Source organism: Pseudomonas sp. S2_C11 (assembly GCF_054668395.1).
Map to the genome: position 1 here is coordinate 5,723,107 of NZ_CP162765.1, position 111,535 is coordinate 5,834,641.

General features: G+C 61.2%; 104 protein-coding genes and 1 pseudogene (1 of these 105 cut by a window edge). 60 read left to right on the forward strand and 45 right to left on the reverse strand.

Going from position 1 to position 111,535, the window contains the following annotated elements; genetic code table 11:
- Positions 1-184: 184 nt before the first annotated feature.
- The 4 genes from AB4N48_RS25745 to gcvP all read left to right on the forward strand — a co-directional run bounded on the left by AB4N48_RS25745 (position 185) and on the right by gcvP (position 6,846).
- Entirely contained in the window at positions 185-1,798 is a 1,614-nt protein-coding gene (locus AB4N48_RS25745; protein ID WP_460094513.1) for an ABC transporter permease, read from the forward strand.
- Positions 1,799-2,221: 423 nt separating this feature from the next.
- Positions 2,222-3,304 (forward strand): glycine cleavage system aminomethyltransferase GcvT, encoded by a 1,083-nt coding sequence (gene gcvT, locus AB4N48_RS25750; RefSeq protein WP_095181283.1) that lies wholly within the window; start codon positions 2,222-2,224, stop codon positions 3,302-3,304.
- Between the two features lie 47 nt (positions 3,305-3,351).
- Complete coding sequence (gcvH, locus tag AB4N48_RS25755; protein WP_024014734.1) at positions 3,352-3,735, forward strand: glycine cleavage system protein GcvH; 384 nt, start codon at positions 3,352-3,354, stop codon at positions 3,733-3,735.
- 237 nt (positions 3,736-3,972) lie between these two features.
- Positions 3,973-6,846: an aminomethyl-transferring glycine dehydrogenase gene (gene gcvP / locus AB4N48_RS25760; protein WP_460094514.1), complete on the forward strand. Its 2,874-nt coding sequence runs from the start codon at positions 3,973-3,975 to the stop codon at positions 6,844-6,846.
- A gap of 186 nt (positions 6,847-7,032) precedes the next feature.
- Here gcvP and AB4N48_RS25765 read toward each other — a convergent pair whose 3' ends face one another.
- The 3 genes from AB4N48_RS25765 to AB4N48_RS25775 all read right to left on the reverse strand — a co-directional run bounded on the left by AB4N48_RS25765 (position 7,033) and on the right by AB4N48_RS25775 (position 9,633).
- Positions 7,033-7,353 carry a DUF2388 domain-containing protein gene (locus tag AB4N48_RS25765; protein ID WP_172667868.1) on the reverse strand — a complete coding sequence of 107 codons (321 nt, stop codon included), beginning with the start codon at positions 7,351-7,353 and terminating at the stop codon, positions 7,033-7,035.
- A gap of 64 nt (positions 7,354-7,417) precedes the next feature.
- On the reverse strand, positions 7,418-9,202 hold the full coding sequence (locus AB4N48_RS25770; protein WP_256807838.1) for a GspE/PulE family protein: 1,785 nt from the start codon (positions 9,200-9,202) through the stop codon (positions 7,418-7,420).
- Positions 9,203-9,294: 92 nt separating this feature from the next.
- On the reverse strand, positions 9,295-9,633 hold the full coding sequence (locus AB4N48_RS25775) for a hypothetical protein (RefSeq protein ID WP_150742946.1): 339 nt from the start codon (positions 9,631-9,633) through the stop codon (positions 9,295-9,297).
- Positions 9,634-9,759: 126 nt separating this feature from the next.
- Between AB4N48_RS25775 and AB4N48_RS25780 the strand changes: the two genes are divergently transcribed.
- On the forward strand, positions 9,760-10,224 hold the full coding sequence (locus AB4N48_RS25780; RefSeq protein WP_024014730.1) for an Lrp/AsnC family transcriptional regulator: 465 nt from the start codon (positions 9,760-9,762) through the stop codon (positions 10,222-10,224).
- Positions 10,225-10,330: 106 nt separating this feature from the next.
- Here the strand turns inward: AB4N48_RS25780 and AB4N48_RS25785 are convergent, their stop codons facing one another.
- The gene (locus AB4N48_RS25785; RefSeq protein ID WP_236167740.1) at positions 10,331-11,701 is read right to left on the reverse strand and encodes a CYTH domain-containing protein; all 1,371 of its coding nucleotides are present in this window, start codon (positions 11,699-11,701) and stop codon (positions 10,331-10,333) included.
- A gap of 156 nt (positions 11,702-11,857) precedes the next feature.
- Here AB4N48_RS25785 and argE point away from each other — a divergent pair, with 156 nt between their 5' ends.
- Entirely contained in the window at positions 11,858-13,012 is a 1,155-nt protein-coding gene (gene argE / locus AB4N48_RS25790; RefSeq protein ID WP_095181289.1) for an acetylornithine deacetylase, read from the forward strand.
- A gap of 262 nt (positions 13,013-13,274) precedes the next feature.
- Positions 13,275-14,576 carry an amino-acid N-acetyltransferase gene (gene argA, locus AB4N48_RS25795; RefSeq protein ID WP_016772647.1) on the forward strand — a complete coding sequence of 434 codons (1,302 nt, stop codon included), beginning with the start codon at positions 13,275-13,277 and terminating at the stop codon, positions 14,574-14,576.
- A gap of 133 nt (positions 14,577-14,709) precedes the next feature.
- Here argA and tauA read toward each other — a convergent pair whose 3' ends face one another.
- On the reverse strand, positions 14,710-15,699 hold the full coding sequence (gene tauA, locus AB4N48_RS25800; protein ID WP_156388186.1) for a taurine ABC transporter substrate-binding protein: 990 nt from the start codon (positions 15,697-15,699) through the stop codon (positions 14,710-14,712).
- A gap of 364 nt (positions 15,700-16,063) precedes the next feature.
- Here tauA and AB4N48_RS25805 point away from each other — a divergent pair, with 364 nt between their 5' ends.
- The 8 genes from AB4N48_RS25805 (at position 16,064) to AB4N48_RS25840 (ending at position 23,336) form a co-directional block, all read left to right on the forward strand.
- The gene (locus AB4N48_RS25805; RefSeq protein WP_016772649.1) at positions 16,064-17,422 is read left to right on the forward strand and encodes an OprD family porin; all 1,359 of its coding nucleotides are present in this window, start codon (positions 16,064-16,066) and stop codon (positions 17,420-17,422) included.
- A 288-nt stretch (positions 17,423-17,710) separates the two neighbouring features.
- Positions 17,711-18,349 (forward strand): peroxiredoxin, encoded by a 639-nt coding sequence (locus AB4N48_RS25810; protein WP_016772650.1) that lies wholly within the window; start codon positions 17,711-17,713, stop codon positions 18,347-18,349.
- A 315-nt stretch (positions 18,350-18,664) separates the two neighbouring features.
- On the forward strand, positions 18,665-19,258 hold the full coding sequence (gene ssuE / locus AB4N48_RS25815) for an NADPH-dependent FMN reductase (protein WP_041476877.1): 594 nt from the start codon (positions 18,665-18,667) through the stop codon (positions 19,256-19,258).
- A gap of 89 nt (positions 19,259-19,347) precedes the next feature.
- The gene (locus AB4N48_RS25820; protein ID WP_041476876.1) at positions 19,348-20,322 is read left to right on the forward strand and encodes a sulfonate ABC transporter substrate-binding protein; all 975 of its coding nucleotides are present in this window, start codon (positions 19,348-19,350) and stop codon (positions 20,320-20,322) included.
- Between the two features lie 25 nt (positions 20,323-20,347).
- A complete protein-coding gene (gene ssuD / locus AB4N48_RS25825; protein WP_016772653.1) occupies positions 20,348-21,496 on the forward strand; it encodes an FMNH2-dependent alkanesulfonate monooxygenase in 1,149 nt (382 codons plus the stop codon).
- A gap of 9 nt (positions 21,497-21,505) precedes the next feature.
- Positions 21,506-22,288, forward strand: coding sequence for an aliphatic sulfonate ABC transporter permease SsuC (ssuC, locus tag AB4N48_RS25830; protein WP_027610511.1), 783 nt, complete (start codon positions 21,506-21,508; stop codon positions 22,286-22,288).
- A complete protein-coding gene (gene ssuB / locus AB4N48_RS25835) occupies positions 22,285-23,091 on the forward strand; it encodes an aliphatic sulfonates ABC transporter ATP-binding protein (protein ID WP_095181293.1) in 807 nt (268 codons plus the stop codon). Before ssuC ends, ssuB begins: the two co-directional genes overlap by 4 nt.
- Before the next feature lie 29 nt (positions 23,092-23,120).
- Positions 23,121-23,336: a TOBE domain-containing protein gene (locus AB4N48_RS25840; protein WP_003229256.1), complete on the forward strand. Its 216-nt coding sequence runs from the start codon at positions 23,121-23,123 to the stop codon at positions 23,334-23,336.
- A gap of 161 nt (positions 23,337-23,497) precedes the next feature.
- Here AB4N48_RS25840 and AB4N48_RS25845 read toward each other — a convergent pair whose 3' ends face one another.
- Positions 23,498-24,130 (reverse strand): TetR/AcrR family transcriptional regulator, encoded by a 633-nt coding sequence (locus AB4N48_RS25845; RefSeq protein ID WP_095181294.1) that lies wholly within the window; start codon positions 24,128-24,130, stop codon positions 23,498-23,500.
- A 282-nt stretch (positions 24,131-24,412) separates the two neighbouring features.
- Positions 24,413-25,789 carry a glutamine synthetase family protein gene (locus tag AB4N48_RS25850; RefSeq protein ID WP_016772657.1) on the reverse strand — a complete coding sequence of 459 codons (1,377 nt, stop codon included), beginning with the start codon at positions 25,787-25,789 and terminating at the stop codon, positions 24,413-24,415.
- A 278-nt stretch (positions 25,790-26,067) separates the two neighbouring features.
- Between AB4N48_RS25850 and AB4N48_RS25855 the strand changes: the two genes are divergently transcribed.
- The 8 genes from AB4N48_RS25855 to AB4N48_RS25890 all read left to right on the forward strand — a co-directional run bounded on the left by AB4N48_RS25855 (position 26,068) and on the right by AB4N48_RS25890 (position 34,875).
- Positions 26,068-26,424 (forward strand): glutamine amidotransferase, encoded by a 357-nt coding sequence (locus AB4N48_RS25855; RefSeq protein ID WP_150742952.1) that lies wholly within the window; start codon positions 26,068-26,070, stop codon positions 26,422-26,424.
- A gap of 93 nt (positions 26,425-26,517) precedes the next feature.
- Positions 26,518-27,876 carry a glutamine synthetase family protein gene (locus AB4N48_RS25860; RefSeq protein WP_016772658.1) on the forward strand — a complete coding sequence of 453 codons (1,359 nt, stop codon included), beginning with the start codon at positions 26,518-26,520 and terminating at the stop codon, positions 27,874-27,876.
- 56 nt (positions 27,877-27,932) lie between these two features.
- A complete protein-coding gene (locus tag AB4N48_RS25865; RefSeq protein WP_460094515.1) occupies positions 27,933-29,297 on the forward strand; it encodes an aspartate aminotransferase family protein in 1,365 nt (454 codons plus the stop codon).
- 171 nt (positions 29,298-29,468) lie between these two features.
- The gene (locus tag AB4N48_RS25870) at positions 29,469-30,581 is read left to right on the forward strand and encodes a polyamine ABC transporter substrate-binding protein (RefSeq protein WP_039757472.1); all 1,113 of its coding nucleotides are present in this window, start codon (positions 29,469-29,471) and stop codon (positions 30,579-30,581) included.
- A 186-nt stretch (positions 30,582-30,767) separates the two neighbouring features.
- A complete protein-coding gene (locus AB4N48_RS25875) occupies positions 30,768-31,865 on the forward strand; it encodes a polyamine ABC transporter substrate-binding protein (protein ID WP_150637051.1) in 1,098 nt (365 codons plus the stop codon).
- A gap of 63 nt (positions 31,866-31,928) precedes the next feature.
- Entirely contained in the window at positions 31,929-33,071 is a 1,143-nt protein-coding gene (locus tag AB4N48_RS25880; protein WP_252884988.1) for an ABC transporter ATP-binding protein, read from the forward strand.
- Positions 33,072-33,106: 35 nt separating this feature from the next.
- Entirely contained in the window at positions 33,107-33,988 is an 882-nt protein-coding gene (locus tag AB4N48_RS25885) for an ABC transporter permease subunit (protein ID WP_177327003.1), read from the forward strand.
- On the forward strand, positions 33,985-34,875 hold the full coding sequence (locus AB4N48_RS25890; protein WP_150637049.1) for an ABC transporter permease subunit: 891 nt from the start codon (positions 33,985-33,987) through the stop codon (positions 34,873-34,875). Before AB4N48_RS25885 ends, AB4N48_RS25890 begins: the two co-directional genes overlap by 4 nt.
- Before the next feature lie 200 nt (positions 34,876-35,075).
- On the opposite strand, the gene AB4N48_RS25895 is transcribed toward AB4N48_RS25890, so the two are convergent.
- Both AB4N48_RS25895 and AB4N48_RS25900 read right to left on the reverse strand, forming a co-directional pair.
- The gene (locus AB4N48_RS25895) at positions 35,076-37,487 is read right to left on the reverse strand and encodes a penicillin acylase family protein (protein WP_460094516.1); all 2,412 of its coding nucleotides are present in this window, start codon (positions 37,485-37,487) and stop codon (positions 35,076-35,078) included.
- 102 nt (positions 37,488-37,589) lie between these two features.
- Complete coding sequence (locus AB4N48_RS25900) at positions 37,590-38,168, reverse strand: DUF6436 domain-containing protein (protein ID WP_056786241.1); 579 nt, start codon at positions 38,166-38,168, stop codon at positions 37,590-37,592.
- A 99-nt stretch (positions 38,169-38,267) separates the two neighbouring features.
- Between AB4N48_RS25900 and bipL the strand changes: the two are divergent.
- A pseudogene (bipL, locus tag AB4N48_RS25905) lies at positions 38,268-39,214 on the forward strand (phospholipase BipL).
- Positions 39,215-39,346: 132 nt separating this feature from the next.
- Here the strand turns inward: bipL and AB4N48_RS25910 are convergent.
- On the reverse strand, positions 39,347-40,078 hold the full coding sequence (locus tag AB4N48_RS25910) for a DUF2059 domain-containing protein (protein ID WP_024014712.1): 732 nt from the start codon (positions 40,076-40,078) through the stop codon (positions 39,347-39,349).
- A 108-nt stretch (positions 40,079-40,186) separates the two neighbouring features.
- Here AB4N48_RS25910 and AB4N48_RS25915 point away from each other — a divergent pair, with 108 nt between their 5' ends.
- Both AB4N48_RS25915 and AB4N48_RS25920 read left to right on the forward strand, forming a co-directional pair.
- On the forward strand, positions 40,187-40,819 hold the full coding sequence (locus AB4N48_RS25915) for a 2OG-Fe(II) oxygenase (protein ID WP_406227812.1): 633 nt from the start codon (positions 40,187-40,189) through the stop codon (positions 40,817-40,819).
- Positions 40,820-40,821: 2 nt separating this feature from the next.
- Entirely contained in the window at positions 40,822-41,307 is a 486-nt protein-coding gene (locus AB4N48_RS25920) for a 2-thiouracil desulfurase family protein (RefSeq protein WP_150742958.1), read from the forward strand.
- 224 nt (positions 41,308-41,531) lie between these two features.
- On the opposite strand, the gene AB4N48_RS25925 is transcribed toward AB4N48_RS25920, so the two are convergent.
- Positions 41,532-42,095: a transporter substrate-binding domain-containing protein gene (locus tag AB4N48_RS25925; protein ID WP_150742959.1), complete on the reverse strand. Its 564-nt coding sequence runs from the start codon at positions 42,093-42,095 to the stop codon at positions 41,532-41,534.
- 135 nt (positions 42,096-42,230) lie between these two features.
- Here AB4N48_RS25925 and AB4N48_RS25930 point away from each other — a divergent pair, with 135 nt between their 5' ends.
- Complete coding sequence (locus tag AB4N48_RS25930; RefSeq protein ID WP_041476862.1) at positions 42,231-42,656, forward strand: DUF4399 domain-containing protein; 426 nt, start codon at positions 42,231-42,233, stop codon at positions 42,654-42,656.
- 104 nt (positions 42,657-42,760) lie between these two features.
- Here AB4N48_RS25930 and serA read toward each other — a convergent pair whose 3' ends face one another.
- Positions 42,761-43,990: a phosphoglycerate dehydrogenase gene (serA, locus tag AB4N48_RS25935; RefSeq protein ID WP_024014707.1), complete on the reverse strand. Its 1,230-nt coding sequence runs from the start codon at positions 43,988-43,990 to the stop codon at positions 42,761-42,763.
- Between the two features lie 205 nt (positions 43,991-44,195).
- Here serA and AB4N48_RS25940 point away from each other — a divergent pair, with 205 nt between their 5' ends.
- From AB4N48_RS25940 to AB4N48_RS25955, 4 genes are all read left to right on the forward strand, one after another.
- The gene (locus tag AB4N48_RS25940; protein ID WP_024014706.1) at positions 44,196-45,590 is read left to right on the forward strand and encodes an FAD-binding oxidoreductase; all 1,395 of its coding nucleotides are present in this window, start codon (positions 44,196-44,198) and stop codon (positions 45,588-45,590) included.
- Between the two features lie 41 nt (positions 45,591-45,631).
- Positions 45,632-46,297 carry a fumarylacetoacetate hydrolase family protein gene (locus tag AB4N48_RS25945; RefSeq protein ID WP_024014705.1) on the forward strand — a complete coding sequence of 222 codons (666 nt, stop codon included), beginning with the start codon at positions 45,632-45,634 and terminating at the stop codon, positions 46,295-46,297.
- A 277-nt stretch (positions 46,298-46,574) separates the two neighbouring features.
- Positions 46,575-47,498, forward strand: coding sequence for an SdiA-regulated domain-containing protein (locus AB4N48_RS25950; RefSeq protein ID WP_460094518.1), 924 nt, complete (start codon positions 46,575-46,577; stop codon positions 47,496-47,498).
- Positions 47,499-47,681: 183 nt separating this feature from the next.
- Positions 47,682-48,599 carry an SdiA-regulated domain-containing protein gene (locus tag AB4N48_RS25955; protein ID WP_041476859.1) on the forward strand — a complete coding sequence of 306 codons (918 nt, stop codon included), beginning with the start codon at positions 47,682-47,684 and terminating at the stop codon, positions 48,597-48,599.
- Between the two features lie 145 nt (positions 48,600-48,744).
- Here AB4N48_RS25955 and rpiA read toward each other — a convergent pair whose 3' ends face one another.
- The gene (rpiA, locus tag AB4N48_RS25960; protein ID WP_007913886.1) at positions 48,745-49,419 is read right to left on the reverse strand and encodes a ribose-5-phosphate isomerase RpiA; all 675 of its coding nucleotides are present in this window, start codon (positions 49,417-49,419) and stop codon (positions 48,745-48,747) included.
- A gap of 317 nt (positions 49,420-49,736) precedes the next feature.
- Between rpiA and ilvA the strand changes: the two genes are divergently transcribed.
- Both ilvA and AB4N48_RS25970 read left to right on the forward strand, forming a co-directional pair.
- Positions 49,737-51,251 (forward strand): threonine ammonia-lyase, biosynthetic, encoded by a 1,515-nt coding sequence (gene ilvA / locus AB4N48_RS25965; protein WP_460094519.1) that lies wholly within the window; start codon positions 49,737-49,739, stop codon positions 51,249-51,251.
- Between the two features lie 41 nt (positions 51,252-51,292).
- Positions 51,293-51,706, forward strand: a complete 414-nt coding sequence (locus AB4N48_RS25970) for a DUF2269 family protein (protein ID WP_076564472.1) — start codon at positions 51,293-51,295, stop codon at positions 51,704-51,706.
- Positions 51,707-51,756: 50 nt separating this feature from the next.
- On the opposite strand, the gene AB4N48_RS25975 is transcribed toward AB4N48_RS25970, so the two are convergent.
- On the reverse strand, positions 51,757-52,413 hold the full coding sequence (locus tag AB4N48_RS25975; RefSeq protein ID WP_460094521.1) for a histidinol-phosphatase: 657 nt from the start codon (positions 52,411-52,413) through the stop codon (positions 51,757-51,759).
- Positions 52,414-52,556: 143 nt separating this feature from the next.
- Between AB4N48_RS25975 and AB4N48_RS25980 the strand changes: the two genes are divergently transcribed.
- Together AB4N48_RS25980 and ptsP are read left to right on the forward strand one after the other, a co-directional pair.
- Entirely contained in the window at positions 52,557-53,036 is a 480-nt protein-coding gene (locus AB4N48_RS25980) for an RNA pyrophosphohydrolase (protein ID WP_003229203.1), read from the forward strand.
- A gap of 22 nt (positions 53,037-53,058) precedes the next feature.
- Positions 53,059-55,338 (forward strand): phosphoenolpyruvate--protein phosphotransferase, encoded by a 2,280-nt coding sequence (gene ptsP / locus AB4N48_RS25985; RefSeq protein ID WP_041476855.1) that lies wholly within the window; start codon positions 53,059-53,061, stop codon positions 55,336-55,338.
- Positions 55,339-55,547: 209 nt separating this feature from the next.
- Here the strand turns inward: ptsP and AB4N48_RS25990 are convergent, their stop codons facing one another.
- Entirely contained in the window at positions 55,548-56,294 is a 747-nt protein-coding gene (locus AB4N48_RS25990) for an NRDE family protein (protein ID WP_252877071.1), read from the reverse strand.
- Between the two features lie 130 nt (positions 56,295-56,424).
- Here AB4N48_RS25990 and AB4N48_RS25995 point away from each other — a divergent pair, with 130 nt between their 5' ends.
- From AB4N48_RS25995 to AB4N48_RS26005, 3 genes are all read left to right on the forward strand, one after another.
- Positions 56,425-57,207 (forward strand): sulfite exporter TauE/SafE family protein, encoded by a 783-nt coding sequence (locus AB4N48_RS25995; RefSeq protein ID WP_095181309.1) that lies wholly within the window; start codon positions 56,425-56,427, stop codon positions 57,205-57,207.
- Between the two features lie 79 nt (positions 57,208-57,286).
- Positions 57,287-58,102: a prolipoprotein diacylglyceryl transferase gene (gene lgt, locus AB4N48_RS26000; protein WP_016772683.1), complete on the forward strand. Its 816-nt coding sequence runs from the start codon at positions 57,287-57,289 to the stop codon at positions 58,100-58,102.
- 50 nt (positions 58,103-58,152) lie between these two features.
- Positions 58,153-59,124 carry a thymidylate synthase gene (locus AB4N48_RS26005; protein WP_076564469.1) on the forward strand — a complete coding sequence of 324 codons (972 nt, stop codon included), beginning with the start codon at positions 58,153-58,155 and terminating at the stop codon, positions 59,122-59,124.
- Between the two features lie 125 nt (positions 59,125-59,249).
- Here the strand turns inward: AB4N48_RS26005 and cadR are convergent, their stop codons facing one another.
- Positions 59,250-59,699: a Cd(II)/Pb(II)-responsive transcriptional regulator gene (gene cadR / locus AB4N48_RS26010; protein WP_016772685.1), complete on the reverse strand. Its 450-nt coding sequence runs from the start codon at positions 59,697-59,699 to the stop codon at positions 59,250-59,252.
- 84 nt (positions 59,700-59,783) lie between these two features.
- Here cadR and AB4N48_RS26015 point away from each other — a divergent pair, with 84 nt between their 5' ends.
- From AB4N48_RS26015 to AB4N48_RS26045, 7 genes are all read left to right on the forward strand, one after another.
- Entirely contained in the window at positions 59,784-62,039 is a 2,256-nt protein-coding gene (locus AB4N48_RS26015; RefSeq protein WP_460094522.1) for a heavy metal translocating P-type ATPase, read from the forward strand.
- A 13-nt stretch (positions 62,040-62,052) separates the two neighbouring features.
- Positions 62,053-62,916 (forward strand): LysR family transcriptional regulator, encoded by an 864-nt coding sequence (locus AB4N48_RS26020; RefSeq protein WP_252882835.1) that lies wholly within the window; start codon positions 62,053-62,055, stop codon positions 62,914-62,916.
- A gap of 234 nt (positions 62,917-63,150) precedes the next feature.
- The gene (locus AB4N48_RS26025) at positions 63,151-64,227 is read left to right on the forward strand and encodes a putative 2-aminoethylphosphonate ABC transporter ATP-binding protein (RefSeq protein WP_460094524.1); all 1,077 of its coding nucleotides are present in this window, start codon (positions 63,151-63,153) and stop codon (positions 64,225-64,227) included.
- A complete protein-coding gene (locus AB4N48_RS26030) occupies positions 64,227-65,951 on the forward strand; it encodes a putative 2-aminoethylphosphonate ABC transporter permease subunit (protein ID WP_305381705.1) in 1,725 nt (574 codons plus the stop codon). Before AB4N48_RS26025 ends, AB4N48_RS26030 begins: the two co-directional genes overlap by 1 nt.
- A gap of 37 nt (positions 65,952-65,988) precedes the next feature.
- Positions 65,989-67,014: a putative 2-aminoethylphosphonate ABC transporter substrate-binding protein gene (locus tag AB4N48_RS26035; protein ID WP_042606530.1), complete on the forward strand. Its 1,026-nt coding sequence runs from the start codon at positions 65,989-65,991 to the stop codon at positions 67,012-67,014.
- 118 nt (positions 67,015-67,132) lie between these two features.
- Entirely contained in the window at positions 67,133-68,266 is a 1,134-nt protein-coding gene (locus tag AB4N48_RS26040) for a TIGR03364 family FAD-dependent oxidoreductase (protein ID WP_305381704.1), read from the forward strand.
- Positions 68,263-68,820: a phosphonate degradation HD-domain oxygenase gene (locus AB4N48_RS26045; RefSeq protein ID WP_095181315.1), complete on the forward strand. Its 558-nt coding sequence runs from the start codon at positions 68,263-68,265 to the stop codon at positions 68,818-68,820. The genes AB4N48_RS26040 and AB4N48_RS26045 overlap by 4 nt, the downstream gene beginning before the upstream one ends.
- Positions 68,821-68,982: 162 nt before the next feature.
- Here the strand turns inward: AB4N48_RS26045 and AB4N48_RS26050 are convergent, their stop codons facing one another.
- Entirely contained in the window at positions 68,983-70,368 is a 1,386-nt protein-coding gene (locus AB4N48_RS26050; RefSeq protein ID WP_460094525.1) for a GTPase/DUF3482 domain-containing protein, read from the reverse strand.
- Positions 70,361-71,734 carry a DUF2868 domain-containing protein gene (locus tag AB4N48_RS26055; protein ID WP_460094527.1) on the reverse strand — a complete coding sequence of 458 codons (1,374 nt, stop codon included), beginning with the start codon at positions 71,732-71,734 and terminating at the stop codon, positions 70,361-70,363. Before AB4N48_RS26055 ends, AB4N48_RS26050 begins: the two co-directional genes overlap by 8 nt.
- A gap of 85 nt (positions 71,735-71,819) precedes the next feature.
- On the opposite strand from AB4N48_RS26055, the gene AB4N48_RS26060 reads away from it, so the two are divergent.
- Entirely contained in the window at positions 71,820-72,332 is a 513-nt protein-coding gene (locus AB4N48_RS26060) for a dihydrofolate reductase (RefSeq protein ID WP_252884979.1), read from the forward strand.
- Positions 72,333-72,439: 107 nt separating this feature from the next.
- Here AB4N48_RS26060 and AB4N48_RS26065 read toward each other — a convergent pair whose 3' ends face one another.
- Positions 72,440-73,831 carry an L-cystine transporter gene (locus AB4N48_RS26065; RefSeq protein WP_056786302.1) on the reverse strand — a complete coding sequence of 464 codons (1,392 nt, stop codon included), beginning with the start codon at positions 73,829-73,831 and terminating at the stop codon, positions 72,440-72,442.
- Positions 73,832-74,070: 239 nt separating this feature from the next.
- Between AB4N48_RS26065 and AB4N48_RS26070 the strand changes: the two genes are divergently transcribed.
- Entirely contained in the window at positions 74,071-75,126 is a 1,056-nt protein-coding gene (locus AB4N48_RS26070) for an HAD family hydrolase (protein WP_258707309.1), read from the forward strand.
- 129 nt (positions 75,127-75,255) lie between these two features.
- Here AB4N48_RS26070 and ilvD read toward each other — a convergent pair whose 3' ends face one another.
- The 6 genes from ilvD to AB4N48_RS26100 all read right to left on the reverse strand — a co-directional run bounded on the left by ilvD (position 75,256) and on the right by AB4N48_RS26100 (position 82,979).
- Complete coding sequence (gene ilvD / locus AB4N48_RS26075) at positions 75,256-77,097, reverse strand: dihydroxy-acid dehydratase (protein WP_024014684.1); 1,842 nt, start codon at positions 77,095-77,097, stop codon at positions 75,256-75,258.
- Positions 77,098-77,353: 256 nt separating this feature from the next.
- On the reverse strand, positions 77,354-78,586 hold the full coding sequence (locus tag AB4N48_RS26080) for an MFS transporter (protein ID WP_460094529.1): 1,233 nt from the start codon (positions 78,584-78,586) through the stop codon (positions 77,354-77,356).
- The gene (locus AB4N48_RS26085) at positions 78,579-79,556 is read right to left on the reverse strand and encodes a diiron oxygenase (RefSeq protein ID WP_095181321.1); all 978 of its coding nucleotides are present in this window, start codon (positions 79,554-79,556) and stop codon (positions 78,579-78,581) included. The genes AB4N48_RS26080 and AB4N48_RS26085 overlap by 8 nt, the downstream gene beginning before the upstream one ends.
- Positions 79,553-80,626, reverse strand: a complete 1,074-nt coding sequence (locus AB4N48_RS26090; RefSeq protein ID WP_460094530.1) for a SagB family peptide dehydrogenase — start codon at positions 80,624-80,626, stop codon at positions 79,553-79,555. Before AB4N48_RS26090 ends, AB4N48_RS26085 begins: the two co-directional genes overlap by 4 nt.
- A gap of 453 nt (positions 80,627-81,079) precedes the next feature.
- Positions 81,080-82,276, reverse strand: a complete 1,197-nt coding sequence (locus AB4N48_RS26095) for a class I SAM-dependent rRNA methyltransferase (protein ID WP_016772700.1) — start codon at positions 82,274-82,276, stop codon at positions 81,080-81,082.
- 163 nt (positions 82,277-82,439) lie between these two features.
- The gene (locus AB4N48_RS26100) at positions 82,440-82,979 is read right to left on the reverse strand and encodes a type 1 glutamine amidotransferase domain-containing protein (RefSeq protein ID WP_064364734.1); all 540 of its coding nucleotides are present in this window, start codon (positions 82,977-82,979) and stop codon (positions 82,440-82,442) included.
- Positions 82,980-83,207: 228 nt separating this feature from the next.
- Between AB4N48_RS26100 and AB4N48_RS26105 the strand changes: the two genes are divergently transcribed.
- From AB4N48_RS26105 to AB4N48_RS26115, 3 genes are read left to right on the forward strand one after another with little or no spacing between them, the layout of a single operon-like run.
- Positions 83,208-84,020 (forward strand): HDOD domain-containing protein, encoded by an 813-nt coding sequence (locus AB4N48_RS26105; RefSeq protein ID WP_164558347.1) that lies wholly within the window; start codon positions 83,208-83,210, stop codon positions 84,018-84,020.
- Positions 84,021-84,032: 12 nt separating this feature from the next.
- Complete coding sequence (gene mutM / locus AB4N48_RS26110) at positions 84,033-84,845, forward strand: bifunctional DNA-formamidopyrimidine glycosylase/DNA-(apurinic or apyrimidinic site) lyase (RefSeq protein WP_207807525.1); 813 nt, start codon at positions 84,033-84,035, stop codon at positions 84,843-84,845.
- Positions 84,846-84,901: 56 nt separating this feature from the next.
- Positions 84,902-85,225 (forward strand): multidrug transporter, encoded by a 324-nt coding sequence (locus AB4N48_RS26115; protein ID WP_076564452.1) that lies wholly within the window; start codon positions 84,902-84,904, stop codon positions 85,223-85,225.
- A 125-nt stretch (positions 85,226-85,350) separates the two neighbouring features.
- Here AB4N48_RS26115 and AB4N48_RS26120 read toward each other — a convergent pair whose 3' ends face one another.
- The 5 genes from AB4N48_RS26120 to AB4N48_RS26140 all read right to left on the reverse strand — a co-directional run bounded on the left by AB4N48_RS26120 (position 85,351) and on the right by AB4N48_RS26140 (position 90,077).
- The gene (locus AB4N48_RS26120; protein ID WP_003195146.1) at positions 85,351-85,602 is read right to left on the reverse strand and encodes a YfhL family 4Fe-4S dicluster ferredoxin; all 252 of its coding nucleotides are present in this window, start codon (positions 85,600-85,602) and stop codon (positions 85,351-85,353) included.
- Positions 85,603-85,749: 147 nt separating this feature from the next.
- Complete coding sequence (gene coaD / locus AB4N48_RS26125; RefSeq protein WP_003229157.1) at positions 85,750-86,229, reverse strand: pantetheine-phosphate adenylyltransferase; 480 nt, start codon at positions 86,227-86,229, stop codon at positions 85,750-85,752.
- Positions 86,230-86,344: 115 nt separating this feature from the next.
- Positions 86,345-87,940, reverse strand: a complete 1,596-nt coding sequence (locus AB4N48_RS26130) for a GMC family oxidoreductase (protein WP_460094531.1) — start codon at positions 87,938-87,940, stop codon at positions 86,345-86,347.
- 131 nt (positions 87,941-88,071) lie between these two features.
- Positions 88,072-88,617, reverse strand: coding sequence for a twin-arginine translocation pathway signal protein (locus AB4N48_RS26135; RefSeq protein WP_460094532.1), 546 nt, complete (start codon positions 88,615-88,617; stop codon positions 88,072-88,074).
- 29 nt (positions 88,618-88,646) lie between these two features.
- Positions 88,647-90,077, reverse strand: a complete 1,431-nt coding sequence (locus AB4N48_RS26140) for a coniferyl aldehyde dehydrogenase (protein ID WP_353188329.1) — start codon at positions 90,075-90,077, stop codon at positions 88,647-88,649.
- 147 nt (positions 90,078-90,224) lie between these two features.
- Between AB4N48_RS26140 and AB4N48_RS26145 the strand changes: the two genes are divergently transcribed.
- Both AB4N48_RS26145 and AB4N48_RS26150 read left to right on the forward strand, forming a co-directional pair.
- The gene (locus tag AB4N48_RS26145) at positions 90,225-90,896 is read left to right on the forward strand and encodes a TetR/AcrR family transcriptional regulator (protein WP_016772708.1); all 672 of its coding nucleotides are present in this window, start codon (positions 90,225-90,227) and stop codon (positions 90,894-90,896) included.
- Between the two features lie 31 nt (positions 90,897-90,927).
- Positions 90,928-91,782, forward strand: a complete 855-nt coding sequence (locus tag AB4N48_RS26150; protein ID WP_150636935.1) for a sulfurtransferase — start codon at positions 90,928-90,930, stop codon at positions 91,780-91,782.
- Between the two features lie 252 nt (positions 91,783-92,034).
- On the opposite strand, the gene AB4N48_RS26155 is transcribed toward AB4N48_RS26150, so the two are convergent.
- The 7 genes from AB4N48_RS26155 to AB4N48_RS26185 form a co-directional block, all read right to left on the reverse strand.
- The gene (locus AB4N48_RS26155; protein WP_460094533.1) at positions 92,035-93,042 is read right to left on the reverse strand and encodes a hydrolase; all 1,008 of its coding nucleotides are present in this window, start codon (positions 93,040-93,042) and stop codon (positions 92,035-92,037) included.
- Positions 93,043-93,113: 71 nt separating this feature from the next.
- Positions 93,114-94,586, reverse strand: a complete 1,473-nt coding sequence (locus AB4N48_RS26160; RefSeq protein ID WP_082530280.1) for a M16 family metallopeptidase — start codon at positions 94,584-94,586, stop codon at positions 93,114-93,116.
- The gene (locus tag AB4N48_RS26165) at positions 94,583-95,923 is read right to left on the reverse strand and encodes a M16 family metallopeptidase (protein ID WP_460094535.1); all 1,341 of its coding nucleotides are present in this window, start codon (positions 95,921-95,923) and stop codon (positions 94,583-94,585) included. The genes AB4N48_RS26160 and AB4N48_RS26165 overlap by 4 nt, the downstream gene beginning before the upstream one ends.
- Before the next feature lie 108 nt (positions 95,924-96,031).
- Complete coding sequence (gene rsmD, locus AB4N48_RS26170; RefSeq protein WP_041476826.1) at positions 96,032-96,634, reverse strand: 16S rRNA (guanine(966)-N(2))-methyltransferase RsmD; 603 nt, start codon at positions 96,632-96,634, stop codon at positions 96,032-96,034.
- Entirely contained in the window at positions 96,634-98,124 is a 1,491-nt protein-coding gene (locus tag AB4N48_RS26175; protein ID WP_460094536.1) for a M16 family metallopeptidase, read from the reverse strand. Before AB4N48_RS26175 ends, rsmD begins: the two co-directional genes overlap by 1 nt.
- Positions 98,117-99,472 (reverse strand): M16 family metallopeptidase, encoded by a 1,356-nt coding sequence (locus tag AB4N48_RS26180; RefSeq protein ID WP_460094537.1) that lies wholly within the window; start codon positions 99,470-99,472, stop codon positions 98,117-98,119. Before AB4N48_RS26180 ends, AB4N48_RS26175 begins: the two co-directional genes overlap by 8 nt.
- A gap of 415 nt (positions 99,473-99,887) precedes the next feature.
- Positions 99,888-100,082, reverse strand: coding sequence for a hypothetical protein (locus AB4N48_RS26185; RefSeq protein ID WP_056786354.1), 195 nt, complete (start codon positions 100,080-100,082; stop codon positions 99,888-99,890).
- On the opposite strand from AB4N48_RS26185, the gene ftsY reads away from it, so the two are divergent.
- The 4 genes from ftsY to rpoH all read left to right on the forward strand — a co-directional run bounded on the left by ftsY (position 100,081) and on the right by rpoH (position 104,225).
- Positions 100,081-101,565, forward strand: a complete 1,485-nt coding sequence (gene ftsY / locus AB4N48_RS26190) for a signal recognition particle-docking protein FtsY (protein ID WP_256807939.1) — start codon at positions 100,081-100,083, stop codon at positions 101,563-101,565. The two genes, AB4N48_RS26185 and ftsY, sit on opposite strands and share 2 nt — an antisense overlap.
- Positions 101,562-102,233: a cell division ATP-binding protein FtsE gene (gene ftsE, locus AB4N48_RS26195; protein ID WP_016772715.1), complete on the forward strand. Its 672-nt coding sequence runs from the start codon at positions 101,562-101,564 to the stop codon at positions 102,231-102,233. The genes ftsY and ftsE overlap by 4 nt, the downstream gene beginning before the upstream one ends.
- Positions 102,230-103,255 (forward strand): permease-like cell division protein FtsX, encoded by a 1,026-nt coding sequence (gene ftsX / locus AB4N48_RS26200; RefSeq protein WP_016772716.1) that lies wholly within the window; start codon positions 102,230-102,232, stop codon positions 103,253-103,255. The genes ftsE and ftsX overlap by 4 nt, the downstream gene beginning before the upstream one ends.
- A gap of 115 nt (positions 103,256-103,370) precedes the next feature.
- The gene (gene rpoH / locus AB4N48_RS26205; RefSeq protein WP_016772717.1) at positions 103,371-104,225 is read left to right on the forward strand and encodes an RNA polymerase sigma factor RpoH; all 855 of its coding nucleotides are present in this window, start codon (positions 103,371-103,373) and stop codon (positions 104,223-104,225) included.
- Positions 104,226-104,403: 178 nt separating this feature from the next.
- Here the strand turns inward: rpoH and mtgA are convergent, their stop codons facing one another.
- Complete coding sequence (gene mtgA, locus AB4N48_RS26210) at positions 104,404-105,126, reverse strand: monofunctional biosynthetic peptidoglycan transglycosylase (RefSeq protein ID WP_095181330.1); 723 nt, start codon at positions 105,124-105,126, stop codon at positions 104,404-104,406.
- A gap of 74 nt (positions 105,127-105,200) precedes the next feature.
- Here mtgA and AB4N48_RS26215 point away from each other — a divergent pair, with 74 nt between their 5' ends.
- The 4 genes from AB4N48_RS26215 to trmB all read left to right on the forward strand — a co-directional run bounded on the left by AB4N48_RS26215 (position 105,201) and on the right by trmB (position 107,443).
- Positions 105,201-105,581 (forward strand): DUF423 domain-containing protein, encoded by a 381-nt coding sequence (locus tag AB4N48_RS26215; protein WP_056786365.1) that lies wholly within the window; start codon positions 105,201-105,203, stop codon positions 105,579-105,581.
- A 71-nt stretch (positions 105,582-105,652) separates the two neighbouring features.
- A complete protein-coding gene (gene thiS / locus AB4N48_RS26220) occupies positions 105,653-105,853 on the forward strand; it encodes a sulfur carrier protein ThiS (protein ID WP_038861193.1) in 201 nt (66 codons plus the stop codon).
- A gap of 60 nt (positions 105,854-105,913) precedes the next feature.
- Positions 105,914-106,708, forward strand: coding sequence for a thiazole synthase (locus tag AB4N48_RS26225; RefSeq protein WP_041476820.1), 795 nt, complete (start codon positions 105,914-105,916; stop codon positions 106,706-106,708).
- A 9-nt stretch (positions 106,709-106,717) separates the two neighbouring features.
- On the forward strand, positions 106,718-107,443 hold the full coding sequence (gene trmB / locus AB4N48_RS26230) for a tRNA (guanosine(46)-N7)-methyltransferase TrmB (protein ID WP_024014663.1): 726 nt from the start codon (positions 106,718-106,720) through the stop codon (positions 107,441-107,443).
- A gap of 129 nt (positions 107,444-107,572) precedes the next feature.
- Here the strand turns inward: trmB and AB4N48_RS26235 are convergent, their stop codons facing one another.
- From AB4N48_RS26235 to metX, 7 genes are all read right to left on the reverse strand, one after another.
- A complete protein-coding gene (locus tag AB4N48_RS26235; RefSeq protein ID WP_150636923.1) occupies positions 107,573-108,121 on the reverse strand; it encodes an RNA 2'-phosphotransferase in 549 nt (182 codons plus the stop codon).
- 138 nt (positions 108,122-108,259) lie between these two features.
- Positions 108,260-108,583, reverse strand: coding sequence for a DUF3392 domain-containing protein (locus tag AB4N48_RS26240; protein WP_008083808.1), 324 nt, complete (start codon positions 108,581-108,583; stop codon positions 108,260-108,262).
- A gap of 22 nt (positions 108,584-108,605) precedes the next feature.
- Positions 108,606-109,811, reverse strand: coding sequence for a radical SAM family heme chaperone HemW (hemW, locus tag AB4N48_RS26245; RefSeq protein WP_460094538.1), 1,206 nt, complete (start codon positions 109,809-109,811; stop codon positions 108,606-108,608).
- Entirely contained in the window at positions 109,808-110,404 is a 597-nt protein-coding gene (gene rdgB, locus AB4N48_RS26250; protein ID WP_024014661.1) for an RdgB/HAM1 family non-canonical purine NTP pyrophosphatase, read from the reverse strand. The genes hemW and rdgB overlap by 4 nt, the downstream gene beginning before the upstream one ends.
- On the reverse strand, positions 110,401-110,835 hold the full coding sequence (locus AB4N48_RS26255; protein ID WP_150636919.1) for a DUF4426 domain-containing protein: 435 nt from the start codon (positions 110,833-110,835) through the stop codon (positions 110,401-110,403). Before AB4N48_RS26255 ends, rdgB begins: the two co-directional genes overlap by 4 nt.
- A 26-nt stretch (positions 110,836-110,861) precedes the next feature.
- Positions 110,862-111,482 carry a methionine biosynthesis protein MetW gene (gene metW / locus AB4N48_RS26260; protein ID WP_056786380.1) on the reverse strand — a complete coding sequence of 207 codons (621 nt, stop codon included), beginning with the start codon at positions 111,480-111,482 and terminating at the stop codon, positions 110,862-110,864.
- A 7-nt stretch (positions 111,483-111,489) separates the two neighbouring features.
- Positions 111,490-111,535, reverse strand: partial view of a homoserine O-succinyltransferase MetX gene (metX, locus tag AB4N48_RS26265; protein WP_071172223.1) — the 3' portion only. The gene runs 1,094 nt beyond the window's last position; the window shows 46 of its 1,140 coding nt (coding positions 1,095-1,140); its start codon lies beyond the right edge, outside the window; it ends in the stop codon at positions 111,490-111,492.

A 111,535-nucleotide genomic window follows, 5' to 3' on the forward strand; every position in this document is an offset into this window, starting at 1 on the left:
GGAGAGGGAGCCAACTTGTGTTGCTTTCGAAACTTGAGTTCGACTCAATATCTCAGGTCGATGTAGTTTGCATGAGCACCTCGGTCAGTTCCCTCTCCCTCCGGGAGAGGGCTAGGGTGAGGGCAGCAATCCCAACCTGAAATACGCAATCCAAGAACACCCCAATCCCTCCAGAGACCCAAAAGTGGCCCACCCCGCCCAACGCCGCTGGTACCCCATCGTCTTCGCCATCGCCGCACTGGTGTTGTTGCCCCTGAGCGTGTTGCTGCTGTCGTGGCAGACCATCGATCAGCAGATCTGGTCGCACCTGTGGCAAACCCAGATGCCGCGTCTGCTCGGCAATACCCTGACGCTGATCCTCGGCGTCGGTGTCGGCGTGACTCTGCTGGGTGTCAGCCTGGCCTGGCTGACCAGCCTCTGCGAATTTCCCGGTCGGCGCTGGCTCGACTGGGCGTTGATGCTGCCCTTCGCCATTCCAGCGTATGTACTGGCGTTCGTTTTCGTCGGCCTGCTCGATTTCGCCGGCCCCGTGCAGTCCCTGTTGCGCGAATGGTTCGGCAGCGGCCTGCGCCTGCCACGGGTGCGTTCCACCGGCGGGGTGATCGTGGTGCTGGTGCTGGTGTTTTATCCCTACGTTTATCTGCTGGCGCGCACCGCGTTTCTGGCTCAGGGCAAAGGTTTGATGGAAGCGGCGCGGGTGCTGGGCCAGTCGCCGTGGCAGGCGTTCTGGCGGGTTGCGCTGCCGATGGCGCGTCCGGCGATTGGCGCGGGCGTGGCGCTGGCGCTGATGGAAACCCTCGCCGATTTTGGCGCGGTATCGGTGTTCAATTTCGACACCTTCACCACGGCAATCTACAAGACCTGGTACGGCTTCTTCAGCCTGCCCAGCGCTGCGCAACTGGCCAGTCTGTTGCTGCTGGTGGTGATGCTGGTGCTGTACGGCGAGCGCCGCGCGCGCGGGGCGAATCGGGCCAGCAACGAGCGGCCTCGGGTGAAGGCGCTGTATCACCTGCGGGGAATCAAGGCGTTCGCGGCGACGGGCTGGTGTGCATTGGTGTTCGCCTGCGCCTTCGTCATCCCGGTGCTGCAACTGATCGTGTGGTTCTGGCAGCGTGGGCGTTTCGATCTGGATGAGCGTTACGCCGGGCTGATTCTGCACACGCTCTATCTGGGCGCGATGGCGGCGCTGATCACCGTCAGCGTTGCGCTGTTGCTGGCGTTTGCCCGGCGCCTGGCACCGACCCCAGCCATCAGCTCCGGGGTCGGCCTGGCCAATCTCGGCTACGCGTTGCCCGGTTCGGTGCTGGCCGTGTCGATCATGCTTGCCTTCAGTTATCTGGATCGTGAGCTGGTGATTCCGCTTTCGTCATGGCTCGGCGGTGCGGGCAGACCGTTGCTGCTCGGCAGCCTCGCGGCGTTGCTGATGGCTTATCTGGTGCGCTTCATTGCCGTCGCCTATGGGCCGCTGGAAAGCAGTCTGGCGCGTATACGGCCATCTTTGCCTGAAGCGGCACGTAGCCTGGGTGTCAGTGGGCCGCGACTGTTTTTCAAAGTGTATCTGCCGCTCTTGCTGCCCGGCACGTTGAGCGCCGCGTTGCTGGTGTTCGTCGATGTGCTCAAGGAAATGCCCGCGACCCTGCTGATGCGCCCGTTTGGCTGGGACACGCTGGCGGTGCGCATCTTTGAAATGACCAGTGAAGGCGAATGGGCGCGCGCCTCATTGCCGGCATTGACCCTGGTGCTGGTTGGTCTATTGCCAGTGATCGGATTGATTCGACGTTCGGCGCACCGAAACTAGGGGGCGTTCTCGATTGGTTTCCCCACCGCGCCGGGTCAGCTGTTGTGCAGGGCAAGACGCGAGAAGCGTGGTTTGGTTGTTCCAAATAAGCTTCGAGCAACGCAGCCCTGCACAACAGCAGGCCCGGCCCTCCGGGTTGTGCCTAAAAGCGAGCCAGCCTGCGTTGCAGGCCTTGAAAAGGGAATACCATTCCCAGCGGCCTGCGCCTTGCCTGGCTCGCTTTTAGGCGACAACGCGGTGGGGAAACCAATTGAGAACGCCCCCGTAGTAGTGAGTCCTACATCATGCGGCTACAATGCGCGGCATTCGGTGCGGTTCGTCTGACAGACCCGTGCGCTGGAATCGGCTGCAAGCCTTATTCATCAAGGCTTTCAGCCGTATAGCGGCGGTCCGCACCCTCGCCACGCCCGGAAGGAGAAACCCATGGGACAGCGTACGCCTCTGTATGACCTGCACCTCGCGCTCGGCGCGAAGATGGTCGATTTTGGCGGTTGGGACATGCCACTGCATTACGGCTCGCAGGTCGAGGAGCACCACGAAGTGCGCCGCGATTGCGGGGTGTTCGATGTTTCCCATATGACCGTGATCGATGTCACCGGCGCCCAGGCCAAGGCCTGGCTCCAGCATTTGCTGGCCAACGACGTCGAACGTCTGCACCGCCCCGGCCGGGCGTTGTACAGCACCATGCTCAACGAGCGCGGCGGCATCGTCGACGACATGATCGTCTATCGCCTCGACGACGCGTACCGGCTGGTGTTCAACGCCTCGACCCGCGATCAGGATCTGGCCTGGATGAACGCCCAGCTCGGCGCCTACGACGTGCAACTGCACGAGCGCGCCGAGCTGGCGATGCTCGCCATCCAGGGCCCGCAGGCCCGGCACAAGATTGCCGAACTGGTCACCCAGTCGCGCGCCACGCTGATCCAGCAACTCAAACCTTTCGAAGGCGCCATCGACGGCGACTGGTTCATCGCGCGTACCGGTTACACCGGCGAGGATGGCCTGGAAATCTGCCTGCCGGCCAATCAGGCGCCGGGGTTCTTCAACGACCTGGTCGGTGCCGGTATTTCGCCGATCGGCCTCGGTGCGCGCGATACCTTGCGCGTCGAGGCCGGAATGAACCTGTACGGTCAGGACATTCATCAGGACGTTTCACCGCTGGCCTCGAACATGGCCTGGAGCATCGCCTGGGAGCCGGCCTCGCGGCAGTTCATCGGCCGCGCGGCGCTGGAGGCGGAAAAAACCGCCGGCGTGGCGCACAAACTGGTCGGTCTGGTGCTGGAAGAGCGCGGGGTTTTGCGCGCTCACCAAGTGGTTCGCATCGCCGATGTTGGCGAAGGGGAGATCACCAGTGGTAGTTTCTCTCCTACGCTGAGCAAATCGATTGCCCTGGCGCGTGTACCGATGGCGACTGCCGACCGCGCCGAAGTGGAAATCCGTGGCAAGTGGTATCCGGTGCGAGTGGTCAAACCGACCTTCGTGCGCCATGGCAAAACCTTGATCTAACCTTTTCTGGCGGGTATGACCGCTGACCAATTTCCGAGGAACCGAAGATGAGCGATATCCCTGCCGAACTGCGTTTTGCCGAAAGTCATGAATGGGCGCGTCTGGAAGCTGACGGCACTGTCACCGTGGGCATCAGCGATCACGCGCAGGAAGCGCTGGGCGACGTGGTGTTCGTCGAGTTGACCGAAGTCGGCAAGGTGTTCGCCGCCGGTGATCAATCCGGCGTGGTCGAGTCGGTGAAAGCCGCCTCCGACATCTACGCCCCGGTCAGCGGTGAAGTCATCGCGATCAACGAAGAGCTGGGTGGCTCGCCTGAGCTGCTGAACTCCGACCCGTACGGCGCGTGGATCTTCAAGCTCAAGCCAAGCGACAAGGCCGAGCTGGACAAGCTGCTGGATGCGGCGGCTTACAAGGCTGCCATCGGCGAGTAACTTGCCGGCGTGACCCAAAGCCTCGATTCGTCGGGGCTTTTTTTATGGGCGACGAATATCCCTTTGTGGGAGCGAGCCTGCTCGCGAAAGCGCCATATCAGTCGATGCCAATGTGTCTGAAACACTGCTTTCGCGAGCAGGCTCGCTCCCACAGGGGCGGCGTGATCTTGAAAATTCGCCTGCTATGCTGGTTTGACCGTGTCGATTGACGCCAAGCGCCAGCCAGGAGAGCCCGTCATGTCCCAGTCGCCGTCCCTGAGCCAGTTACGCGATCCCGAAGCCTTCCTGCGCCGCCACCTTGGCCCGGATGCCGCCGAGCAGCAGGCGATGCTCGACAGCCTGGGCCTGGGCAGTCGTGCCGAGCTGATCGAGCAGACCGTGCCGCCGGGCATTCGCTTCAATCGCGCACTGGATCTGCCGCCGGCACTCGACGAACAGGCTGCGCTGGCGAAACTGCGCGGTTATGCCGAGCAGAATCAGCTGTTCACCAGCCTGATCGGCATGGGTTATCACGGCACCGTGACGCCGACCGTCATTCTGCGTAACGTGCTGGAAAATCCCGGCTGGTACACCGCGTACACCCCATATCAACCAGAGATCGCCCAGGGCCGGCTCGAAGCCCTGCTGAATTTTCAGCAGCTGACCATCGACCTCACCGGCCTGGAGCTGGCCAACGCCTCGCTACTCGATGAGGCCACCGCAGCGGCCGAAGCCATGGCGTTGGCCAGGCGTGTGGCGAAGTCGAAGAGCAATCTGTTTTTTGTGGATGAAAACTGCCATCCGCAAACCCTCTCCGTGGTGCAGACCCGCGCCGAAGGTTTCGGCTTCGAGCTGGTCGTCGACGCGGTGGATAACCTGGCGCAGCACGAGGTGTTCGGCGCGCTGCTGCAATACCCCGACACCCACGGCGAAATCCGCGATCTCAACCCCTTGATCAATCACCTGCACGCGCAACAGGCCCTGGCCTGCGTCGCCACCGACCTGCTCAGCCTGCTTTTGTTGACGCCGCCGGGTGAGTTGGGTGCCGACGTGGTGTTCGGTTCGTCCCAGCGTTTCGGTGTGCCGATGGGTTATGGCGGCCCTCATGCGGCGTTTTTCGCCAGCCGCGAGGAATACAAACGGGCGATTCCGGGACGAATTATCGGTGTATCGAAAGATGCTCGTGGCAACGTCGCGCTGCGCATGGCCCTGCAAACCCGCGAGCAACACATCCGCCGCGAGAAAGCCAATTCGAACATCTGCACAGCGCAGGTATTGCTGGCCAATATCGCCAGTTGCTACGCGGTGTATCACGGCCCGGAGGGTTTGAAGCGTATCGCCCAGCGCGTGCATCGCCTGACCTGCCTCCTCGCCGCGGGACTCGAGCGCAACGGCATCAAACGACTCAACAGGCAGTTCTTCGACACTCTGACGCTGGAGGTCGGTGGTGCGCAAACGGCGATCATTGAAAGCGCTCAGGCGGCGCAGATCAACCTGCGCATTCTTGGTCGCGGCCGCGTCGGTCTGAGTCTGGACGAGACCTGTGATGAACACACCGTGGCGAAGCTGTTCGATGTGCTGCTCGGCGCCGATCACGGCCTGAGCGTTGATGCGCTTGATGCGGAGGACATCGCCTCGGGAATTCCCGACGAACTCCAGCGCAGCACGCCGTACCTGCAACATCCGGTGTTCAACGCTCACCACAGCGAAACCGAGATGCTGCGTTACCTCAAACAACTGGAAAACAAGGATCTGGCGCTCAATCAGTCGATGATTCCGCTCGGTTCCTGCACGATGAAGCTCAACGCCACCAGCGAAATGATCCCAATCACCTGGCCGCAGTTCGCCAATCTGCATCCCTTCGTGCCGAGGGAGCAGGCTGTCGGTTACACACTGATGATCGAAGAACTTGAGCGTTGGCTCTGCGCGATTACCGGTTTCGATGCTATCTGCATGCAGCCCAATTCCGGCGCCCAGGGCGAATACGCCGGGCTCCTGGCGATCCGTAAATATCACGAGAGCCGGGGGGAGGGCGCGCGGGATATCTGCCTGATTCCGTCGTCGGCCCATGGCACCAACCCGGCCTCGGCGCAGATGGCCGGAATGCGTGTGGTGATTGTCGAATGCGATGAGGCGGGCAACGTCGATCTGGAAGACTTGAAGCTGAAAGCCGCAGAGGCCGGGAACAAGTTGTCGTGCCTGATGGCGACCTATCCGTCGACCCATGGCGTTTACGAGGAGGGCATCAGCGAAATTTGCGCAGTGATCCACCAGCACGGCGGCCAGGTGTACATGGATGGCGCCAATCTCAATGCCCAGGTTGGTCTCGCCCGACCGGCGGACATTGGCGCCGACGTGTCGCACATGAACCTGCACAAGACCTTTTGCATTCCCCATGGCGGCGGCGGGCCGGGCATGGGGCCGATCGGCGTCCGTGCGCATCTGGCGCCGTTCGTCGCCAACCATCCGGTGGTGCCGATTGACGGACCGCTGGCACAAAACGGCGCAGTCAGCGCAGCACCGTGGGGCAGTGCGAGCATTTTGCCGATCAGTTGGATGTACATCGCCATGATGGGCCCGCAACTGGCGGACGCCAGCGAGGTGGCGATTCTGGCGGCAAATTATCTGGCGCAGCATCTATCCGGGGCATTCCCGGTGCTTTACGCCGGGCGCAACGGCCGGGTGGCGCATGAATGCATTCTTGATCTGCGCCCACTGAAGGCGCAGACCGGCATCAGCGAGGAAGACGTTGCCAAGCGGCTGATGGATTACGGCTTCCACGCGCCGACCATGTCCTTCCCGGTGCCCGGTACGTTGATGGTCGAGCCGACCGAGAGCGAATCCAAGGCAGAGCTCGACCGCTTCATCGCGGCGATGCTGAGTATTCGCGCAGAGATCAATGAAGTGCAGAAGGGCAACTGGCCGGGCGAAGACAACCCGCTCAAACGCGCCCCGCATACGCTGGCCGATGTCACTGGGATCTGGGAACGGCCCTACAGCATCGAACAGGGCATTACCCCGGATGCGCACACTCGATTGCACAAATATTGGCCGGCGGTGAATCGGGTGGATAACGTTTACGGGGATCGCAACCTGTATTGCGCGTGTGTCCCGGTGGATGATTACCGCTGATCTCTAAATCCACCGCCGTCCCTGTGGGAGCGAGCCTGCTTGCGAAAGCAATCGTCCAGCCAGCATTTTCGGTGACTGGCTCACCGCTTTCGCGAGCAGGCTCGCTCCCACAGGGTTTTGTATCGGTTTCAGAAGACGGGCAAAAAAATGCCGCTCGATCGAGCGGCATTTTCATCGGCGCAACGTTTATTCGGAAGCCACGGCGTTCTTCGCCAGAATCGCGTTCGCCAGTTCCATGTCCGAAGCCTGCAGGCCCGGGTTGTCGGCGCGGACTTTCTGCATGGCTGCTTCCAGGTACGGGCCACGGATGCCGCCATCGCTGGCGACGAAGCTGCCGGCGTCGTCCTGGGCGGCGACGATCAGCTTGTGATCCTTGAAGGTCAGGTAGGTCGAACCGGTGGTGGCGCCGGAGGAGATGACGTTACGCCAAAAGCTGTCCGCCATGGCCGAACCAACGGGAAGCGACAGCAGGGCCAAGGTGGCGACAGCGAGTTTGAGACGCATGATGAGGTGACTCCTGGGATTGACTACGGCGTTGGATAGCCGATCCCCGATCCAGTTCCGTGCTGAATTATTTCAACTCACTTTGCGGTGTCACCCGCAGCACTTCCTCCACCGTGGTCAGCCCCGCCGCGACTTTCTGCGCGCCGGACAGGCGCAGGCTGCGCATGCCTTCCTTGAATGCCTGACGCCTGATCGCGGTGAGGTCGGTGTCCGGGGTGATCAACGCTTTGAGGCTGTCGCTCAGTTGCATGATTTCGTAGACCCCGGCGCGCCCGCGATAGCCGGTGTCGCGGCATTCCAGGCAACCGATCGCTCGCTGCGCATTGCTCGGCAGCGGCGCTTGCCAGGGCCGGGTCAGGGTTTGCCAGTCTTCATCCTCGAGCGTCAGTGGCGCCTTGCAGTGCGGGCACAAGGTGCGCACCAGACGCTGAGCCATGACGCCCAATACGGTCGCTTTGATCAGGTAATGCGGCACGCCGAGTTCGAGCAAACGGCTGATGGCGCTCGGCGCATCGTTGGTGTGCAGCGTCGACAGGACCAAGTGCCCGGTGAGCGCGGCCTGAATCGCCATTTCCGCAGTTTCCAGATCGCGGATCTCGCCGATCATGATGATGTCCGGGTCCTGCCGCATCAGTGCGCGCACCCCGGCGGCGAAGGTCAGTTCGATGTTGTGCTGCACCTGCATCTGGTTGAAGGCCGGCTCGACCATTTCGATCGGGTCCTCGATGGTGCAGAGGTTGACCTCCGGCGTCGCCAGTTTTTTCAGCGTGGTGTACAGGGTGGTGGTCTTGCCCGAACCGGTCGGCCCGGTGACCAGAATGATGCCGTTGGGCTGGCGGGTCATGTCCTGCCAGCGGCGCAGGTCGTCGGCGCTGAAACCCAACTGGTCGAAATTTTTCAGCAGCACTTCCGGGTCGAAAATCCGCATGACCATTTTTTCGCCGAACGCCGTCGGCAGGGTCGACAGACGCAATTCCACTTCGCCGCCGTCCGGGGTCTTGGTCTTGACCCGGCCATCCTGGGGTTTGCGCTTTTCCGCGACGTTCATGCGACCGAGGCTTTTCAGGCGGCTGACGATCGCCATGGTCACCTGCGGCGGGAATTGATAGACGTTATGCAGCACGCCGTCGATGCGAAAGCGCACGGTGCCGTGCTCGCGGCGCGGTTCGATGTGGATGTCGCTGGCGCGCTGCTGGAAGGCGTATTGGAACAGCCAGTCGACGATGTTGACGATGTGCGCGTCGTTGGCGTCCGGTTCCTGGTCGCTGGCGCCGAGATTGAGCAGTTGTTCGAAATTGCCGAGGTTGCCGCCCTGGGCGTCGGCATTGCTGGCGCCGCTGACCGATTTGGCCAGACGAAAGAATTCGACGCTGAAGCGCTGGATGTCGACCGGGTTGGCCACAACGCGTTTGATCGGCAGCTTCAACACGTGGGTCAGGTCGGCTTCCCAACCGCTGACGTAGGGCTGAGCGCTGGCCACGGTGACCGAATCGCGGTCCACGGCGACGGCGAGAATCTTGTGCCGTTGCGCGAAGGCATAGGACATCAGCGGCGTGATCGCCGCGACATTGATTTTCAGCGGATCAATGCGCAAATACGGCTGACCGGCCTGTTGCGCCAGCCACAGGGTCAGGCTTTCCAGATCCAGATGTTTGCCCGGACGGCTGAGGTCGTCGAGTTGCTGGCTGGCGATGAACTCCAGCGGATGCATCTGCCCGTGAGCAGCCTGGCGGCGGCGGGCATTGAGCGCCTGTTCCGCAGCGTCCTGACAGATGAAGCCTTGGGCGACCAGTTCCCGTAATACATCGTTGAGGTCGAGCCAGCGGTCCTGAGTGACAAATTGAACGGACATGCGGCTTTCCTTTTTGAGCGTCATGCGCAAAAGGATAGTCGTGGCCCCGCTGACCGTTGGGCCACTACCCGACGAAGCCGTTGCCGGATTTGTCAGCCGGCCGCCTGGGCGGGCGCTTGCCACGCGGCGTCGGCGTTGTGCAGGTCCACCGCGCAGACGCTGATCAGGTTGCGCAGTTTCTCCGCGATCACCTGCGCGCGATGCCAGCTCAGGCCGCTCATGAGGAGGTCGATCGACAGCAGATCGTCCTGGCGCTGAACGTTGACCTGCTCCGGGGTCAGAAACTGCAAGGCGAACAGATTCAGCACCCGCACCAGCAGGTCCGGCTCGGCCTCGGCGAGGATCCGGTATTGCGCCAGGCAGTGGGCGTTGTTGACGTTCCAGACATCGGCGCGGGTGGGGGTGCTGTTCACGGCTTCAAGGTGCGGCATGGCGAGTCTCCAAAATCACTGGAGAAATTTTTACATTCGGTGCGGGGTATTTCTTGGCTATGATCGGCGCCTGTACAGATTTATCGAAAGAATTGATTCGTGAAAGCTGATCTTTGAGGATTTTTTATGCACAGCGAGCTGGACGCCTACGACCGCAAGATCCTCGCCTTGCTCCAGGAAGACGCTTCGCTGTCGAGCGCGCAGATCGCCGAACAGGTCGGCCTGTCGCAATCGCCGTGCTGGCGGCGGATTCAGCGGATGAAGGAGGAGGGCATCATTCGCGGCCAGGTGACCTTGCTGGATCGCAAGAAGATCGGCCTGAACACGCAGATTTTTGCCGAGATCAAACTCAACGCTCATGGGCGTTCGAACTTCACCGAATTCACCGAGGCGATTCGCGGCTTTCCGGAAGTGCTGGAGTGTTACGTGCTGATGGGCGCGGTGGATTTCATGTTGCGCATAGTCGCGGCGGACATCGAGGCGTACGAGCGATTCTTCTTCGAGAAGCTGTCGCTGGTGCCGGGGATACAGGAAGTGAATTCGATTGTGGCGCTTTCTGAAATCAAGTCCACCACGAGCCTGCCGGTCTAGTGCGGATGGCCTTTGTGGCGAGGGGATTTATCCCCGCTTGGCTGTGCAGCAGTCCCCGCTTGATCGTTCCCACGCAGAGCGTGGGAACGATCAGGTGGGAAGGTGTTTAGCTGCGCAGGAGGATTTTCCAGGCGCGATTCTGGTACACCGCAATCGCCTGATGCTTGCGTGCATCGAGCAGTTCGTCGGTGATGGTCGGCTCGTTGGCCAGTTGCGCCAGTTTGTTCAGCTCACCGTACAGGCGATCCATTTCCGGGATGTCCAGCACGTTGCGCGCATGGTGCAACCAGACCTGAATGCGCTCGATACGCGGCAGTTGTTCAGCGAGATCTTCCGGCTGCTGCTGATAGCGTTGCAGCTGCAGAGCAGTGGCTTCTTCGCCGAGCAGACGCGGCAGCCAGCTGTGCAGTTGCGCGTCACCCTGACGATTACCGCGAGTGTTGCGGTCGGCGGTCCAGGTGCGGGCCAGCAGCCAGCGTGAAGCGTTCAGCGAGAACTGGCCCCAGCGCGGGTCTTCCAGTTCTTCGAGGAACTGCTCCGGCGCGGCCTTGCGCACGTCTTCGTCTTCGATACCGACCTGTACCAGCGGACGCCAGTCTTCCAGCAAGGCATCGAGGGCCACGCGCAAATCGTGGGTCGACTGACGCGGCGCAGCCTGGCCGAGGCTGCTGAGCAGGGCGCGCATTTCCGCGAGGTTCTCGACCCAGTCCTGCAGCAGACGCCAGTGGCCGTTGAAGCGATATTGTTCGGCCAGACGCTGGCTGCTGCCGAGCAGATGCCAGCTCAGCGCGGCGAAGGCGTCGTCGAGACGGGTTTCGGTGGTCAGCTGCGGCGCTGGCAGGCTCAGCGAGTAGCTGTTGGCGTCGTGCAGGCGATAACCACGCTCGGCCTTGCTGATATCGCATGGCATCAGCGCCAGGGTTTCGGCCAGTTCGGCAGCCAGTTCCAGCAACGCAGCAGGCGCGCCTTCGCGCAGCTCCAGTTCCAGCTCGCAGATTTCTTCTTTCTGCTTGCCGACCACCACGTGACCGAGATCCAGCGCGGCCTCGATAACCACTTTGGTCTTGCCACGGCCCCAGGCGATTTCGGCGCGCTCGCGGACGAAATCGGTGGTGAAGATCGGCTTGAGGGTTTTCTTGTCCAGCTCGGCGAGCGACTCTGGCCAGCATTCGCCGTCGAGTTTCTTCACGTCGAGCTTGGCTTTCGGCAGTTTCCAGTCGTACTCGTTACGCTCGGACAGACCGGCGACGCTCTGGCCACGGGTCTTGAGAGTTTGAATCACTTCGTCACCGTCCTTGCGCAGGCGCAGGGCGACCTTGGCCTGGGCGAGGTCGCGCTCGGGGGTGTCGAAGTACTGGTTCATCAACTCACGGCGTTCCCAGCCACTTTTGTTGCGTTTCTTCAGCAGCGGGTGCTCGCGCAGGGCAGCGAGGGTTTCGCGGCTGACGCGGAGTTTGATTTCAGTTTCTTTTTGCATGGCCGGAACATCCAGAATCGGGAGCGCAGCCGGGGGAATGTGTGGCTGCCAAGGCCGTGCAGTGTACAGGAGTCAAACTTCCTACGCCCTGCGGCGGTTTATTCCGCGCGCCGGATGGTTCTATAGTGGGCCTCAATCCGGGACCTGGAGTCAGTGATGCCATTGCCGTCCATGCAAGACCAGTTCGCCGCGCTGATTGCCGCGCCATCGGTCAGCTGTACCCAACCGAACCTGGACCAGTCCAACCGCGCCGTCATCGATCTGCTGGCGTGCTGGCTCGGTGACCTGGGTTTCAGCTGCGATATACAGCAGGTCAGCCCCGGCAAATTCAATCTGCTTGCCAGTATCGGCAGCGGCCCCGGCGGCCTGGTGCTGGCCGGGCACAGCGACACCGTACCTTATGACGACGCGTTGTGGCAGACCGACCCGCTGAAGCTCACCGAAGTCGACGGTCGCTGGGTCGGGCTGGGCAGTTGTGACATGAAGGGCTTCTTCGCGCTGATCATCGAAGCCGTGCGGCCGCTGCTCGATCAGCCGTTCAAGCAACCGCTGCTGATCCTCGCCACCTGCGACGAAGAAAGCTCGATGTCCGGCGCCCGCGCACTGGCCGAGGCCGGGCAGCCGCTGGGCCGCGCGGCGGTGATCGGCGAGCCGACCGGGCTCAAGCCGGTTCGCATGCACAAAGGCATCATGATGGAGCGCATCGACATCCTCGGGCAGAGCGGCCATTCGTCGGATCCGCGCCTGGGCCACAGCGCCCTTGAAGCGATGCACGATGCCATCGGCGAACTGCGCGGTCTGCGTCTGTTGTGGCAGCGTGAATTCAGCAACCCACAGTTCAGCGTGCCGCAACCGACGATGAACTTCGGCTGCATTCATGGCGGCGACAATCCCAATCGCATCTGCGGCCAGTGCTCGCTGGAATTCGACCTGCGGCCGCTGCCGGGCATGGACCCGAGCCTGCTGCGCGCGGAAATCCTGCGCAAGCTCAACCCGGTGGCCGAGCGGCATAAGGTGAAAATCGATTACAAACCGCTGTTCCCGGAAGTGCCGCCGTTCGAGCAGTCCGAAGATGCCGAACTGGTGCGCATCGCTGAAAAGCTCACCGGCCATCGCGCCGAAGCAGTAGCGTTCGGCACCGAAGCGCCTTATCTTCAGCGCCTCGGCTGCGAAACCATCGTCCTCGGCCCCGGCGACATTGCCTGCGCGCATCAACCCGGCGAGTACCTTGAAATGTCACGTTTGCAGCCTACCGTGCATCTGATTCGGCAGTTGATTGAACATTACTGCCTGACGACAGACGAACGATGACGGCCCTGTGTGGGAGCGAGCCTGCTCGCGAAAGCGTTTTGTCAGTCGCCATTGATGAACCTGATCCACCGCTTTCGCGAGCAGGCTCGCTCCCACAGGGTTAAATGTCTTGCATCAACCCGGTAAATTGCCTGCACCACAACCCGTATTCATGAGGAGAGCGCGCGTGTCGCCAAGCCTGTTCCGACGATAACCATCAGCCCGCTGTGCGTTTTTCGTTTCGCCCCTTTTTTCGGCTGCTCTTTATTACAGGCCCAGGTTCATGCCCGAATACGTCAATTGGCTTCGCCACGCTTCTCCCTACATCAATGCCCACCGCGATTGCACCTTCGTCGTCATGCTTCCCGGCGACGGCGTCGAGCATCCGAATTTCGGCAATATCGTCCACGACCTGGTCTTGCTGCACAGTCTGGGCGTGCGTCTGGTGCTGGTGCACGGCTCGCGCCCGCAGATCGAAACCCGCCTCGCCGCCCGTGGCCTGACCCCGCATTACCATCACGGCATGCGCATCACCGATGCCGCGACGCTTGAGTGTGTGATCGATGCGGTCGGCCAGTTGCGCATCGCCATCGAAGCACGGCTGTCGATGGACATGGCCTCGTCGCCGATGCAGGGCTCGCGTCTGCGCGTGGCCAGCGGCAACCTCGTCACCGCGCGGCCGATCGGTGTGCTGGAAGGTGTCGACTATCACCACACCGGCGAAGTGCGTCGGGTCGACCGCAAGGGCATCAATCGCCTGCTCGATGAGCGCTCGATCGTGCTGTTGTCGCCGCTGGGCTATTCGCCGACCGGCGAGATCTTCAACCTTGCCTGCGAAGACGTCGCCACCCGCGCTGCGATTGATCTGGGCGCGGACAAGCTGCTGTTGTTTGGCGCCGAGCTCGGCCTGATCGACGAAAACGGCAAACTGGTGCGCGAACTGCGCCCGCAACAAGTGCCGGCACATTTGCAGCGTCTGGGCATGAGCAACTATCAAGCGGAATTGCTCGATGCCGCCGCCGAAGCCTGTCGAGGCGGCGTTGCGCGCAGCCATATCGTCAGTTACGCCGAAGATGGTGCGCTGCTGACCGAGCTGTTCACCCGTGACGGTGGCGGTACGCTGGTGGCGCAGGAGCAGTTCGAACTGGTGCGCGAAGCGGCGATTGAAGACGTCGGCGGTTTGCTCGACCTGATCAGTCCGCTGGAAGAGCAGGGCATTCTGGTACGCCGCTCGCGGGAAGTGCTGGAGCGCGAGATCGAGCAGTTCAGCGTGGTCGAGCGCGAAGGCATGATCATCGCCTGTGCGGCGCTGTATCAGATTGCCGATTCCGATGCTGGCGAACTGGCGTGTCTGGCGGTGAATCCGGAATACCGCCACGGCGGACGCGGCGACGAGTTGCTCGAACGCATCGAAACCCGCGCGCGGGCGCAGGGTTTGAAAACCCTGTTCGTACTCACCACGCGCACCGCGCACTGGTTCCGCGAGCGCGGTTTCGAGCCAAGCAGCGTCGAACGCCTGCCAGCGGCGCGGGCGTCGCTGTACAACTATCAGCGTAATTCGAAGATCTTCGAAAAGACCCTCTGAACAACAGCGAGGTCTGTGGCGAGGGGATTTATCCCCGCTGGGTCGCGTAGCGGCCCCCTGTGTTTTCACTTGGAATCGCTGGGGGACTGCTGTGCAGTCCAACGGGGATAAATCCCCTCGCCACTTTCTGCATTCAGTCAGTGATGAATTTGGCGCTGACGTACGGCGAATAATCCGCCAGCACTGTCTCGACCTTGCCCTGTTCCTTCAAGAATTTCGCCGTTTCGGCAATGGCCTCGGCGGTGCCGCCGTCCAGCAGCGCCGTGCTTTGCTGCGCCTTGGCATCCGGGAACGCCGAACCGGCCAGCAGTTCCGGTACATCTGCTGCGTTGGCACCGGTCAATTTGGCGATTTTCTGCACAGGCACCGAGTCGGCCGTCCAGCTGTCTTTGTGTGCCGCGTAATCAGCGAACGATTCCAGGGTGACCTTGGCAAACTTGGCCACCACTTCGGGATGCTTCTCGGCAAAGTCTTTGCGCGCCACCCACACCTCGAAGGTCGGCGCACCCCACTGGCCGACCTGGGCGGCGTCGGTCAGGGTCTTGCCGGTCTTGCGGATCTCGCCCAGCGCCGGCGACCAGACAAACGCACCATCAATGTCGCCACGCTTCCACGCGGCGGCGATTTCCGCCGGTTGCAGGTTGACCACTTTGACTTGCGAAGTATTCAGGCCCCAGTGCTTCAGCGCTCCAAGCAGACTGTAGTGCGAGGTCGACACGAACGGTGTGGCGATGGTTTTACCGATCAGGTCCTGCGGTTTGTCGATGCCGCTGCCGTTGCGCACCACCAATGCTTCGGCGGCATTGATCTGTGCCGAAACGATGAACGCCACGATCGGCAGATTGCGTGAAGCAGCTGCTGCCAGGGGACTTGAGCCAAGGTTGCCGATCTGTACGTCGCCAGAAGCAATGGCAGTGACGACTTCCGGGCCGCTGTTGAAACGACGCCAGTCGATCTTCTCGCCGATGGTTTTTTCATAGACACCATCGGCCTGCGGCACTTTGCTCGGATCGATCCCGGTCTGGTAACCGACCGTCAGACCGGCGGCATGTGTGGAAAAAGAAAACAGTGCCGACACACAAACTGTAACAAATTGACTTGATAGTGCGCGTTTCGCCATGATGCGTCGCCTTTTCGATGGGATTTGCCGTGTTGGGAGCACGGCAAAGCTAATCGATCTAAAAAAAGGTCAACAAATACCATTTAGGAATGAGCTTAGGCGCCGATACGCTGTTTCCCGGCGCGGATGGCCATTAATGGGCCATATACCTGAATGGCATGAAAAAGAACGAATAAATTCTTTTTGGGATTATCAGGAAGTCTTTACGCTGCAGGGACCAAATCACTCGCGATTAGACGATGGTCGTAGACATACAAGGTTACGATTGACTTGGCAGTCACGGTCTGGCGCTAATCGCGGATCTTAGGATTCAGGGCAAATCGACCCCGAACCAGGAACACAAGAATTAGAACGAGAGGAGCGATACATGAACAAGTCCACCTTGGCCCTGGCTGTGGCCGTTGGGGTTATGGCGCAGCAGGCAGGCGCCGCCGGTTTCATCGAAGACAGCAAGGCTACTCTGGGTCTGCGCAACTTCTACATCAACACTGACAACCGTAACGGCACTGCCGAACCAAGTCGCAACGAAGAATGGGGCCAAGGCTTCGATCTGCGTTTCATTTCGGGTTACACCCAAGGCACTGTCGGCTTCGGTATCGATGCCATCGGCCTGCTGGGCGTACGTCTGGATTCGGGCGGCGGCACCAACGGCAACGTTAACGGTGATGGCACCCCTGGCAGTGCCTACGGCGGCACTGTTTTCCCAAGCGAATCCAACGGTCAGGCGGTTGATAACTTCTCCAGCCTGGGTCTGACGGCCAAGGCCAAGATTTCCCAGACCGAACTGAAGCTGGGTACCTTGCAGCCGAAGAACCCGGTCATCGTGACCAACGATGGTCGTCTGCTGCCACAAACCTGGCAGGGTGGCCAGATCACTTCCGGCGAGATCAAGGACCTGACTCTGGTCGGTGGCCAGATCGAACACGTGAAAGGTCGTAACTCCAGCAACAATGAGCAGCTGTCGATCGGTGGCGCAACTGCGCGCACCACAAACAGCAACAAGTTCATCTACGCCGGTGGTGACTACAAGATCACCAAGGATCTGACGGCCCAGTACTACTACGGCAATCTGGAAAACTTCTACAAGCAGCATTTCCTGGGTCTGGTGCATAACTGGTCGATTGGCCCAGGTGTGTTGAAGTCCGACTTCCGGTACTTCAATAGCTCCGATGACGGCCGCAATGGCAACGATTCGGACTACTTCAGCAACGGTGCGTACGGCAACAGTACGCTGGGTAACGGCAAAGGTAAGGTCGACAACAACCTGTACAGCGGCTTGTTCCTTTACACCGTTGCCGGTCACACCTTTGGTGGTGGCTATCAGGTGAGCAATGGCAGCAGCGACTTCCCTTGGCTGAACCAGGGTGACGGCTCGTCGAACTACACCATCACCGACATGCAGATCCAGAAGTTCGCCCGTGCCGGCGAGCGCACCTGGCAAGCACGCTACTCCTATGACTTCGCCAAAGTTGGCGTGCCAGGCCTGACCGCCGGCATGGTTTACCTGCGCGGTGACAACGTTGATACCTACGCTCGTCGCGTCCAGACTTCGAATGGCGCTTCCGAGTGGGAACGCGATCTGACCGTAGCGTACGTTGTTCCAGAAGGCCCGTTGAAAAACGTCGGCTTCATGTGGAAAAACGCTTCGTGGCGCACCGACATCGCTGGTCAACGCGACCAGGACGAAAACCGCCTGATCCTCAGCTACTCGATCCCGCTGTTGTAATAGCGCTCGAGCAACTGAAGAAAAAAGCCCCGTCCGGCATCGCGCCGGGCGGGGCTTTTGCGTTTCGAGTCAGGCTCACCCCCGTAAGCCCTTCTCGATTTCCCTCTTTGCTGCAACTCAAGGCCTTCTCGAACCTTGCAACCGATGTTCGTCGCGATGCAGGCCGGTGTCCAATGAACAGATCTTTAATATTCCCGAATCATCTAGATATCTATTTATTTATTCTTTTTCACGCTGACCGATCCCAAGCTACAGTTGTTGTCTCCATCCCTCATCAGGAGCAGCACCATGAGCCTCAGACTCGGCGACATCGCCCCCGATTTCGAACAAGACTCCAGCGCCGGCAAGATTCGTTTCCACGAATGGCTGGGCGACAGCTGGGGCGTGCTGTTTTCCCATCCGGCGGATTTCACTCCGGTGTGCACCACCGAGCTGGGTTTCACCGCCAAGCTCAAGGATGAGTTCAGCAAACGCGGCGTCAAAGCCATCGCGCTGTCGGTCGACCCGGTGGACTCGCACCACAAGTGGATCGAGGACATCAACGAAACCCAGAACACCATCGTCAACTTCCCGATCCTGGCCGATGCCGATCGCAAGGTCTCCGATCTCTACGACCTGATCCACCCGAACGCCAACGACACCCTGACCGTGCGTTCGCTGTTCGTCATCGACCCGAACAAGAAGATCCGCCTGACCATCACCTACCCGGCGAGCACCGGGCGCAACTTTCACGAGATCCTGCGGGTGATCGACTCGCTGCAGCTCACCGACAATTACAAAGTCGCCACCCCGGCCAACTGGCAGGACGGTGAAGAAGTGGTGATCGTGCCGTCGCTCAAGGATGAGGACGAGATAAAGCAGCGCTTCCCCAAAGGTTATCGCGCGGTGAAGCCGTACCTGCGCCTGACGCCGCAGCCGAACAAATAAGATTTGTGGTGCAGTCACCGCCGCTTTCGCGAGCAGGCTCGCTCCCACATTTGCAATGCATTCCCCTGTGGGAGCGAGCCTGCTCGCGAAGGCGTCAGTCCAGGCACTTGAGAATCCAGAATCACAACGCAGGGGAATTTCGGCCGTTTCGACGGCCTTTTTTTTCGCCTGGATTCTGCTCCGCGATATATCTCTTAAATGCATAACCAAATGAATAAATATGATTTATGGATATATAAATCAGCTGGTAAGGTCACTGCCATTGAAGCGAGATCGCAGCCTGCGAATCGCCTGTAACGCTTAAAGGAATCTGCAATGCTGGTCGTCTCACTCGGTGGCAGTCCCAGCCTGCGCTCCCGTTCCGGGGTGCTGCTGGAGCGTTCGCAACGCTGGTTGCAACAGCAAGGGGTGGAAGTGGTGAGTTATCAGGTGCGGGACTTCCCGGCCGAGGATCTGCTCCACGCGCGCTTCGACAGTCCGAAGGTCCTCGACTTGTTGCAACAGATCGCAAACGCCGATGGCCTGCTGATCGCCACGCCGGTTTACAAGGCCTCGTTTTCCGGTGCGCTGAAGACCCTGCTGGATCTGCTCCCCGAGCGTGCCTTGAACCACAAGATTGTCTTGCCGATGGCCACGGGCGGCAGCATCGCTCACATGCTGGTGGTCGATTACGCCCTCAAGCCCGTGCTGTCGGCACTCAAAGCGCAGGAAATGCTTCAGGGTATTTTCGCCGAGGACAGCCAGATCGCTTATGGCGAAGGCAGTGCCGCCGCGCAACTGGCGCCTGCCCTGGAGCAACGGTTACACGAGGCCCTGGATCAGTTCATCGGCGCCATGGCGCGCCGGCCGAAACCGCTGGAGCCAGGCCTGCTGAACGAACGTTTGTTGAGTGCTCGCTGGAGCATTTAAGCCTCATCGAAATTTGAAGTACTGGCCTTACTCGCCCGCCAACGGGCAAGCAGGTGCAGCCACAACCCAACAGCAAAAAGGAGAGCGCTATGCGCACTGTATTTTTGCGTCGTGGTCTGGTCGCTCTGTTTGCTGCGGCTGTCACCTTCGGCGCCATCACCCAAGCTCAAGCCGAGACATTGCGGATCGGTTATCAGAAGTACGGCACGCTGGTGCTGCTCAAAGCCAAAGGCACGCTGGAAAAACGTCTGGCGGCGCAAGGCGTCGACGTGCAATGGACGGAATTCCCCGGCGGCCCGCAGCTGCTCGAAGGCCTCAACGTTGGCTCGATCGATTTCGGCGTGACCGGCGAAACTCCACCGGTTTTCGCCCAGGCCGCTGGCGCGGATCTGCTCTACGTCGCCTATGAACCGCCAGCACCGAACAGCGAAGCGATCCTCGTACCGAAAGACTCGCCGATCAAATCGGTGGCCGATCTCAAAGGCAAGAAAGTCGCCCTGAACAAAGGCTCCAACGTCCACTACCTGCTGGTGCGCGCGCTGGAAGACGCCGGCCTCAAGTACAGCGATATTCAGACCGTGTTCCTGCCGCCGGCTGATGCCCGCGCTGCGTTCGAGCGTGGCAGTGTCGACGCCTGGGTCATCTGGGATCCGTATCAGGCCGCTGCCGAGAAGCAACTGCAAGCGCACACCCTGCGCGACGGCAAAGGCATCGTCGACAACCATCAGTTCTATCTGGCCACAAAACCTTACGCGCAGAAAAATCCCGAGGTGATCAAGACCCTCGTCGAAGAAGTCCGCGCGGTTGGTGAATGGTCGAAAGCCAATCCCGAAGACGTGACGCAACAGGTCGCGCCACTGCTTGGCCTGCCGGCGGACATCACCCTGACCTCGGTGAAACGCCAGGGCTACGGCGCGCTGTTCCTGACCCCGGAAGTGGTCGCTGCGCAACAGAAAATCGCCGACACGTTCTTCCAGCTCAAGCTGATTCCCAAGCCGTTGAGCATCAAGGATGTGATCTGGACCCCGCCGGCCGCTGTGGCCCAAAGCTCCCAAGCCCAGTAATTCGAATCCACAAGGAGACCACTCCATGAGCCTCAACATCTTCTGGTTCCTGCCGACCCACGGCGACGGCCATTACCTTGGCACCGCCGAAGGCGCCCGCGCGGTTGATCACGGTTATTTGCAACAGGTCGCGCAAGCGGCGGATCGTCTGGGTTTTGGCGGGGTGCTGATTCCGACCGGGCGTTCCTGCGAAGACTCATGGCTGGTGGCAGCCTCGCTGATTCCGGTGACCCAGCGTCTGAAATTCCTCGTCGCCCTGCGCCCCGGGATCATTTCCCCGACGGTCGCGGCGCGCCAGGCAGCGACGCTGGATCGTTTGTCCGGCGGGCGTGCGCTGTTCAATCTGGTCACCGGTGGCGATCCGGAAGAACTGGCCGGCGACGGTCTGTTCCTCAACCATGAGGAACGCTATCAGGCCTCGGTGGAATTCACCCGCATCTGGCGCCGTGTGCTGGAAGGCGAAACCGTCGATTACGACGGCGAGCACATCAGCGTGAAAGGCGCCAAGCTGCTCTATCCACCGATCCAGCAACCGCGTCCGCCGCTGTATTTCGGCGGTTCCTCGGAAGCGGCGCAGGATCTGGCGGCCGAGCAGGTCGAGATGGTTCTGACCTGGGGCGAGCCGCCGGCCGCGGTGGCCGAGAAGATCGCACAAGTGCGCGCCAAAGCCGCCAAGCTCGGCCGCACCGTGCGCTTCGGCATTCGTCTGCATGTGATCGTCCGTGAAACCAATGCCGAAGCCTGGCAGGCAGCGGACCGGCTGATCTCGCATCTGGACGACGACACCATCCAACGTGCCCAGGCTTCGCTGGCGCGCTTCGATTCGGTCGGCCAGCAACGCATGGCCGCGCTGCACGGCGGCAGCCGCGACAATCTTGAAGTCAGCCCGAACCTCTGGGCCGGCGTCGGTCTGGTACGTGGCGGTGCCGGTACGGCGCTGGTCGGCGATGGCCCGACCGTGGCAGCGCGGGTCAAGGAATATGCGGATCTGGGCATCGACACCTTCATCTTCTCCGGTTATCCACACCTCGAAGAATCGTATCGCGTGGCCGAGTTGCTGTTCCCACACCTCGACGTCGAGCGCCCGGAACTGCCGAAGAGCGCCGGTTATGTCAGCCCGTTCGGCGAGATGGTCGCCAACGACATTCTGCCCAAAGCCGCGTCGCAGAGCTGAGGCGCGGCCATGAACAAATTCATCCACAGCCTCGCGCCTTGGGCGTTGCCGGTGTTGCTGCTGGCGGTGTGGCAGTTGTCGGTGTCGGCCGGTTGGTTGTCGACGCGGATTCTGCCGGCACCGGTGGCGGTGATCGAAGCCGGTGTCAGTCTGGTGCGCAGCGGCGAGATCTGGACACACCTGGCGATCAGCGGCTGGCGCGCAGCACTCGGTTTCACCATCGGCGGCAGCATCGGTCTGGTGCTGGGTTTCATCACCGGCCTGTCGAAGTGGGGCGAACGCCTGCTCGACAGCTCGGTGCAGATGATCCGCAACGTGCCGCATCTGGCGCTGATTCCGCTGGTGATCCTGTGGTTCGGCATTGACGAGTCAGCGAAGATTTTCCTCGTGGCGCTGGGCACTTTGTTCCCGATTTACCTCAATACTTACCACGGCATCCGCAACGTCGACCCGGCGTTGGTGGAGATGGCGCGCAGTTATGGTCTGAGCGGTTTCAGCCTGTTCTGGCAGGTGATTCTGCCGGGTGCGTTGCCGTCGATTCTGGTTGGCGTGCGCTTCGCCCTGGGCTTTATGTGGCTGACGCTGATCGTCGCTGAAACCATCTCGGCCAGCTCCGGTATCGGCTATCTGGCGATGAACGCCCGCGAGTTCCTGCAGACCGATGTGGTAGTGCTGGCGATCCTGCTTTACGCGGTGCTCGGCAAACTTGCCGACCTCGCCGCCCGTGGACTTGAGCGTGTGTGGCTGCGCTGGCACCCGGCCTATCAGGTTGCCAAGGGAGGTGCGGCATGACCGCTCAACAACCTCCACGCCTGTTGCGCGGGATTCCGCTGGCGGTGCGCAATCTGCAGAAAACCTTCGGCTCACGCCAAGTGTTGCGCGACATCGATCTGCACATTCCGGCGGGGCAATTCGTCGCCGTGGTCGGGCGCAGTGGTTGTGGCAAGAGCACGTTTTTGCGCCTGCTCGCCGGCCTCGATCAACCGACTGGCGGCGAGCTGCTGGCCGGTTCCGCGCCGCTCAGCCAGGCGCGCGACGATACGCGGCTGATGTTCCAGGAAGCGCGGCTGCTGCCGTGGAAAAAGATCATCGACAACGTCGGTCTCGGCCTCAAGGGCAACTGGCGCCAGCAAGCGCTGGACGCACTGGAAGCAGTGGGCCTGGCCGATCGCGCCAATGAATGGCCGGCGGCGTTGTCCGGTGGCCAGAAGCAGCGCGTCGCGCTGGCCCGGGCGCTGATTCACCAGCCGCGTCTGCTGCTGCTCGACGAACCACTCGGCGCACTGGATGCGCTGACCCGCATCGAGATGCAGCAATTGATCGAACGGCTGTGGCAGCAACACGGTTTTACCGTGCTGCTGGTGACCCATGACGTCAGTGAAGCGGTGGCGATCGCCGATCGGGTGATCCTGATCGAGGACGGCGAAGTCGGCCTCGACCTGCACGTCGAACTGCCGCGCCCCAGGGTGCGTGGCTCGCATCGCCTCGCCGCACTGGAAACCGAAGTGCTCAACCGTGTTCTGTCCCTGCCCGGCGAACCGCCGGCGCCGGAACCCGTTTCACCCCTGCCTACGCAACTGCGCTGGGCGCAATAACACCTTTATCAACGACAGGAATCAATGCCATGACTATCAAAGCCATCAACGTGCGCAACCAGTTCAAAGGCTCGATCAAGGAAATCGTCCTCGGCGACGTGCTGTCGGAAATCGACGTGCAGACCGCTTCGGGCATCGTCACTTCGGTGATCACTACCCGCTCTGTGAAAGAGCTGGAGCTGGTGGTCGGCAGTGAGGTGATCGCCTTTGTGAAGTCCACCGAGGTGTCCATCGCCAAGTTGTGAGCCGGTGAGCAAAAAACAACCCCGGAGGGTGTGAGCCCTTCGGGGTTTTTTGTGCCTGTCGCGGATTCGGCGGCGCGGCTTTCGCGAGCAGGCTCGCTCCCACAGGGGAACGCATTTCAAATGTGGGAGCGAGCCTGCTCGCGAAAGGGCCGGTGCATGCGCTAGAGATTTCTTTTGGGTAGATACGGCGGAAGGTACAACCCGATATAGGCATCAAACACGCGCATCCCTTCCTCGGCCATGCGCGGGGTGATCTGCCCGTGCTGCTGCACCGAACGTGCATAGACCCGGTCGCCCAGTTCCATCGCCAGGGCAAACACATCGACATCGTCCGGCAGCCTCGGCAACTCGAAATGCTGGTCGAACAGCTTGTGCATCAGGTCGCCCAGTTCGAGGTCGTGCTGGCGGTCGGCCTGGGTGACTTCGGTCAGGCCATGTTGCGCCAGAATCAATTGCCGTGCGGCGGCATCCTGATCGTAGATCTCCAGCATGCGCTGTTCGACCAGTCGCGACAGATCTCGCCAGTCGCGCAAAGCATCATGATCGATCGGCGCTTGCAGGCAGGCGCGGAAGGCCGCGTGGACATCGGCGGTCAGTGCTTCGAGCAGCGCCGGGACGCTGGCGAAAAAGTGATACACGGAGGAGGGCGGAATCTGCGCGCGTTCGGCGACGCTGTAGATCGACAGACTGGCCACGCCCTCGGCCGCCAGCAACGTGCGCGCGGCATCGAGGATCGAATCGATCCGCGCCTGACTGCGGGCACGGGGTTTGCGGACGGTGGCGGGACGCGTCATGGAAGTCTCCTGCGGGGCAGCGGGCATTGTACGAGGCGGTTCAGGTGTTGTCTGCCAGTACCCTGTGGCGAGGGGATTTAGCGAAACGTCGCACCGCCCCGTTCGGCTGCGCAGCAGTCGTAAACCCTGAGAGCCGGGTATTCCTGACACACCGAGTGGGATGGATTTGGGGCTGCTTCGCAACCCAACGGGGATAAATCCCCTCGCCACAGGTTTTGTGTTCGGCCATAAAAAAACGCCGTGGGCGCGAAGCCAACGGCGTTTCTTTGGACGTTACAACGCTTAAACGGTATGCAGATACCAGTTGTACTCAAGGTCGGAGATGGAGTGTTCGAACTCCTCCAGCTCGCTTTCCTTGCAGGCAACGAAGATATCGATGTACTTCGGATCGATGTACTTGGCCATCACCTCGCTGTCGTCCAGCTCGCGCAGGGCATCGCGCAAGTTGTTCGGCAGGCTCTGCTCGTTTTGTTCGTAGCTGTTGCCTTCGACAGGCGCGCCCGGTTCGATCTTGTTGACCAGGCCGTGGTGCACGCCGGCCAGTACCGAAGCCATCAGCAGGTACGGGTTGGCGTCGGCGCCGGCCACGCGGTGCTCGATACGTACGGCATCGGCAGAACCGGTTGGTACGCGAATCGCCACGGTGCGGTTGTCCAGGCCCCAGCACGGCGAGTTCGGTACGTAGAACTGCGCGCCGAAGCGACGGTAGGAGTTGACGTTCGGGCAGAGGAAAGCCATCTGCGCCGGCAGGGTCTCGAGCACACCGCCGATCGCGTGACGCAGCGCGGCGTTCTGCTCGGGATCCTCGCTGGCAAAAATGTTTTTGCCGGCTTTGTCCAGAATCGAAATGTGTACGTGCAGACCATTGCCCGCCTGGCCCGGATACGGCTTGGCCATGAAGGTGGTGTCCATTTCATGGTCGTAGGCGATGTTCTTGATCAGACGCTTGAGCAGGACCGCGTAGTCGCAGGCCTTGATCGGGTCGGCGACATGGTGCAGGTTCACTTCGAACTGCGCCGGGGCACTTTCCTTGACGATCGCGTCGGCCGGGATGCCTTGCTCTTTGGCACCTTCCAGAATGTCCTGGAGGCAGTCGACGTATTCGTCGAGGTCGTCGATCAGGTAGACCTGAGTCGAGTGCGGGCGTTTGCCGGAGATCGGCGAGCGTGGCGGCTGTGGACGGCCGTTCACGTTTTCCTGGTCGATCAGGTAGAACTCGAGTTCGAAGGCGGCGCAGATGGTCAGGCCGAGCTCGTCGAACTTGGTCACCACCTGGCGCAGCACCTCACGGGGATCGGCGAAGAACGGATCGCCTTCGAGTTCGTGCATGGTCATCAACAGCTGCGCGGTCGGGCGCTTCTGCCATGGCTCGTTGCACAGGGTATCGGGGATCGGATAGCAGATACGATCGGCGTCGCCGATGTCCAGGCCCAGCCCGGTGCTTTCCACCGTGGAGCCGTTGATATCCAGAGCAAATAGAGAGGCCGGCAGGTTGATGCCTTTCTCGTAAACCTTGTGGAGGCTGGTGCGTTCGATGCGCTTGCCGCGCACCACACCATTCATATCCGCAATCAGAAGGTCAACGTACAGAACCTCAGGATGTTCCTTAAGGAACGCGTTCGCTTCGTTAAGCTGAACGGCACGCGGGGGTACCGACATGATGCAACACCTTTGTTGTTAAAAATATCAATCATTGATCTTTTCTGGTTTCAGTCAACCCGAACGGCCTGCCGAAGTCAAGCGAGGCCTTTTTTGCCCCGAAAAAGCGCCTGAAGGGCATTTATGGGGCACTTTGGGGCGTTTTTTCAAACCTTGAACGTTGCTCAACTGCGGGCTTGAGCAGGCCGTGTTGTATTTTTTACGGGGGTGTTGTGTAAAAAAATGAACAAGGCTAAGCTCCGGTCAAACCCATAACAGCAATAATACCGGGGTGCTTCATGTCTCGCCTGCCGTTAATCGGCATCACCGACTGCTCGCAACAGTCCGGTCTGCATGCTCATCACATCAGTGGCGATCAATCCGTCCGTAGCGCAGCCAGCAAGGCGCGCAGCCTGTTGACGAGACTCTCGTCCACATCCGGCAAAACGGCAGCGTCCGATATTCTGGACGTCGGGCACAGCATCCGCTTTATGGCGTCTCCTTCCACTATAGAACTCTTTCCCGCTCAAAGCCCGTGCCGCACTTGGCGCCGTGCTTTTGATTCTGCACGTTTGCAAAGTGCACGGGAAATGCAACGCCAGCGTCAAGGGCAGGTAAGCTCCTCTTTCATTGTCTATGCGCGGTGCCAGGCGTAAGCCGGCACTGCGCGAGCAAGCCCCCTTTAACGCGACGCCGCAAGCGTCAAAATTGCCTGACATCGCGTCAGCAGACTCAGCCCAGAGGCATTTATGAGTAACAACCTCGACCAGCTCACCGATTGGTTGAAAGACCGCAAGATCACAGAAGTCGAATGCATGATCGGCGACTTGACCGGTATTACCCGGGGCAAGATTTCGCCGACCAACAAGTTCATCGCCGAGAAAGGCATGCGCCTGCCGGAGAGCGTGCTGCTGCAGACCGTGACCGGCGACTACGTCGAAGACGACATCTATTACGAACTGCTCGACCCGGCCGACATCGACATGATCTGCCGTCCCGACCAGAACGCCGTGTACCTGGTGCCGTGGGCCATCGAACCGACCGCGCAGGTGATCCACGACACCTACGACAAGCAAGGCAACCCGATCGAGCTGTCGCCGCGCAACGTCCTCAAGAAAGTCTTGAAGCTGTATGCCGACAAGGGCTGGCAGCCGATCGTGGCGCCGGAAATGGAGTTCTACCTGACCAAGCGCAGCGACGACCCCGACTATCCGTTGCAGCCGCCGATCGGCCGCTCGGGCCGTCCGGAAATCGGCCGGCAGTCGTTCTCCATTGAAGCGGCCAACGAATTCGACCCGCTGTTCGAAGACGTCTACGACTGGTGCGAATTGCAGGAGCTGGACCTCGATACGCTGATTCACGAAGACGGCACCGCGCAGATGGAAATCAACTTCCGTCACGGTGACGCCCTGTCGCTGGCGGATCAGATTCTGGTGTTCAAGCGCACCATGCGCGAAGCCGCGCTCAAGCACGATGTCGCTGCGACATTCATGGCCAAGCCGATGACCGGCGAGCCGGGCAGCGCCATGCACCTGCACCAGAGCATCATCGACATTCAGACCGGCAAGAACGTCTTCTCCAACGAAGACGGGACCATGAGCCAGTTGTTCCTGCACCACATCGGTGGCTTGCAGAAACTGATTCCCGAGCTGTTGCCGCTGTTCGCGCCGAACGTCAACTCGTTCCGCCGCTTCCTCCCGGACACTTCGGCACCGGTAAACGTCGAGTGGGGCGAAGAGAACCGTACCGTCGGCCTGCGCGTACCGGATGCCGGCCCGCAGAACCGCCGCGTGGAAAACCGTCTGCCGGGCGCAGACGCCAACCCGTACCTGGCGATCGCCGCGAGCCTGCTCTGCGGTTACATCGGCATGGTCGAGGGCCTGAACCCGAGCGCACCAGTGGTTGGCCGTGGTTACGAGCGCCGCAACCTGCGCCTGCCGCTGACCATCGAAGACGCGCTGGAGCGTATGGAAAACAGCGCGACCATCGAGAAGTATCTCGGCAAGACCTTCATCACCGGCTACGTCGCGGTCAAGCGCGCCGAGCATGAAAACTTCAAGCGCGTGATCAGTTCCTGGGAGCGTGAGTACCTGCTCTTCGCCGTCTGATACGCCGGGCGCGGCGGCCAGCCGTCGCGCCTTCACCGATAACAAGGAGAATTGGCATGACCAGCAACAACCCGCAAACCCGTGAGTGGCAAGCGCTGAGCAGCGATCACCACCTGGCCCCGTTCAGCGATTTCAAGCAACTGAAAGAGAAGGGCCCGCGGATCATCACCAACGCCAAGGGCGTTTATCTGTGGGACAGCGAAGGCAACAAGATCCTCGACGGCATGGCTGGCCTCTGGTGCGTGGCGATCGGTTACGGTCGCGATGAACTGGCCGATGCCGCCGCCAGGCAGATGCGCGAGCTGCCGTACTACAACCTGTTCTTCCAGACTGCCCACCCGCCGGCACTGGAACTGGCCAAGGCGATTGCCGAAGTGGCGCCAGAAGGCATGAACCACGTGTTCTTCACCGGCTCCGGCTCCGAAGGCAACGACACCATGCTGCGCATGGTCCGTCACTACTGGGCGATCAAAGGCCAGCCGAACAAGAAAGTCATCATCAGCCGCAAGAACGGTTATCACGGTTCGACCGTGGCCGGCGCGAGCCTCGGCGGCATGACTTATATGCACGAGCAGGGCGACCTGCCGATTCCGGGCATCGTCCACATCGCCCAGCCGTACTGGTTTGCCGAAGGCGGTGACATGTCGCCGGAAGAGTTCGGCATCTGGGCGGCCAATCAGCTCGAAGAAAAGATTCTCGAAGTCGGCGTCGACAACGTGGGTGCCTTTATTGCCGAGCCTATTCAGGGTGCCGGTGGCGTGATCATTCCGCCCGACACCTACTGGCCGCGCATCAAGGAAATCCTCGCCAAGTACGACATCCTCTTCGTCGCCGATGAAGTGATCTGCGGTTTCGGCCGTACCGGTGAGTGGTTCGGTAGCGATTTCTACGACCTCAAACCCGACATGATGACCATCGCCAAGGGCCTGACCTCCGGCTACATCCCGATGGGCGGGTTGATCGTGCGTGACTCGGTGGTGGCCGTGCTCAACGAAGGCGGCGATTTCAACCACGGCTTCACTTACTCCGGGCACCCGGTGGCAGCCGCGGTGGGCCTGGAAAACATCCGCATCCTGCGCGACGAAAAAATTATCGAGAACGCCCACAACGAAACGGCACCGTATTTGCAGAAACGTCTGCGCGAGCTGAACGATCACCCGTTGGTGGGTGAAGTTCGCGGCGTCGGTCTGCTGGGGGCGATCGAGCTGGTGCAGGACAAGGCCACGCGCAAGCGTTACGAAGGCAAGGGCGTGGGCATGATCTGCCGGCAGTTCTGCTTCGACAATGGCCTGATCATGCGCGCGGTGGGCGACACCATGATCATCGCGCCGCCGCTGGTGATCAGCAAAGCCGAAATCGATGAGCTGGTTACAAAAGCACGCAAGTGTCTGGACCTGACCCTCAATGCGCTGCAGGCCTAGGTGCTAGGCTTTGGGCGGGGGAGCTGCGGCGCACTCGCTCAAAGCTGTCAGAAAGGCTGGTCTTTTGTTGAAAGACCGCCTCGGATCTTGCCAGACTAGCCGCGGTTCCAGTTGTCCGGGTTCGGCCGCTGAACAAAGTGGTTCAAAAAAGAAAAATTTGGAGCATGACGCATGAAGGCATTAGGTAAAAAGCTAGCTGGCAAGACTCTACTCGCGCTGTCCATGGCGGGCATGATGGCGGGTGCGGTGCACGCGGACGACAAGGTGCTGCACGTCTACAACTGGTCCGACTACATCGCGCCGGACACCGTGGCCAACTTCGAAAAAGCCACCGGGATCAAAGTCGTCTACGACGTCTTCGACAGTAACGAAACCCTGGAAGCCAAGCTGCTCGCCGGCAAGTCCGGTTACGACATCGTGGTGCCTTCCAACAACTTCCTCGCCAAGCAGATCAAGGCCGGGGTTTACCAAGAGCTGGACAAGTCCAAGCTGCCGAACTGGAAAAACCTCGACGAAGACCTGCTCAAGGCCGTTGGCGACGCCAGCGACCAGGGCAACAAACACGCCTTCCCGTACATGTGGGGCTCGATCGGCATCGGCTACAACCCGGCCAAGGTCAAGGCTGCGCTGGGTATCGACAAGATCGATTCGTGGGACGTGGTGTTCAAGCCGGAAAACATCGAGAAACTCAAAAGCTGCGGCGTGAGCTTCCTCGATGCCCCGACCGAAATGATTCCGGCGGCATTGCACTATCTGGGCAAGCCGACCAACAGCAAGGACAAGGCTGATCTGAAGGCCGCCGAAGACCTGTTCCTGAAGATCCGTCCTTCGGTCGCCTACTTCCACTCTTCCAAGTACATCTCCGACCTGGCCAACGGCAACATCTGCGTCGCCGTCGGTTACTCGGGTGACCTCGAGCAATCCAAGACCCGCGCTCAGGAAGCCGGTGACAAGGTCAAGCTGGCCTACACCATTCCGAAAGAAGGCGCCGGTACTTTCTACGACATGGTCGCCATTCCCAAGGATGCCGAAAACGTCGAAGCCGCCTACAAGTTCATGAACTACCTGCTGGAGCCGCAAGTGATGGCCGGCATCACCAACGCCGTGCGTTTCCCGAACGGCAACAAGGCGGCAACGCCCCTGGTGGACAAGGACATCACCAGCGACCCGAGCATCTATCCTTCGGCTGAAGTGAAGAAGCAGCTCTATGCGATCAGCGATCTGGACGCCGCCACACTGCGTCTGATCACCCGCAGCTGGACCAAGATCAAATCGGGCAAATAAGCCGGTTTGTCGCCACAACCGCTGGCCGTCGTCGTCGCGACGGCGGCCAGCGGATAATTAAATGACAGAAAGTTTTGCTGGATCGGTTTTTCGAGGGTAAGTTGCGCGCCGGTTTTGTTGTCGGGCAGCCATGGCTGTCATGCAGCGCGGGGCAACTTGGGCCCAATCAATTTAGAGGACCTCCACTTGCCTGTATTTTCTTCTTTGCGCAAAGCCCTGCTGGCCGCTGCCGGCCTGACAATCGCTGTCGGAGCCCAGGCCGCCGGAACGGTGCATATTTATAACTGGTCCGATTACATCGGCGAATCGACCCTGGCCGACTTCGAGAAAGAGACCGGGATCAAACCGGTCTACGACGTTTTCGACTCCAACGAAACCCTGGAAGGCAAGCTGCTCGCCGGGCGCACCGGTTACGACGTGGTCGTGCCGTCGAACCACTTCCTTGGCAAGCAGATCAAGGCGGGCGCGTTCCAGAAGCTCGACAAGGCGCAGTTGCCGAATTATTCCAACCTCGACCCGGTGCTGCTCAAGCGCCTGGAGCAGAACGATCCCGGCAACCTCTACGCCGTACCGTATCTGTGGGGCACCAACGGCATCGGCTACAACGTCGACAAGGTCAAAGCTGTGCTGGGCGTCGACAAGATCGATTCCTGGGCCGTGCTGTTCGAGCCGGAAAACATCAAGAAGCTGCACAGCTGCGGTGTCGCGTTCCTCGATTCGGCTGACGAAATGATGCCGACCATGCTCAATTACCTGGGCCTGAACGCCAACAGCACCAACACCAAGGACTACGAAAAGGCCACCGCCAAGCTGCTCGCGGTGCGTCCCTACGTGACCTATTTCCATTCGTCGAAGTACATCGGCGATCTGGCCAACGGCGACATCTGCGTGGCCATCGGTTTCTCCGGCGATATCTTCCAGGCGAAGAACCGTGCCGAGGAAGCCAAGAAGGGCGTCAACATCGCCTATTCGATTCCGAAAGAGGGCGGCGCGCTGTGGTTCGACATGCTGGCGATCCCCAAGGATTCGTCCAACGTCAAAGAGGCCCACGCCTTCATCAATTATTTGCTGAAACCTGAGGTGATCGCCCAGGTCAGTGATTACGTCGGTTACGCCAACCCCAACCCGGGTTCGGACAAGCTGATGGAACAATCCATTCGCACCGATGAAGCGGTTTACCCACCGCAAGCAGTCCTCGACAAGACCTACGTGTCGACCGAGTTGCCAGCCAATATTCAGCGTTTGATGACCCGTAGCTGGACCAAGGTCAAGTCGGGCAAATAACGCACAAACTATCCAGGGTTCGTCTTGCGGGGCGAACTGCTGCTTCTGTTGGGAGTTTCGTAAATGGCAGTTGCCTCCGGCGCCTACAAGAAAGCCCTCGAGGGCGACCAGACACCAAAACAGGTGCTGGTCAAAATCGACCGGGTCACGAAGAAGTTCGACGAGACGATTGCCGTGGACGACGTGTCCCTGGAAATCAAGAAGGGCGAAATTTTTGCTCTGCTCGGCGGTTCGGGATCGGGCAAATCCACCTTGCTACGGATGCTTGCAGGCTTCGAACGGCCCACGGAAGGGCGGATTTTCCTCGACGGCGTCGACATCACCGACATGCCGCCGTACGACCGTCCGATCAACATGATGTTCCAGTCCTACGCTTTGTTCCCGCACATGACCGTGGCGCAGAACATCGCCTTCGGCCTGCAGCAGGACAAGATCCCGAAAGCCGAGATCGACGCCCGCGTGGCCGAGATGCTCAAGCTGGTGCAGATGAGCCAGTACGCCAAGCGCAAGCCGCATCAACTGTCCGGCGGCCAGCGTCAACGCGTGGCCCTGGCCCGTTCGCTGGCCAAGCGGCCGAAGCTGTTGCTGCTCGACGAACCGATGGGCGCACTGGACAAAAAGCTGCGTTCGCAGATGCAGCTGGAACTGGTGGAAATCATCGAGCGCGTCGGCGTGACCTGCGTGATGGTGACCCACGACCAGGAAGAGGCCATGACCATGGCCGAGCGCATCGCGATCATGCACCTGGGCTGGATTGCGCAGATTGGTAGCCCGATTGACATCTACGAAACCCCGACCAGCCGTCTGGTCTGCGAATTCATCGGCAACGTCAACATCTTCGAAGGCGAAGTGATCGACGACGCCGAAGGCCACGCGACCATCACCTGCAAGGACCTCGACCGGCAGATCTACGTCGGCCACGGCATCAGTACCTCGGTGCAGGACAAGTCGGTCACCTACGCGATTCGCCCGGAAAAACTGCTGGTCACCGCCGACATGCCGACCTGCGAGTACAACTGGTCGAGCGGCAAGGTCCACGACATCGCTTATCTGGGCGGGCACTCGGTGTTCTACGTCCAATTGCCGAGCGGCAAACTGGTGCAGTCGTTCGTCGCCAACGCCGAACGTCGCGGCGCGCGTCCGACCTGGGGCGATCAGGTCTACGTGTGGTGGGAAGACGATAGCGGCGTGGTACTTCGCTCATGAACATGCGCAAATTCAAACGCCGTATAAACCGAATCATCCCCAATGGCCGGCAGCTGGTCATCGGGGTGCCGTTCATCTGGCTGTTCCTGTTCTTCATGCTGCCGTTCTTCATCGTTCTGAAGATCAGCTTCGCCGAAGCCGACGTGGCGATCCCGCCGTACACCGAGATCTACACCTACGCCGAGCAGAAGCTGCAACTGCTGCTGAACCTGGGCAACTACGCGTTGCTTGGCGACGACGAACTGTACATCGCCGCCTATCTCGGCTCGCTGAAAATGGCCTTTATCAGCACCGTGCTCTGCTTGCTGATCGGTTACCCGATGGCCTACGCCATCGCCAGCGCGCGCAAGGAGCTGCAAACGGTACTGGTGCTGCTGATCATGATGCCGACCTGGACGGCGATCCTGATCCGCGTGTACGCGTGGATGGGCATCCTCAGCAACAACGGCCTGCTCAACGGCTTCCTGATGAGCATGGGCCTGATCGACGAGCCGCTGCAGATCCTCAACACCAACCTGGCGGTGTACATCGGGATTGTCTATTCGTACCTGCCGTTCATGATCCTGCCGCTGTACGCCAACCTGGTGAAGCACGATCAGAGTCTGCTGGAAGCCGCGTCGGATCTGGGTTCGAGCACCTTCAACAGCTTCTGGAAAATCACCATTCCGCTGTCCAAGAACGGCATCATTGCCGGCTGCATGCTGGTGTTCATTCCCGTGGTCGGCGAGTTCGTGATCCCGGAACTGCTCGGCGGCCCGGAAACCCTGATGATCGGTAAGGTGCTGTGGCAAGAATTCTTCAACAACCGCGACTGGCCGGTGGCGTCCGCCCTGGCGGTGGTGATGCTGGCGATCCTGATTGTGCCGATCATTCTGTTCAACCGCAGTCAGGCCAAGGAAATGGAGGGTAAAGAATGAAGCGCTTCCGTTTCTCCAGCCTGATGCTGGTACTGGGTCTGATCTTCATCTATCTGCCGATGCTGATTCTGGTGATCTACTCGTTCAACGCCTCGAAACTGGTGACGGTATGGGGCGGCTGGTCGATCAAGTGGTACGTCGGCCTGCTCGACAACTCGCAACTGATGGGCTCGGTGCTGCGCTCGCTGGAAATCGCCTGCTACACCGCGGTTGCTGCGGTGGCGCTGGGTACCCTGGCAGCGTTCGTGCTGACCCGCATCACTCACTTCAAGGGCCGCACGCTGTTCGGTGGCCTGGTGACTGCGCCGTTGGTGATGCCGGAAGTGATCACCGGTCTGTCGCTGTTGCTGCTGTTCGTGGCCATGGCCCAAATGATCGGCTGGCCGCAGGAGCGCGGCATCGTCACCATCTGGATCGCCCACACCACGTTCTGCGCCGCGTATGTGGCGGTGGTGGTGTCAGCGCGCTTGCGTGAGCTGGACCTGTCGATCGAAGAGGCGGCGATGGACTTGGGCGCGCGGCCGTGGAAGGTGTTCTTCCTGATCACCATCCCGATGATCGCGCCGTCGCTGGCGGCGGGCGGGATGATGTCGTTCGCGCTGTCGCTGGATGACCTGGTGCTGGCGAGCTTCGTGTCCGGCCCGGGTTCGACGACCCTGCCGATGGAAGTGTTCTCGGCCGTGCGCCTGGGTGTGAAGCCGGAAATCAACGCCGTGGCCAGTCTGATTCTGCTGGCGGTGTCGCTGGTGACCTTCCTCGTCTGGTTCTTCAGCCGCCGCGCCGAAGAAGCACGCAAGAAAGCCATCCAGCAAGCCATCGAAGAAAGCGCTGCCGATTCGTGGAAACAACCGGACGCACGCCGCGCGCCAGCGCCGCAATCAGCTTGAGCAATATCGGGTTGGCCTCAACCCTGCGGCCAACCCGGTTGTAAATGTGGGAGCGAGCCTGCTCGCGAAGACGGAGTGTCAGTCGACTCAGATGTCGGCTGACACAGCGCTTTCGCGAGCAGGCTCGCTCCCACATTTGGAATGCAATCTCCTGTGGGAGCGAGCTTGCTCGCGAAAGGGCCGGTGCAGATTGCATCAATCTATCGCGCAGCCCGCGCAGGCAGCAGCTTCAACGTACTGCGCGTATTCGCCAGCACCTCTTCCTCGCTGAAATGCGCCTGCACATAAATCCCCTCCACATACGCCTCGGCCTGGTCGTCATAGTGACTGTCCAGCGGTACGCCACTTTGGCCGACCGGGTTGATCGTCAGGCCATGCACCGGATCGGCGAAATCCACCAGACGCCGGGTCGACGGTCCATAGGTCACCGGCCATGGCGCCGGGCCGATTTTTGCCGAGAGGTTGTTCGGCACTTCATGACTGCCCGGCGCCGCGAACGGGCCGACGTTGAACAGGCGATCCAGCGGCTTCTGCTGCCCCAGCGGATGGCCGTGAGTCAAGGTGTGTGCCGCACCCCACTGCCAACCCGCCACGTTGTCGCCGAGGGTCAGTTTCAGATGCGCCATGCTTGCCGCCCACGCCGTGCGCACGACATCGGCGCGGGTTTCTCTGGCCGGCGTGCTGCGATTGTCCCACCACGGTGAGTCCGCCTTGGCCGCCAGGCGTGGCAGCGCGGAGTCGATCACCCGCGTCGACAGCAGTGTTTCGAAGAAGTCGTTGCCCAACTCATCGCGCATCGCCGCATCGGCAAGGTCGTAGAGGAATTGGTTGAACAGCGTCGCGCTGACGGAATTCAGCGGATAGTCGCCGGGCCATTGCGCCAATTGCTCGACCAGTTTCAGCTGCGCCGGATCACTCACCACCTCACGCAAAACCGGCAACAGCGGCGCCAACAGACGCGGGCCGTAACCGGTCGTCGTGCCCAGCTGCAGTTGCTGGTTGGCCTCGTTGCTCCACTTCACCCGGTTGTCGCTGAGCTGACGGTCAAGCTGCTGACCACGATCGGCAAGGTTGTAGTAACCGGGGATCTCCATGCCGGTCGGCGACACGGGCTGGAAGTTGGCCGAGACGATATAGCCGCGCGCCGGGTTCTCTTCCTGCGGGTTGGCGCTGAACGGGTAGTAGCCGTCCTTGTCCGCTTCGGGCGTGCTGCCGTCGAGGATGAAGCCCGGTTGCACCCCGGCCGGACGTTTGGGCAGCAAGGCCGAGGCCCACCAGGCGATATCGCCTTTGGCGTTGGCGTACACCAGATTCAGGCCCGGCGCCTGCACCTTGGCCGCTGCCGCGCGGGCCTTGGCCAAGGTGTCGGCGCGGTTGAGCTGGTAGAAGCCGTCGAGGATCGGGTTAGGTGTTTCGAGGAAGGCCCACCACATCGCGATCGGGGTCTTGCCGGCGGCGCTGCCAAGAGCATCGTTGACGATTGGCCCGTGCGGGGAGTGGCGCAAGGTGAGCGTCACCGGCGCCTGACCCTTTACCTTGATCTGTTGTTCGCTGACGAGCATCTCGGTCCACTGACCGCGATACCAGACTTGATTGGGGTTGTCCGGGTTGACCTTCTCGGCGATCAGGTCGAGATCGTCGTTCTGGAACATGGTCAGGCTCCAGCCGAAATCGAGGTTGTGTCCCAGAAACGCGAACGGCACCAGTGCCTGATGATGGCCGTACAACTCGAAACCCGGCGCCGACAACTGCGCCTCGTACCATACCGACGGCACCGAGAAACGGATATGCGGATCGCCGGCCAGCAATGGCTTGCCACTCTGACTGCGGCTGCCGGCAATCACCCAGGCGTTGCTGCCCTCGAACTGCGGCAGGCCGTTGTCGAGCAGCGCCTGTTCGCTGAGGCGGGCGAGGGCGGTGAGGTCCTGCCAGTCGCCGGCGGCGAGGGCCGGTGCGTGCCGGGTGTGATCGGTGGCCAGAACGCCTTTGGCCTGCCAGTCGAGATCGAAGACATTGAGGTAATCGGCGCCGAGCTGATCGCGCACGTAGGTCAGCAGCGGCTCGGTGCGAAACGCAGCAGCAAAGCTGTAGGCCATGTAGCCGGCGACGCTGATGCTGTCTTCGGCAGTGAACGGCCGCTTGGGGATGCCCAGCACGTCGAACTCGATCGGCGCGGCGTGGGCGTCCTGATATTGGTTGATGCCATCCAGATAGGCTTGCAGGCCCTTCCATGCCGGCGACTGCTTGTCGAGGCTGGCGACGTAACTGGCCGCGCGCTCGCGAATGCGCAGGCTGCGAAACAGTTTGTCGGTGTCGAGCAGTTTCGGCCCTAGCACTTCGGCCAGCTCGCCCCGGGCGAGGCGGCGCATGGCTTCCATCTGGAACAGACGATCCTGCGCGTGCACATAACCGAGGGCGCGATAGAGGTCGGTTTCGTTCTCGGCGCGGATATGCGGCACACCGCGCTCGTCATAGCGCACGGTCACCGAGCCTTGCAGGTTGCGCAGCTCGACCTGGCCCTGGCGCGTCGGCTGCTTGCTGTAGATATACCCGCCGGCGGCGCCGAGCAGGACAACGATGAGCAAGGCAACGACGATCAACGCACGCTTCATGGTGACTCCTTGTGCAGGCGGGAGGGCCGCCCATCGGGCTGCAAACATTTATCACAGAGCATCTGTGCGCTGCAGCGCTGTCCTTGAAAAGTCCGGAATGCCTTACTTCGCGTCCGCCGGCCATGGGCAATAACAACCCACCGCCAAGGTGTGGGTAGCATTGACCGGGCGATCTTCCGTCAGGGCATGCAGGATCGGTTCGATAAAGCTGTTGCTGGAGTTGCAGGTCAAGCCTTCGCTGTACGGGCCGAAGTAGGCGAGTTTGCCGCTGCGATCCCAGATCGCCACGGCAGGGCTGGCGGGGATCTGTTCGGCGCCGGGCAGGACGATGATGGTTTTCAGGCTGGCGAGGGTGGCGGGCAACTGGCCGTGGCTGCCGGGCTTTTGCACGGCGAAGAACTCCACGCCACGCGCGCCGAACTGTTCGACCATCTCGCTCAGGTGCTGTTGATTGCCGACGTTGCACGGGCAGGCCGGATCCCAAAAGTGCACGAGGCGGATATTGCCCGGCCCGGCGAGGTTGTCCGGCAGGCGCAGCGGGTCACCGGAAAATACCGCCGTATGTTCGCTGAACGCGCGCAGATAGCGGCCCTGAAACCAGTCATATGCCGCCCACAGCACCCCGGCGCAGATCAGCGCGAGCAGGCTGGCGAACAGTGCGGTGCGGTAGGGCGAACGCATGATTTCGGAATCTGAAAAGGTTGGCTAGCTTGCCATGCTTGCTCCGACAGATGAATATCGCAGGCCGATAAAGTCCGTTTACCGCTTTGGAATGTCCGCATGCCTGATACTTTCGACCCCGATCATTTACGCGCGAGCCTCAAGCCATTGGCCGAGTGGCAGCCGTTATCGGATGAGGCGAAGGATTATCAGCGCTTCTACAAGACCGACTTCGCCGAGCGCGATGTCTGGCGCGGCATGGGTCGTTTCGAAGTCGATGGCTACGAGCTGGTCAGCCATTGCTGGTGGCCGGAGAAGGTCAAGGCGACGCTGTTTCTGCTCCACGGTTATTACGACCACATCGGCCTGTACCGGCATGTGATCGAGTGGGCGCTGGATCAGGATTTCGCCGTGATCGCCTGCGACTTGCCGGGCCATGGTCTGTCGAGCGGGCCACGGGCAAGCATTCGTGATTTCGCTGAATACCAGGACGTGTTGCAGGCGCTGTTCGCTGAAGCGAACTCGATCGCGCTGCCGCAGCCTTGGCATTTGTGCGGGCAAAGCACCGGTGGCGCGATTGTCGTCGATCACCTGCTCAACCATGGCGAGAACAGCCCGGCGCAGGGGCAGGTGATTCTGCTGGCGCCGTTGGTGCGGCCGAGGGCGTGGGGCTGGTCGCAGCTGAGTTATTACCTGCTGCGGCCGTTTGTGCGCGGGGTGGTGCGACGCTTTAGCGAGAATTCCAACGATCCGGATTTTCTGCCGTTTCTGCAGGCCGACCCGTTACAGCCAAGACGTCTGCCAACGAAATGGGTGGGCGCGCTGTCGCGCTGGATCATCCGCGTCGAGCACGCGAAAAAAGTCCGCGACGGCCGCTGATCATTCAGGGGCAGGCGGACATGACTGTCGACTGGCAGCACAATCTGCAGGTGTTGAAATGGAAGTTCGACCGGCCGCAGATACTGCTGTTGGCCGAGGCACGGCATCACCTGGCCAATGAAACGGCGGAGATGCGTGAGGAGTATTTCGAATTCTTGAGCAAGCGGATCAGGGGCAGGAATCTGTAGCGGCTGTGCGGGTCTCTTCGCGAGCAGGCTCGCTCCCACAGGGAATTCGGGATGCTCACACATTTTGTGTCCACTGATGATCCAATGTGGGAGCGAGCCTGCTCGCGAATGCGATCTTTCAGGCAACGAAGATTATTGGCCGACCGCCAACCCCGCCCGAATCGCCGCCAGTGCCGCCTGGTAGTAAGCCTTGCCCTCGGTCGACTCGGCAAACGTCGCAAACTCTTCCAGCTCTTCATCCGACAAATCGCGATAGACGTAGAGCAACGTGTTGTTCAGATCGGCGCCGATCTGATCCATCAGCCGCTGGCGCTGACCATTCAGCATGCCCTGTGCCTGTCCACCGCCAAGCAATCCCGGAATCATCGAACTCAAGCTGTCCGCTGCCACGCCGGCAATCGCCAGGCTGACCTCGGCGCCAGCCTCACGGGCCGGCAGGGCCTGGGCGAGATGGCCGATGATCAGCAAGCGACTGTCGCTGGCCTGCATCTTCGGCAGGCCCTGGGCATTTTTTGCCAGTTGATCGCGACGGGTTGCGAGCAATTCGGCGGCGACGATTTTCTTGCCCAGTGGTGACTGGAAGAAGGTCAGCGCCGGTTTCGGGTCGGCGAGTTTCTGCCGCAGTTGCGCTTCGGCACGCTGATCCATGGCCTGCGCGGCGAAGCGCTGATTGCTGTTGTTAACCAGCGCCTGAAATACCGCAGGCGGCAGGCTGTTCTGATAGCGCTGCTGGGCGGCGCTCAGGGCATCGTTGAAATGCGCGCGTTGTTCTGGCCAGCCGGCGACCTTGTACAACTGATCGTGGCCGTCCGCCCAGGCGGGCAATACGCAGAACATCAACAGTGAAAAAAGCAAACGGCGCATAGGGACTCCTGTCAGCAGCGGACTATTGTCCGTGCGGTGCCGGTACTTGTCGAGAATTCGTAGCAAGGCGCTGCGTGGCTCTGTCGGATTTATCGCCGTCGGCATACTATGCGCGCCATGCCGATATCCTCTGAACACCCGCTGCTGTTACGCATTGTCGACGACCTGGCCGAACACGGCTGGTCGCAGCAGAACATCTTCCTGCCCGCCGATCTGACCCGGGCGCTGGCGGCCGAGTGCCGTAAACGTGAAGCCGAGGGTGAGCTGGCGCCGGCGGCGGTCGGTCGCGGGCCGTTTTCGGAGATTCGCGAGGGTATTCGCGGCGATCACATCCAGTGGATCGACCCGGGTCAGGCCGACGCCACTGACCGCTACCTGAGCCTGATGGACAGTCTGCGCGAGGCACTCAATCGCGGCTTGTTTCTGGGGCTTGAGGATTTCGAATGCCATTTCGCCCTGTACCCGCCCGGCGCGTTCTACCTCAAGCACCTCGACCGCTTTCGCGATGATGACCGGCGCATGGTCTCGGCCGTCATCTACCTCAACGAGGCCTGGTTGCCGGAGGACGGTGGCCAGTTGCGCATGTACCTGGGCGAGGAACGTGTGCACGACGTGCAGCCTACCGGCGGCTGCCTGGTGGTGTTTCTCTCCGGCGAAGTGCCCCACGAAGTGTTGCCGGCCCAGCGCGAACGGCTGTCGCTGACTGGCTGGTTCCGTCGCCGTGGCAACGAGCCGTTCTGAACATGGAAAAGATCCTGGTCAGTCGCTGCCTGCTGGGCCATCGCGTGCGCTATGACGGTGGCGCGAGCGGGCCGTTTGATCTGCTTGAGCAATGGATCGAAGAAGGGCGGGTAGTGCCGTTGTGTCCTGAGGTGGCCGGAGGATTGCCGACGCCGCGGGCGGCGGCGGAGATTCCTGGCGGGCAGGGTGTTGAGGTGCTGGATGGCATTGCCGCAGTCATCACTACTGAGGGCGAGGATGTCAGCGCGCAATTTCTCGAGGGGGCGCGGCAAGCGCTGGAACTGGTGCAAAAGCACGGCATTCGGGTGGCGGTGCTCAAGGCCAACAGCCCCTCTTGCGGGAATCTGTTGACGTATGACGGCACGTTCAGTGGGGTCAAAGTCAGTGGCGAAGGGGTGACGGCGGCGTTGCTCAAGCGTCATGGGGTTCGGGTTTTCAGTGAGCTTGAGCTGGTTGAGGCGGCGGTGACTCTGGCGGCTTTGGACTGATCCGCCATCGTTGCCCTCACCCCAGCCCTCTCCCGGGGGGAGAGGGGGCCGACCGAGGTGTCTGGCGCTGTCCATCGACCTGAAAGACCTTGGCGACCAGGGATTCGACAAAGCCATGATCAGTCGATTTCGGATTCGGTATAGCAATCCCAAGTCGGCGTACCTCTAAAGCATCCCCGGATCAGTTCCCTCTCCCTCCGGGAGAGGGTTAGGGTGAGGGGCTCTTACGGTTTCAACCACTTCTCGGACAGCGCCGCCAACCGCCCATCCGCCTTGATCCGTTCCAGCGCGCTCTTGAGGCTGGCCTGAAATGCCGGATTACCCTTCTGAAACGGGATCGCCAACTCGACCGGCACTGCCGCTTTCGGCTTCGCTTCGGTCAACGCCTGCACCAGCACCAGCGGCCGCGGCGTCTCGTCCTTCTTCGCCAGCAATTGCCCGTCGACCTCGCCGTACGGCTCGCTGAAGTCGAAACGATCCTTGAGTTCGGGTGTCAGTGCTATGTGGTTGAGCGCGACATCGTATTTGCCGCTTTCAACGCCCTGGAGCAGGTCGCCCTCGTCGGTGACGATGAAGTCGGCGCGTACATCCAGCTCTTGGGCCAGAAGTTGCCCAAGCTCGACCTCGAACCCCGTGAGGGTGTCGCCTTCCTTGTAATTGAAGGGCGGTGTATTAGCCTCAAGGGCTATGCGCAGCTCGCCACGGTCGTTGACGTCATCAATCAGTTCGGCGTGAGCCAGCGGGCTCAGAAGGGGTAGCAGGCAGATCAGGCCAGGCAGCAAGCGCATGGTCACTCCTTTGAAATCATTATCGCGACGCTCTGATTCAGGCTCGCTTTGCTATGGTTGTCGAGTGCCTTCGACAACGAATGGTCATGAAGTTGTCATGGCCGTGCGGATTTTACGGAAAAACTGGAGAAGAAAATGAAAAGCTTTATGTCACGTGCAGCGTTGGCCGGTGTGCTGATGGGTGTTTCGGTGCTGGCCAGTGCGGCGACGCCAGCGCCGAAGGATGCTGAAGTGTTCATCGTTTCTCCCGAGGACGGCGCCACCGTCTCGCAGGAATTCAAGGTCAAGTTCGGCGTCAAGAACATCGCGCTGGCCCCGGCGGGTGACACCACCAGGAACACCGGCCACCATCACCTGCTGATCGACGTCGATGATTTGCCGGCCGAAGGCGCGCCGATTCCGACTGACGCCCACCACATGCATTTCGGCAAGGCGCAGACCGAAGCCACGATCAAACTGGCCCCGGGCAAGCACACCTTGCAACTGATCCTCGGCGACAGCGGCCATATGCCGTTCGACCCATCGATCGTTTCCGAAAAAATCACCGTAAACGTGAAATAAAAAAAGGGAGCCTTTCGGGGCTCCCTTTTTTATTCAGCTTCAAGTGGCTAGCTGCAAGCGGCAAGTAAAGGCAGAGCGCTTTCACTTGCCGCTTGTAGCTGCTTTTAGAAAAGCACCCGACTACGGATAGTACCGTTGACGTGTTGCAGCTTCTCTTGCGCCAGCTCCGAGTATTCGGCGTCGACGTCGATCACCACGTAACCGACCTTCTCGTTGGTCTGCAGGAACTGACCGGAGATGTTGATGCCGTTTTCGGCGAAGACCTTGTTGATCTCGCTCATTACACCCGGGATGTTCTCGTGGATGTGCAGCAGGCGGTGCTTGCCAGGGTGAGCCGGCAGGGCCACTTCCGGGAAGTTGACCGACGACACCGAAGTACCGTTGTCGCTGTACTTGACCAGTTTCTCTGCCACTTCCAGACCGATGTTGGCTTGCGCTTCGGCGGTCGAGCCACCGATGTGCGGGGTCAGGATCACGTTGTCGAGGCCACGCAGCGGGCTTTCGAACTCTTCGTCGTTGGAGCGGGGCTCCACCGGGAACACGTCGATGGCCGCGCCGATCAGGTGCTTGTCCTTGATCGCGTCCGCCAGGGCGTCGAGCTCGACCACGGTGCCACGTGCAGCGTTGATCAGGATGCCGCCCTTCTTGATGGCGCGGATTTCCTTCTCGCCGATCATCCACTGAGTGGCGGCGGTTTCCGGTACGTGCAGGGTGACGATGTCGGACATGCCCAGCAGCTCGTGCAGGTTGTTGACCTGTGTGGCGTTGCCCAGCGGCAGCTTGGTCACGGTGTCATAGAAGAACACTTGCATGCCCAGACCTTCAGCCAGCACCGACAGCTGCGTGCCGATCGAGCCGTAACCGACGATGCCCAGTTTCTTGCCACGGATCTCGAACGAGTTGGCAGCGGACTTGATCCAGCCGCCACGGTGGCAGGAGGCATTTTTCTCAGGGATGCCGCGCAGCAGCAGGATCGCTTCGGCCAGTACCAGTTCCGCTACGGAACGGGTGTTGGAGTACGGCGCGTTGAACACGGCAATACCGCGCTCGCGGGCCGCACTGAGGTCAACCTGGTTGGTGCCGATGCAGAAACAGCCGACCGCGACCAGTTTCTTCGCGTGATCGAAGATCTCTTCGGTCAGTTGCGTGCGCGAGCGGATGCCGATGAAGTGAGCGTCAGCAATCTTTTCCTTGAGCTGGGCTTCCGGCAAGGAACCAGTCAGGTATTCGATGCTGGTGTAGCCCGCCGCCTTGAGGACGTCGACAGCCGATTGGTGGACGCCTTCGAGAAGAAGGAACTTGATCTTGCTCTTATCGAGAGAAGTCTTGCTCATCTGCGTAAACCTGTATCCCGGAGAAAAATGGCAGGGAGGGAGCAGCCTGGAGCTGACCCGCACGGCAACAAAGCCGTCACCGCGGATCTGGCCTTGGGCACTGTCCTGCGGGGTCGGTATGCTAGCATAGCCACCCCGCTAAACACTCATTCCTGCGACGTGAAGCGTTCTCAGGATGACCATGAATTGTTCGAGAGTTCTGTCGATGACCAATCCTGCGCTGATTGATGAACTGAAGACCCTGGTTGAGCCTGGCAAAGTCCTCACCGACGCCGACTCCCTGAACACTTACGGCAAGGATTGGACCAAGCACTTCGCCCCGGCACCGAGCGCCATCGTGTTTCCCAAGACCATCGAGCAAGTGCAGGCCGTGGTGCGTTGGGCCAACACTCACAAGGTTGCGCTGGTGCCATCCGGCGGGCGCACCGGGTTGTCCGCCGCTGCGGTGGCGGCCAATGGCGAAGTGGTGGTTTCGTTCGATTACATGAACCAGATTCTCGACGTCAACCTCACCGACCGCACTGCCGTGTGCCAACCGGGCGTGGTCACTGAGCATCTGCAGAACGTCGCCGAAGAAAACGGCCTGTACTATCCGGTCGACTTCGCCTCGGCAGGTTCCAGCCAGATTGGCGGCAATATCGGCACCAATGCCGGCGGGATCAAAGTGATTCGCTACGGCATGACCCGCAACTGGGTGGCCGGCATGAAAGTCGTCACCGGCAAGGGCGATGTGCTCGAACTGAACAAGGACCTGATCAAGAACGCCACCGGTTACGACTTGCGTCAGCTGTTCATCGGCGCCGAAGGCACCCTCGGTTTCGTCGTCGAAGCGACCATGCGCCTTGATCGCGCGCCGAAAAACCTCACGGCGATGGTCCTCGGTACCGCCGATTTCGATTCGATCATGCCGGTGCTGCATGCCTTCCAGGGCAAACTCGACCTGACGGCGTTTGAATTCTTCTCCGACAAGGCGCTGGCCAAGGTCATGGGCCGTGGCGACGTGCCGGCGCCATTCGACACCGAGTGCCCGTTCTACGCCCTGCTGGAATTCGAAGCGACCACCGAAGAAGTGGCCAACAGCGCGCTGGAAACCTTCGAACACTGCGTTGAACAGGGCTGGGTGCTCGACGGTGTGATGAGCCAGAGCGAAACCCAGCTGCACAATCTGTGGAAGCTGCGCGAGTACATCTCCGAAACCATTTCCCACTGGACGCCGTACAAGAACGACATCTCGGTTACCGTCTCGAAAGTACCGGCGTTCCTGCGCGAAATCGACGCGATCGTTGGCGAGCACTACCCGGATTTCGAAATTGTCTGGTTCGGCCACATCGGCGACGGCAATCTGCACCTGAACATCCTTAAGCCGGAAAATCTGAGCAAGGACGAGTTCTTCGCCAAGTGCGCCACCGTCAACAAGTGGGTGTTCGAAACCGTCGAGAAATACAACGGCTCGATCTCGGCCGAGCACGGCGTCGGTATGACCAAGCGTGATTACCTGACCTACAGCCGCTCGCCGGCCGAGATCGAGTACATGAAAGCGGTCAAGGCAGTGTTCGACCCGAACGGCATCATGAACCCGGGCAAGATTTTCCCGGTTTGATCGGTAATCTCTGTTGAATCAATAAAGGCAGGAGTCGGTAAATGAGCTATCAGCACCAGTACGTCGACGGCACGCGCATTCACTTTCCGATCGGGAAAGTCGTATGCATTGGCCGCAATTATGCCGAACACGCCAAGGAACTGGACAATCCGGTGCCGACCGAGCCGCTGCTGTTCATCAAGCCGGGCAGTTGCGTGGTGCCGCTGGAAGGCGGGTTCAGCATTCCGACCGAGCGCGGTTCGGTGCACTACGAAGCGGAAATCGCTGTGTTGATCGGCAAGCCGCTGTCGACCAAACCGAGCCGTGAAGAAGTGCTGGATGCGATCTCCGGTTTCGCCCCGGCGCTGGACCTGACCCTGCGCGACAAGCAGGCCGAGCTGAAAGCCAAGGGCCTGCCGTGGGAAATCGCCAAGTCGTTCGACGGCGCGGCAGTGATCGCGCCGTTCGTGGTCGGCAGCACCTTCGCTGACCTGACCGACATCGGCATCCGCTTGACCATCAACGGCGAAGTGCGCCAGGACGGCAATAGCAGCGCGATGCTCAACCCGATCGTGCCGATGATCCAGCACATGGCCGGCTGCTTCTCGCTGCAGGCCGGCGACGTGATCCTCACCGGCACGCCAGTGGGCGTCGGCCCGCTGAACGTCGGCGATGAAATCGTCCTCGAACTGCCGGGGGCGAGCAGCTTCAGCAGCAGCGTGCGCTAACCGCAGAAGCCCTTGTAGGGGGTGAGCTTTGTGGTGAGGGGATTTATCCCCGTTGGACTGCGCAGCAGGCCCCTCTTCAAGATCAAGAGGGGCGCGCTTCGCGCGCCAACGGGGATGAATCCCCTCGCCACAAGTGTGCTGCTGGCAAATGCACACGCCAATCCCGCCATTTCCCGTTTTTTTCACATCCTCTCTGGATAATTCCCGCGATTCTGGCGTCTCAGCCGGCCTCTTTGTGCTATTACCCTTGGCCTGAATTAACGGAACGCATCCCTCGATGGCATCTCGAACTCAGCAGAAATCCCCCTCCCGTTCGCGCTTCGTCCTGCGCTGGTATGTCTGGCTGTTGCTGGTCATCGCCGCAGCCTATGGGCTGGCGTTCGCCATGCATTGGGATGATCGCGGCGTGCTGTGGGTGCTGGAGCGCTTCGAGAGCAAGGCCGAGCAAAAGGAGAGTGTGTGGCTGCCGGATTATCAGGTGGTCATCGATGCCAAACCGCTGCCGGGTATGGAAAAGGACGAAGCTTCGGATCTGGCCTATAGCCCGCAGACCAAGACCCTGTTCGCGGTGATGGGCAAGAATGCCTTCCTGCTCGAGCTGACGCTTCAGGGCGACGTGTTGCGCAAGATGCCGTTGGTGGGCTGGAGCAATCCGGAAGGCCTGACGGTCATGGAAAACGGTTTGCTGGCCATTGTCGATGAGCGTGAGCATACCTTGTCGATCGTCAAGATCGACGCCGCGACTCGTGAGCTGAACATCGCCGATTTCCCGAAATACGACCTCGGGCCGTCGAAAGATCAGAACAAGGCGTTTGAGGCCATCACGTGGGATCCGCGCAATCAGCGATTGATTCTGGGGGAGGAACGCCCACCGGCGCTGTTCACCTGGAAAAGCGATGGCGGCCAGACCCTGCAGGGCGACAAGCAGAAGCTGGCGAGCGATCAGCTGGATCTGCGCAACCTGTCGGCGCTGGCTGTCGATCCGCGCACTGGCCATCTGCTGGTGCTGTCGGCGGATTCACACCTGTTGCTTGAACTCGACGAGGATGGCAAGCAAGTCAGCTTCATGACGTTGCTTGGGAATTTCAACGGTCTGAAAGACACCATTCCCCGCGCCGAAGGCATGACCATGGATGCGGACGGCACGCTGTACATGGTCAGCGAGCCGAACCTGTTCTACCGATTCGAAAAGCATCGGTGATGCCTTCCCTGTAGGAGCTGCCGCAGGCTGCGATCTTTTAATCTTGCTTATGAAAGTCAAAAAATCGCAGCCTTCGGCAGCTCCTACGGCGCTTGGCTTGTGATCTGAGGCAAGTGGCCATTAAGCTTCAGTTCAGACGGGCGTGATATTTCATCGGCCTGTCATGAATCCGAGCCTGCCTGAATGCGTCGACTTGCCCGCCCCAAACCGCTGATTCTCGTCCTGTTGATGATTGTCCTGATTGCGTTGATCGCGATCGGCCAATACCTGCGTCTGTTCGAGCGCGCCTGGTTCAACCTGCACACGCTGTGGCAACCGGTGAGCAGCGAGGCGATCGGGCTCGACCAGTATCGGGTGACGATCGAGGCGCGGCCGATCGAGGGGCTCGACGATGACGTCTCGGCGCTGACCTACGATCCGGTGCGCAAAAGTCTGTTCACCGTGACCAACAAGAATTCCGAACTGGTCGAATTGTCCCTGGAAGGCAAGATTCTGCGGCGCATCGCTCTGGTGGGGTTTGGCGATCCGGAAGCCGTCGAGTACATCAGTGCCGACACCTACGTGATCACCGACGAGCGTCAGCAACGCCTGATCAAGATCCACCTCGAGGCCGACACCACTTTTCTCGATGCCGAGGATGCCGAGCAAATGACCCTCGGCGTGCACATGTCCGGCAACAAGGGATTCGAGGGGCTGGCTTACGACTCGGTGGGCAAGCGGCTGTTCGTGGCGAAAGAACGCGACCCGATGCTGATCTACGAAGTCCACGGCTTCCCGCATTTCAAACCGGACAAGACCTACGCGGTGCACGTGATCAACAACCCCAAGCGCGATGCCGGGATGTTCGTGCGTGATCTTTCGAGTCTGCAGTACGACGAGCGCAGCGGGCACTTGCTGGCGCTGTCGGACGAGTCGCGCTTGATCATCGAACTGGATGTCGACGGGCGCCCGTTGAGCACCATGTCGATCAGCGGCGGGCGTCAGGGTTTGCAGAAAACCGTGCCGCAGGCGGAGGGAATTGCAATGGATGATGACGGCACGTTGTACCTGGTGAGCGAGCCGAATCTGTTTTACGTCTTCAAAAAACCGGCACAGCCCTAACCAACACCCCAAAACACTGTGGGAGCTGGCTTGCCAGCGATGAGGCCATCACTTTCAACATCATTGTTGACTGACAGGCCGCTATCGCTGGCAAGCCAGCTCCCACAGGTATTTCATTTGCCCACACCAATGTGGGCAGTCCGGCTTACTCAGCCTTGAGGGTTTTCACACCCTCACTCGTGCCCAGCAACAACAGATCCGCCGGACGCGCGGCGAACAGGCCGTTGGTGACCACGCCGACGATGGCATTGATCTGTGCTTCCAGCTCCACCGGGTTGGTGATCTGCAGGTTGAACACGTCGAGGATGATGTTGCCGTTGTCGGTCAGCACGCCTTCGCGGTACACCGGGTCGCCACCGAGTTTGACCAGTTGGCGGGCAACGTGGCTGCGGGCCATCGGGATGACTTCCACCGGCAGCGGGAACTCGCCGAGTACCGGCACCAGTTTGCTGGCGTCAGCGATGCAAATGAAAGTCTTGGCCACGGCGGCGACAATCTTCTCGCGGGTCAGGGCTGCGCCGCCGCCCTTGATCAGGTTCAGGTGCGCATCGCTTTCATCGGCGCCGTCGACGTAGAACTCCAGATCGCTGACGGTATTCAGCTCATACACCGGAATCCCATGGCCCTTGAGGCGCGCGGCGGTAGCTTCGGAGCTGGCGACCGCGCCATCGAACGCGCCCTTGTGCTGGGCCAGGGCATCGATGAAGCAATTGGCGGTGGAGCCGGTGCCGACGCCGACGATGCTCTTGTCGTCGAGTTTCGGCAGGATGAAGTCGACGGCGGCCTGGGCCACGGCCTGTTTGAGTTGATCCTGGGTCATGCGGGCTCCGGAAGCGGGCAAGGGTTGGGCAGAAAGGCCGGCATTATAGGCCTCGCGGTGGTACAGGGGGAAACAAGCTGTGGCGAGGGGATTTATCCCCGTTCGGCGACGCAGTCGTCGTAAAACCCAGGAACGCGGTGTGACTGAAAAAAAGCAGGGGAGCGCTTCGCACTCCAGCGGGGATAGATCCCCTCACCACAACGGTGCTCACTCAAGATTGGGTTTCCAGACCTTAAAACCACCTGTTTAGTGTGGTCGCCTCGGCAAAAGGCGGGTTAGACTCGCTGGTCCCGCCCAATCGCCAGTGATGCTTTCCGATGCTCGAACAGTACGTCAAAAAGATCCTCACCTCGCGCGTTTATGACGTTGCCGTAGAAACCCCGCTGCAGAACGCCCGCCAGCTCTCCGAGCGGCTGGGCAATGACATCTGGCTCAAGCGCGAAGACTTGCAGCCAGTGTTCTCGTTCAAGATTCGCGGCGCCTACAACAAGCTGACGCAACTGAGCGACGAAGAGCGCGCCCGCGGCGTGGTCACCGCGTCGGCGGGCAATCATGCGCAGGGTCTGGCTCTGGCGGCGAAAGTGTTGGGCGTCAAAGCCACCATCGTCATGCCCAAGACCACCCCGGAAATCAAAGTCGAAGGCGTGCGTTCGCGCGGCGGCAAAGTGGTGCTGCACGGTGACTCGTTTCCGGAAGCGCTGGCCTATTCGCTGAAACTGGTCGATGAAAAAGGCTACGTCTACATCCACCCGTACGACGATCCGCACACCATTGCCGGGCAGGGCACCGTGGCCATGGAAATCCTGCGTCAGCACCCGCAACCGCTGGATGCGATTTTCGTCCCGGTCGGCGGGGGCGGGCTGATCGCCGGTATCGCGGCTTACGTGAAATACCTGCGTCCGGACATCAAGGTAATTGGCGTCGAGCCGGACGATTCCAACTGCCTGCAAGCGGCAATGGCAGCGGGCGAGCGCGTGGTTCTGCCGACTGTCGGCATCTTCGCCGACGGCGTGGCGGTGGCGCAGATCGGCCAGTACACCTTCGAGATCTGCAAGGATTACGTCGACGAAGTGATCACTGTCAGCACCGACGAGATCTGCGCAGCAATCAAGGATATCTACGACGATGCCCGCTCGATCACCGAACCTGCCGGCGCGCTGGGCGTGGCCGGGATCAAGAAGTACGTCGAGCAACGTGGCGTCAGCGGCCAGACTTTCGTCGCCATCGACTCCGGCGCCAACGTCAATTTTGACCGCCTGCGCCACGTCGCCGAGCGCGCCGAACTGGGCGAAGGTCGCGAGGCGATCATCGCCGTGACCATTCCGGAAAAGGCCGGCAGCTTCAAGGCGTTCTGCGAAGCCATCGGCAAGCGCCAGATCACTGAATTCAATTACCGCTACAACACCGGCAGCGAAGCGCACATCTTTGTTGGCGTGCAGACCCACCCGGACAACGATCCGCGCAGCGCCTTACTGGCGAGTCTGACCGAGCAGGGGTTCCCGGTGCTCGACCTGACCGACAACGAGCTGGCCAAGCTGCATATTCGCCACATGGTCGGTGGCCGCGCGGCGCAGGTGGTCGATGAAGTGGTGCTGCGCTTCGAATTCCCGGAGCGTCCGGGCGCGTTGTTCAACTTCCTCAACAAGCTCGGCGGGCGCTGGAACATCTCGATGTTCCACTACCGCAATCACGGCGCAGCGGACGGTCGCGTGGTCGCCGGCCTGCAAGTGCCGCATGACGAACGTCATCTGGTGCCGGCGGCGCTGGCGGAAATCGGCTATCCATACTGGGATGAAAGCGATAACCCGGCCTATCAGCTGTTTCTCGGCTGAGCGGCTACGCTGATGGGCATGGATCTACGGAAGAGAACGACATGGAAACCCTGACCACCCTGAAAGTCCTTCACGTCGCGGCGACCGTGGTCATCCTCGCGAGCGGGCTGGGGCTCGCCGCCTTGACCTGGCGTAATCGCAGCGAAGGCCCGGCCAGTACGATGCGCCGTCCCTGGCTGTTTATCTGGTGCCTGATGCTGATCGGCATGCTCAGCATGCCTTTCACCGGCTGGTGGTTGGTGCACCTGGTGGGCTGGCCATTGGGCCAATTGTGGATACTGGGATCCAGCGTGATCTACGCCGTGGCGACGTTCAGTGCGGTCTGGCTGCTGGTCCGGCTGGATCGGTTGTGGACAAGCGGGGTGGGCAATCGCAAGTTCAATCTGGCGCTGGCGATTGTCAGCGGCGTCGGATTTGTCGCCATCGCGGCGTTGATGGGGGCCAAACCGGTTTAAGGCTTGAGGCCGAGTTGACCCCCATCGCTGGCTTGCCAGCGATAGCAATCTCAGCCGCGCAACGAAATCACCGGCCAGCCACGCTTCTCGGCCTCGGCCCGCAGATTCGGATCCGGGTCCACCGCCACCGGATTCGCCACCTGCTCCAGCAGCGGCAGATCATTCATCGAATCGCTATAGAAATAGCTGTCCTCGAGCGAATAGCCGGTGTCTTCCAGCCAGCGATTGAGGCGCGTGACCTTGCCTTCGCGGAAGCACGGGATGTCGGTGCTGCGCCCGCTGTAGCGGCCGTCGATCATTTCGCATTCGGTGGCAATCAGGGTTTCCACGCCCAGGCGCACGGCGATCGGTGCCGTCACGAAACGGTTGGTGGCGGTGATGATCACTAGTTTGTCGCCGGCATCGCGGTGCTTCTTCAGCAGCTCCAGTGCCTTGGGCAGCACGATCGGCTCGATGCAGTCGCGCATGTAATCGCTGTGCCATTGCTCAAGCACGGCCATTTCCGTGCGGCCGAGAATTTCCAGGCAGAAGTTCAGGTAGGCGGCGTTGTCCAGCTTGCCGGCCAGGTAATCCTGATAGAACTCGTCGTTACGCGCCTTGTAGGCGATCGGGTCGAGGAAGCCGCGCTCGCACAGATAATCGCCCCAAGCGTGATCGCTGTCGCCGCCCAGAAGGGTGTTGTCCAAATCGAATAAAGCCAGGCGCATTGCAGTTACCCGCTGAAAAGTCAGTAAAAAGGCGACAAGAATACGGTCTTTTCACAAGAGTGCACATAAGGTAGGAACCTTCGTTGCCGCCTGATCAAGCTTTGTGGAACAATGCGGCGACATGCGTTTGCGAGGTTGTTGCCGTGATCGACCCCGATGGTTTCCGCCCCAATGTCGGGATCATTCTGACGAATGACGCCGGCCAGGTGCTATGGGCTCGCCGTATCAATCAGGACGCCTGGCAGTTTCCGCAAGGGGGGATCAACCCCGAGGAGACGCCGGAAGACGCCTTGTACCGCGAGCTGAACGAAGAAGTTGGCCTGGAACGTGAAGATGTTGAAATACTGGCCTGTACCCGAGGCTGGTTGCGCTATCGTTTGCCGCAACGCCTGGTGCGTACCCACAGCCAACCGCTGTGCATCGGCCAGAAACAGAAATGGTTCCTCCTGCGCCTGATCTCCAACGAGCAGCGGGTGCGGATGGATCTGACCGGTAAACCGGAGTTCGATGGCTGGCGCTGGGTCAGCTATTGGTATCCGTTGGGCCAGGTGGTGACATTCAAGCGCGAGGTGTATCGACGCGCTCTCAAAGAGCTTGCCCCGCGCCTTTTAGCGCGCGACTGACGACGGAGTTCGACCCCGAGCCATGCTCAATACGCTGCGCAAGATCGTCCAGGAAGTTAACTCCGCCAAGGATCTCAAGGCGGCGTTGGGGATTATTGTGTTGCGCGTCAAAGAGGCCATGGGCAGCCAGGTCTGCTCGGTCTACCTGCTTGATCCGGAAACCAATCGCTTCGTCCTGATGGCCACCGAGGGCTTGAACAAGCGCTCGATCGGCAAGGTCAGCATGGCCCCCAACGAGGGTCTGGTCGGTCTGGTCGGCACGCGTGAAGAACCCCTGAATCTGGAAAACGCGTCGGTTCACCCGCGCTATCGCTACTTCGCCGAAACCGGTGAAGAGCGTTACGCCTCGTTCCTCGGTGCACCGATCATCCACCACCGCCGCGTCGTCGGCGTGTTGGTCATCCAGCAGAAAGAACGCCGCCAGTTCGACGAAGGTGAAGAAGCCTTCCTCGTGACCATGAGCGCGCAGCTTGCCGGTGTGATCGCCCACGCCGAGGCCACCGGTTCGATCCGTGGTCTGGGCCGGCAGGGCAAGGGCATTCAGGAAGCCAAGTTCGTCGGCGTACCGGGTTCGCCGGGTGCTGCCGTCGGTACCGCCGTGGTCATGCTGCCGCCGGCGGATCTGGACGTGGTGCCGGACAAGACCATCACCGACATCGACGCTGAGCTGGCGCTGTTCAAGACTGCCATCGAAGGCGTGCGCGCTGACATGCGCGCCTTGTCCGCCAAACTCGCGACCCAACTGCGCCCGGAAGAGCGCGCGTTGTTCGACGTCTACCTGATGATGCTCGACGATGCCTCGCTGGGCAGCGAAATCACCACCGTGATCAAGACGGGGCAGTGGGCTCAGGGCGCGCTGCGTCAGGTGGTCACTGAGCACGTCAACCGTTTCGAACTGATGGACGACGCTTACCTGCGCGAACGCGCCTCGGACGTCAAAGACCTTGGCCGCCGTCTGCTCGCCTATCTGCAGGAAGAGCGCCAGCAGAATCTGGTCTACCCGGAAAAAACCATTCTGGTCAGCGAAGAGCTGACGCCGGCGATGCTCGGCGAGGTGCCGGAAGGCACGCTGGTCGGTCTGGTTTCGGTACTCGGTTCGGGTAACTCTCACGTCGCGATTCTCGCCCGAGCCATGGGCATTCCGACAGTGATGGGCCTGGTCGATCTGCCGTACGCCAAGGTCGACGGCATCGAAATGATCGTCGACGGCACCCGTGGCGAGGTCTACACCAACCCGAGCGAAGTGCTGCGCAAGCAGTTCGCCGAAGTCGTCGAAGAAGAGAAACAACTGGCGCTGGGCCTCGACACCCTGCGCGACCTGCCGTGCGTGACCCTCGATGGCCACCGCATGCCGCTGTGGGTCAACACCGGCCTGCTCGCCGATGTGGCGCGGGCGCAGAAGCGTGGCGCCGAAGGGGTCGGTCTGTACCGCACCGAAGTGCCGTTCATGATCAACCAGCGCTTCCCGAGCGAGAAGGAACAGCTGGCGATCTACCGCGAACAGCTCGCCGCGTTCCACCCGCAACCGGTGACCATGCGCAGCCTCGACATCGGCGGTGACAAATCGCTGTCGTACTTCCCGATCAAGGAAGACAACCCGTTCCTCGGCTGGCGCGGTATCCGCGTCACCCTCGACCACCCGGAAATCTTCCTCGTGCAGACCCGCGCGATGCTCAAGGCCAGCGAAGGCCTGAACAACCTGCGGATTCTGCTGCCGATGATCTCCGGCACTCACGAACTCGAAGAGGCCCTGCACCTGATCCACCGCGCCTGGGGCGAAGTGCGCGACGAAGGCACCGACGTGCCGATGCCGCCGATCGGCGTGATGATCGAGATCCCGGCAGCGGTGTACCAGACCAAGGAACTGGCGCGGATGGTCGATTTCCTTTCGGTCGGCTCCAACGACCTGACCCAGTACCTGCTGGCGGTAGACCGCAACAACCCGCGCGTCGCCGACCTCTACGACTATCTGCACCCGGCGGTGCTGCAAGCCCTGCAAACCGTGGTCACTGACGCCCACGCCGAAGGCAAACCGGTGAGCATCTGCGGCGAGATGGCCGGTGATCCGGCGGCGGCGGTGCTGTTGATGGCGATGGGTTTCGACAGCCTGTCGATGAACGCCACCAACCTGCCGAAGGTGAAGTGGATGTTGCGTCAGGTGAACCTGAGCAAGGCCCAGGAGATGCTGGCCGAACTGATGAAGATCGATAACCCGCAGGTTATCCACAGCTCGCTGCAACTGGCGCTGAAGAATCTCGGGTTGGCCAAGATGAATTCGCCGGTGGTGACCAAGGCTCTCTAAAGATCAAAGGCCCCTCACCCTAGCCCTCCCGAAACGTCGGACCGCCCAGAGGGAGAGGGGACTGATTGGGGGATGCTGCAGAACTCCGTCGACCTGTAAGTGCTTTGCTGAATCCATAATCGACTCGATCTCTCAGGTCGATGTATACCGCAAGGCACTTCGGTCGGCCCCCTCTCCCTCCGGGAGAGGGCTGGGGTGAGGGGCTGCTGTTAGACACAAACCTCAACTTCCCCGAGATGCCCGCCATACGGCCCAAAACTGCGCTCCACCATCCGCCGCGTTCCGTCCGCCTGCACAACCAACGCTGTACTCGCCCGCGTGCCATAACTCTGGCTGGCAATAAACACGCTCGACAACAATGCTTCCGTCGCCATGCCCACCCCGGTATCCGGCAACTCCGCCTCGGGGGCGGTCTGTGCATCGCTGAGCAGGGTCAACAAGCGCTCAGGCTGCGGATCATCCAGTACCGCGCTCAACGCCGCCCTGGCCTTGAGCAGTTTCGGCCACGGCGTATCCAGCCCCGCGTTGGATAACCCATAAACTCCAGGCTGCAACATCACCGGCTCTGACGCCCGCGCATTGAAGTGCCACAACTCATGGGCATTGCCCAGCAGCAGATTGAACCCGGCATATTCGGCGGCACGACCCACCACATCGCTCAAATAATCATCAATCGACAGATCGCCCGCAAGAAACCGCGCCACCAGCTCGCCCCGGGATTTGGTCGCGGGCGGCTGTTGCGGATCGCGGATATTGGTCAGCGCGGCGAAGCGTCCGTTGCTGCCGATCCCCAGCCACGTGCCGCCGGCTTCAAGATCGCGCCCGGCATGCACATGCGGCGCCTCGGGCCACGGCGCCAATGGCAGGCTGGGGCGGGCGTAGAATTCGTCGCGGTTGGCCGCGACGATCAGCGGCTGGGCATGGTCCGGGCGCCAAGCGAAAACAATCAGGCACATAAGGTGGTCCTTGTGTGTTTTTTGCCCACTCTACGCATCCGGCGTCCGTGCATCCATCGCCAGTGGAGCAGAAGGCTGCGCATCCGTTAACATGCCGCTCCTGTTTTGCCGATGCGTGCTGGAGACGGTCATGGAATTTCTGCTCTACCTGGCGCTCGGTGCCTGTGCGGGCGTGCTCGCCGGGCTGTTTGGCGTTGGCGGCGGGATCATCATCGTCCCGGTGCTGGTGTTCAGCTTCACTTTGCAGGGCTTCGATCAGTCGATTCTTACGCATTTGGCGGTAGGGACGTCGCTGGCGACGATCATATTCACCTCGGTCAACGCCGTGCGTGAACATCACCGTCGCGGCGCGGTGCGCTGGGCGATTTTTCGCTGGATGACCGTGGGCATTCTGCTCGGCGCCGGTTTCGGGGCGCTGACTGCTGAAGCGATCTCCGGGCCGAACCTGCAAAAGATCATCGGCGTATTTGCCCTGGTGATCGCCGTGCAGCTGGCGCTGGACGTCAAACCCAAGGCCAGCCGAACGGTACCGGGCAAACTCGGTCTGACCGCTGCCGGTACGGTGATTGGCTGGGCCTCGGCGATTTTCGGTATTGGCGGCGGCTCGCTGACCGTGCCGTTTCTGACCTGGCGCAGCGTGCCGATGCAGCAGGCCGTGGCGACCTCGTCGGCCTGTGGCCTGCCGATTGCCTTGGCCAGCGCGTTAAGTTTCATGATTCTGGGGTGGCACGATCCGTTGTTGCCGGCCCATAGTCTCGGTTTTATTTATCTGCCGGCATTGTTGGGCATCGCCCTGACCAGCATGGTCTTCGCTCGGCTCGGCGCGCGTCTGGCGCACAGGTTGTCGCCGCGCTTGCTGAAAAGGCTGTTCGCCGCTTTGCTGTTCTGCGTGGGTTTGAGCTTTCTGCTCTGACCGCGTGGCAATCCTGGCTTAATCCTGAGGTGGCAGCGTCACCCGGGAATTTTGCTTTCAACTCTAACAAGGAGTCGCAATGCTGCCTTACCCGCAGATCGACCCGGTGGCCCTGGCCATCGGTCCGCTGAAAATCCACTGGTACGGTCTGATGTACCTGATCGGCATCGGCGGCGCGTGGCTGTTGGCGTCGCGCCGGCTCAACCGCTTCGACCCGACCTGGACCAAGGAGAAACTCTCCGATCTGGTGTTCTGGCTATCGATGGGCGTGATCGTTGGCGGCCGTCTGGGTTACGTGCTGTTCTATGATCTGAGCGCGTACCTGGCCAACCCGACGCTGATTTTCGAAGTGTGGAAGGGCGGCATGTCGTTCCACGGCGGATTCATCGGCGTGATGCTCGCGGCCTTGTGGTTCGGCAAGCGCAATGGCAAGTCGTTCTTCCAGCTGATGGACTTCGTCGCGCCGATGGTGCCGATCGGCCTGGGCGCCGGGCGCATCGGCAACTTCATCAACGCCGAGTTGTGGGGCAAGGCGACCGACGTGCCTTGGGCGATGGTGTTCCCGCCGTTCAGCGATCCGGCGCAGTTGCCGCGCCACCCGTCGCAGCTGTATCAGTTCGCCCTCGAAGGCGTGGCGCTGTTCCTGATCCTGTGGATCTTCTCGCGCAAACCGCGCCCGACCATGGCGGTCTCCGGCATGTTCGCGCTGTTCTACGGCATCTTCCGTTTCATCGTCGAGTTCGTCCGCGTCCCGGATGCTCAGCTCGGCTACTTGGCGTGGAACTGGCTGACCATGGGTCAGGTGCTCTGCGTGCCGATGATTGTCGGCGGGCTGTTGCTGATCTGGCTGGCCTATCGTCGCGCCCCGGCAGCGCCGCTCGCGCCGACGGCTTAAACTACGAACCCCGGCGCGCGACGCCGGGGCTCCAAGGACACAGGTACCTCATGAAGCAATATCTCGAACTGGTCTCGCACGTCATTCAGAACGGCACCAAACAGGCCAACCGCACCGGTATCAACACCATCAGTTTCCCGGGAGCGATGCTGCGTTTCGATCTGCAGGAAGGCTTCCCGGCGATCACCACGCGCAAAATGGCCTTCAAATCGGCCATCGGCGAGATGTGCGGCTTTCTGCGTGGCGTGAACAACGCCGCTGAATTCCGCGCGCTGGGCTGCAAGGTCTGGGACCAGAACGCCAACGAAAACGCGCAGTGGCTGGCCAACCCGTTCCGTCAGGGCGACGACGACCTCGGTGAAATCTACGGCGTGCAATGGCGCAAGTGGCCGGCGTACAAGCAGATCCCGCTGAGCAACACCGCTGCCATCGAACAGACCCTGAGCAACGGCTACAAGCAGATCGCTCAGGGCGAAGAAGACGGCCAGGCCTACGTCGTGCTGTACAAGGCGATCGACCAGGTACGCCAGTGCGTCGACACGATCATCAAGGATCCGGGCAGCCGCCGCATTCTGTTCCACGGCTGGAACGTCGCCCAGCTCGATGAAATGGCCCTGCCGCCATGCCACCTGCTGTACCAGTTCCACCCGAATGTCGAGACCAAAGAGATTTCTCTGACCCTCTACATCCGTTCCAACGATCTGGGACTGGGCACGCCGTTCAACCTCACCGAAGGCGCCGCACTGCTGAGCCTGATCGGTCGCCTGACCGGCTATACGCCGCGCTGGTTCACCTATTTCATCGGCGATGCGCACGTCTACGAAAACCACCTGGACATGCTCAACGAACAGCTCAAGCGCGAGCCGTTTGCCATGCCGAAACTGAAAATCTCCGACCGCGTGCCGGAGTTTGCCAAGACTGGTGTATATCAGCCGGAGTGGCTGGAGCTGGTGGAACCGAGCGATTTCTCGCTGGAAGGCTACGAGCACCATCCGCCGATGACCGCGCCGATGGCGGTCTAAACCACACCGCAATATCCCTGTGGGAGCGAGCCTGCTCGCGAAGAGGGCGTGTCAGTCACAGATGTGTCGACTGATACACCGCTTTCGCGAGCAGGCTCGCTCCCACATTTGTTTTTGCGGTGTGCTTAGTGGCCGTGGCTACGGCCGACGTGGGAATGCTCAACTTCGGTTGCGACAACCCCGCCACTCACTTCCAGCCGCTGCAAGATCCCGCATTGATCCGCCTCCGGCCCTTCGCCACAGCGTTGGCGCAGGTCGAGCAGTTGTGTCTGCAAGGCCAGCAAGCCATCAATCCGCGCCTTCACATGCTGAATATGTTCGTCGATCAGCGCATTGACGCTCTCGCACTGATCCTGCGGGCTGTCGCGTAGGGCGAGCAGGCTGCGGATTTCTTCGAGGGTCATGTCGAGGGTGCGGCAGTTGCGGATGAAGGTCAGGCGCTCGGCGTGGGCTTGGGTGTAGACGCGATAGTTGCCGTCGCTGCGCGCCGGTTCCGGCAGGAGGTTTTCGCGCTCGTAGTAGCGGATGGTTTCAACCGCACAGTCGGTGAGTTTCGCCAGTTCGCCGATCTTCATGACCGCCATCTCCAAAAGGGTGCTTGACCCTATAGTGGCTACAGGGTCTTTACTTGGCAACAGGCACCTTCATGGACGCGACCAATGAGCGATTCCCTGCACACCCACAAGCCCGGCGACGGTCACGATCACAGTCATAAATTGCAGCCCGTGCATAAACATGCGCATGGCGGCGATTCCTGCTGCTCGTCAAAAGCCGCCGCACCTGCGCGGGTGCAACTGAGCGAAAAGACCAGCGCCGACGCGCGCCTGAGCAGCTTCCGCATCGAGGCAATGGACTGCCCGACCGAGCAGACGCTGATCCAGAACAAACTCGGCAAACTGGCCGGGGTGCAGCAACTGGAATTCAACCTGATCAACCGCGTACTTGGCGTGACCCACAATCTGCCGGGCACCGAGCCGATCACCGAAGCGATCAAGTCCCTCGGCATGCACGCCGAGCCGCTCGAGGCGGGTGTCGACGCGCCAGTACCGGCAGCGGTGAAAAAACACTGGTGGCCATTGGCGCTGTCCGGCTTGACCGCGCTGGGCGCCGAAGTCATTCATTTCACCAGCGCCGCGCCGGACTGGGTGGTGGCAGTCGTTGCGCTGGTGTCGATCCTCAGCGGCGGCCTCGGCACTTATAAAAAGGGCTGGATCGCCCTGAAGAACCGCAATCTCAACATCAATGCGCTGATGAGCATCGCCGTGACGGGCGCGATCCTCATCGGCCAGTGGCCGGAAGCGGCGATGGTGATGTTCCTGTTCACCGTCGCCGAGCTGATTGAGGCGCGCTCGCTGGATCGTGCACGCAATGCGATCAGCGGCTTGATGCAGATGACCCCGGAGCAGGCCACGGTATTGCAGGCTGACGGCAACTGGCGCGAACAAGAGGTAAAAAGCGTCGATCTCGGCGCCCGCGTGCGGGTGAAACCCGGCGAGCGCATCGCGCTGGACGGCGCGGTGGTCAGCGGCAGCTCGACCATCGACCAAGCGCCGATCACCGGCGAAAGCCTGCCGGTGGAAAAAACCGTCGGTGACAAAGTCTTCGCGGGCACCATCAATCAGGCCGGTTCGCTGGAATACACGGTGACCGCTGCGGCGAACAATTCGACCCTGGCGCGGATCATTCACGCCGTCGAACAGGCCCAGGGCGCGCGGGCGCCGACGCAGCGTTTCGTTGACCAATTCTCGAAAATCTACACCCCGGCGGTCTTCGTCTTCGCCTTGGCCGTGGCGATCATCCCGCCGTTGTTCATGGGCGCGGCGTGGTTCGACTGGATCTACCGCGCGCTAGTGTTGCTGGTGGTTGCCTGCCCGTGCGCACTGGTGATTTCCACCCCGGTGACCATCGTCAGCGGCCTCGCGGCAGCCGCGCGCAAGGGCATTCTGGTCAAGGGCGGCGTGTATCTGGAGGGCGGCTTCAAGCTTGATTATCTGGCGCTGGACAAGACCGGCACGATCACCCACGGCAAACCGGTGCAGACCGATTACCTGTCACTCGACCCGACGGCCGATGCCAGCGCACCGGCAATCGCCGCCGCGCTGGCCGGGCGCTCCGATCACCCGGTGTCGCTGGCGATTGCCAACGCCGCTGTGGATAAAAACCTCGCCGCGCTGACTGTGGATAACTTCGCCGCGCTGGGCGGGCGGGGCGTCAAAGGCGACATCAACGGCCAGACTTATCACTTGGGCAACCATCGTCTGGTCGAAGAGCTTGGCCTGTGCTCACCGCAGCTGGAAGAGAAGCTGTTCGCCCTGGAAAAGCAGGGCAAATCCGTGGTGTTGCTGCTCGACAAATCAGGCCCGCTGGCGCTGTTCGCCGTGGCCGACACGGTCAAGGAAACCAGCCGCGAAGCGATTCGTCAGTTGCATGAACTCGGCGTGAAAACCCTGATGCTGACCGGCGACAACGTCCACACCGCGCAAGCGATTGCCGCCCAGGTCGGCATCGACGAGGCGCGCGGCGATTTGCTGCCGACCGACAAGCTGCAAGCGATTGAAGATTTGTACAAGCAGGGCCACCGGGTCGGTATGGTCGGCGATGGCATCAACGACGCCCCGGCACTGGCCCGCGCCGAGATCGGTTTCGCCATGGCCGCCGCCGGCACCGACACCGCGATCGAAACCGCCGATGTCGCACTGATGGACGACGATCTGCGCAAGATCCCCGCATTCATCAGCCTGTCGCGCAACACCGCCAGCATCCTGAAACAGAACATCGCACTGGCGCTGGTGATCAAGGCGATCTTTCTTGCGGTAACCTTTGCCGGGCTCGCCACCATGTGGATGGCGGTGTTTGCCGATATGGGTGTGAGCCTGCTGGTGGTGTTCAACGGTTTGCGCCTGCTGCGCAAATAGATGAGGAAAGACTGTGCTGAGTGCCGAGCTGAAAGCGTTTTACATGGTCGCCCGCTTGGGCAGCATTACGCTGGCGGCGAAAAAACTCGGCCTCAGCCAACCGACCGTGACCACGCAGATCCGCAATCTGGAAAGTCAGTATTCGGTGGAACTGTTCTACCGGGGCGGGCGCCGTTTAAGCGTCAGTGACGAAGGCGCGCGCTTGCTGCCGATGGTCAAGACCCTGTTGCAGCAAGAGGCCGACATCGAGTTTTTCCTGCGCAACAGCGGCCAGGTGCAGGGCACGCTGCGCATTGCCGCGACGGCGCCCTATTACATCCTCGATCTGGTGAAGACCTTCCGCGAGCGTTTGCCGCAGGTGGAAGTGTCGGTGGAGATCGGCAATTCGCAGCAAGTGCTGGAAGCGCTGGAGGATTACCGCGTGGATGTCGCGGCGTCGTCACAGCTGCTCGACGATGCGCGGTTGATTCGCCGGGTACTCGGCACCGATCCGCTGGTGCTGGCGGTGCATCGCAGTCATCCGTTGGCGGCGCAGGAACATGTGACGCTGAACGCGCTGGCCGGGCATACGTTGTTGATGCGCGAGCCGGGTTCGACCACGCGGCGGTTGACCGAAGAGTTGCTGGCCAGCGCCGGGGTCAGTTTCGGGCCGTTGCTGGAGATCGGCAGCCGCGAGTCGATCCGCGAAGCGGTGCTGCGCAATATCGGCATCAGCATCATCGCCCGCCAGGAAGTGCCGCATGATCCGCAGTTGCGCGTGCTGACCATCGAGAATGCGCCGCAGATTCCGGAGTATCTGTATTGCCTCAAAGAGCGCAAGGGTGCGCGTCTGCCGGCGGCGTTCCTCGGCTTGGCACAAGAGATGTCTCCGGCATGAGACCTTCAATGTCTGAGAAGGCCTCTTCGCGAGCAGGCTCGCTCCCACATTGGATTTGGGTTGTGAACACGATCCCCTGTGGGAGCGAGCCTGCTCGCGAAGGCGTCAGCCCAGGCAAAACACAATCTGAACCAAAATCCCCGAATACCACTATCAGCCGTTTTTGCCTCGCTGCCACATGACGGACGCATTACAACTCTAGGATTGGCCTCATCCGTTTGATGAGGCCTGTCCATGAATCCTGCCATCGCAACTGCCCTGACCAACCCCGGCGCGCCAATGAAAGTGCGCGGCGTGCACAAGCGTTTCGGTGCGTTCACTGCGCTGGACAACGTCTCCCTCGACGTCGCCGCCGGCGAACTGGTGTGTCTGCTCGGCCCGTCGGGCTGTGGCAAGACCACGTTGTTGCGCTGCATCGCCGGGCTGGAGCAGCAGGACAGTGGCGAGCTGTACCTGGGCGATCGCGATGTCTCGCACCTCGCCCCGCAAGCGCGGGATTACGGGATTCTGTTCCAGTCCTACGCGCTGTTCCCCAACCTGACGGTCGAGGCGAACATTGCCTACGGCCTCGCCGGCAGCGGTCGCGATGAAGTGCGTCGTCGTGTCGGCCAGATGCTGGAACTGGTCGGCCTCACTGGCAGTGAGAAAAAATACCCCGGCCAACTGTCCGGCGGTCAGCAACAGCGGGTCGCGCTGGCTCGCGCATTGGCGCCGGCCCCGTCGCTGCTGTTGCTCGACGAACCGATGTCGGCCCTCGACGCGCGGGTGCGCGAGCATCTGTGCACCGAGCTGCGTCAGCTGCAACGCAACCTCGGCATCACCACGCTGATGGTCACGCACAATCAGGACGAAGCGATGTTGATGGCCGATCGCATCGCCGTGATGAACAACGGCCGCGTCGAGCAGTACGCCACGCCGCAGGAAATTTACAACCGTCCGGCCACGCCGTTCGTGGCCGAGTTTGTCGGCCAGGGCAACTGGCTGCCGTTTCAGCGCAGCAGCGACAGTCACGCCCGGGTCGGCGGGATGAATCTGCGCCTGGCCGAGGGCAGCGTACACGGCGCTTCGGGTCGACTGTTCTGCCGCCCGGAGGCGATCAACGTCAATCCGCTGGTGCACGAAGAGAACCTTTTCCCGGCCAGGGTTCGCGAAATCACTTTCCTCGGCAATCGCTGCCGGATGAGCTTCGAACTTGATCAATTGCCGGGCCACGCACTGCTCGCCGAAATCGCGCCAGAAGCCATGCCGCGCCTCGGCGCCCAGCAGATCATGGTCGCCTTGCCGCCGCGCAGTTTGCAGGTGTTCGCCTGATGAACAGCAACCTCGCGCTGCCGCTACCGCACAAGCAGGTGCGACAGTCCTCGGAAGCCGAGATCGGTGATCGCCTGTTCGTGGTCGGCGGGAAAATCCTCCTGCTGGTGTTGCTCGGCCTTGCAGTGCTGCTGCCCTTGCTGGCGATCTTCTGGCGCGGCTTCAGCAATGACGCCGGGCAGGGCGGTGGCTGGCTCGCGGCGAAGGAGTTGGTGACCAGCGCCAATTTCCACTGGTTGCTCGGCAACAGCCTGAAAGTGTCCCTCAGCGTGGCGGCCATTGTCGTACCGCTGGCCTACCTGTTTGCCTACGCGCTGCAACGCACGCTGATTCCGGGCAAAGGCATCTGGCGCGGGATCTCCCTGCTGCCGCTGATGGCGCCGTCGATGCTGCCGGGAATTGCGCTGGTCTATCTGTTCGGCAATCAGGGCATGCTGCGTGGGCTGCTCTCGGACAATATCTACGGGTTCTGGGGCATTGTGCTGGGTGAGGTGATCTACACCTTTCCCCATGCGCTGATGATTTTGCTCTCGGCATTGTCGCTGGCCGATGCGCGGCTGTTCGATGCCGCATCAAGCATGGGCGCCAGCCCGGCCAAGGCGTTTCGCAGCATCACCTGGCCGGCGACCCGCCAGGCGGTGTTCGCCGCGTTCTGTCTGGTGTTCACCCTGACTATCACCGATTTCGGTGTGCCGGTGGTGGTCGGTGGCGACTATCAAGTGCTGGCGCTGGAGGCCTACAAAGCCGTGGTCGGCCAGCAGCAATTCGGTCGCGGCGCGTTGATCGGCATGGTGCTGTTGCTGCCGGCGCTGTTCAGTTTCGGTGTCGATGCCTGGTTGCGTCGCCGCCATGGCGACTCCATGAGCGGACGCGCGCAGGTGTTCAAACCGCTGCCGTCCAGGCTGCGCGACGGCTGCTATCTGGCGATCGTTTTGCTGATCAGTGCGGCGTTGATCCTGGTGTTCGGCATGGCGGTGTTTTCGTCGCTGGTGAAGTTCTGGCCGTACAACCTGTCGCTGTCGCTCAACCACTATCAGTTCAACGAGACCGCCGGCGGTGGCTGGCTCGCCTACGGCAACAGTCTGAAGATGGCTCTGGGCACGGCGCTGATTGGCAGCGTGCTGATTTTCACTGGCGCCTATCTGATGGAGAAAACCCGCACTCAGCGCGGGCTGAACCTGGCTTTGCGCATGCTCAGCTTCGTGCCGATGGCGGTGCCGGGGCTGGTGCTGGGCCTGGGTTACGTCTTCTTCTTCAACCTCAGCGGCAATCCGCTGCACGTGCTCTACGGGACGATGACGCTGCTGATCGTCTGCACCATTGCGCACTACCTGACCACCGCACAAATGACCGCGACCACCGCGCTGCGCCAGCTCGATGCTGAGTTCGAGGCTGCGGCGCTGTCGCTGAAGGCGCCGCTGTACCGGCATTACCTGCGCGTGACCGTGCCGATCTGCCTGCCGGCGCTGCTGGACATCGTGCGCTACCTGTTCGTCTCGGCAATGACCACGGTTTCCGCCGCGATCTTCCTCTACAGCCCCGACACCATCCTCGCGGCGGTGGCGGTGCTGAACATGGACGATGCCGGCAACGTCGGCGGCGCGGCGGCGATGTCGACCCTGATTCTGTTCACTTCGGCCGGCGTGTCCTTGCTGCTGGCGTGGGCTTCGCGCGGCTTGCTGCGCCGTTCCCAGGCCTGGCGGCAAACCGCGCCCGGTCACTGATTGCAACTCCGTTCAACTCATCTACAGGAAAACGCTCATGTTCAAGCCTATGGCCCTGGCCGCTGCTGTGCTCGCGACTTTCAGCCTGAATGCCTTCGCGGCAAAAACCGAGTTGACGGTGTACACCGCCCTCGAAGCCGAACAACTGAAGTCCTACAAGGAGGCCTTTGAAAAGGCCAACCCGGACGTCGAGATAAAATGGGTGCGCGATTCCACCGGAATCATCACCGCCAAACTGCTCGCCGAAAAGGCTCGTCCGCAGGCTGACGCGGTGTGGGGCCTGGCCGCGTCGAGCCTGGCGATTCTCGATCAGCAAGGCATGCTGCAAAGCTATGCACCGAAGGATCTGGGCAAGATCGGCGCGAATTACCGCGACGCCGCCAACCCGCCAGCCTGGGTAGGCATGGATGTGTGGGCCGCGACCATTTGCTTCAACACCGTCGAAGCCGAGAAGCAGGGGCTGAGCAAACCGGTCAGTTGGCAGGACCTGACCAAGCCTGAGTACAAGGGCAAGATCGTCATGCCCAACCCGGCGTCTTCCGGCACCGGTTTCCTCGACGTCAGCGCCTGGCTGCAAACCTTCGGCGAGAAGCAGGGCTGGGCCTACATGGACGGCTTGCACCAGAACATCGGCCAGTACGTTCACTCCGGTTCCAAGCCGTGCAAACTGGCGGCGGCGGGGGAGTTTCCGATCGGGATTTCCTTTGAATATCCAGCCGTACAGCTGAAACGCCAGGGCGCGCCGCTGGACATCATCCTGCCGAAGGAAGGTCTGGGCTGGGAGATCGAAGCGACGGCGGTGATCAAGGGCACGCCGCATGAAGAGGCAGCGAAAAAACTCGCTGACTTCTCCGCCAGCGCCGAGGCGATGGATCTGTACAAGGAAAACTTCGCAGTGCTCGCCCAGCCGGGGATTGCCAAGCCGCAAACCGAATTGCCAGCCGACTATGAGCAGCGCCTGATCAAGAACGACTTTGCCTGGGCCTCGAAGAATCGCGACGAGATTCTGGCTGAATGGCGCAAGCGGTATGACGGCAAGTCCGAGAAAGTTGTCGCCAAGTAAGATCTTTATCGACTGACAAGGCCCCTTCGCGAGCAGGCTCGCTCCCACAGTTGCAATGCTGTCCCCTGTGGGAGCGAGCCTGCTCGCGAAAGCGGTTTCTCATTCAGAGCACCTCTACATGACACAACCCAAAGACCTGCTCATCATCGGCGCTGGCATCCTCGGTCTGTCCCACGCCTATGCCGCCGCCAAACGCGGCCTGAAAGTCGCGGTATTCGAACGCACCGCCACGCCCCTTGGCGCTTCGGTGCGCAACTTTGGCCAGGCACTGGTGACCGGTCAGCCGCCCGGCACCATGCTCGACCTGGCCAGGGCCAGCCGCGAAATCTGGGGCGACTGGGCGCAACTTGCCGGTGTGCAGATCAAGCGCAACGGTTCGTACCTGTTCGCCCGCAGCGAGGCCGAAGAACACCTGCTCGAAGCCTTCTGCGCCGACCGCGCGGTCGAGCATGGCTACAACGCCGAGCTGCTGCGCGGCGCGGCGTTGCGTGATCTCTATGGCGGCCAGTTCAGCCATCACCGCGCTGCGTTGCACGGTGTCGATGATCAGCAGTTGTATTCGCGCGAAGCGATTCCGGCGCTGATCGACTATCTGCGCCGCGACCTCGGCGTCGAGTTTCACTTTTCCACGCTGGTGCGCGATGTCGAGCCGGGGCATCTGCACAGCACCGCCGGCAGTTTTACCGGCAAGCAGATCATCGTCTGCTCCGGCCACGATTATCAGACCCTGCTGGCCGAGCCGATTGCTGCGCTCAATCCGCAGATCTGTCGTCTGCAAATGCTGCGGGCCAAACCGCAGGTCGATCTCAATCTGCAACACGCCGTGCTCACCGGCCTGAGCTGCGTGCACTACGGCGCCTTCGCCGATTTGCCGGAAGCCGCAGCGGTGCAGGCGCAGATCCTCCGTGAACAACCGCACCTGCACGCTAACGGCATTCACTTGCTGATCAGCCCGACACCGTATGGCGAACTGATCATCGGCGATTCGCATCATTACGGCAGCGATGCGTCACCGTTCAACGCCGAGCAGGTCGACAACTGGATGCTCGAACTCGCCGAGCAGACGCTGGGCTGTCAGGTGCAAGTGGTCGAACGCTGGCAGGGCGTCTATGGTGCTCGTGGGCCTGGTCCGTTTTCTTTCCTGCGCCCGGCACCGGGCCTGAGCGTGGCGCTGATGCACACCGGCGTCGGCATGAGCGTCGGCCCGGCGCTGGCCGAACGCAACATCGCGCAATTACTGGAGGAGGCATGAATCACGAACAGGTGATCGCCCGGGTGTTCGGCCTGTATGAACGCTTCGGCGCCAGCGATTACATCGGCGAACCGGTGTCGCAGCTCGAGCACATGTCCCAGGCCGCAGAACTGGCTATGGCTGAAGGCTGTGACGATGAAGTGGTGCTGGCGGCGTTCTTTCATGACATCGGCCATTTGTGTGCCGAGGGCGCGGAAAACATGGGCGGTTATGGCGTGGTCAGCCATGAACGGCTCGGTGCCGACTATCTGCGTGAGGCAGGTTTCAGCGAACGGCTGGCGCGACTGGTGGAATATCACGTCCAGGCCAAACGCTATCTGACCTTACGCGAGCCGGGCTATTACGCGCGGTTGAGTGAGGCGAGTCGGCGCACCCTGGAATATCAGGGCGGGGTAATGAGCGAGGCTGAGGCGGATACGTTTGCGGCTGATCCGTTATGTGCGCTGAGTTTGCGCATGCGGTGTTGGGATGAGTTGGCGAAGGAGGTTGCAGTGCCGCTGGTGGATCTGAGTGTGTTAAAGCGCAAGGCTGAGAAATTGTTGTCGGCTGAGTGATTGCAGCCCTCACCCCAGCCCTCTCCCGGAGGGAGAGGGAGCTGATCTCCATGCTTTTCAAACCTGAGTTCGACTGGATATCTCAGGTCGGTGTATGACCCAAGAGCAACACAGTCGGCCCCCTCTCCCTCCGGGAGAGGGCTGGGGTGAGGGGGTAGCGATCTAAAGCTCAAGCACCCGATCAACCAACGCCTCAACCTGCTCCTGCCTTTCCGCCTGATTCAACTTCGCCTGCGGATTGAGCGACGACCACTGCGGATGCGCGCGCGCCTTGTTCAGCGCTTCCGGCAACTTGCCTTCGCGCCAGGTCTTGTCCAGAGGCGTGGCCACCTGAATGCTGTCCATCGCCGCATGCCCGCGCTGATCCAGGGCCAGCAGCAACTGGCGCTGGCGCAACGCCAACAGGCGCAGCACGGCGTCATCCACTGTCAATTCCCGCTGGCCTTTGATCTTGCCGAGCAGGCGACTGCCATAACTGCGCGCGGTTTGCAGTGCGCCACCGGCAATCGCGCCGGCCAGTGCCGCCGCGCCAAGGGTAATCCCGCCGACCAGCAAATCCACCCCAGCCCCGGCCGCTGCACCGGCAGCAATGCCGCCGCCGACGCGCACGCCGAGTTGCTTCAGGGTTTCCGGGTTGAACAGATCATCGCCCCAGCGCCCGTCGAGCAACGGCAAGTCACTGGCCGCCGCGTCCTGCGGGCGAAACGCGTAGAGCTTGAGCAGCGCCTCAACGCACTTCTGCTCACGCTGGCGCACGGCTTTGCGCAGTTCGCTGATCGCCTGCTGTTCCTGCTCGGCTTCGCTGACCACACTGCGTCGGCACGCAGCGCAGTCGATCAGCAATTCGGCAATCAGGCGCGCGGCGCTTTGCTGACGGGCGAGGCGCTGCGCCTGCTGGTCGGCGATCAACCGCTCCAGTTGCGGCCGGGCGTTTTCCAATAGAAGGGCGAGGCTCTCGTACAAGCGCCGCTCGCCATCCTCGGGCGGCGCGACGCTGTCGAAACGTACCAACGCATGCAGCCCCAACCGCGCCAGCGCTTCACGCCAATCGGGTTCGCGATGGTTGGCGCTGCTGACGAAATTCAGCACCGGCAGCAGCGGTTTGCCGCAACTGGCGAGCACTTCCAGCTCGTCGCGGTACTTGGCCAGCACCGGTTCGCGGGCGTCGATCACATACAGACCGGCATCGGAGGCCAGCAGTTGTCGCAGTACCTTGGCTTCCTGTTGGAAACGCTGGCGCGCCTCGCTGCCGTCGAGAAACCGCGCCAGTCGTGCCGGGCCGTCGAGGCGTTCGCCGGGGCGTTCCAGACGCTCGAGAAAATCCAGCAGGGCGATCGCATCTTCCAGCCCCGGCGTGTCGTACAGATCGAGCAACGGCTCGCCATCCACCGACAACCGCGCGCCTTCGACATGCCGGGTGGTGCTCGGCCTGTGCGAGACTTCGCCGAAGCCGACGTCACGGGTCAGCGTGCGCAGCAGCGAGGTCTTGCCGACGTTGGTGTGGCCAACCACTGCCAGTTTCAGCGGTGCCTTGCGTGCATCAGTCATGTCCGCTCTCCAGCCAGTTCATCGGCGCGCAATCGGCGAATGGCAGTTCCAGCTGTTGCAGCGCCGCGTGCCAGTCACCCAGACGTTGCCCGTCCAGCGCTTCGCCAGGCGGCGCTTGCAGCAGCCAGATGCGGGTGGCGCTGGCGTTGCGCGCGAGTTCGGCGATCAATGCGAGGCTGCCGCGATCCGGCGAACGTCGCGGATCGCAGGCGATAGCCAGCCGCGCCGGCGGGAAGCGACTGAGTTGCTCGAGCAGTTTGTGCCGCGATTCGCGACTGTCGAGGATGCCCGCGTTGCTGACGTTTTTCGGCAGCGCGGGTGGCCACGGACGCTGTTCGTCCAACTCGATCGCCACCAGCAGCGCGCCTTCGCTGGCGCGTTCGCCGATGTTGCTTTCGACGCGATGCAGTTGCGCCGGCTCCGGGTCGTTGACACCAAGGCGCTCGCTGGTCGGCATCAACCGTTCGCGCAGTTGCGCGTAGCCGGGCAGGTTCAGATCCAGGCGCAGCGCCGCTTTGCCGCTGTTCCAGCGCCACAGGCAGAACAGCGCGAGCAGCAGGCGCGGCAGCACGCCGTAGACCACCAGCACACCGACCAGCCAGGTCGCCCAGGCCTGTCGCGCGCTTTCAATATCCAGTGCGCCATCGCCGCTGGCGCGGATCATTTCCTCGGTCGGCACATTGAAGCCGAGCAGCGACGGCAGATAGCCAAGGGCCTGGGTGACATGGATAAAGGTGTCGGCGCCGAGGATCGTGGTTTCCCAGACAAAGCCGTAGCGCCGCGTGGCCATCAGGGTCAGCAACAGAATCAGCGCGCTGAGCATCGCCAGCAGCCACAGGCCATTGACCAACGCGCCGAGCGCCCAGCGGTTGAGTTTCTTGCGTTGCAGCAGCAACAGCAGGGCCGGCGCCAGTTGCGCGGCTTTGGCATCGCGGGCGAATTTTTCGCTGAGCCACAGCCATAAGCGCCCAAGGGTGGCGCCGTGTTCGCCAGCGAAAATCAAGCCCAGCGCCCAGCTCAGTAGCAAAATCAGATTGATCCCGAGCAGACTGCCCAGCGCCCAGAACACATTCACCGGCGTCTGCCCAAGTGCGGCGAAAGCCAGACCGGCGCCGCTGAGCACGGCGAAAATCATCAACAGCACCAGCGCCAGACGCGCGCCTTGCAGCCAGTGCTTGAGCGCGGCGGTCAGCCCGTCACGCTCGGCCAGCCATAGCGCCCGGCGCGCAATGCGGCTCGGCAGATCGCCACCAGCGGCGCGGGCCAGACGATTGGCTTCCAGGTCATCCAGCGGCCCCGCGTGTTCTTCGCGCAGGCGGATGGTTTCGGTGAGCCAGAGGTTTTGCAGTGGAGTCAGTTCAGTCACGCGGCGTCCCGTCGCTAAATCGAGCGCTGAGCATAACCGCTGTGGCGCTTATCGGGGTAAGCGCGGCTCTGGTATCCTCGCCGGCATGACTAAATCACTGCCCCTCAGCCTGATCGCAGCCCTCGGTGAAAACCGCGTGATCGGCGTCGACAACAGCATGCCCTGGCACCTGCCGGGGGACTTCAAATACTTCAAGGCGACCACGCTCGGCAAGCCGATCATCATGGGTCGCAAGACCTGGGATTCGCTCGGTCGGCCATTGCCGGGGCGCTTGAACATCGTGGTCAGCCGCCAGACCGATCTGCAGCTCGAAGGCGCCGAGGTCTATCCGTCGCTGGAAGCCGCCGTGGCGCGCGCCGAGGAATGGGCGAAAGCCCAGGGCGTTGATGAACTGATGCTGATTGGTGGCGCGCAGTTGTATGCGCAGGGACTGGCGCAGGCCGATCGGCTGTACCTGACCCGCGTGGCGCTGAGCCCGGAAGGGGATGCGTGGTTTCCGGAGTTTGATCTGAGCGAATGGAAGCTGGTGTCGAATGTTGAAAACCCGGCGGTTGAAGATAAACCCGCGTACAACTTCGAAGTCTGGGAGCGCGCATGATCGTTCCCACGCTCTGCGTGGTAACGCCTCAGGGGACGCTCCGCGTCCAGTGACGCAGAGCGTCACGGCTGCATTCCCACGCAGAGCGTGGGAACGATCCTTTGAAACTATGCCTGGGCCAACTCTGCGTGTTCATCGGCATCCAGCAGCGCTTTATCCGTCTGCTGCATGACCTGACTGGTAATCGCCCCTGCGGTAATCGAGCCACTCACGTTCAACGCGGTGCGCCCCATATCGATCAGCGGCTCGACCGAAATCAGCAACGCCACCAGTGACACCGGCAAGCCCATCGCCGGCAGCACGATCAGTGCGGCGAACGTCGCGCCGCCACCCACTCCGGCCACGCCGGCCGAGCTCAACGTGACAATCGCTACCAGCGTCGCGATCCACAGCGGATCCAGCGGGTTGATGCCGACCGTTGGCGCGACCATCACGGCCAACATTGCTGGATAGAGACCGGCGCAACCGTTCTGGCCGATGGTCGCACCGAACGAGGCAGCGAAACTGGCGACTGACGACGGAATGCCCAGACGACGGGTCTGCGCTTCGATGCTCAGCGGAATGGTTGCCGCGCTGGAGCGGCTGGTGAAGGCGAAGGTCAGCACCGGCCAGATCTTGCGGAAGAAGCGCAGCGGGTTGATCCCGGCGGCCGACACCAGCACGCCGTGCACCACGAACATCAGGCCCAGGCCGATATACGAGACCACGACGAAACTGCCCAGCTTGATGATGTCCTGCAGGTTGGAACCGGCGACCACTTTGGTCATCAGCGCCAGCACGCCGTACGGGGTCAGCTTCATCACCAGACGCACCAGACGCATCACCCAGGCTTGCAGGGTGTCGATGGCGTTGATCACTTTCTGACCTTTCTCGACGTCGTCCTTGAGCAGTTGCAGCGCGGCAACCCCGAGGAATGCGGCGAAGATCACCACACTGATGATCGAGGTCGGCTTGGCCCGGGCCAGGTCGGCGAACGGGTTCTGCGGAATGAACGACAGCAGCAATTGCGGCACATTCAGGTCGGCGACCTTGCCGGCGTAGTCGTTCTGAATGGTTTGCAGGCGCGCCATTTCCTGAGTGCCGGCGACCAGACCTTCAGCGCTGAGGCCGAACAGGTTGGTCAGGCCGATGCCGATCAGCGCCGCGATGGCAGTGGTGAACAGCAGCGTGCCGATGGTCAGGAAACTGATCTTGCCCAGCGACGAGGCGTTGTGCAGGCGGGCGACGGCGCTGAGGATCGAAGCGAACACCAGTGGGATCACGATCATTTGCAGCAACTGCACGTAACCGTTGCCGACCAGATCGAACCAGCCGATCGAGGCTTTCAGCACCGGATTGCCGGCACCGTAAATCGTGTGCAGCGCGACGCCGAACGCCACCCCGAGGACCAGTGCAAGCAGGACTTTTTTCGCCAGGCTCCAAGTGGTGTGGCGGGTTTGCGCCAGACCGAAGAGCAGGGCGAGGAACACCAGCAGGTTGAGAATCAGCGGTAGATTCATGAGAACTCCAGTAAAGACTGTGCCAACAGCCATCCGGGGCTGCTGCGAACCGGCAAGCCTAACAGCTTGATTTGCAATGATTTAATACCAAAATGGCTGGGCAACCGTCGTTTTTGGAATAAGCGCGTGTCGCTGTCGGCAATGCAACTGACGCGCAGGGGACGTCAGCGGTCGCTGACAGGCGAGGGTTGTCACACTGATTTGTTAGCGTCGAACTCTTTGCATCGGGGAGTAGCGCTATGAGAATTGCACGCACGTTGTTGGCTGTAGCACTGGCGGCTGGCCTCGCCGGCCATGCATTCGCCACGGACCTCAAGCACTGGCCGGCGGATCAGGCCAAGGCGCTGGACGCGATGATTGCCGCCAACGCCAACAAGGGTAATTACGCGGTGTTCGACATGGACAACACCAGTTACCGCTACGACCTCGAAGAATCCTTGCTGCCGTTCATGGAAAACAAGGGCCTTATTACCCGCGACAAGCTCGACCCCTCGCTGAAACTGATGCCCTTCAAGGACACCGCCGAGCACAAGGAAAGCCTGTTCAGTTATTACTACCGGCTCTGCGAAGTCGACGACATGGTCTGCTACCCGTGGGTGGCGCAGGTGTTCTCTGGCTTCACCCTCAAGGAACTCAAGGGCTACGTTGACGAGCTGATGGCTTCGGGCAAACCGGTGCCGGCGACGTATTACGAAGGCGATGTGGTGAAGAAGCTCGATGTCAATCCGCCGAAGATCTTCACTGGCCAGCAGGAGCTGTACAACAAGCTCATGGAGAACGGTATCGAGGTCTACGTGATGACCGCCGCTTCAGAGGAACTGGTACGCATGGTCGCGGCGGATCCCAAGTACGGTTACAACGTCAAACCGCAGAACGTCATTGGCGTTTCACTGCTGCTCAAGGATCAGAAGACCGGCGAGCTGACCACTGCGCGCAAACAGATCACTGCCGGCAAATATGACGAGAAGGCCAACCTGGGCCTGGAGCTGACGCCGTACCTGTGGACCCCGGCAACCTGGATGGCCGGCAAGCACGCGGCGATCCTCACCTACATCGATGAATGGAAAAAACCGGTACTGGTCGGCGGCGATACCCCGACGAGCGACGGTTACATGCTGTTCCATGATGTCGACGTGGCCAAGGGCGGCATTCACTTGTGGATCAACCGCAAGGACAAGTACATGACGCAAATCAACGGCATGATGGCCAAGCACGCGGCGGCGCAGGCCAAGGAAGGCTTGCCGGTGACGGCGGACAAGAACTGGGTGATCGTCAAACCGGAAGACATCCAGTAAGCCACGATCGCATGTAGGAGCTGCCGAAGGCTGCGATCTTTTGATCTTGTTTTGGATCGTTCCCACGCAGAGCGTGGGAACGATCAGCCCCGCACATGGCGGGGCATTTTTGCATCGGCGATTTGACGGTTACAGCCCGTCGAGCATCGCTTTGTTGCGCACCGCGCCCTTGTCGGCACTGGTCGCCAGCAGGGCGTAGGCCTTGAGCGCGGTGGTCACTTTGCGTGGGCGCACCTCGACCGGTTTCCAGCCTTTCTTGTCCTGCTCGGCGCGGCGTGCCGCCAGTTCTTCGTCGCTGACCAACAGGTTGATCGAGCGGTTCGGAATGTCGATCAGCACCTTGTCGCCATCCTGCACCAGACCGATCGCGCCACCGGCCGCAGCCTCTGGCGAAGCGTGACCGATCGACAGGCCGGAAGTACCGCCGGAGAAACGCCCGTCGGTGAGCAGCGCACAGGCTTTGCCCAGACCTTTGGATTTCAGGTAGGACGTCGGGTAGAGCATTTCCTGCATGCCCGGGCCGCCTTTCGGGCCTTCGTAGCGAATGATGACGATGTCGCCTTCCTTCACTTCGTCGGCGAGGATGCCGCGCACGGCGCTGTCCTGGCTTTCGAAGATTTTCGCGTTGCCTTCGAAGACGTGGATCGACTCATCGACCCCGGCGGTTTTCACCACGCAACCGTCCTGCGCGATGTTGCCGTACAGCACGGCGAGGCCGCCTTCTTTCGAATAGGCGTGCTCGAAGCTGCGGATGCAGCCGTTTTCACGATCGTCGTCGAGGGTTTCCCAACGGGTCGACTGGCTGAACGCAGTCTGGGTCGGAATGCCCGCCGGACCAGCCTTGAAGAAGTGATGCACGGCTTCGTCGCTGGTCTGGGTGATGTCCCACTTGGCGATGGCTTCTTCCATGCTGCGGCTGTGTACGGTCGGCAGGTCGGTGTGCAGCAGGCCGCCACGGGCCAGCGAACCGAGGATGCTGAAAATGCCGCCGGCGCGGTGCACGTCTTCCATGTGGTACTTCTGGATGTTCGGCGCGACTTTGCACAGCTGCGGCACGCTGCGCGAGAGGCGGTCGATGTCGCGCAGGTCGAAATCGATCTCGGCTTCCTGGGCGGCTGCGAGCAAGTGCAGGATGGTGTTGGTCGAACCGCCCATGGCGATGTCGAGCATCATCGCGTTCTCGAACGCCTTGAAGTTGGCGATGTTGCGCGGCAGCACGGAGTCATCGTTCTCGCCGTAGTAACGCTTGCACAGCTCGACGATGGTGCGACCGGCCTGGAGGAACAGCTGTTCGCGGTCGCTGTGGGTGGCCAGGGTCGAACCGTTGCCCGGCAAGGCCAGACCCAGTGCTTCGGTCAGGCAGTTCATCGAGTTGGCGGTGAACATGCCGGAGCACGAACCGCAGGTCGGGCAGGCGCTGCGCTCGTACTCGGCGACTTTCTCGTCAGAAGCGCTGGAGTCGGCGGCGATCACCATGGCGTCGACGAGGTCGAGGCCGTGGGAGGCGAGTTTGGTCTTGCCCGCTTCCATCGGGCCACCGGAAACGAAGATCACCGGGATGTTCAGGCGCAACGCGGCCATCAGCATGCCCGGGGTGATCTTGTCGCAGTTGGAAATGCACACGATAGCGTCGGCGCAGTGGGCATTGACCATGTACTCGACGGAGTCGGCGATGATCTCGCGGCTCGGCAGCGAATACAGCATGCCGTCGTGGCCCATGGCGATGCCGTCATCGACGGCGATGGTGTTGAATTCCTTGGCCACGCCACCGGCGCGTTCGATCTCGCGGGCGACCAGTTGACCCAGGTCCTTCAGGTGCACATGCCCCGGGACGAACTGGGTGAACGAGTTGGCGATGGCAATGATCGGCTTCTTGAAGTCGTCATCTTTCATGCCGGTGGCGCGCCACAGTGCGCGGGCGCCGGCCATGTTGCGGCCGTGGGTGGATGTTTTCGAGCGGTAATCTGGCATGGAGCACTCCGGGCGGCTAATCACGTACTAAAGGGGAGTGAGCTTCTGTTGACCTCTGAAACACCCGAAAAATGGCCGTGTGTCCGGAAGCTGCCGATGACGTTGCGGGATCGCCGCTGGTCTCAGCCTGAGCTCATAAACCCGCCGGGGATGAATGGCGATGAATGAGGCGATTCTACACCGCTGGCGTCGCGAGGGAATGGCGCAAAGCGTTGTTCCCCCGCTGAAGAGGCACGCGGGATGACGACTGGCAGGATCAGTGGTCGCCTCCCGGCATCACCGGATTGCTGCGCAGGTTGCTGACGCGACGGCCAATCACGCTGTTGAGCAACAGCGATACGCCGCTCAACACCACGAAGCCGTAACCCAGCGTCGCTTGCAGGTTGGCCGGGCCGAGGCTGATCAAGGCGCTGACCAGCCCGCCACAGATAAAGATGATGGTGCTGCCGGCGGACGCCGATGCGCCGGCATTTTCGGCGAACAGGCTCATGGCGCGGGAGGTAGCCGGTGGCCGGGAAATGGTCGTGCCCACCGTGCAGATGAGCATTGGAATCAGCACCGTCGCAGCTGACAAATCATGATTGGCGGCCAGATAGAGCATTACCAGTCCCGAGAGCAGGATCAGACTCAGCCCGGTAAAAATCTGCTGTTGCGCATTGATATGCCGGTTCAGCACGCTGGCGAGCACGCCGCCGAAGACATAGGCGGCGCCGTAAATCAGCAGGATCAAGGCGAAATCGTAAGGTGCCATCTGCAGCTGCTCCATGAAGATCAGCGGCGAAATGACAATGAAGGAAAAGTGGCAGGCGAAAGCGAAGGCGGAAATCAGCCAGCAGCCGACGAATTCAAAATTGCCCAGGACGCGCTGATAGGACTGGATGAAGCCCAGACGATTGGCGTCATGAGGAGGACGGCTGTTGTCGAGCAATCGCCAGGTCTTGATCAGAACTGCTGCGGCCAGGGCGATGAAGACCCAGAAGCTGCCGCGCCAGCCGAGCGTGGCCTGCAGAAACGTGCCCGCCAATGGTGATACCGAAATGAAGATGCCCGTTGCGGTGACCATCAGGATCCGCAGGCGATCACGCTCGTTGCCTTCGAACAGATCCTGCACCAGTGCCTGGGACAGCACGAAGCAACCGCATCCCAGCGCCTGCATCACCCGGAAAATCAGGAACAGCGTGTAGTCATTGCTCAGCACGCAGCCCAGTGCGCCGAGCAGCGACACGCTCATGCCGGCAAGCAGCAGACCTTTGCGCCCGATCACATCTGACAGCGGGCCGATCAATAACTGGGCAAATGCGATGCCCACGGCAAACAGACTGATCGACAGCGCGATGTCGTTAGACGATCGGCCAAAGTGAGCTGCCAATGCCGGAAAGGAAGGCAGCAGCACATCCAGCGGAAACACGCCAAGCAGGATCATCGCCAACAACAGGCTGACGGCACCGCGTTGTTGCCGGCGGGTAGCTACACGGCTGTGTTTATCCATCGATCAATCCTGCTTTGGCGAAAAGTGTCTGGTTGTGGGGCAATGCAAAGAAGCCCGCCTTGTGCAAGGCCTCCACCGTAGGTTTGCAGCCAACGCGTGCACGAGCGCGGTTGGCCTGCACCGTTGCCGTGCCGCCGACAATCTCCATCACGTCGATCTCGGCAATACCGGCCGAACGCAGGCTTTGTTGCAGCCAGCCTTCATCTGCTTCGAAGAAGATGGAAATGATCTCCACGAGGGTCTTGCTGGCGAACAGGCGTTGACGACTGTTCATCGCAATCCAGAAGTAATGGAAGGCTTCGGCGAAATAGCGGCTGTGCCGGGCTTCGTCGGCAAGGTGATCACGCAACATGTCACTCACACTGGATACCAGCGTGTCGCGGCAGACCTCCAGCAACTCGCGGGCAATGATGGTTTCCGAGACAAATCCCAGCAGGAACCAGGCCAATGCACGGTTTTTCTCCGGCGTGCGCGCGATCAAAGCGTTCATGCGGCTGATCCGCTTCGGAATGACCGGTCGCCGGGTGATGCCGTAGAGCGCAGCGATCTGCTCGGCAATCTGGTTGGAAAACAGCGCGTGGTAGCCCTCGTCGGTATACAGCTGCAGTGCCGCATGTTTCATCGGTAGCGGTATATAAATGGGCAGTTCGCGGTGCACGATGACTTCCACCGCGCGGTTGACGATGCGGTGTTCGAGCAGGGTGGTGTAGTCGAGGAAATACACCAGATGATTGGCGGTAAGGCGGTGCAGGGTTTCGCGACCTTTGGCCTGGATGGCCGGATGCGCCAGATAGGGCACAAAGGCCGGGGGTAACCAGTAGCGGGTTTGCAATTGCTGCTCGACATCGCCCGGTAATCGATAGTCGTGGACACTGCTGCGTACCGATGCACGGTTCTCCCAGCCTGGAAGCGTGAATTTGAGCGACCATGACACCGGGGCTTCGCTTTCGTCCATAGCCGTGGGAATCATGACTGTGCTCCGCTGAGCAGATCACGCATTTCCTGGCACATGGCCTGGCCATCGCTTTGTCCGCAGCCGACGAAGAACAACGGTTGCTCGGCGCTGTCCGCGATGCCGAGCAGGGTTTCAATCTGTGCGTCGGCAAATGCGCCGGTCAACCAGGTGTTCAACCCCAGCGTCGTCGCTACCAGTTGAAAGGTTTGCGAGAGATGACCGGCTTCGATGAAGGCCATGCGATAGGCACGCGAGTGCTCGTACTTCCACCAGAGACGATCAAACCTTGCAGTGATGAACACGCCCAGTGGCAGGTTGTTGATGAAATGCTGGCCGCCGAGCAATTGACCCAGCTCCGGATCCGGCAGCGCATTGATCCGACTCAGGGCGTGTTCGGCAGGGTGATAGGCGTAGATGCCGGGTTCCAGTCCGCTGACATTTTGCGCCAGGACAAATCCCTCACAGGCGTTCAGTCCGCCGCCGGACGGGCAGCTTCGGCGTGCCTCCAGACCCGGTGCGACCGGATCGTCGTGGGCATTGTCGCGTGGGGGAAGGTAGCCGAGGGTCAGATACAGCAGCGTGCCGACCTCATCCAGTGTCACCGCTGCACCGGTGTAGGAACGACAGGTTTTGCGCCTCATCAGGGCCTGAGTCAGGCTGTCATCATCAATGGCGCCAGGTACGGGCAGGGTAATCAGGGGCTGCACTGATCGCCGCGCCCGGGTGTCTGCAGGTTCTGGCTTCGCCAGCACTTCGCTGCAGTGCGCCAGATATTGCCTGGACCACTCGTGGATATTCCGAGGCGTATGTGCGCTAGGTATGTTTTGTGTGCCGATGTGATAGATCTTCGACAATTCATCCCAGCCCCAATTCGGGCTGTCTATTTTTGAAGTTGTCAGAATTCCTGCGTCCAGAAGTTGTGTGTCTATTATGTTGTTCGGGTCAAATATATCAGGGTTGTGTATAAGGCTGGCGAGGCGATGGGAGTATTCAAGATCAAGTTCGTGTTGAGTATGGTTCTTGTAGTTCCAGACAACTTGTCCAGGCGGGCGCGGCAATATAAAAAGAAAAGGATTGATATACATGGGCTCAGGTCACTCGGGAAAAAGTCTGATGGACGCCAGAGTGCCGGCACTCTCCGGCGTCCAGGCTTACTTAGCGGCCGGTGGCTGCAACCAGAAAGGCCAGGTTGGCGAGTTTGTCTGTTTCGAGATAAATGGTTTTCATGATGTGAACTCCTTGTTCGTTGGTAGTTGAGTCGCTTCGTTGCGACAACTTCATATTAGTTTGTAATCGAATATTGGCAAGCGGATATTAAGTAGGAATATTCCAGTAATTTTGTCGGAGTGATCTTTTGCAGGAGGCTTACTGCGTAGGTTTAATTTCCATGATTGACAGGCATGACGAAACTTCCTGCAAGGCAGCGAGAAAGAAGTTGTAGGAAGAGGGCAGGACACTCATGTCGAGTGTGAAAAAACGGGGGGGGGGGCGCGCAAAAAAAACGGGGAGCTCAGTGGCTCCCCGGTGTTCAAGCGCAATCAGCTGTTGGGCAGCAGACGGCAGGTGATGCTTTTGATGTAACGGGTTTCAGCGATGGCCGGATGCACCGGATGATCCGGACCCTGACCGCCACGCTCGAGCATCTGGATATTGCGGTCCAGGTGACGGGCGCTGGTCAGCAGGATGTTCTGCAGATCGTCTTCCGGCAGGTGCATGGAGCACGAAGCACTGACCAGAATGCCGTCCTTGGTCAGCAGGCGCATGGCTTGCTCGTTGAGACGACGGTAGGCGCCTTCGCCGTTCTTCATGTCTTTCTTGCGTTTGATGAAGGCCGGCGGATCGGCAACGATCACGTCGAAGCGCTCTTCGCTGGCTTTGAGTTCCTTCAAGGCTTCGAAGACGTCGCCTTCGATGCAGGTCATCTTGTCAGCGAAGCCGTTCAGCGCGGCATTGCGCTCGACGCCGTCGAGGGCGAATGCAGAGGCGTCGACGCAGAACACTTCGCTGGCGCCGAACGCAGCGGCCTGCACGCCCCAGCCACCGATGTAGCTATAGAGATCAAGTACGCGTTTGCCCTTTGCGTAAGGTGCCAGGCGCGCGCGGTTCATGCGGTGATCGTAAAACCAGCCGGTTTTCTGCCCTTGAATGACCGGCGCTTCGAACTTGACGCCGTTCTCTTCCAGCGCGACCCACTCCGGCACCAGACCGAACACGGTTTCGACATAACGGTTGAGGCCTTCGGCGTCGCGGGCGGCGGAATCATTCTTGAACAAAATGCCGCTTGGCTTGAGCACTTGAGTCAGCGCGGCGATCACGTCGTCTTTGTGCGCTTCCATGGTCGCCGAGGCGATCTGCACCACAAGAATGTCGCCGAAACGATCGACCACCAGACCCGGCAGCAGGTCGGAGTCGCCGTAGACCAGGCGATAGAACGGCTTGTCGAACAGACGCTCGCGCAACGACAGCGCGACGTTCAGACGGTGCACCAGCAACGACTTGTCGAGTGCCAGTTTGATGTCGCGCGACAGCAGGCGCGCGCAGATCAGGTTGTTCGGGCTCATGGCGACGATGCCCAACGGCTTGCCGCCAGCGGCTTCGAGCACCGCCTGATCGCCGGCCTTGAAGCCGTGCAGAGGCGTGGCGGCCACGTCGATTTCGTTGCTGTAGACCCACAAGTGGCCGTTGCGCAGGCGACGGTCGGCGTTGGCTTTGAGGCGCAGGCTAGGCAGGGACATGACGTCGCTCCGGAAAAAAGAGCGGGAGTATAGCGTGTTGAGGTTTGCGCAGGGCTGAGGATGCGATGAAACGCTGATGATGCCTTCGCGAGCAGGCTCGCTCCCACACTTGCAATGCATTCACCTGTGGGAGCGAGCCTGCTCGCGAAAGCGATTTCAGCTCTTATGCAGCCAGTGCGTCAATCAGGGCCTGACTGAACGCCGGCACATCATCCGGTTGGCGGCTGCTGATCAGGTTGCCGTCCTTGACCACTTCCTGGTCGACCCAGTTGACCCCGGCATTGACCAGATCGTCCTTGACCGTTTTGTAGCTGGTCATGGTCTTGCCATTGACCAGCCCTGCGGAAATCAGCAGCCAGCTGCCATGACAGATCACGGCAATCGGCTTGCCCGCCGAAGCGGCAGTCTTGACCAGATGCTGAGCATCCTGGTCGATACGAATGGTGTCGGAATTTTGCACACCACCCGGCAGCAGCACGGCATCGTATTGATCGATGCTCACGGCCTGGAAGGTGTTGGCGACCGGAAAGTCGTCCGCCGGCTTGTCATGGTTCCAGCCTTTGACCGTGCCAGCCTCGGCGGAAAGGATATCGACCTGCACGCCGGCCTGCTCCAGGGCATCCTTGGGGCCGGTCAGTTCGACCTGTTCGAAACCATCGGTAACCAAAATAGCGACGCGTTTGCCATTGAGGGAAGTTGCCATCGGTAAGCTCCTGAGTCTGTGGAGATTTTGCCTTCGCAGCGAACCGTTGAGGTCCGATGCGCCCTACAGATTCCGAAGCCTGGACGCAGATGAAAGTTCCGGCGATGTGTCCATCGGTGTGTCGCCCTGCCGTTTCAGCGGTTAGAATCGCCGCCTGCCCCGGAGTGTGTACTTATGTCCCAAGAGCTGACCACCGAACAGATTCAACAATCGCTGCAAGGCATCAGTGTGCCGGCGCAACCGCAGATCATGGTGGATCTGCAAATGGAGCAGTACATGCCCGACCCGGACCTGGAGGTGATCGCCAAGCTGATCTCCCAGGACCCCGGCCTGTCCGGCGCGCTGCTGAAAATCGTCAACTCGCCGTATTACGGCCTGAGCAACAAGATCACCTCGATCCAGCGCGCGGTAAACCTGTTGGGCAGCCGCTCGATCATCAACCTGATCAACGCGCAGTCGATCAAGGGCGAGATGAACGACGACACCATCGTCACCCTCAACCGTTTCTGGGACACCGCGCAGGACGTGGCGATGACCTGCCTGACCCTGGCCAAGCGCATCGGTACCCAGGCGGGTGACGAAGCCTATGCGTTAGGGCTGTTCCACGATTGCGGCGTACCGTTGATGCTGCAACGTTTCCCCAACTACATGACCGTACTGGAAGAGGCCTATGCCAGCGCCAGCCCGGAATGCCGTGTGGTCGATACGGAAAACCGTGTGTTCAACACCAATCACGCCGTGGTCGGTTACTACACTGCCAAGTCCTGGCGCCTGCCGGAGCATGTCAGCGCCGCCATCGCCAACCACCACAACGCGCTGGCGATTTTCAGCGACGAATCGTCGAAGAACAGCCAGCTGAAAAATTTGCTGGCGATTCTGAAAATGGCCGAGCACATCTGCGCCTCGTATCGGGTGCTGGGCAACCAGACCGAAGATTTCGAGTGGAACGCGGTCGGCCCGCTGGTGCTCGATTACGTCGGTCTGTCGGACTACGACTTCGAAACACTCAAACAAACGATTCGCGACCTCGGCGCGCATTGATCCGAGGACACCATGCCTGAACTGCCGGAAGTCGAAACCACCCGTCGCGGGATCGCCCCGCACCTGGAAGGCCAGCGGGTCAGCCGCGTCATCGTCCGCGACCGGCGCCTGCGCTGGCCGATCCCCGAAGACCTCGATGTGCGCCTGTCCGGGCAGCGCATCGTGCTGGTGGAGCGGCGCGCCAAATACCTGTTGATCAACGCCGAGATCGGCACGCTGATCAGCCATCTGGGCATGTCGGGCAATCTGCGTCTGGTCGAGGCCGGGTTGCCGGCGTTGAAGCACGAGCACGTCGACATCGAACTGGAATCGGGTCTGGCCCTGCGCTACACCGACCCGCGACGCTTCGGTGCGATGCTGTGGAGCAACGACCCGCTCAATCACGAACTGCTGATTCGCCTCGGGCCTGAGCCGCTGACCGATCTGTTCGATGGCGAAAGATTGTTCAAGCTGTCACGCGGACGTTCGATGGCGGTCAAGCCGTTCATCATGGACAACGCGGTGGTGGTCGGGGTCGGCAATATCTACGCGACCGAAGCGCTGTTCGCCGCCGGCATCGATCCGCGCCGCGAAGCCGGGGGCATTTCCCGCGGGCGTTACTTGAAACTGGCAATCGAGATCAAACGCATCCTCGCCGCCGCCATCGAGCGTGGCGGCACGACGCTGCGCGATTTCATTGGCGGTGACGGTCAGCCGGGATACTTCCAGCAGGAACTGTTTGTCTACGGCCGGGGAGGGCAGCACTGCAAGGTCTGCGGTAGCGGCCTGCGCGAAGTGAAGCTGGGCCAGCGCGCCAGCGTGTTTTGTCCGCGCTGCCAGACGTGAAAAAATCCTTCGGTCTATAGTGAGAAGTCTTACTGCTAAGCCCGAAGGATCGTGCCATGAAAGTCCTGCAAGTCTTCTTCGTCACGCTGCTGTTGTGTTCCAGCCTAGCCGTTCAGGCCTCGGAAACCGGCAGCGGTGATCCGCGTTACACCATTCAGAATCCCCCGGCCTACGCCATGCTTGGCGACCTGCTGATTGCCCGACCTTTGCTGGTGGTGGCCACGGTGATCGGTGCGGGAGCGTTTGTGGTGTCGTTGCCGTTTACCGCACTGGGCGGCGGTGTTGGCGATGCCGGTCAGGCGCTGGTGGTAGACCCGGCGAAAGCGGCGTTTGTGCGGTGTCTGGGGTGTACAGGGGAGGGGTTCGAACAGCGCGAGTGAGCTGATCGGGTTTCAGTGGTGTGGCTGATGGCCCATTCGCGAGCAGGCTCGCTCCCACAGGAGAATGCATTGCAAATGTGGGAGCGAGCCTGCTCGCGAAGAGGGCCGGACGGGCACTGAAGAGATCAGGCCTTGCCGGTGATCTTGCGGTATTTCTCCATCAACTGTTCTTCAGTCTCCGGATGGGCTTCGTCCAGTGGAATGCAATCCACCGGGCAGACCTGCTGGCACTGCGGCTCGTCGTAGTGGCCGACGCACTGGGTGCACAGGTTCGGGTCGATCACGTAGATCTCTTCGCCTTGGGAAATGGCGGCGTTCGGGCACTCGGGTTCGCAGACGTCGCAGTTGATGCAATCGTCGGTGATGATCAGGGACATGCTAACTCCAGCCGGGGCGGCAGGCCCGGGCGCTATAAATCAATGCGCGCAATTGTGCCGCATTGGCGCTTGCAGTGCACGCGGGGGCGATCAAGGGCACTCTTGGCTGCGATCCAGAAACGAAAGGATCGCAGCCTTCGGCAGTTCCTACTTCTTGAAGCGCAGGGTCAGCGCGTCGGCCACGGCCGGGTGGACGAACTTGCTGATATCGCCGCCCAGCGCGGCAATCTCCCGCACCAGCGTCGAGGAAATGAACGAATAACGCTCCGACGGCGTGAGAAACAGGCTCTCCACATCCGGTGCCAGTTGGCGGTTCATGTTGGCCAGCTGGAATTCGTATTCGAAGTCCGACACCGCACGCAGACCACGCAGGAACACATTGGCGTTCTGCTCTTTGGCGAAATGCGCGAGCAGCGTCGAGAAACCGACCACTTCCACGTTCGGCAGGTGTTTGGTGACCTCGCGAGCCAGTTCGACCCGTTGTTCCAGCGGGAACAGCGGGTTCTTTTTCGGGCTGGCGGCGACCGCAATGATCACGTGATCGAACAGGCGCGAGGCGCGTTCGACCAGATCGCCATGGCCCTTGGTAATAGGGTCGAAGGTACCTGGGTACAACACTCGGTTCATCGCGTCGTCCTGGCGGGAGTCCGTTGGGGAGTCGGATGGTATCGCAGCCTTCCCGGTCGGCCAAGTCGCCTGTTGGGTAAGAAAGCACTATAGACGATGGGAATATTCTGCTTTTTCATGGATTTTTCAGTCGGTCAGCCAAGGCTGTCGCCAGTTGCGCGGTCAGGCCATACACCGACAACTGCGGGTTGGCGCCGATGCTGGTGGGGAACAGCGAGCCGTCGTGAATCGACAGATTGCGCAGTTGATGATGGCGACCAAGGCTGTCGGCGACCGCGCTTTTCGGATCTTCACCCATCGCACAACCACCCATCACGTGGGCACTGCCCAGTCGCGTGCGGTACAGCTCCAGGCTCAGTCCATCGATCATTGAGCGCGCCTCGGCCAGTGTCTTCACATAGCGGCCGTCGGCGTGCATCGGCATCACCGATTGCGCGCCGCCGGCGAACTGAATTTCGGCCATCACGTGAAAGGCCCGGCGCAAACCGTCCCAGGCGTATTGCGAAACCTGATAGTCGAGCACCGGCGAGCCATCACCGCGCAGCTCCACCGAGCCACCGCTGCTGTCCGGATGGAAGCCATCGCGCAGCAGCGCCAGCATCGCGTGGGTGTGCGGCAGATCAGCCATGTGTTGCGCGTTCTCTTGACCGAAACCGCCGAGCAGTGTGGCGGCCAGCGCCGGGTGCAGCGGCGGCACTTCGAGTTTGAAAGCCATCGGCCCGGTGGTGCCGTCCTTCCACTGAAAATGGTCGGAGTAGATCGACTGCGGCGCGCCGTAGAACGGATTGACCACCTCGGCGAAACGCGCGGCGGACATGTTCACCGGGTGCAGAAAGGTGCGCTTGCCTATGCGCTCATGCGGATCCGGCGCGTCGGAGCGCAGCAACAGCGCCGGGCTGTTGATGCCGCCGCCGGCCAGCACATAATGCCGCGCCTTGACGGTGATGCTGCGCCCGGTCGGCTCGACGCAGCGTTGGTCCATCGCCACGCAATGCAGCCCGGTAACCTTGTCGCCACTGATCAGCAGTTTCTCCACCCGCGCGAGATACAGCAGCTCGCCGCCCTTTTCCAGCGTCGCCGGGATGGTCGTGACCATCATCGATTGCTTGGCATTGCTCGGGCAGCCCATGCCGCAATAGCCCAGATTCCAGCAGCCGCGCACGTTGCGCGGGATCACGTGCCAGCTGTAGCCGAGTTGCTCGCAGCCTTTGCGGATCACGTCGTTATTGGCGTTGGGTGGCACCATCCACGGCGCGACGCCCAGGCGCTGCTCCATTTTTTCGAACCACGGCGCCATCTCTGCCGGGCTATGGCCTGTGACGTTGTGCTCGCTGGCCCAGTGTTCGAGGGTCGGCTCGGGCGTGCGGAAGCTCGAGGTCCAGTTGATCAGCGTCGTACCGCCGACCGCTCGGCCCTGCAGGATCGTGATCGCGCCGTCCTTGCTCATGCGCCCGATGCCTTCCTGATAGAGGCTGCTGTAGGCCTCGTCTTCGAGCAGTTTGAAATCCGAGCTGGTCTTCAGCGGGCCTTCTTCGATCAGCAGGACTTTGTAGCCGGCCGCGCTGAGGATCTCTGCCGTGGTGCCGCCGCCGGCGCCACTGCCGATGATCGCCACGTCGGCTTCGAGGGTGAGGTCGTCGCTCAGTTGCGCGCCGTTGTAGGTTTTCCAGCCTCGGGCGAGGCCTTCGCGGAAGGGATCGGGTACGGGCATCGGTCAGGTTCTCTTTATTATTCTGGATGCTGAGGTGATGCAGCAGGCCCCTTCGCGAGCAGGCTCGCTCCCACAGGGGGATGCATTTCAAATGTGGGAGCGAGCCTGCTCGCGAAGGCCGCGCCCTGGTTTCAGACCTTCGGCGGACCGGGATAACCGCAATGCGCCCAGGACTCGGCGCGGGTGTACCAGGCCATCATCACCATCTGCTGCAACGAGCTATGGCCCATGCGCAGCAAGCTCAGTGAACTGTTCTCCCAGCGTTCGAGGAAATGCCGCATCGCCTCAGGGCTGGCGTTTTCCCAACTGCCCCAGATACCGGTGAGCGGGCCACGGGTCACGGCCATGCCGAGCACATCGAACAGTTGCCGAGTGAGCTTGAGCATTTCCGGCGACACGTGATCAAGGCTGTAGTCCAGCGACTTCAGCGTGCCGTCGAGCGCAGCGGGCATTTCCCCGGTGGCAACGGCGCCGTCGAGCATCACCGGGATCAGCGCGCGCAGGAACAGCAGATCGCCGTCGCGCAAACTGACGAAGCCGTTGGCGCTGATGCTCGACGAGCAGCCAGTGAGGCTGGCGCCAAGGCCGGCGGTGGCGAGAAACGTGCTGGCGCCGAGGCTGAATTTCAGCAGGCCACGGCGCGACAGGGCAGGTGTTTCGGTCAGGCTTGGGTGCATTGTTTTTATTACCCGGCGTCGACGAACGTTTAGCGAATGAACAGCTTCTGAATCAGTTTCTGAATCGATGTGCCGTAGGGTGGGTAGATCAGCCGGGCCGCGTTGAAGCGCTGTTTGATCAGCACGCCCTTGGCCTTGCTGAAGGTCAGGAAACCTTCGTGGCCGTGGTAATGGCCCATGCCCGAGGGGCCGATGCCACCGAAGGGCATATCGTCCTGAGCGACATGCAACAAGGTGTCGTTCAGGCATACGCCGCCGGAATGGGTCTCGTGCAGCACGCGATGCTGTTCGCGTTTGTCGTAGCCAAAGTAGTAAAGAGCCAGAGGACGAGGCCGCTGATTGATGTAAGCGAATGCCTGCTCCAGATCGCGATAGGGCACGATCGGCAGCAACGGGCCGAAAATCTCGTCCTGCATCACCGTCATCTCATCGCTGACATTGAGCAGCACGCTGTGTGGCATGCGTCGGCCCTGGCCTTGTTCGAACAGTGGGATCAGCAGCGCGCCCTTGCTGGTCGCGTCGCTGACGTAACCGTTCAGTCGGGCCAGTTGGCGTTCGTTGATGATCGCGGTGTAGTCGGCGTTGTCGGCCAGGGTAGGGTAGAAGCCTTTCACAGCCTGACGGTAGGCCTCGACGAAGGCGCCGACGCGGTCTTCCGGCACCAGCACATAGTCGGGCGCGACGCAGGTCTGCCCGGCGTTGAGGGTCTTGCCGAAGGCGATGCGTTCGGCGGCGTCCTTGAGCGGTACGTCTGTGGAGACGATGGCCGGCGACTTGCCGCCCAGTTCCAGCGTCACTGGCGTGAGGTTTTCCGCCGCAGCGCGCATGACGTGTTTGCCGACGCTGGTGGAACCGGTGAACAGCAAGTGATCGAACGGCAACCGCGAGAACGCTACGCCGACATCCGCTTCGCCCAGCACTACACAAACCAGGTCTTCGGGAAAGATCCGCGCGAGCAGCTCTTTGAGCAACAGGCCGGTGGCCGGGGTCGATTCGCTGAGCTTGAGCATCACCCGATTGCCCGCCGCCAGGGCGCCGACCATCGGCCCCACGGCCAGATACAGCGGGTAGTTCCACGGCACGATCACACCGACCACGCCCAGCGGCTGGTAAACCACCTTTGCCGAAGCAGGCTGGAACGCCATGCCGACCTTGCGCCGCGATGGCTTCATCCAGTTCTTCAGATGACGGCTGGCGTAGTGAATGCCGTGCAGGCTCGGCATCAGTTCGGCGAGCAGGGTTTCGTCGGCGCTGCGGTGACTGAAATCGGCGCTGATCGCCTCGATCAATGCCTGACGCTCAGCGCTGAGCAGATCGCGCAAAGCCTTGAGCCATTGCTGACGTTGTGCGGCCGGCGGCATCGGGTTGGCGGCGTACGCGGCCCGTTGTGCCTGGAACTGCCGATCGAGGGTTTCAAGAGGCTGTTGCAGGGTTTGCAGGTAGGCAATGTCGGCAGTCATCGCGGGCTCCGGATTTTATTGTAATGGGCACTTTTTAGAGTCTAAGCTCTAGAAAGTCAAACGACTTCCGTGCACGGCAAGGTTTTATCCATTTCCGGTTAGGTCGTAAGATGCGCCGTCTACGCACTCTGAATTAAAGCTCAAGCCATGGCCCCACGAATAAAAACCAGCGAGCGCATCGTTCAGAACAGCCTGGAGCTGTTCAATCAGCAGGGCGAGCGCAGCGTCAGCACCAACCACATCGCCGCGCACATGGAGATTTCTCCGGGCAACCTGTACTACCACTTCCCCAACAAGCAGGCGATCATCGCTGTGTTGTTCAGTGAGTACGAAGCCCTGGTGGACAGCTTTTTGCGTCCGCCTCAGGGTCGCCCGGCGACCGTCGAGGACAAGCGTTTCTATCTCAAGGAACTGCTCTCGGCCATGTGGCGTTACCGTTTTCTGCATCGCGATCTTGAGCATCTGCTCGACAGCGATGCGGAACTGGCCGCGCGTTATCGGCGCTTCTCCCAGCGCTGCGTGATCCAGGGGGCCGCTATCTACGAAGGTTTTGTCGCCGCCGGCATCCTGAAAATGGATCGCGTGCAGATCGAATCGCTGACCCTCAATGCGTGGATCATCCTGACCTCGTGGGTGCGTTTTCTGTGCACCACGCGGGAAAACTCCAACCACCTCAGCGAACAGGCCGTGAAGCGTGGCGTGTATCAGGTGCTGGTGCTTGAGGCAGGGTTTGTCACCGATCAGGCGCGGGATGAAGTCAACGCACTGTTCGACGAATTCTATGTGCCGCTGGCGCAGGCCCTTGAAGACGTGAAATAAACCGTTCAGCCGAATTCCACAGGAGCCCGTTATGTCGATTGCGCAGTTGATCAGCCCACAAGCTTTGGACGCTCGCAAAGAGCAGCCGGGGCTGGTGATTCTCGATTGTCGTTTCGCCCTCGAAGATCCGGATTACGGCCAGCGCAGCTACGCCGAAGGGCATATTGCCGGGGCGAGTTTCGCCGATCTGGAACGGGATCTGAGCGGTAAAGTCGAGAAGGGCGTGACCGGACGTCATCCGTTGCCCGAGCCGGCGGTGTTGATCGAGCGCCTGCAAGCCTGGGGCATCAGCAACGACAGCGATGTGGTTTTGTACGACGACGGCCCGGGTGCATACGCGGCGCGGGCGTGGTGGTTGCTGGCATGGCTGGGCAAGCGCGACGGCGTATTCATTCTCGATGGCGGGCTCAAGGTCTGGCACGCGGCCGGCCTGCCGCTGAGCCTGGATCCGCCGAGCGTGACGTCGGGTAACTTCAGTGGTCAGCCGGACATGAGCCTGTTGCTCAGCGCCGAACAATTGCAGCAGCGCCTCGGCCAGCCAACCCTGACCCTGCTCGACGCCCGCGCCTTGCCGCGCTTCAAGGGCGAAGTGGAACCGATCGATCCGGTCGCCGGGCACATTCCCGGCGCGCAGTGCGCGGCGTTCACCGACAACCTCGGCAGTGATGGACGTTTTTTGCCGGCGGAGCAGCTCAAGCAGCGCTTTGCGGCGAAGCTGGGTGATCGCTCACCGTCGGAACTGGTCGCCTACTGCGGCTCGGGAGTGACGGCGTGTCACAACCTGTTCGCACTGTGCCTGGCTGGGTATCCGCTGGGGGCGCTGTATGCCGGATCGTGGAGCGAGTGGATCAACGAACCGTCGCGCGGCATTGCCACGGGCGAATAAACACAGCGATCTCCTGTAGGAGTGAGCCTGCTCGCGATGGCGGTATGTCTGTGAGTTAAATGCCAACTGACTCACCGCTTTCGCGAGCAGGCTCGCTCCCACATTGAATCAGGTTGTGCCATGCATTTTCATGCCGACACAAATCCCTGTGGGAGCGAGCCTGCTCGCGAAGGCGTCCTGTCAGGCATTGAATTTCCAGACTGACCCACCGCCATCGCGAGCAGGCTCACTCCTGCAAGGGATATGCGGCGTTCATTGACCGAGTGCGGCCAGCCATTGTGGTATGCGCCGCTCCAGGTAATACCCGGGCTGGCGAAACGAGCCGTCGACGAAACCGACATGACCGCCACGCGTTTGCAATTCGAACTGGGTGCAGGCTGACAACTCATCGGCTTGCGGCAGGCTGTGGGGAAATACGAACGGATCATCCGCTGCCTGAATGATCAGCGTCGGCGTGCGGATCTCGCCTAGGTAGTAGCGGCTCGAGGCGCGGCGGTAGTAATCCTCGGCATCGGTGAAACCATGCAGCGGCGCGGTAACCCGGCCGTCGAAATCCCAAAACGTACGCATGTTTTCCAGCGAGCCGAGCGCGGCCAGTTTCGCCAGGCCGTCTTCGCGCCCGTCATGCTGGAACTGGCGCTGCTTGTTTTTGATGTAGGCGACCATTTCGCGCATGAAATGCGCCTGATAAACCCGCGAAAACCCCTGGCCGATACGATCGGCACATTGATCGAGGCGGAACGGTACCGACACCGCCACCGCGCCGAGCACACCGCTGTTGCTGCCGGTTTCACCGAGATGCTTGAGCAGCACATTACCGCCCAGCGAATAGCCGACCGCGTACAACGGCGCCAACGGTCGTTTCGCGCGCAGGTGCTGGATGGCTTCGGCAAGGTCTTCGCTGGCGCCGGAGTGGTAGCTGCGCGGCAACAGATTCGGCTCGCCGGAACAACCGCGCCAGTTCAGCGCGACGCTGGCCCAGCCCTGATCGGCCAAGGCCTTTTGGATGCCCGCCACATAGGGCGAATTGGAAGAACCGGTCAAACCGTGCAGCACCAGTACCAACGGCGCCTCGGCACTGTGCGGGCCGTGCCAGTCGAGGTCGAGGAAGTCGCCGTCCTCGAGCCACAGGCGTTCGCGTTCGCGCTCGATGTGCACGGTCTTGCGCCACAGCGGACCCCACAGGGTTTGCAGATGCGGATTGCCGAGGCCGAAGGCCGGAACGAAACGCGAGGCGGGAAGCGGGGACGGTGATTGCACGGCAAATCTCGACAGGTCTTGCGTAAAGCGACCGGCGCACAGGGCGGGCTATCGCTTCTCAACGAAAGCGCCTAACTTGCCACAAAGCCCGGGTCGGCGCGACACATGTCCTCTTCAGCCTGACCGATCGGCGCAACCTCCGGTCCAGGCAGTGGCTGTTGCTCGACACTGGGGCCGACCGTAACCGACACCCAGCGATCAACAGACAAGTGACGGTTCATGGCGAGTTTGATGTCGTCCACCGTCAGCTTCTGCACTTGTTGCATTGTGTAATCCAGATCGAGCGGCAAGTCGTAGCGGTTGATCTCCACGAGTCTGGCCAGAATGTGCCGGTTGCTGGCGCTGGTGAGCACATTTCTGTTGGCCAGCCTGCGCTTGAGGTGCTCGAGTTCCGGGGCGGTCGGCCCTTGCCGAAGAAAATCATTGAGCATCGAGCGCACCAAAGCGACGGTGCTGTCGCTCATGGAGCTACCGGTCTGCAAGGTGACGGTCAGCAACCCGGCGCCACCAGCCCAATTGACGCTGGCGCCATACACGTCATAAACCTGTCCGCGCTTGTGCCGCAGTTCATTCATCAACCGACTGTTGCTGCCTCCGGCGAGAATCTGACTGGCGGCGTACAAGGCGGTGTGATCGGCATGTCGTCGCGGCACGCTGATTTGGGCAAAGGCAATGTGGGTCTGCAGTTGATTCAGTTCCAGGTGACTGGACTGGACGTTTCCGGGCGTTGCCATTGCTGAAGACACCAGCGCGTCAGGAGGCTTGGGCAGGGCATTGCTGATCTGCAGGCTGATCGCTTGTGCCTGGTCCAGAGTGAGGTCGCCGACCAGGGTGATTTGCGCATGTCGGGCAGCGTAATAGCGGCGATGGAAATCCTCCACGGCGGCCCGGGTCACGGCATTGAGGCCCCATTGCGTGCCATAGACCGGAAGGCTGTAGGGGCTGTCCGGCGCAAGCAGTGCCTTGATGCTCTGCGAGGCCAGACCCGCGGCATCGCCTTGCTCTGCGATGAGCGCGGCGCGCAGTTCGTCTTTCACTGGCGGCAGGCGCTGGGCGCTGAGCGATGGCTCGCTGAATATTCGCGTCAACAGATCCATCGCCGGTAGGCGCTTGGCCGGATCGCTGAGGCTGCGCAGGGAGAACACGGCGCGGTCGTGATCGATGTCCATTTCCCATTGCGCGCCGAGCCCGTCGAAGGTTTCGACGATGGCGGACAAATCCTTGCCGGGGATACCTTCATTGAGCATGGAAAAGGTCGTGGCAGCCAGGCCCGGCAGGCTACCGTCGCGGGCGCTGCCTGCGGCGAAGCTGACGTGAATATCGAACATCGGCAGATCGCTCGTGCGCACGAACAGCACCTTGGTGCCGGTCAGGGTTTTCCAGCCCCTGATCTGCAATGCGCGCGGCTTGATTTCCAGCGCTTGGACTTCGCTGAGCGATTGCAGGCGCGATGTCCGCGCTTGTTCAGGCTGACCATCAGCGCAAGCCGCCGCAGCCGACAGCCACATCAGGACCAACCCCGTGCGCCTTGAGGACCTGCTCATCGGACGTCCACCTTGCGTACGTGGGCAACGCTGAGACGCTCGGGTGTCAGCCACGTGGCGGCCACTTCGCGGATCTGTTGCGGCGTCACTTTCGCCAATGCAGCTGCATCTTCATCGAGTATTCGCCAAGGCAAGCCGATGGCCTGGAGCCTGGCCAGCTGACGCGCCTGTTCCTGAATCGAATCGCGGGCATACACCTGCTGCGCGATCAGTTGCGTGCGTGCCCGCTCGAGCTCTTCTGCCGACGGTGGTGTGGTGCGCAACGTTTCGATCTGCTCCCACACCCGCGCTTGCGCACCTTCAAGATCGGTCAGCGGCGGATCGGCCAGCTCGGCAGTCAACAGCAGCAGGCTGTCGCCGCGCGTCCGTTCGTCGTAGTGAGTGTCGACACGATTGAGAACGCGGTCGGTGAAAATCAATTTCTTTTGCAGGCGCGCGCCATGTGCGCCGCCGAGTATCGCGTTGATCAGGCGCAGGGCGTGCACGGTGTGCAGGTCTTTGGCCGTGGCCAGTCCGGGCAGATTGAAAGCCATCAGCAACCGCTCTGCTGGGACATGGCGCTGCAAGGTCAGTCTGCGTTCGCCCGGCACTTTCAGCTCCACGGGCCGTAACAGGCGCGGCACGGGACGATTTGCGAGCGCGCCAAAATAGCGCTCGGCCAGCGGCTGCACGTGTGCGAGCGTGACATCGCCGACGATCACCAGTACGGCGTTGCCCGGCGCATAACGGCTTTGATACCAATGGCGAAGTTCCTTGGCGTCCACGTGCTGCAGGTCGTGCATCCAGCCGATGACTGGCGTGCGATAGCTGTTGGCGACATGCGCCTGGCTGGTGAAGTGTTCCAGCGCAGCGGCGTCGACATCGTCGTCGATGCGCAGCTGGCGCTCTTCGCGGATGACTGCCAGTTCGGTTTTCAGGTCGTCGACGTGCAAATCAGCAGTCGTCATCAGGTCGGCCATCAGCTCGAAAACCACGCCCAGATAGCGCGGCGACAGGGTCTGGTAGTAGCCGGTGACGTCCTCGGCGGTGAAGGCATTTTCTTCGGCACCCAGGGACTCCAAAAGACGCGAAGCCTCACCGGCGCAGGTCTTGCGGCTGCCTCTGTAGAGCATGTGTTCAAGAACGTGCGATAGCCCGGCTTGCCCCGGCGCCTCGTCTGCCGAGCCGACCTTGAACCACAAATGCGAAGTGACCAGCGGCGCACGGTGATCCTCGCGCACCAGTACCTGCAAACCGTTTTCCAGGGTGAATTGATGAGTCGGCGGGGGCGTGGCGGCCAGCGTCATGAACGGCGCGAGGCCAAGAAAAAGCAGCATCCGGCTGCAGAGCGTATCCATACGCGAAATCCTCAGTGGTTAACGCAGATTGCGGTAACCACTGTGGCGGACTGCGAGGCACTGGGTGCGGTAACCATCTACCGCACGCTAAAGCGCAGTACGGATGGTTCAAGCGCTGCGCTGCCACAGCGCGTAATACACACGACCGGATTTCTGTTCGCGGTGCAGGCGCCAGTTGCCCGGCAGGCCCAGCGTCGATGGCGCTGTTTCGCTTTCCGTGTAGATCCACGAATCGGCCGCCAGCCATTGGCGCTCTTCCAGCAAAGTACAAACCGCTGGTAACAGGTTCTGGTTGAACGGCGGGTCGAGGAACACCAGATCGAACGGCGTCGCGGCCTGGGTTTCCAGGTAGCGCAGCGCGTCGGCGGTTTGCACCTGGCCGTTGCTGCAACGCAAGGTGCCGAGGTGTTCCTTCAGACTGGAAACCGCAACGTTGCTGGCGTCCAGCGCCTGGGCCGTGGCCGCGCCTCGGGACAGCGCTTCGAGAAACAGCGCGCCGCTGCCGGCGAACGGGTCGAGCACTTTCGCCCCTTCGACATAGGGCGCGAGCCAGTTGAACAGGGTTTCACGCACGCGATCCGGGGTCGGGCGCAGGCCCGGTGCGTCGGGGAAGCTCAGCTTGCGGCTGCGCCACTGGCCGCCAATGATGCGCAGCTGATTGACGCCGTTGTGCACGTTTTGCACGGGTTTTTTCGGTGCTCGAGTGGCCATTAATGCTCCGGAACCCCGAGCGGTTGCTCGGCAGGTTTATCAGATGGGGCCGGTAACGGCTTTTGCGGCACGGTCGGGCCAGCGGTGACGATGACCATTTTCTCCGTGCTCAGGTGTTTGTTCAGCGCATCGCGGACCTGCTCCACAGTCAGGCTCTGCGACTGCCGCATGAAATCGTCGAGATAGCTCAGTGGCAGATTATAGAAGCCCATCGCGCCGAGCTGGCCAACGATGTCGGCGTTGCTCGCGGTGGACAGCGGGAAGCTGCCGGCCAGTTCGCGCTTGGCATCGTCGAGTTCTTTCTGTGTCGGCCCGGTTTTCAGGTAGTCGGCGAGCACGTCCTGCACCAGTTTCAGGGTGCCTTCGCTCATCTCGGCGCGGGTCTGCAGGTTGATCATGAACGGGCCACGGGCCTGCATCGGGCTGAACGCCGAATACACGCCGTAGGTCAGGCCGCGCTTCTCGCGCACTTCGCTCATCAGGCGCGTACCGAAACCACCGCCGCCGAGGATCTGGTTGCCCAGCGACAGCGCGGCGTAATCCGGATCATCGCGATCGATGCCCAGTTGCGCGAGCATCAGGTTGGTCTGTTTCGAAGGAAACTCGATGTGGTTGACACTGGCCTTCGGCTCCTGCGGCGCAGCGATCTTCGCCAGCGCCGGACCTTTCGGCAGGGCCGAGGAAACCTGATTGGCAATCGCCTCGGCTTCGGCTCGCGACAAATCACCAACCAGCGCAATCACCGCATTGCCGGCGGCGTAGGCCTTGGCATGAAACTCGCGCAATTGCGCCAGGGTGATCTTCGGCACGCTCTGGGCAGTGCCATCGCTGGAATGCGCGTACGGGTGATCGCCATACAGACGCTTCATCAGCTCCAGGCTGGCGAGTTTGCCGGGGTTCTGTTTCTGATATTCGAAACCGGCGAGCAGTTGGTTCTTGATGCGCGCGAAGGAATCGGCGGGGAAGGTCGGTTTGCCGACCACATCGGCGAACAGCTTCAACGCCGGTTCACGCTGCTCGGGCGCGCTCAGGCTGCGCAACGAGGCCAGCGCCATGTCCTTGAACGCACCGTTGCCGAAGTCGGCCCCAAGGCCTTCAAACCCTTGAGCGATGGCGCCGACGTCTTTGCCGGCAATGCCTTCGTTGAGCATGGCGTTGGTCAGCACCGCGAGGCCGGGCGCGTTGCCGTCCTGGCTGCTGCCAGCGGCGAAGATCAGGCGCATATCGAACATCGGCAGCTCATGCGCTTCGACGAACAGCACTTTGGCGCCGTCAGCGGTGTTCCAGGTCTGTACATCGAGCTTGCGGCTGGCCGGGGCCTTGCCATCGAGTTCGGCCAGCGATTGCAATTTCTGGCTGGACTTGGCGTTATCCAAGGCTTCGCTGGCGTGGCTGTCAGCGCCGGGCGACAGATACACAGCCGCCGAGCCGATCACCGCGACAGCAATCAGGCCAAGCAGCATCAGGCGTGGGGTTTTGCGCTCACTCATGAGTCGTCTCCAAAGGCAGGACGTGGGCGACGCTGAGACGTTCGCGGGTGAAATACTTTTTCGCGGCGTTCTGGATGTCTTGCGGGGTCACGCTTTCCAGATCGGCCAGTTCGGTGTCCATCAGCTTCCACGACAGACCGACCGTTTCCAGTTGACCGATCGCGGTGGCCTGGCTGGTGATCGAGTCACGCTCGTAGACCAGGCCGGCGATGACTTGAGCGCGGACGCGTTCCAGCTCTTCGGCAGACGGCGCGGTGGTTTTCAGTTGCTCAAGCAGTTTCCACAAGCCGGCTTCGGCCTGGGCAATGGTCTTTTTCTTCTGCGTATTTGGCGTGGCCGACAGGGTGAACAGGCTGTCACCACGGGTGTAGGCGTCATAGTCCGACGAGCCGCCGGAGACCAGCTCTTCGCCACGTTCCAGCTGCGTCGGGATGCGCCCGCTGTAGCCGCCATCGAGCAGCGCGGAGATCAGGCGCAGGGCGTTGACCGAGCGTTTGTCTTCAGCGGTAGCAATGCTCGGCACGTTGAAGCCAAGCATCAGGCTCGGCAGTTGGGTCTGCACGCGCAGGGTGATCTGGCGTTCGCCGGGCTCGGCCAGTTCCAGCGGTTTTTTCGCCGGTGGCACGTCGCGTTTGGCGACCGGGCCGAAGTAGCGCTGGGCGAGGGTTTTCACTTCGTCCGGAGTGACGTCACCGACCACCACCAGCGTGGCGTTGTTCGGCGCGTACCAGGATTGGTACCAGTGGCGCAGTTCCTCGACTTTCATGCGGTCCAGGTCAGCCATCCAGCCGATGGTCGGCGTGTGATAACCGCTGGCCGGGTAGGCCATGGCCTTGTAGCGCTCGTAGGCCTTGGACATCGGCTTGTCATCGGTGCGCAGGCGGCGCTCTTCCTTGATGACTTCGACTTCCTTGGCGAACTCGTCGGCCGGCAGGCGCAGATTGGCCATGCGGTCGGCTTCCAGCTCAAACGCCACGCCGAGACGGTCACGGGCCAGCACCTGGTAATAAGCAGTGAAGTCGTCGCTGGTGAACGCGTTCTCTTCGGCGCCGAGGTCGCGCAGGATCAGCGAGGCTTCGCCGGGGCCGACTTTTTCGCTGCCCTTGAACATCATGTGCTCAAGCGCGTGGGACAGACCGGTCTGCCCCGGAGTCTCGTAGCTGGAGCCGACCTTGTACCAGATCTGCGAAACGACCACCGGCGCACGATGGTCTTCGCGCACGACGACCTTGAGGCCGTTGTCGAGGGTGAATTCATGGGTCGGTTGCGGGTCGGCCGCCAGGGCCGAAAGGGGCAGGCAGACTGCGCTGAGCAGCAGGCCAGCAGCGCGGCGGGCTAGAGCATTCATTCGTTTTTCAACCTGTTGGGCTGCCCGCTTGGTCTTAGCGTCGGCGGGCGAGAGGTAGGGCGTGTCATTGATCATTACCAGTACCGCGCCGGCGCCTGATAGTGTGCAGGGCAAGGCGCGAGGAGTGTGGTTTGGTTGTTCCAAATAAACTCCGAGCAACGCAGCCCTGCACACTATCAGGCCCGGCCCTCCGGGTGGCGCCTGAAAACGGGCCATACTGCGTTGCAGTCCTTGGCAAGGAAAGCACATTCCCTGCGGCCTGCGCCTTGTCTGGCCCGTTTTCAGGCGGCCACGCGGTACTGGTAATGATCAATGACACGCCCTAGGATACTGATCCGTTTTACTGGCGGCCACGCCTATCAGGTTTCGATACCCGGTCAGGCTGTATGGGTTTGTCGCGGATAGCAGCAGTTTTTCATCTGAACTGCGCATTTTCGCCGACGATGCCGCTCCAGTCCTTCGTGTTAATTGAAGTTTGAGGTGCCTTCGGTGCCTCGACAAAATGTTGCGCGTGAACAAGCTGGGTGAAACACAGTCTGTTCTGCATCGAATATTTATTTGCCGGGGCGCCCTGTTGGCGCGTCGCTACCGTGAGATAGCCGTCCTCCATGTTTGGTTCCAACGACGACAAGAAGAGCCCAGCTGCGGCTGGCGAGAAGAAAAGCCTGTTCGGATGGCTGCGGAAGAAACCGCAGGAACCCGTCGTCGAACAGCCGCCCGCGATTCCTGAGCCGGCCCCTGCGCCTGCACCTGTAATAGAAGAAGAGCCGGCGCCGATTGTGCTGCCGATCGCCGAGCCGGTGCTGCAACCGGAGGCTGAAGCCGAGCCGGAAGCGCCCGCCGCTCCCGAACTGCCGCTGACGCCCGCCGCCGAGCCGTGGCTGACCTTGCCGGTGGCAGAAGAGCCGGTGGCCCTGGTTGAAGAAGCGGCGTCACATGTGACGCCGGTGATTCCTGCGCCGGTTGCCGAGGTGGCTGCGCAGCCTGTGCCTGAGCCGGTTGTCGAGCCAGCGCCGGTCATTTCTGAACCCGCCGCCCCGGTTGTCCCGCCGTCCGAGCCTGAGCCCGCATCGATTGCCGCTGCGCCGGTTGTCGCTCCGGTCGTGCCGGTCGAAGTCCCTGTAGAAGCGCCAGTCGAAACCCCGCGCACCGAAGAAACCAAAGCCGGTTTCTTCGCCCGCCTCAAGCAAGGCCTGTCGAAGACCAGCGCCAGCATCGGCGAGGGCATGGCCAGCCTGTTCCTCGGGCGCAAGACCATCGACGATGACCTGCTCGACGACCTCGAAACCCGACTGCTGACCGCCGACGTCGGTGTCGAGGCTACGACGCAGATCATTCAGCGCCTGACCCAGAAGGTTGCACGCAAGGAACTGGCAGACGCCGACGCCCTGTACAAATCCCTGCAGGCCGAACTGGCCGCAATGCTCAAACCGGTCGAACAACCGCTGAAAATCGCCTCGCAGAACAAGCCGTTCGTGATTCTGGTGGTAGGCGTCAACGGCGCCGGCAAAACCACCACTATCGGCAAACTGGCGAAGAAGCTGCAACTGGAAGGCAAGAAAGTCATGCTCGCCGCTGGTGACACCTTCCGTGCTGCGGCGGTAGAGCAATTGCAGGTCTGGGGCGAGCGCAACAAGATTCCGGTGATCGCTCAGCACACCGGCGCCGATTCCGCTTCGGTGATCTTCGACGCCGTGCAAGCGGCCAAGGCCCGTGGCATCGATGTGCTGATCGCTGACACCGCCGGTCGCCTGCACACCAAAGACAACCTGATGGAAGAGCTGAAAAAGGTTCGCCGGGTGATCGGCAAGCTCGATGCCGACGCGCCGCATGAAGTGCTGTTGGTGCTCGACGCCGGCACTGGCCAGAACGCGATCAACCAGGCCAAGCAGTTCAACCAGACCGTCGAACTGACCGGCCTGGCGCTGACCAAGCTCGATGGCACTGCCAAGGGCGGGGTGATTTTCGCCCTGGCCAAGCAATTCGGCCTGCCGATTCGCTACATCGGCGTCGGTGAAGGCATCGACGATTTGCGTACCTTTGAAGCCGAACCCTTTGTCCAGGCACTGTTTGCCGAGCGGGAGCGTTCATGATTCGTTTCGAACAGGTCGGTAAACGCTACCCGAACGGTCACGTCGGCTTGCATGAGCTGAGCTTTCGAGTCCGTCGTGGCGAATTCTTGTTTGTCACCGGTCACTCCGGTGCCGGTAAATCCACGCTGTTGCGCCTTCTACTTGCAATGGAACGGCCGACCAGCGGCAAGCTGCTGCTTGCCGGGCAAGACCTGAGCACCATCAGCAACGCGCAGATTCCGTTCCTTCGCCGACAGATCGGCGTGGTGTTCCAGAATCACCAGTTGCTGTTCGATCGCACGGTGTTCAACAACGTCGCCTTGCCGCTGCAGATTCTCGGCCTGTCGAAGGTCGAGATCGCCAAGCGCGTCGATTCGGCGCTGGAACGCGTGGCGCTGTCGGACAAATCCGATCTGTACCCGGGCGATCTGTCCACCGGTCAGCAACAGCGCGTCGGCATTGCCCGCGCCATCGTCCATCGCCCGGCCTTGCTGCTGGCGGACGAACCGACCGGTAACCTCGACCCGCGTCTGGCCGCCGAAATCATGGGCGTGTTCGAAGACATCAACCGTTTGGGCACCAGCGTACTGATCGCCAGTCACGACCTGGCACTGATCGCGCGCATGCGTCATCGCATGCTGACCCTGCAACGCGGCCGCCTCATCGGCGACGGGGAGGCCGGGGTATGAGTGCGACACGCAGTCCGAAGGTTTCCGAGCGCGTGGCCCCGAAGGCCGCCGATCCGCAACCGCAGAAAAAGAAAAAGCACGACGATGACGACGGCCCGGACTTCGCCACGCTGTTTCGCGCCTGGATCGAAAGCCATCGCGCCAGCCTGCTCGACAGCCTGCGCCGTCTCGGCAAACAGCCGATCGGCAGCTTCTTCACCTGCATGGTGATGGCCGTGGCGTTGAGTCTGCCGATGGGGCTGTCGCTGTTGCTCAATAACGTCGAACGTCTCGGCGGTTCCTGGCAGCGCGCGGCGCAGATTTCGCTGTACCTGCAACTCGACGCCAGCCCGGAGCAAGGCGAAGCGCTGCGTGAGCAGATCAAAGGCATGCCCGGGGTAGCTGATGCCGAATATGTCGGCCGCGATCAGGCGCTGGAAGAGTTCCAGCAGCAATCCGGCCTGGGCGAAGCCCTGCGTGAGCTGCCTGACAACCCTTTGCCGGGTGTGGTGTTGGTGACACCGAACGAAGTCGACAAGCCGACACTCGAAGCATTAAGACAAAAACTTTCCGAGCTGCCGAAGGTACAACAGGCGCAACTTGATCTAGTCTGGGTCGAGCGTCTGGCCGCCATCCTCAAGCTTGGCGACCGCTTTGTCTTCGGTCTGACGGTGTTGTTGGTGTCTGCATTACTTTTGGTGATAGGCAATACCATTCGTCTTCATATTGAAAACCGCCGCACCGAGATAGAAGTGATTAAACTCGTCGGCGGCACTGACAGTTATGTGCGCCGCCCTTTCCTTTATATGGGCGCGTTGTATGGCTTCGGTGCAGGGCTGTTGTCCTGGGGCGTATTGGCGTTCGGCCTGAACTGGCTGAACGATGCGGTGGTCGGACTGGCCGGCTTGTACGGCAGTGATTTCGCCCTGGCCGGTGTGCCAGTGGCCGACGGTCTGTCGCTCTTGCTTGGCGCGGTGCTGTTGGGTTATATCGGTGCATGGATTGCAGTCGCACGTCATCTCAGGGAGCTGGCGCCGAAGTAGAATCTTTTTTGCGCGTGATTGACCTTGCGGTTTTTATGGGAACTTGTACCTGAGTTCCCGGTCAATTTTTCGCAGTGCCGAGAGGCACGAGTATGTGAGTGGGAGGTTTTTTCGTATGACCAATTCTTTGCAACCTGCGTATGCATTGGTTCCGGGTGCGAACCTGGAAGCCTACGTGCACACCGTCAACAGCATTCCATTGCTGACGCCGGAGCAGGAGCGTGAACTGGCCGAGAGTCTCTACTATGAGCAGGATTTGGGGGCGGCTCGGCAGATGGTGCTCGCCCACCTGCGTTTTGTCGTACACATTGCCCGTAGCTATTCCGGCTACGGGCTGGCTCAGGCTGACCTGATCCAGGAAGGTAACGTCGGCCTGATGAAGGCCGTCAAGCGCTTCAACCCGGAAATGGGCGTGCGTCTGGTGTCGTTCGCCGTGCACTGGATCAAGGCGGAAATTCACGAGTTCATCCTGCGCAACTGGCGCATTGTGAAAGTCGCGACCACCAAGGCCCAGCGCAAGCTGTTCTTCAACCTGCGCAGCCAGAAGAAGCGCCTGGCGTGGCTGAACAACGAGGAAGTCCACCGTGTGGCGGAAAGCCTCGGCGTCGAACCACGTGAAGTGCGCGAGATGGAAAGTCGTCTGACCGGTCACGACATGGCCTTCGACCCGGCTGCCGAAGCCGACGACGACAGTGCTTTCCAGTCTCCGGCCAACTACCTTGAAGACCACCGGTACGACCCGGCGCGTCAACTGGAAGATGCCGACTGGAGCGACAACTCCAACACCAACCTGCACGAAGCACTGGAAGTGCTGGACGAGCGCAGCCGTGACATCCTCTACCAGCGCTGGCTGGCGGAAGAGAAAGCCACGCTGCACGATCTGGCGCAGAAGTACAACGTGTCGGCCGAGCGAATCCGTCAGCTCGAAAAGAGCGCGATGAACAAGCTCAAGTTGTCGATCGCCGCGTAACCGGTAGATCAGCAATAAAAAACGCCCCGATCAGCGATGATCGGGGCGTTTTCATTCTGTTTCAACACAAATCCCTGTGGGAGCGAGCCCGCTCGCGAAAGCGGTTTATCAGTGCCATCAATGCAAGCTGACACACCGCTTTCGCGAGCAGGCTCGCTCCCACATTGGAATTTCGGTGTTATTCAGCCCAAGGCGCCCGCCGCGAATCGTTCAGCCCGAGCAAGTAACTGTCTCCGCCCAACTGACTCATCTGCTGCCGAATCCACCCAGCCCGGCGCGATACATAACCGGTCGGATGACTCGCGCTCCACACCCGTGGATTGGGCAGTACGGCAGCCAGATAACTCGCCTGCTGACGCGACAATGACTTTGCGCTCACACCAAAGTGATGGCGGGCCGCCGCTTCAGCGCCAAATACGCCGTCATCCCACTCGACGCTGTTCAGGTACACCTCGAGAATTCGCTGCTTGGGCCAGAACACCTCGATCAGCGCGGTAAACCACGCTTCCAGGCCTTTGCGCAGATAACTGCGGCCCGACCACAGAAAGAGGTTTTTCGACACCTGTTGGCTCAAGGTGCTGGCACCGCGAATCGAACCGCCCAGTTCGTTGTGGGCCAGAGCAGCCTGAATCGCGCGCAGATCGAAGCCCCAGTGCTCGGGGAATTTCTGGTCTTCGCCAGCAATTACCGCCACTTTCAGGTCATCGGAGATCTCGTTCCACGGTTTCCAGGTGCGCTGCAGGTCAATCGGCTCGCCGTCGACCCAGGATTCGACCTTGCGCTCGACCATCAGCGCCGTGCCCGGCGGTGGCACGAAGCGAAACACCAGCACCAGCAAGACACTGCCGCCGGCGAACCAGAGCAGAGCCTTCGTGAGACGACGGAAAATTGAACGCAGCATAGAGATGGCTTGGCCGAACCCGTGGAGCGGGCCATTATACAGACCCTGCCGATGGCGTCTGACTGGAGTTCCCCATGCTGCGTGGCTTTTTGATGCTGGCTGCTTTTTTCGGATTCACCGGTGTTGCGCTGGGCGCGTTTGCCGCCCACGGCCTGAAAAACCGTCTGACGCCGGAATACCTGACGATCTTCCACACTGGCGTCACCTACCAACTGGTGCACACGCTCGCACTGTTCGGCGTTGCGCTGCTGGCCACGCAGATTCCAGGGCGGCTGGTCACTTGGGCCGGCGTGTCCTTCACCGTCGGCATTGTGTTGTTCTCCGGCAGCCTGTATCTGCTGACCACCACCGGCATCAGCAAGCTCGGCATCATTACCCCTTTTGGTGGCCTCGCGTTTCTCATCGGTTGGGTTTGCCTCGGCCTCGCCGCCTGGCGCTTGCAGCTAACCGCTTGACGCTTGGTACTGACCTTTAGGTCATGATCGGGCTAGAATGCCAGCCCCTAAAAATGATGGCGGCGTTGTGCATGCGCATTCAGTTGAACGGTGAGTCCTTTGAACTGCCCGACGGTGAAACCGTTGCGGGCCTGATCACCCGTCTGGATCTGGCCGGACGTCGGGTGGCGGTCGAGCTCAATCTGGACATCGTCCCGCGCAGCCAGCATGCCGACACTACGTTGAACGACGGCGACAACGTCGAAGTGGTCCACGCCATCGGCGGCGGCTGATCGCCCGGCCCGCAAGGGCACAGAATTCTGCAAGACCCTCACCCTTAAAGAGGATTCCCCATGAGCATCGTTCGTAGCGACAAGCCTTTTGTGCTGGCCGGTCGTACTTACCAGTCGCGTTTGCTGGTCGGTACCGGCAAGTACCGTGACATGGAAGAAACCCGCCAGGCCATCGAAGCCTCGGGTGCCGAGATCGTCACCTTCGCCGTACGCCGCACCAACCTGGGCCAGATCGAAGGCGAGCCGAACCTGCTTGAAGTGTTGTCGCCGGATCGCTACACCTTCCTGCCGAACACTGCCGGTTGCTACGACGCCATCGAAGCCGTGCGCACCTGCCGCCTGGCGCGTGAACTGCTCGACGGCCACAATCTGGTGAAGCTGGAAGTGCTGGCCGACCAGAAGACCCTGTTCCCCAACGTGATCGAAACCCTCAAGGCCGCCGAAACCCTGGTCAAGGAAGGCTTCGACGTGATGGTCTACACCAGCGATGACCCGATCATCGCCCGGCAACTGGCGGAAATCGGCTGCATCGCCGTGATGCCGCTGGCCGGTCTGATCGGCTCCGGTCTGGGCATCTGCAATCCGTACAACCTGCAGATCATCCTCGAAGAAGCCAGGATCCCGGTGCTGGTGGATGCTGGTGTCGGTACCGCTTCCGACGCGACCATCGCCATGGAACTGGGTTGCGACGCCGTACTGATGAACTCGGCCATCGCCCACGCCCAGCAACCGGTCATGATGGCGCAAGCCATGCAGCACGCCATCGTCGCCGGTCGCCTGGCGTACCTCGCCGGCCGCATGCCGAAAAAACTTTATGCCAGCGCCTCTTCGCCGCTGGATGGTCTGATCAAGTAAGAGCCATTGATGACTGAATCGAACGACACGCCTGTCCAGCCGGACGAAGGCGACGAGCGCCAACACCGCCGCATCAAGAGTTTCGTGATGCGCGCCGGGCGCATGACCGAAGGCCAGCAACGCGGCCTGGATCAGGGCGCGCCGCTGTATGTGCTGCCGCTGGCCGATGCGCCGGTCGATTACGACCAGGTGTTCGGCCGCTCGGCGCCGCGCTCGCTGGAAATCGGTTTCGGCATGGGCCACTCGCTGCTGGAAATGGCCGCGGCCGCTCCAGAGCAGGATTTCATCGGTGTTGAAGTGCACCGTCCGGGTGTCGGCGCGCTGCTCAATGGCGTGCTGACCCAAGGGCTGACCAACCTGCGGGTCTACGATTGTGACGCGATCGAAGTGCTCAATCGCTGCATCGCCGACAACAGCCTCGATCGCCTGATGCTGTTTTTCCCGGATCCGTGGCACAAGAGCCGCCACCACAAGCGCCGCATCGTCCAGGCCTCGTTCGCTGAACTGGTGCGCAGCAAGTTGAAGGTTGGCGGCATTCTGCACATGGCCACCGACTGGGAGCCTTACGCCGAGTACATGCTGGAAGTGATGAACGTCGCCCCGGGGTACCGCAACCTTGCCGAAGACGGCAAATGCGTCCCACGCCCGGCCGAACGCCCGATCACCAAGTTCGAACGCCGTGGCGAACGCCTTGGCCATGGCGTGTGGGATCTGAAGTTCGAAAAGATCGCATAAGCATCACGCAAAAAAAACTGTGGGAGCGAGCCTGCTCGCGAAAGCGGTCTGACGTTCAACGATGATGTTGGATGTCAAGACGCCTTCGCGAGCAGGCTCGCTCCCACAATTGTTTTGTGTATGAGGAGATTACAGGGGGGCAAGAAATCGAGCGGGCACCTGCTCTGTCAACCAGACGCCATTTTCGGCCTGATAGAACTTGAAGCCCTGTTCTTCCATCTGCTTCGCGGCAACCTTCAGAACGACTGGCGTTCCGTAGCGTTGACCCACGGCCGACGCGGTGGCGATCTCGTCGGACAGATGCACCTGATGGCGTTGTCCTGGAATCAAGCCTTGTCTGTGGATCGAGTCGAGAAAACGCGTCGCTGTTCCGTGGTAGAGCGTTTGCGGTGGCTGTTTCTGCTCGAATTGCAGATCAACGCTTTTCGTCGAGTGGCCTTGAACAGCGCGTATACAGTGGCCATCAGCGGAAATCGTAAAACGCTTCTTGTCACTGCTGGTCACGACGTTTTCAATCAGCTCACGACTTAAATGCCTGCCATCACGCGCCGCGCCGCTGATCAGTGCTTCGATATTTGCCCAGCCTTCCGAATTCAGATTCAGTCCGATCGCCTGAGGCTCGTGACGCAACACGAAGCTAAGAAATTTGCTCGTCTCATCCAGTAGTTTTTTACTCATGAACTTCCCTTTCATTGCGATCAACTGTGGGAGTGAGCCTGCTCGCGATTGCGGACTGACAGTCACCGAAGAGGTTGAATGTCAGACCACTATCGCGAGCAGGCTCACTCCTACATTCGTTTTGGGTGTGCCGAAAGATCAGCGGCGATCAGCAACCACGCCGATCAGCACCAGTACCACCAGCAGCACCGGCGCCAGGCTGTAGTTGTTGAACTGGCTCAGGCCTTTGATCACCCATGGCGTGGCGTAGATCAGCGCGGCGCCGCTGCCGATCAGGCAGAGCAGGGCCATCAGGGGCACGCGCAGGGCGCCGGCGATGCTGCCCAGGCGTTGCTCGACCCAGCCTTTGAAGTCAGCGCCGAACAGCACCAGCAGGCAACCGACCAGCGCCAGGGCGATTTCCGAGAGATTGCTGCGGCTCCAGCGGGAGACGGTGGCCAGCAGGTCGAGTATCAAATCCATGCGTTTTCCCTTTGAGCTGAAGTCAGTTCAGAAATTGTTGCAGCAAATCGTTGAGGAACAGTTGGCCGCGTTCGGTCGCCGCCAGGCGTGACGGTTCGACCTGCAACAGGCCGCTTTGTTCGGCCTCGCGCCGGCCTTCGGCGAGGGTGTCCAGCGACAGGCCGGTGCGTTCCGGATACAGGCGCGATTCGACCCCGGCGGTCAGGCGCAGGGCGTTCATCAGGAACTCGAACGGCATCTCGTCATTGCTCAGCGATTTCTGCCCGGCCTGAAAGCTTTTCGCGGGATTCAGATAGTCCTTCGGCAGGCGGGTTTTCCATGTGCGCACGATGCGCCCGTCCGGGTGACTCAGCTTGCCATGGGCGCCGGCGCCGATGCCGATGAAGTCGCCGAAGCTCCAGTAATTGAGGTTATGCCGCGCAGGGCGACCGGCCTGGGCATACGCCGACACTTCGTACTGCGCGTAACCGTGCTCGGCCAGCAGCGCCTGGCCGGCTTCCTGAATGTCCCACAGGGTGTCGTCTTCCGGCAGCACTGGCGGCTGATTCCAGAACACCGTATTGGGCTCCAGCGTCAGTTGATACCAGGAAATGTGCGTCGGTTTCAGCGCAATGGCTTGGCGCAGATCGCTCAGGGCATCGTCCAGCGACTGATCGGGCAAACCGTGCATCAAGTCGAGGTTGAAGTTATCGAACCCGGCCTGCCGCGCCATGCCCGCCGCACGCACGGCTTCGTCACCGTTGTGGATGCGGCCAAGGGCCTCAAGCTTCTCCTGCTGAAAGCTCTGGATACCGATCGATAGCCGATTGATCCCCAGCTTGCGATAGGCGACAAACTTCTCCTGCTCGAAGGTGCCCGGGTTGGCTTCCAGGGTGATTTCGATGTCGGCGGCGAACGGGATGCGCTGCTCGACACCCTTCAACAAACGCCCGAGGGCTTCGGCGCTGAACAGGCTCGGCGTCCCGCCACCGAAGAAAATCGAAGTCAGCTCACGGCCATACACCGCATGCAGATCCTGATCGAGATCGGCCAGCAGCGCGTCGACGTATTCCTGCTCCGGCAGCATCGGGCTGGCGGTGTGCGAGTTGAAATCGCAATACGGGCATTTGCGCACACACCACGGGATGTGGATGTACAGCGCCAGGGGCGGCAGGGTTGGCAGCGGTGCCCTATGCGAGGACGCGGCGCCGCCGATAATCAGCGACGACGCGGAAGAATCAGTGGTCATTTCAAGCCCAGACGCTGGCGCAGCAGATCCATTGCACGGGCGCGGTGGCTGATCTGGTTCTTGTCGGCCGGGCTCAGTTCGGCGCTGGAGCAGTCGCGCTCCGGCACCCAGAACAGTGGGTCATAACCGAAGCCGTGCTCGCCGCTGGCAGCGGTGAGGATGCGCCCGTGCCACAGGCCTTCGCAGAGAATCGGCAGCGGATCATCGGCGTGGCGTACCAGTGCCAGCACGCAGACGAACTGCGCGCCGCGCTCGGCTTGCGGTACGTCCTTCAGCGCATCGAGCAGTTTGGCGTTGTTCGCCGCATCGCCCTGGCCGTCGGCGTAACGCGCCGAGTAGATACCCGGCGCACCGCCAAGGAAATCTACCGCCAGCCCGGAATCGTCGGCCAGTGCCGGCAGGCCTGAAATGCGCGCGGCATTGCGCGCCTTGAGGATCGCGTTCTCGACGAACGACAGGCCGGTTTCTTCCGGCTCGACCTTGCTCCACTCGCCAATCGAGCGCAGTTGCACCGAGTCGCCGAGCATGGCCTGGAGTTCTTTGAGTTTGCCGGCGTTATGGCTGGCCAGTACGAGCTGCTTGATGTTCATCATTCGCCGGGAAAGAGTTCTTGGTTGAAATTGATAGTGTTGATCTTGTCGCCGTTCTGCACCTTGATTTCAAAGGTGCGGGTTTCCTGCTGCGGCACCGGGTACTGGGCGATGTAGTAGATCGCGCCCTGTTCGGTGACCTGGCGGAATTTCAGCGCCACGCTGTTGCTGGTCAGGTCCTTGATCGTGCCGGTGACGCTGGCGATCACCGGTTTGCCGTCCTTGACCACCGAAACATTGATCACGCCTTGGTTCTTGCTGCGGATCAGCTCGGCAGCCTTGGCGATGTCCGGTTGCAGGAACGTCGAGTTGAAGGTGTTGTAGTGCACCGTGATGTCGCCGAAGGTTTCCTTGCGCTCACCTTTGATGACGTCCGCCGCCATGGTGCTGGCGCTCAGGCAGGCGGTGAATAACAGCAACGCTAGACGGCTCATGTTCGTGCTCCTTCAAATGCCCTGGCTCAGACCGCGACTCGGGCGTCCGCCAACTGCGGACTGCTGACGCGGTAGATACCGATTTCACCTAACAGATTAGGCCATAGCTTACTGGCCCACCCGTGGCGGTGCTGTTGATCCACGGCAAGCCGATCAATGACCTTGGCGTCACGTTCGCGGCACAACTCTTCGAAGTCCTCGAAGGTGCAGAAGTGAATGTTCGGCGTGTTGTACCAGGTGTAAGGCAGGAATTCCGAGACCGGCATGCGGCCCTTGCTCGCCAGATACCAGCGGCAGCGCCAGTGGCCGAAGTTGGGGAAGGTAATGATGCACTGGCGACCGACCCGGAGCATTTCGTCGAGGATCTTGTCCGGGTAATGCACCGCTTGCAGGGCCTGGGTCATGACGACGATGTCGAAACTGTTGCTGGCAAAATTGCCCAGGCCTTTGTCCAGATCCTGCTCGATGACGTTGATGCCCTTGGCCACGCACTCGGCGATGTTGTCGGCGTCGTTTTCCAGGCCATAACCGGTGACGTTCTTGTTGTCGCGCAGCCAGGTCAGCAGCTCGCCGTCACCGCAACCCAGGTCGAGGACGCGGCTGCCGGCGGGGATCCATTCCTGGATGATTTCCAGATCAGCTCTCATGGCTTTCTCACAACGAAATGCGGTTCATGTAATTGCCGAACGCCTGCAAGTAA

What these genes read in the sequence shown, in the direction of transcription:
- gcvT (WP_095181283.1), top strand. Translation starts at nt 2,222, where the DNA reads ATGGGACAGCGTACGCCTCTGTATGACCTGCACCTCGCGCTCGGCGCG.
- gcvH (WP_024014734.1), top strand. Translation starts at nt 3,352, where the DNA reads ATGAGCGATATCCCTGCCGAACTGCGTTTTGCCGAAAGTCATGAATGG.
- gcvP (WP_460094514.1), top strand. Translation starts at nt 3,973, where the DNA reads ATGTCCCAGTCGCCGTCCCTGAGCCAGTTACGCGATCCCGAAGCCTTC.
- AB4N48_RS25770 (WP_256807838.1), bottom strand. Translation starts at nt 9,202, where the DNA reads ATGTCCGTTCAATTTGTCACTCAGGACCGCTGGCTCGACCTCAACGAT.
- AB4N48_RS25775 (WP_150742946.1), bottom strand. Translation starts at nt 9,633, where the DNA reads ATGCCGCACCTTGAAGCCGTGAACAGCACCCCCACCCGCGCCGATGTC.
- AB4N48_RS25780 (WP_024014730.1), top strand. Translation starts at nt 9,760, where the DNA reads ATGCACAGCGAGCTGGACGCCTACGACCGCAAGATCCTCGCCTTGCTC.
- AB4N48_RS25785 (WP_236167740.1), bottom strand. Translation starts at nt 11,701, where the DNA reads ATGCAAAAAGAAACTGAAATCAAACTCCGCGTCAGCCGCGAAACCCTC.
- argE (WP_095181289.1), top strand. Translation starts at nt 11,858, where the DNA reads ATGCCATTGCCGTCCATGCAAGACCAGTTCGCCGCGCTGATTGCCGCG.
- argA (WP_016772647.1), top strand. Translation starts at nt 13,275, where the DNA reads ATGCCCGAATACGTCAATTGGCTTCGCCACGCTTCTCCCTACATCAAT.
- AB4N48_RS25805 (WP_016772649.1), top strand. Translation starts at nt 16,064, where the DNA reads ATGAACAAGTCCACCTTGGCCCTGGCTGTGGCCGTTGGGGTTATGGCG.
- AB4N48_RS25810 (WP_016772650.1), top strand. Translation starts at nt 17,711, where the DNA reads ATGAGCCTCAGACTCGGCGACATCGCCCCCGATTTCGAACAAGACTCC.
- ssuE (WP_041476877.1), top strand. Translation starts at nt 18,665, where the DNA reads ATGCTGGTCGTCTCACTCGGTGGCAGTCCCAGCCTGCGCTCCCGTTCC.
- AB4N48_RS25820 (WP_041476876.1), top strand. Translation starts at nt 19,348, where the DNA reads ATGCGCACTGTATTTTTGCGTCGTGGTCTGGTCGCTCTGTTTGCTGCG.
- ssuD (WP_016772653.1), top strand. Translation starts at nt 20,348, where the DNA reads ATGAGCCTCAACATCTTCTGGTTCCTGCCGACCCACGGCGACGGCCAT.
- ssuC (WP_027610511.1), top strand. Translation starts at nt 21,506, where the DNA reads ATGAACAAATTCATCCACAGCCTCGCGCCTTGGGCGTTGCCGGTGTTG.
- ssuB (WP_095181293.1), top strand. Translation starts at nt 22,285, where the DNA reads ATGACCGCTCAACAACCTCCACGCCTGTTGCGCGGGATTCCGCTGGCG.
- AB4N48_RS25840 (WP_003229256.1), top strand. Translation starts at nt 23,121, where the DNA reads ATGACTATCAAAGCCATCAACGTGCGCAACCAGTTCAAAGGCTCGATC.
- AB4N48_RS25845 (WP_095181294.1), bottom strand. Translation starts at nt 24,130, where the DNA reads ATGACGCGTCCCGCCACCGTCCGCAAACCCCGTGCCCGCAGTCAGGCG.
- AB4N48_RS25850 (WP_016772657.1), bottom strand. Translation starts at nt 25,789, where the DNA reads ATGTCGGTACCCCCGCGTGCCGTTCAGCTTAACGAAGCGAACGCGTTC.
- AB4N48_RS25855 (WP_150742952.1), top strand. Translation starts at nt 26,068, where the DNA reads ATGTCTCGCCTGCCGTTAATCGGCATCACCGACTGCTCGCAACAGTCC.
- AB4N48_RS25860 (WP_016772658.1), top strand. Translation starts at nt 26,518, where the DNA reads ATGAGTAACAACCTCGACCAGCTCACCGATTGGTTGAAAGACCGCAAG.
- AB4N48_RS25865 (WP_460094515.1), top strand. Translation starts at nt 27,933, where the DNA reads ATGACCAGCAACAACCCGCAAACCCGTGAGTGGCAAGCGCTGAGCAGC.
- AB4N48_RS25870 (WP_039757472.1), top strand. Translation starts at nt 29,469, where the DNA reads ATGAAGGCATTAGGTAAAAAGCTAGCTGGCAAGACTCTACTCGCGCTG.
- AB4N48_RS25880 (WP_252884988.1), top strand. Translation starts at nt 31,929, where the DNA reads ATGGCAGTTGCCTCCGGCGCCTACAAGAAAGCCCTCGAGGGCGACCAG.
- AB4N48_RS25890 (WP_150637049.1), top strand. Translation starts at nt 33,985, where the DNA reads ATGAAGCGCTTCCGTTTCTCCAGCCTGATGCTGGTACTGGGTCTGATC.
- AB4N48_RS25895 (WP_460094516.1), bottom strand. Translation starts at nt 37,487, where the DNA reads ATGAAGCGTGCGTTGATCGTCGTTGCCTTGCTCATCGTTGTCCTGCTC.
- AB4N48_RS25900 (WP_056786241.1), bottom strand. Translation starts at nt 38,168, where the DNA reads ATGCGTTCGCCCTACCGCACCGCACTGTTCGCCAGCCTGCTCGCGCTG.
- AB4N48_RS25910 (WP_024014712.1), bottom strand. Translation starts at nt 40,078, where the DNA reads ATGCGCCGTTTGCTTTTTTCACTGTTGATGTTCTGCGTATTGCCCGCC.
- AB4N48_RS25915 (WP_406227812.1), top strand. Translation starts at nt 40,187, where the DNA reads ATGCGCGCCATGCCGATATCCTCTGAACACCCGCTGCTGTTACGCATT.
- AB4N48_RS25920 (WP_150742958.1), top strand. Translation starts at nt 40,822, where the DNA reads ATGGAAAAGATCCTGGTCAGTCGCTGCCTGCTGGGCCATCGCGTGCGC.
- AB4N48_RS25925 (WP_150742959.1), bottom strand. Translation starts at nt 42,095, where the DNA reads ATGCGCTTGCTGCCTGGCCTGATCTGCCTGCTACCCCTTCTGAGCCCG.
- AB4N48_RS25930 (WP_041476862.1), top strand. Translation starts at nt 42,231, where the DNA reads ATGAAAAGCTTTATGTCACGTGCAGCGTTGGCCGGTGTGCTGATGGGT.
- serA (WP_024014707.1), bottom strand. Translation starts at nt 43,990, where the DNA reads ATGAGCAAGACTTCTCTCGATAAGAGCAAGATCAAGTTCCTTCTTCTC.
- AB4N48_RS25940 (WP_024014706.1), top strand. Translation starts at nt 44,196, where the DNA reads ATGACCAATCCTGCGCTGATTGATGAACTGAAGACCCTGGTTGAGCCT.
- AB4N48_RS25945 (WP_024014705.1), top strand. Translation starts at nt 45,632, where the DNA reads ATGAGCTATCAGCACCAGTACGTCGACGGCACGCGCATTCACTTTCCG.
- AB4N48_RS25950 (WP_460094518.1), top strand. Translation starts at nt 46,575, where the DNA reads ATGGCATCTCGAACTCAGCAGAAATCCCCCTCCCGTTCGCGCTTCGTC.
- AB4N48_RS25955 (WP_041476859.1), top strand. Translation starts at nt 47,682, where the DNA reads ATGCGTCGACTTGCCCGCCCCAAACCGCTGATTCTCGTCCTGTTGATG.
- rpiA (WP_007913886.1), bottom strand. Translation starts at nt 49,419, where the DNA reads ATGACCCAGGATCAACTCAAACAGGCCGTGGCCCAGGCCGCCGTCGAC.
- ilvA (WP_460094519.1), top strand. Translation starts at nt 49,737, where the DNA reads ATGCTCGAACAGTACGTCAAAAAGATCCTCACCTCGCGCGTTTATGAC.
- AB4N48_RS25970 (WP_076564472.1), top strand. Translation starts at nt 51,293, where the DNA reads ATGGAAACCCTGACCACCCTGAAAGTCCTTCACGTCGCGGCGACCGTG.
- AB4N48_RS25975 (WP_460094521.1), bottom strand. Translation starts at nt 52,413, where the DNA reads ATGCGCCTGGCTTTATTCGATTTGGACAACACCCTTCTGGGCGGCGAC.
- ptsP (WP_041476855.1), top strand. Translation starts at nt 53,059, where the DNA reads ATGCTCAATACGCTGCGCAAGATCGTCCAGGAAGTTAACTCCGCCAAG.
- AB4N48_RS25990 (WP_252877071.1), bottom strand. Translation starts at nt 56,294, where the DNA reads ATGTGCCTGATTGTTTTCGCTTGGCGCCCGGACCATGCCCAGCCGCTG.
- AB4N48_RS25995 (WP_095181309.1), top strand. Translation starts at nt 56,425, where the DNA reads ATGGAATTTCTGCTCTACCTGGCGCTCGGTGCCTGTGCGGGCGTGCTC.
- lgt (WP_016772683.1), top strand. Translation starts at nt 57,287, where the DNA reads ATGCTGCCTTACCCGCAGATCGACCCGGTGGCCCTGGCCATCGGTCCG.
- AB4N48_RS26005 (WP_076564469.1), top strand. Translation starts at nt 58,153, where the DNA reads ATGAAGCAATATCTCGAACTGGTCTCGCACGTCATTCAGAACGGCACC.
- cadR (WP_016772685.1), bottom strand. Translation starts at nt 59,699, where the DNA reads ATGAAGATCGGCGAACTGGCGAAACTCACCGACTGTGCGGTTGAAACC.
- AB4N48_RS26015 (WP_460094522.1), top strand. Translation starts at nt 59,784, where the DNA reads ATGAGCGATTCCCTGCACACCCACAAGCCCGGCGACGGTCACGATCAC.
- AB4N48_RS26025 (WP_460094524.1), top strand. Translation starts at nt 63,151, where the DNA reads ATGAATCCTGCCATCGCAACTGCCCTGACCAACCCCGGCGCGCCAATG.
- AB4N48_RS26030 (WP_305381705.1), top strand. Translation starts at nt 64,227, where the DNA reads ATGAACAGCAACCTCGCGCTGCCGCTACCGCACAAGCAGGTGCGACAG.
- AB4N48_RS26035 (WP_042606530.1), top strand. Translation starts at nt 65,989, where the DNA reads ATGTTCAAGCCTATGGCCCTGGCCGCTGCTGTGCTCGCGACTTTCAGC.
- AB4N48_RS26040 (WP_305381704.1), top strand. Translation starts at nt 67,133, where the DNA reads ATGACACAACCCAAAGACCTGCTCATCATCGGCGCTGGCATCCTCGGT.
- AB4N48_RS26045 (WP_095181315.1), top strand. Translation starts at nt 68,263, where the DNA reads ATGAATCACGAACAGGTGATCGCCCGGGTGTTCGGCCTGTATGAACGC.
- AB4N48_RS26050 (WP_460094525.1), bottom strand. Translation starts at nt 70,368, where the DNA reads ATGACTGATGCACGCAAGGCACCGCTGAAACTGGCAGTGGTTGGCCAC.
- AB4N48_RS26060 (WP_252884979.1), top strand. Translation starts at nt 71,820, where the DNA reads ATGACTAAATCACTGCCCCTCAGCCTGATCGCAGCCCTCGGTGAAAAC.
- AB4N48_RS26065 (WP_056786302.1), bottom strand. Translation starts at nt 73,831, where the DNA reads ATGAATCTACCGCTGATTCTCAACCTGCTGGTGTTCCTCGCCCTGCTC.
- AB4N48_RS26070 (WP_258707309.1), top strand. Translation starts at nt 74,071, where the DNA reads ATGAGAATTGCACGCACGTTGTTGGCTGTAGCACTGGCGGCTGGCCTC.
- ilvD (WP_024014684.1), bottom strand. Translation starts at nt 77,097, where the DNA reads ATGCCAGATTACCGCTCGAAAACATCCACCCACGGCCGCAACATGGCC.
- AB4N48_RS26080 (WP_460094529.1), bottom strand. Translation starts at nt 78,586, where the DNA reads ATGGATAAACACAGCCGTGTAGCTACCCGCCGGCAACAACGCGGTGCC.
- AB4N48_RS26085 (WP_095181321.1), bottom strand. Translation starts at nt 79,556, where the DNA reads ATGATTCCCACGGCTATGGACGAAAGCGAAGCCCCGGTGTCATGGTCG.
- AB4N48_RS26090 (WP_460094530.1), bottom strand. Translation starts at nt 80,626, where the DNA reads ATGTATATCAATCCTTTTCTTTTTATATTGCCGCGCCCGCCTGGACAA.
- AB4N48_RS26095 (WP_016772700.1), bottom strand. Translation starts at nt 82,276, where the DNA reads ATGTCCCTGCCTAGCCTGCGCCTCAAAGCCAACGCCGACCGTCGCCTG.
- AB4N48_RS26100 (WP_064364734.1), bottom strand. Translation starts at nt 82,979, where the DNA reads ATGGCAACTTCCCTCAATGGCAAACGCGTCGCTATTTTGGTTACCGAT.
- mutM (WP_207807525.1), top strand. Translation starts at nt 84,033, where the DNA reads ATGCCTGAACTGCCGGAAGTCGAAACCACCCGTCGCGGGATCGCCCCG.
- AB4N48_RS26115 (WP_076564452.1), top strand. Translation starts at nt 84,902, where the DNA reads ATGAAAGTCCTGCAAGTCTTCTTCGTCACGCTGCTGTTGTGTTCCAGC.
- AB4N48_RS26120 (WP_003195146.1), bottom strand. Translation starts at nt 85,602, where the DNA reads ATGTCCCTGATCATCACCGACGATTGCATCAACTGCGACGTCTGCGAA.
- coaD (WP_003229157.1), bottom strand. Translation starts at nt 86,229, where the DNA reads ATGAACCGAGTGTTGTACCCAGGTACCTTCGACCCTATTACCAAGGGC.
- AB4N48_RS26130 (WP_460094531.1), bottom strand. Translation starts at nt 87,940, where the DNA reads ATGCCCGTACCCGATCCCTTCCGCGAAGGCCTCGCCCGAGGCTGGAAA.
- AB4N48_RS26135 (WP_460094532.1), bottom strand. Translation starts at nt 88,617, where the DNA reads ATGCACCCAAGCCTGACCGAAACACCTGCCCTGTCGCGCCGTGGCCTG.
- AB4N48_RS26140 (WP_353188329.1), bottom strand. Translation starts at nt 90,077, where the DNA reads ATGACTGCCGACATTGCCTACCTGCAAACCCTGCAACAGCCTCTTGAA.
- AB4N48_RS26145 (WP_016772708.1), top strand. Translation starts at nt 90,225, where the DNA reads ATGGCCCCACGAATAAAAACCAGCGAGCGCATCGTTCAGAACAGCCTG.
- AB4N48_RS26150 (WP_150636935.1), top strand. Translation starts at nt 90,928, where the DNA reads ATGTCGATTGCGCAGTTGATCAGCCCACAAGCTTTGGACGCTCGCAAA.
- AB4N48_RS26160 (WP_082530280.1), bottom strand. Translation starts at nt 94,586, where the DNA reads ATGAGCAGGTCCTCAAGGCGCACGGGGTTGGTCCTGATGTGGCTGTCG.
- AB4N48_RS26165 (WP_460094535.1), bottom strand. Translation starts at nt 95,923, where the DNA reads ATGGATACGCTCTGCAGCCGGATGCTGCTTTTTCTTGGCCTCGCGCCG.
- rsmD (WP_041476826.1), bottom strand. Translation starts at nt 96,634, where the DNA reads ATGGCCACTCGAGCACCGAAAAAACCCGTGCAAAACGTGCACAACGGC.
- AB4N48_RS26175 (WP_460094536.1), bottom strand. Translation starts at nt 98,124, where the DNA reads ATGAGTGAGCGCAAAACCCCACGCCTGATGCTGCTTGGCCTGATTGCT.
- AB4N48_RS26180 (WP_460094537.1), bottom strand. Translation starts at nt 99,472, where the DNA reads ATGAATGCTCTAGCCCGCCGCGCTGCTGGCCTGCTGCTCAGCGCAGTC.
- ftsY (WP_256807939.1), top strand. Translation starts at nt 100,081, where the DNA reads ATGTTTGGTTCCAACGACGACAAGAAGAGCCCAGCTGCGGCTGGCGAG.
- AB4N48_RS26185 (WP_056786354.1), bottom strand. Translation starts at nt 100,082, where the DNA reads ATGGAGGACGGCTATCTCACGGTAGCGACGCGCCAACAGGGCGCCCCG.
- ftsE (WP_016772715.1), top strand. Translation starts at nt 101,562, where the DNA reads ATGATTCGTTTCGAACAGGTCGGTAAACGCTACCCGAACGGTCACGTC.
- ftsX (WP_016772716.1), top strand. Translation starts at nt 102,230, where the DNA reads ATGAGTGCGACACGCAGTCCGAAGGTTTCCGAGCGCGTGGCCCCGAAG.
- rpoH (WP_016772717.1), top strand. Translation starts at nt 103,371, where the DNA reads ATGACCAATTCTTTGCAACCTGCGTATGCATTGGTTCCGGGTGCGAAC.
- mtgA (WP_095181330.1), bottom strand. Translation starts at nt 105,126, where the DNA reads ATGCTGCGTTCAATTTTCCGTCGTCTCACGAAGGCTCTGCTCTGGTTC.
- AB4N48_RS26215 (WP_056786365.1), top strand. Translation starts at nt 105,201, where the DNA reads ATGCTGCGTGGCTTTTTGATGCTGGCTGCTTTTTTCGGATTCACCGGT.
- thiS (WP_038861193.1), top strand. Translation starts at nt 105,653, where the DNA reads ATGCGCATTCAGTTGAACGGTGAGTCCTTTGAACTGCCCGACGGTGAA.
- AB4N48_RS26225 (WP_041476820.1), top strand. Translation starts at nt 105,914, where the DNA reads ATGAGCATCGTTCGTAGCGACAAGCCTTTTGTGCTGGCCGGTCGTACT.
- trmB (WP_024014663.1), top strand. Translation starts at nt 106,718, where the DNA reads ATGACTGAATCGAACGACACGCCTGTCCAGCCGGACGAAGGCGACGAG.
- AB4N48_RS26235 (WP_150636923.1), bottom strand. Translation starts at nt 108,121, where the DNA reads ATGAGTAAAAAACTACTGGATGAGACGAGCAAATTTCTTAGCTTCGTG.
- AB4N48_RS26240 (WP_008083808.1), bottom strand. Translation starts at nt 108,583, where the DNA reads ATGGATTTGATACTCGACCTGCTGGCCACCGTCTCCCGCTGGAGCCGC.
- hemW (WP_460094538.1), bottom strand. Translation starts at nt 109,811, where the DNA reads ATGACCACTGATTCTTCCGCGTCGTCGCTGATTATCGGCGGCGCCGCG.
- rdgB (WP_024014661.1), bottom strand. Translation starts at nt 110,404, where the DNA reads ATGATGAACATCAAGCAGCTCGTACTGGCCAGCCATAACGCCGGCAAA.
- AB4N48_RS26255 (WP_150636919.1), bottom strand. Translation starts at nt 110,835, where the DNA reads ATGAGCCGTCTAGCGTTGCTGTTATTCACCGCCTGCCTGAGCGCCAGC.
- metW (WP_056786380.1), bottom strand. Translation starts at nt 111,482, where the DNA reads ATGAGAGCTGATCTGGAAATCATCCAGGAATGGATCCCCGCCGGCAGC.